The following is a 115,343-nucleotide window of genomic DNA, read 5'->3' as shown; positions in this document are numbered from 1 at the left end:
TGGAAGCGATTCAGAGAAAGGGAGCCAGGGAGCAGATCCGCCTGGATGCCTATTATATAGAAAAAACGGATTTAAGGGAAAGCAAATTCGAGAAGATTCTGTATCCGATTGATTAGGGGGAATGGCCTATGAAGAAGCAAAAACGTTTATGGATTACGGCGGCCGCCATGGCGGTGGTATTGGCCGGGTGTATGGTTCTGCAGGGCTGCAGTGGCGATAAAAAAGATGAAAAAAAATCGATCCGCATCGGCGTGGTGCTGTACCGCGGAGATGATCCGTTTATCAACAATATCCGCTCCAACCTGGAAGACAAAGCTAAAACGTATGAGAAGGGAACCGGAATCAAGGTTGTGATGGATGTGGCCGATTCCAAGGGCAACCAGAATACACAGAACAGCCAGGTGGACCGTTTCCTCTCGCTTGGATATGACGCTATCTGCGTCAATATGGTGGACCGCTCCGCCGCCTCCTATGTCATCAACAAGGCGATGGATGCGGACGTGCCGGTGGTTTTCTTTAACCGGGAGCCGGTGGAGGAAGATATGAAGCGCTGGGAAAAGCTCTACTATGTGGGGGAGGACGCCAAGGAGTCCGCAGTTCTGCAGGGGAATATCCTGGTGGATCTCTATCAGGACAATCCGGAAGGACTCGATCTGGACGGCAATGGAAAGGTCAGCTATGTGCTGCTTGAAGGAGAGAGCAGCCATCAGGATTCCCTGATCCGGACCGAGTGGTCGATCCAGACCCTGAAGGACGGAGGCGTGCCGCTTGAGAAACTGACCGGCGGGATTGCCAACTGGGACAGGAGCCAGGCATCGGCCCTGATGGAGCAGTGGATCGAAGAATTCCCAAAAGAAATCGAGGTGGTCATCTGCAACAACGACGAGATGGCTTTAGGAGCCGCCGATGCGCTGGAGCGGAGCGGCGATTCCAGGCCGGTTAAGATTGTCGGAATAGACGGGACACCGCAGGGAATGGAAGGTTTAAAGAGCGGAAAACTGTTCGGAACGGTCCAGTGTGACAGTAAGGAGTATGCCGATGTGATTTTTGAAATAGCCGCTGCGGAATCACTTGGGCAGAATGTACAGGAAAAGGTGGAGCTGAATCAGGGAAAATATTACGAATGCAGCCAGCATACCCTGACGGCGGAGTCTTTAAAGTAAGGGGGAGGAAGAGAACGCCGCCGGGACGGCCGGGGGGGGGGCGGGATGGTGAGGGGGAGGTTGTGAGTCTTCAGTCCCGGTTTGAGTTTGGTCGCGGGTGGGGAATCCGGGCAGAAAAAGTTCCTTCGGGAAACGCTTGCGCTCTTTGGAGTACATAACAGTACTAAGGCGTCTGAAAGACGCCGCCTAAGTGCTGATGAACTCCCAGGTTCCCTGCGGAATCTTTTTCTCCCGGATTCCCCACGGGAAGGTTTTCCCCCGGGACTGAAGACGCGCAGGTTATCGCCATTCCAAAGCCCGGCCTGCGGCCGCTGATTTGGATCTCTTCCTTCAAAGGGGAGGGGATGGATGCTGCCACTACGTTACTTCGGCTGCCTTAGAACTACCTCCTTATTCTTAGAAATTAGTTTATTTTTTGTGTACCGCGAAGCGGAGATAAATCAGGTATCGAATCATTACAGGTAATGCAACTTCGTAGTGGCCGCGGTAATACCTCCCCCCCCACTTGGCGGAAGAGACAATCAGCCCCTGCAGCCGGCGGACGGGGCAATCACCTTCCCTGAGTCTTCAGTCCCGTCGACAACCTGCCCGGGGAAGGAAGGAGAAAACTTTCCGAAGGGGACCTTGGAATCCGCCGGTGCTTGATGAGGTTTTTTCGAATCTAGCACCCGCCTCGCATTCCACAAGCGGGAGCGGGTCCCCGTAGGAATTTTTTCTCCTGGATTCCCCCTCACCACACCCTATAAACCGGGACTGAAGACTCATATCCAACCTCCCACTCCCCCGTCCGCCGTCTTACAAAGGCGTCCTCATTCCCCAACTAATTCCCTCCCTTTTTGTTAAATATATAAAAAAAACCGCTCAAAAAAGTAATGATCTAAAAAAAATTATATAAGTCCCAAAAAAATCATATGGAAATATGAACAAAAGCCATCTATAATAAGGGTGTCGATGGGAAAAAATAACCAATCGTCAAAAATACTATATTAAGGGAGGAACTAGTATTATGAGATCACTCAAAAAATTTATGGCAGTCGGACTCGCAGCAGCAATGGTATTTTCCATGACAGCATGCAGCTCCAAACCAGCAGAGACAGCCGCACCGGAGACACAGGCAGAGACTACAGCAGAGACTACTGCCGCAGCAGTTGAAGAAGCAAAGACCGAAGCAGCAGAGGCTGTTGAGGGCAAAGATCCTGCAACTGTTAAAGTTGGTATTTCCATTTATCAGTTCGCTGATAACTTCATGACAGTTTACCGTCAGGAATTAGAGAAATATTTAACAGAAGAATTAGGCGTTAAGAAAGAAAACATCTCCATCATGGACGGCAAGAACGACCAGGGCGAGCAGATGAACCAGATTAGAAACTTTATCACAACAGGCGTTGACGTAATGATTATCAACCTTGTTCAGGCTTCTTCCGAGCCAACCGTTACTGAAGAGTGTGCAAAAGCTAACATCCCGGTAGTTTACATCAACCGTGAGCCGGAAGCTGAGAGAGAGCAGGCTTGGAAAGACGAAGGAATCAAAGCTACATATGTAGGCGCAGATGCCAGACAGTCCGGTACATTCCAGGGCGAAGAAATCGCAGAGCTTGAGAACAAGGGCGATGCAGACGGCGACGGCGTTGTTCGTTACATCATGGTTCAGGGTGATCCGGAGAACGTAGATGCTCAGTACAGAACAGAGAAATCCGTTGAAGCTTTAAAGGCTTCCGGCGTTGAAGTTGAAGAACTCGTTAAGATGCGTGGTGACTGGGATCAGACAAAGGGCCAGGAAATCACAGCTAACGCACTTGCACAGCACGGCGCTAAGATCGATGTAGTTTTCTGTAACAACGATGCTATGGCACTTGGTGCATTACAGGCAATCGAAGCAGCTGGAAGAAAAGTTAACGAAGATATCTACTTAGTAGGTGTTGACGCTCTTGTAGAGGCTGTTGAGAACGTTATGAACAACAAGATGACAGGTACTGTATTCAACGATTACATCGGCCAGGCTCACACAGCAGCTGACAAGGCTATGGATTTCGTAAACGGCAAAGATGTTGACAACGTATACATGGTAGACTATGTAAAAGTTACAACAGAGAATGCAGCAGAGATTCTTGATTTAGTTAAATAATTCTGCTCGGCAGAAATTATGGAATGAATGCGTCGGGTGTGTCATCTTGACACACCCGATTTTATGAAAGGAGAGAATGGGATGGCAGAGTACAGATTGGAAATGCGCGGGGTATCGAAGAGCTTTCCTGGCGTTAAGGCCCTGGATCAGGTTAATCTGAAGGTCCGTCCTGGTACGGTTCACGCGCTGATGGGTGAGAACGGTGCAGGGAAATCCACCCTGATGAAATGCCTTTTTGGTATTTACCACATGGATGAGGGTGAGATTTATCTGGACGGAGATAAGGCAGAGATCGGTAATCCCGACGAAGCGCTTCACAAGGGTTTGGCGATGGTTCATCAGGAGCTTCAGCCGATACCGGAGAGAACGGTCGCAGAGAATATGTATACGGGCCGTTATCCGATGAAGAAGTTTGGACCGATTCAGGTGATCGACCATAAGAAGATGTTTGAAGAGACGGCGAAATGGCTGGAAGACGTAAAGATGCCCTATAACCCAAAGGCAAAGCTTGGAACCATGTCAATCGCTCAGATGCAGTCGGTAGAAATTGCCAAGGCAGTTTCCCTTCAGGCGAGAGTGGTGATTCTGGATGAGCCGACCTCCTCTCTTACAGATAATGAAGTATCAGCGCTCTTCCGTATCATCAGAGACCTCAGGAACAGGGGAGTATCCCTGATTTACATTTCCCATAAGATGGCGGAAATTCGTGAGATTTGTGATGATATTACCATCATGCGTGACGGTACCTACGTAGGTTCCTGGAGCATGGATGATATCACAGACGATGAGATCGTTAAACAGATGGTAGGCCGTGAACTGACGAATATTTATCCTCCTAAGAATGACGCCGAGGTAGGCGAGGTTCTCCTGGATGTAAAAAATTATACGAGTATTCACGATCGTTCCTTCCAGAACTGTTCTTTTGAACTCCGCAGAGGCGAAATCCTGGGCTTTGGCGGCCTGGTAGGCGCACAGAGAACAGAGCTTATGGAGGCAATCTTTGGAATGCGTCATATCACCACCGGAGAAGTTATTATCAAAGGGAAAAAGACGCATATTCAGCGTCCGCAGGATGCGATCCGGGCAGGAATCGGTATGATTACCGAAGACCGCCGCGGCACCGGCATACTGGGCTGTCTTTCTATTGCCGACAACGTATCCATATCCTCAATGGATCAGTATGTTGAGATGGGTGTCAAACTCAACAAGGGAAAGATTGAACAGCTGGTAAAGGACAATGTGGCCAAACTTAGTATCAAGACTCCCAGCAGCAAGACTTTGATTCAGTCTCTGTCAGGAGGTAACCAGCAGAAGGTTCTGATTTCACGCTGGCTTGCCAACAATCCGGATATTCTTATTATGGATGAACCGACACGAGGCATCGACGTCGGTGCGAAATATGAGATTTACCAGATTATGATCGACCTGGCAAAGCAAGGTAAGGGCATTATCATGATTTCTTCTGAAATGCCGGAATTAATCGGTATGTCCAACAGAATCCTTGTCATGTGCAACGGACATATTACCGGAGAAGTGAAGGATGAGGAAGCGACCCAGGAACGTATCATGAGTTACGCGACCAAATTCTAGTGATAGGAGGAAGAGAGAATGGATAAGAAAAAAGTCAATGTAGCGGACATACTTATTAACAACGGTATTATTATATTAATTTTTCTCATGGTTATCTTTGTCGGTGTTACCAAAGAAAATTTCTTTTCAGGCAGCAACTTCAGCAACGTTTCCATTAACGTAGCCTGCCGTTTCATCATCGCGGTCGGCGTATCCGGCTGTCTGATTACAAAAGGTACCGACCTTTCCGCAGGACGTGCGGTAGGCCTTGCAGCCTGCCTGGCAGGTACACTGCTCCAGAAAGCAGATTACAGCGGCCGTTTTGAACTGACCAAGAATTTTCCTCAGCTGAATGTCTGGATCATTCTTTTAATCTGTATCGGCATCTGCTGTATTTTTGGCCTTATCAACGGTATTGTTATTTCTTACTTAAGCGTACCTGCTTTCATCGGCACACTTGGTATGCAGATGATTATCTATGGTATTAACCTGGTTTATACGAAATCTATCCCGATTGGCGGATACCGTACCGATTACACAGCCATTGCCAATGGTAAATTATTCGGAGTCTTCCCTTATCTGTTTCTTATCGCTATTGCAATCGGTATCGTTATGTGGTTTGTATATAACTATACACGCCATGGCAAATACATGTACGCAATCGGCGGTAACGAGGCTGCGGCAGAAGTTGCCGGTGTAAATGTTAAGAGAACGAAGATTAAAATCTATGTAACGGCAGCAGCCCTCTATGCAATCGCAGGTTTCCTGCTGGGAGCAAAATCCGGCGGAGCTTCGGTTAACATGGGTATGGGTTACGAGCTGGAAGCTATCGCGGCTTGTACCATCGGTGGTGTATCCGTTAACGGCGGTATCGGACGTGTGTCAGGTGTTGTTATCGGCGTTCTCGTATTCGAGCTTCTGAAGACATGTCTCCAGTTCCTCGGAATCGACCCGAACTACCAGTACATTGCACAGGGTGTCGTTATCGTAGTTGCTATCGCACTTGATATCAGAAAATATATTGCCAAGAAGTAATTTATTATAATTAACCTGCGGCAGTTTGAAGTATTTAATACGGTCAAAGCGGTTAAAGTAATTTAAAGGAGCGGCTTACACGCCGTCTTTCATAAAAGAGGAGTTGCAGGCGGGAGAAGTCTCCGCATACGCGGCTCCTCTTTTGGAATCGCAGGAAATCATTTGAATTTCAGGAAACAGAATCTATGAGGAGTGAAAATTGAAAGTGGGTGAGAATTTGGAAGACAACAGACAGGACAGTGAAAGAATAGAGGAACTCTCCCCGGAAGGCGCACCGGAAGAAGCGCCGGGCGGTTCTGGAGAAGCTTTGACCGAAGAAGAGGAAAACCTTCGGAAACTGGAGGAGGAGAATGAAAAACTGCGCAGGGAGATAGAGCGTGTCAGAAATCTTTCTCTGAAAGAGAGGCTCTATGACAAGGTGAACGTGTCGGTCAGAACCCTGGATATTTTCATCATAGTGATGGTAATTCTTGGAATTATTGTTGTGATTCTCGGAATGAGATAGAGAAAAGAAGCATTGCCCAAGGCAGCAATTGGAGGCCTGGGCAATGCTTCTTTTTATTGAGTGGCAAAGGTTTCTTTCGTGATGTCTATGAAATTCTGTGCTGCGGTCTGCAGGTAGCTGTCTTTTCTGTAAGCAATGACAAAGTCCCACAGATTCTCCCGTTCCCCGACGGAGCAGTACAGAAGGGGGCGGTTGGTATAGAAAAACTTTTCACACATATCGGTACAGAATCCTACCCCAATACCCGAGGCCACGATTGACAACGCTGTTTCCACGCTTTGCAGGGTGATGGTCTGCGGGCGGATCGAAGAGGAGGAGAGAATCCGGTCCGCAATCTTCCTGGTCCTGAATTTTTCATCCACCAGGAAAAAGAGCTCGTCCCCCAGCTGGTTAATATCAAGCCAGGGGTGTTTTTTTCCGGGCCTCTGCTCGATCAGGCGGGCCGCTTCCAGAATGGGGGACAGGCAGAGGACAATTTCCTCCTTGCATACCTTGACATACTCCAGATCGGGGCGGAACATCTCGGTTACCGTATAGACAGCAAGATCAATCCGGCCGTTTTCCAGCGCCTGGTTGAGGGCGGCGGTTCCGTCCTCCATGATGCTTATTTTGTATTTGGGGTACATCCTCTTAAAGGCAGGCAGGACGTTGGGCAGCACATAACGCCCCCTGGTCGGTGTGACGCCGATGGAAAGGGATCCCATAGACTCCGAGCTGATGTCGGCAAGGGTATTGTTGAGCTGATGGTTCAGATCCAGGATCTTGAGCCCGGTATCCACATACTGCTGCCCGGCATAGGTTAGATACATCTTATTGTCGATGCGGTAAAAGAGCCTGACGTTCAGGCGCTTCTCCAGATTCTGGAGAAATTTGGAGAGGGACGGCTGGGTAATGTCGAGAAAACGGGCAGCGCCGGAGAGGGTTTGATATTTTTCAATGGCGAGGACGTATTGGATTTCGCGGAAGTCCATGTGAGCTCCTTTCTGAGGATTTAATTGAGATGCGAGGACGCCTCTGTAAGACGGCGGACGGGGTAGTGGGAGGTTGGATATGAGTCTTCAGTCCCGGTTTGTAGGTTGGGGTGAGGGGGAATCCGGAGAAAGACTTTCCTGCGGGGACACGCTCCCGCTTGTGAAGCGCACAGCGGATGCTAAGCTCGAAAGGACCTCGCTAAGCACCGGCGGGCTTCAAGGTCACCCTTCGGAAAGTTTTTCTCCTCCTTCCCCCGGGCAGGTTGTCGACGGGACTGAAGACTCAGGGAAGGTGATTGCCCCGTCCGCCGGCTTCAGGGCTGATTGTCTCTTTCGTCAAGTAAGGGGAAGGTATTGTTGCGTCCACTATGTAGTCGTGAATTTTTTATCCTATGAAGGTATTCTGGGCTGGATTCAGAGAAAAATCCAAAGCTATATTTAATGATGAATCAAAAAATTCAATGGTTATTCAAGGACAGATAAAGCTTCAAAGCTCAGATTCATTAATTTAATACCATACAGGGGGCATTCTCCTGGAATTCGAGAAAATGTAGTGGTAGCGACAATCCCTCCCCCCTTTGAAGGAATAAGAACAAATCAGCGGCCGCAGGCCGGGGTACGGGATGGCGAAAACCTTCGCGTCTTCAGTCCCGGGCCATAACCTTCCTGTGGGGAATCCGGGAGAAAAAGATTCCGCAGGGAACCTGGGAGTTCATCGGCACTTACCGAGGTATTTTCGAGGTTAGTGTCCGTTATGTACTCCAAAGAGCGCAAGCGTTTCCCGAAGGAACTTTTTCTGCCCGGATTCCCCACCTGCGACAACCTGCAAACCGGGACTGAAGACTCATCCCCTCCCCCTCACCATCCCGCCCCCCGACCGTCCCGGCGGCGTTCTCCTTCCTCAATTAAATCCTTATTATATGTAGCAAGTATACCAAGTTTCGCACAAAAAGTATAGTTTTAAGCTATACTTTCTATGCGGTAATTCTGGATTTACAGCTATAGTTCCCCGGTGTATCATAATGGTATCAATTATGGCGCCATTGAGTGAAGAAGGGGAGGTTTTTCTTGAAGAAGGGTTATCTGACAACAACTGATAAAGCCCGCATTTATTATGAGGACAGGGGGGAGGGAATTCCTCTCGTATTTATTCCCGGCCATATGTGCACTTCCCGTTTTTTTAAAAAGAATGCCGAGGAACTGTCGCAGTATTACCGTGTTGTGACTATGGATCCGCGGGGGTTTGGGAATTCGTCGAAGGTGCTCCATGGGCATGATGTGGAGCGGAACTGTGATGATATTAAGGAACTGATCGAGTTTCTGGGGCTGGAGCAGGTGGTGCTTCTCGGATGGTCGCTCGGCGGGAGTTTTGTAATGATGTATGCGCACAAATACCATGAAAACCATCTGGGTGCCCTGGGGCTGATTGATGCCGCGCTTTTTCCGTTTTCCGGGGCGGCTTGGAATACCTACAGGGCCAGGGATTACAATATGGATGAGTGGTGCGGTAAATACGGAGTTTGGATTACGGATACGGAACTGTATTATAACAATTTTATCCGCCGCATCGACAGGGGGATGACTTCTGAGGACAGGGAAGAACTCAGGAGGGAAATTAAAAAAACGCCTCCCTGGATTGGATTTGCCATTCATACGGACTGGTGCCATACGGATACGGAGCAGTATTTAAAAGAACTTACGGTTCCTGTGCTTCTTATTTCCGGGGAAGAGATTTCAATGGGAAGACATTATAGAGGGCAGATACGGGCCTACAGTGAGCTTTGCGAATTTGAGACGGGAGGACATGCAATGTTCTGGACGGAATGCGGACAATTTAATTGGATACTTACTGATTTTATGGAACATATGGTGCATCGTGAGAAGGAAAGAGAGGCATGAGATGAGAACAATATCGTTAGAGGGAGCCTGCGATCTGCATATCCATTCGGCGCCGGATATTGTTGACCGGATAGGAAATGACGTAGAGATTGCACTTTGCGCCAGGGAGGCGGGCATGAGAGCCATTGTTTTGAAATCGGTTCTGGAGCCTACCGTGTCAAGGGCCTGGCATGTGATGCGGCAGGTGGAGGGAATCCGGGTTTATGGCGGCGTGGTGCTCGATTATCACATGGGAGGGTTGAATCCCATGGCCGTGAGTCCGGCCATCGAGATGGGGGCGAAGGTTGTCTGGCTGCCGACCTACCATGCGCTGGGCCATGAGATTGCTTTCGGCGCCCTGGGCAGCTTCGGCTACACGGAGGAAAACAGCCGCAGCCGCACGCTGGAACCAATCACAATACTGGACGAAGAGGGAAATATAAAAACTTCAGTCATGGAGATTATGGAAATGTGCAAAGACGCCGGTATTATCCTGGCGACCGGCCATATCCACGCTTCGGAAATATTGAAACTGGCAAGGGTGGCGAAGGAGAACGGTTTCAGGAAACTGGTGGTTGATCATCCGTTTTTCAAGGTGCCGGATCTGGATATTGCCACGGTGGGAGAACTGGTCCGCCTGGGCGCTTACATGGAGTTCTGTGCCAATGAACTCTGCCCGATTCCCCGGAGCGCCAACCTTTACGATTATACGGCATGTTTTGAGAAATACGGCGTGGATCATTTTATTCTGGCCTCGGATGCAGGGCATAACAGGAAGGGGTGGCCTGCGGAGGAACTCAGGATATTTGCCCAGCTGCTGGGATACGCGGGAGCAAAGGAAGAACAGCTTTACCAGATGATGAATGAGAACTATAATTTCCTGCTGTCGCTGTGACGGTGAGGAAGGTTGAGATGGAAAGAACATACAGAGAGAAGGAGATGCGCTTTATGAAAAAAAGGTTATGGGTAAAAACAACGGCTCTTACAATGGCGGCAATTCTGGGTGCGGTTACAATGGCGGGATGCAGTTCGTCGGGCGGAACAAAGAGCGCCCCGGAGACAAAGGCAGCTGTGCCGTCTGCGGAGGAAAATCACGCGGACGCGGGCGCTTCGGATTTTCCGGAAATGACGATTAAGCTGGGCCACGGTTCCGCTCCCGCCGATGATGACCCCTACCATATCCTGGCGACAAACTTCAAGAAGAATGTGGAAGAGGCGACGGGAGGAAAAGTGACGATCGAAATTTTCCCGAGCGGTCAGCTTGGAGGGGAAATGGACAGCTACGAGGGGCTTGGTATGGGCACGGTTGACATGTGTATTGCAACGGGTAATATTTTCGGACTTTACAATAATAAGACGACAATCATGGACATGCCGTTTTTCCTGGAGGACGAGGCGGCAGCGGAGAAACTTCTGGACAGCACAATGGTCGCAGGCCTTCTTGAGGAACTGTCCCAGACGACGGGAGCCGTTCATCTGGGCTGGGGTTCGGGTGGGTTCAGGAACATTTTCAACAATATCCGTCCAATCAATACACCGGCCGATTTGAGTGGAGTCAAGCTGAGAGTTCCGGAGACGACCATCTTCGTGGATACGTTTTCTGCACTGGGGGCAAATGTAACGCCGATGACCTATTCGGAGACGTATACGGGAATCCAGCAGAAGACGATTGACGGAATTGAAGTCCCGGTAGGCAACGGATATACGGTCGGCTTTTACGAGGTGTGCAAATACCTTTCCATGACAAGACACTTCTACAATGCGCTTTCAATCAGCATCAGCCAGAACCTTTACGATAAAATGACGCCGGAACTTCAGCAGGTTTTAAGGGATGCGGCGGTAAAGGCGGGGCAGGATCAACGTCTGGCCGTGGCCGAGAATGAGGGGAAACAGCTGGAGGCGATGAAGGAAGCCGGAATCCAGGTCAACGACATTGCGGACATCGAGGAGTTTCGGAAACTCGTAAAGCCAATCTATGAAAATTACAAAAACAACATCAGCGCCGAAATCTATGAAGAGGCTGTAAATTTGCTGGGAATCGATGAATAGGGGAGATTTTTATGAAAAATGGGTTCAAGCGGGTGGCGGATCAATTCCTTTGGCTGTACTCGGCCGCCGGAACTTTGTTTCTCGCCCTTGTAATAATAACGACGTTTCTCCAGGTGACTACGAGATATTTTATGAAAGCTTCCCTGCCCTGGACGGAAGAAGGAGCCAGGTACGCATTTATCTGGATGAGCATGATGGGAGCCTCACTGGCGACTCGTCATGCGAGCCATGCGACAATCGACGTCATCGGTGATTTTATTCACGGGAAAGCCGGACGGTACCATGCGGCGGTGGTCCAGCTTGCCATGATAACGGCCTCCGTGCTCATCGGCGTCTATGGAGTCAATATGGTTAAGGTGATGATGGTGCGTTCGAGCGCGGCTCTGGGGATCCCGATGGGATATGTCTACTGTGCAATCCCAATCGGCTGTGTTGGAATTGTCATTCAATGCCTGGCTAATTTTACGGAGCTTAGAGATACCGGGACGGAAGGAGAAGAGGAGGTGGATGGCTGATGGCATTACTTTTATTCGGACTTATGTTTGTACTGATGCTGGCCGGAATTCCCATCGCGTTCAGCATTGCCATTGCGACCGCCGGTTTCCTCGTCTTGACCGGTTCCGGTTCCCTGTTGCTGCTCGCCCAGCGATTTTTCCTGGGAATGGACTCCTTCGTCCTCCTGGCGGTTCCGCTCTTTGTCATGACCGGTTTCCTGATGGATCAGTGCGGATTGTCAAAACGGCTGATTGACTGGGTGGAATGTATTTTTGGACGGATCCGGGGCAGTGTCGGCGTTGTGACGATTGTATCCTGCGCCATATTTGCCGCCCTGGTCGGCTCGGGACCGGCGACCATCGCCGCCATTGGCGCGCTGATGATTCCGGCCCTGAGACAGAGCGGCTACCGGGAGGAAACCTCCGCAGGCCTTGTTGCAGCAGGCGGAGCGCTGGGCCCAATCATCCCTCCCAGTGTCGGCATGATTGTCTACGGTTCCACCATGAACCTGAGCATCCCGAAAATGTTCATGTCCGCGATTATTCCGGGCCTTATGATGGTGTTCGGCCTGATTGCCGTAAATATGATTATTGTAAAGAAAGAGAATATTCCTCCGAGCGAAAAGCAATTCACGGCGAAGGAGAAGCTTGTAAGGACGTGGAGAGCCCTTCCGGCCCTGCTGCTTCCTCTCATCATTCTGGGCGGCATCTATGGCGGAATCTTTACTCCAACTGAGGCGGCCGTTGTCTCGGTCGTCTACGGTATGCTGGTGGGTTTCTGCCTGAAGGAATTATCCCTTGGGAAACTCAGAAAAACCATGGTCTCCACGATTGAGACGTCTGCGATGATCACGCTGATTCTGGGTGTTTCCAACCTTTTCGGCTGGATTTTGGCCTATGCTAAGATTCCCCAGACACTCGCAGCTCTTGTTATTCCGATCGTAAGGACGAAATTTATTTATCTGATCGTCCTCTGCCTGCTGATGCTGATTGTGGGCGCGCTCATGGAAACGCTGACAAGCATTGTAATTCTGGCCCCAATCCTGGCGCCGATTGGAATCGAACTTGGCATCGATCCCCTGATAGTCGGAATGGTCTTCTGCCTCAGCCTGATCATCGGGGTAGTGACGCCGCCGTTTGGGGTAAACCTGTTCACCGTGGCGTCGACGACCGGCCTGTCGTTCAGGAGGGTGGTCTCGGGGGCAGCGCCCTTTATTCTTTCCCTGATTGTTGTGGTTTTCGTTATAGCCATCTTCCCCCAGATTCTGATGTTCCTGCCGAATCTGCTCATGAAATAGGAGGAGACGGCAGAACTGCGGCCCCGGAATGCCGGCTGTTTACAGCGCCGAGAGTCTGCTGTTCTGATATTCCCCCGTAAAAGTGACATCCCTTGTGAACCACGCGGGTGGTGTAAATGCATTGGCTTCCTCCTCCGTCGTGAACTCCACCTCGGCCAGCACAAGCCCTTCATAGGCTCCGCTGAAGATATCGAGTTCAATGGTGAGCTTTGTCCCCTCGATGGGGATCAAATAGCGCCTTTTTGTCAGGACGCGGCCGTCGGCTTTTTCGAGCAGGTGGAGATAAGCATTCTCTGTCAGGGGAAGATTATATTCCTCCCGCACCATCCGCCCTCTGGACTTGTAGGTCAGATAAAACATGTCGTCCTCGCGGCGCACGCGCACCACGGGATCCGTACACAGATAGGCTTGTTCAATCTGGTGAAACGGGTACTGTTCCGGGTCAAAGGGGAGCGTTTCTATAAAATACTTTCTTTCAATTTCCATGTGTGACTTCCTTTCATAAAATCAGTATGAGATAAAACCATTTATTTCATTCTAATGGTTTGGGGGCGGGAAGTCAAATGAGGGAGAGTGAAAAATGAGGACGCCGACGGCAGAATGGCAGGCGGGCGGTGAGGGTGACTGGATAGGGCTTCAGTCCCGCAAAGTCCTTCCTCATTTTTCAAAACCCACACATTTTGAAAATTCTCCTATAGCTTTCTGACAAAATATGTTATACTAAATTTGCGTTAAAGTTTTTTACGGGAATGGTTAAGGAGGAAATATTATGTGGTCAATAGGAGATATGAAACGTAATGGATGGGCTAAAGTAAAACTCTATTATTGGTCGGCATTTGCAGTAACGATAATCTGGTCGCTTTTAGGCGGCGGGGCAAGCCGCGGTGGCAGTGTTAATACTTATAGAGAGTATAGGGAGGATATTCACCACAGTTTTCAGGGGCTCAATCCTGCGACGCTGCACATGATAATTTTTACGCTGCTGGGAATTTTTGCGATTGTGGGAATTGCGGCGCTGCTGTTCAAGGTGTTTATCGGTAACCCTGTTACCGTAGGCAAGAACCGGTTCTTTATGGAGAGCCGTCTGACCCTTAAGTCGGCCGGAATCGGCAAAGTGTTCTGGGTGTTTGGATGCGGCCATTATATGAACGTGGTGAAGATTATGTTCCTGAGAGATCTTTTTACGGGTCTCTGGTCCCTTCTTTTCATAATTCCGGGAATTTACAAGAGTTATGAGTATGCGATGATTCCGTATATCCTGTCGGAGAATCCGGAGGCGGACAGCAGGGACGTCTTTGCCGTGACCAAGGATATGATGAATGGAAACCGTTTCCAGCTGTTTTTACTGGAACTGTCGTTTATCGGCTGGTATTTGCTGGGAATGCTGCTCTGCTGTGTCGGCGGAGTGCTGGTGGTTCCTTACCAGGAGGCGGCTATTGCCGAGCTGTATCATCATCTGAGAGGTTATATTAATGGTTTCCCGTTCAACGGCTATGGAGTGCCGGAGCCGGAAGTGTTCTATGACAATCAGGGCGGCGGGGACAATTATTATGATAACCAGAACCAGGATAAAGGAAACTATTATGACAACCAGTATTAGAGAATGATTTGAAAGAGGTGGCTGATATGGCGGAAGTATATGCGTTTTTGGCGGATGGGCTGGAAGAGGTGGAATGTCTGGCAACGGCGGACGTCCTGGTCCGCGCCGGTGTGAAAGTGACTCTGGTGTCTATCAGTGATAAGAGAGAAGTGACGGGCTCCCACGGTTTTACGGTTATGGCGGACGCCACAATCGGGGAGATTGACTTTAAGAAGGCGGATGTGTTGTTTCTGCCGGGCGGAATGCCGGGAACAAGGCATCTTTCGGAGTGCCGTGTGCTTTGTGACGCTCTGGTAACGGCCAATGAGGAAGGACGCCGTCTGGCGGCTATCTGCGCGGGGCCGAGCGTCCTGGGGGGACTTGGAATCCTGAGAGGGAAGAAGGCCACCTGCTATCCTGGATTTGAGGGTGCGCTGGCCGGAGCCGAGATTACGGGCGACGGGGTTGTGACCGACGGCAACGTGACGACGGCAAGGGGCCTCGGGTATGCGCTGGATCTGGGACTGGAACTGGCAGGCCTTTTGATTGACGAAAAAACGGCTTCCCACGTCAAAACAGCGATACAATACGATCAGGTCTGAAAATGCAGAATCCATCCGGTGTGAACCGGAACCGGAAAAACAATACGGAATAACGGACGGGAAAACTGGGGAAAAAAGTAGAAAAACCCTTGTGTTTTCCCGTTTTTTCTTTGGTTTTTTGACAATTTGGACTGGTATTTACAGAAGGGATATGATATAATGCTATCTTGAAGTGTAACGCCTAACGGGTATGGCTGTTCACATATAGAAGCAAGGAGGACCCCTTATAATGAGTTTACAGGTAGAAAAATTAGAAAACAACATGGCTAAGCTTACGATCGAAGTTCCGGCTGAGGAATTCGAGGCTGCTATCAAAACTGCTTACAATCGCAATAAAGGAAAATTCAATATTCCTGGTTTTAGAAAAGGTAAAGCGCCGCAGGCCATGATCGAGAAGATGTACGGAGCAGGCATTTTTTACGAAGAGGCTGCTAATGAAGTAATCGACGCATCTTATCCAAAGGCAGCAGAGGAGTGCGAGGAAGAGATCGTATCCTCCCCGGAGATCAATGTAACACAGATCGAAAAAGGAAAAGATTTTATTTATACAGCAACCGTAGCTTTAAAACCGGAAGTTACATTAGGCGAGTATAAAGGAATAGAGGTAGAGAAGGTCGTTGCAGAAGTAACGGACAGCGATGTTGAGGAAGAGCTGGAAGCAGCCCGTCATAAGAACGGACGTCTTATCTCAGTAGAAGACAGACCAGTTGCCGACGGCGACAACACAGTTGTAGATTTCAAGGGCTTCATCGATGGTGTTCCATTTGAAGGAGGAGAAGGCACAGATTATCCTCTGACAATTGGCTCCCATTCCTTTATTGATACATTTGAGGAGCAGTTAATCGGTAAGAAACTCGGCGAGAAGTGCGAGATCGAAGTTACCTTCCCGGAAGAGTACCATGCTCCTGAATTAGCAGGCAAGCCGGCTAAGTTCGAAGTAACGATCAAAGAGATTAAGATGACCGAGCTTCCTGAGCTGAACGACGAGTTTGCAAGCGAAGTTTCAGATTTCGAGACTCTGGCTGAATACAAAGACGATATCAGGGCAAAACTTCAGGATAAGAAGAATAGAGAAGCAGCTACTGAGAACGAGAACCGTGTTATTGATAAGGTAGTTGAGAATGCCCAGATGGATATCCCGGAGGCAATGATCAACACACAGGCACGCGGTATGGTGGAAGACTATGCGCGCAGACTGCAGAGCCAGGGCCTGAATATCAATGATTACATGAAATATACAGGTATGACGGCAGACAAGCTGATCGACCAGATGACTCCTCAGGCTCTTAAGAGAATTAAGACAAGACTTGTTCTTGAAAAGATTGTAGAACTTGAGAATATCGAAGTTTCCGACGAGGCTGTTTACCAGCAGATTGGAAAGATGGCAACAAGCTATCAGATGGAAGCCGAGAAGCTGAACGAGCTGATGGGCGAGAAGGAAAAAGAGCAGTTAAGAGAAGATTTAAAGGTTCAGGAAGCAGTAGATTTACTGGTTTCAGAAGCAAAATTAGTTTAATTGCCGTATAATGAATAAGAAGTGCAAATTGGTGGGAGGCCCGCACTGCGCGCCTTTCACCGTTTGGTGTCGGTGAAAAGTACGCTTTGCGGGCTTTTCATCGTTTCCATTTTTGCAGAACAGGAGGCATTCTATGAGTTTAGTACCCTATGTCATTGAATCCACCAGCCGGGGAGAGCGTTCCTATGACATTTTTTCCAGGCTGTTAAAAGAGAGGATTATTTTCCTCGGAGAAGAAGTTACCGATGCGTCGGCAGGACTTATCGTGTCACAGCTTCTGTTTCTGGAGTCTGAAGATCCGAACAAGGATATTCATCTCTACATCAACAGCCCGGGCGGTTCCGTATCGGCAGGACTGGCAATTTATGACACGATGAATTACATCAAGTGTGATGTTTCTACTATCTGTTTCGGCATGGCGGCCAGCATGGGAGCATTCCTCCTGGCAGGCGGTGCAAAGGGGAAACGTTTTGCCCTTCCAAATGCCGAGGTTATGATCCATCAGCCGTCCGGCGGTGCCCAGGGTCAGGCTACGGAAATCCAGATCGTGGCGGAGAAGATTTTACAGACCAAGAAAAAACTGAACGAAATCCTGGCAGCGAACACGGGCCAGCCATATGAAGTCATTGAGAGAGATACCGACAGAGATAATTACATGACAGCACAGCAGGCAATGGAGTATGGACTGATTGACAGTGTCATTTCAAGCCACTAATTACATTCATAGCCATTATTTTATAGAAGGAATTGAGGTGGGCATATGCCAGGCAGATCTGATGACAAGATTCGCTGCTCTTTTTGCGGCAAAACGCAGGACCAGGTCAGAAAACTGATTGCAGGTTCTAATGATGTTTATATATGTGACGACTGCATCGAACTTTGTGCAGAAATTCTGGAAGAGGAATTTGCTGATCAGAATGACAAGGGTCCGGACTTCAGCGGGATTAACCTGTTAAAGCCGAAGGAGATCAAGGAATTTCTCGATGAGTATGTCGTAGGCCAGGAGGAAGCCAAGAAAGTTCTCTCCGTAGCGGTATACAACCATTACAAAAGAATCACATCCAAGGGAAGCCAGGAAGTGGAACTTCAAAAGAGTAATATCCTGATGCTTGGACCAACCGGTTCCGGCAAGACATATCTGGCGCAGACACTTGCCAAAATCCTGAATGTCCCTTTTGCCATCGCAGATGCCACGACATTGACGGAAGCCGGTTATGTCGGCGAGGATGTGGAGAATATTCTGTTAAAGATTATCCAGTCAGCCGACTATGACATCAGCAAGGCCGAATACGGTATTGTCTATATAGACGAGATTGATAAGATCACAAAGAAATCAGAAAATGTTTCGATTACAAGAGACGTTTCGGGTGAGGGAGTGCAGCAGGCGCTTCTGAAAATCCTGGAAGGTACGGTCGCTAGCGTTCCGCCCCAGGGCGGGAGAAAGCATCCTCAGCAGGAGCTTTTACAGATCGACACGACGAACATTCTCTTTATCTGCGGCGGAGCGTTTGACGGCCTCGAGAAGATTATCGAGAACCGTCTGGGGGCCGGTTCCATCGGCTTTAATGCGGAGATCGTGGACAGACAGAACCAGGATATCGACGAACTTTTAAAGCAGGTTATGCCTCAGGATTTATCAAAGTTCGGCCTGATTCCGGAGTTTATCGGCCGTGTGCCGGTTACGGTTTCCTTAAGTTCCCTTTCAGAAGACGCCCTGGTCAAGATTCTTTCAAAGCCGAAGAATGCCATTATCAAGCAGTATCAGGCGCTCTTCGATCTGGACGGCGTGAAGCTGGAATTTACGGACGATGCACTCGGTGCGATTGCCCATCTGGCCGTAGAGAGAAAGACGGGGGCCAGAGGACTGCGTTCGATTATGGAATCAATCATGATGAATATTATGTATGAGATCCCTTCAGACTCCAGCATTGGAATCTGCACAATAACCAAGGACGTGGTGGAAGGAAACAGTGAACCGGAACTGGTGTACCGGGAGAATACAGTACCCCGTAAGTCATTTACAGGGCGTTCAAAAAAGGATAAGACAGGCGAGATCGCCTGATTAAGGCCTGTCATCAGCGATGAAAGGTACGCTTCCCGCGGACTTTTAGCGCCTAAACGAAAGGGGTTTGTAAGATGAAGTGTTTCTCATTTTACAGATCCCTTTATTGTTATAATGTATATCCATTCGGGCGGGAGATACTGTCCCGCGAAAGTGACGTACAGAACAGGAGATTTAAAATGGAAGATAAAAAGATGAGACTTCCTGCGATAGCACTGCGTGGACTCACCGTGCTGCCGCAGATGACGATAAATTTTGACATTATCAGGGGAAAGTCCATTGCAGCCGTTGAAAAAGCCATGGTGGGCGATCAGAAGGTCCTTCTGATTACACAGGTGAAGCCGGAAGAGATGAATCCCGACATGGAGGATTTGTTCCATATCGGAACGGTCGGCTTTGTAAAGCAGCTGGTAAAGATGCCGGGCGGCATGGTCCGCGTTACCGTGGAGGGACTGGAGAAAGCGGAACTTTTAGAACTGGATAACACCGGTTCCACCCTGACCGCCACCGCGGAGCTTCTCGGTGACATGGAGGACGACTTAAATGTGATAGAGAAAGAGGCGATGCTTCGGATCGTGAAAGAGAAGCTGGAAGAGTACGGAAAACTCAACCAGACGGCGGGAAAAGATTTTCTTCTGTCCCTGACCTCAGCATCCGGGCTGGAAGAGATTCTTCATCAGCTGGCCGTGCAGTTTCCATGGGATTTTGAGGCAAGACAGAGAATTCTGGAGTGTACATATTTAAGCTCCATGTACGAGACCGTGCTTCAGCTGCTGCTCACCGAGACCGAGGTTTACCGCGTCAAGAAAGAATTCCAGACCAAGGTAAAGGCGGCAATCGACAAGAATCAGAAGGACTATATCCTGCGCGAGCAGATGAGGGTGATCCGTGAAGAACTGGGGGAGGACAACCCCATATCCGATGCGGATGAGCTGAAGAAGCAGCTGAAAAGCATTAAGGCGGACAAGGAAATCAAGGACCGCATCTTAAAGGAAATCAACCGGTTTAAGGGAATGCCCTCCGGCAGCCAGGATGCCAACGTGCTGAGGACTTACCTGGAGACCGTTCTGGAACTGCCATGGAATAAGGTGACAAAGGACAATTCGGATCTCAAGTTTGCTGAGCAGGTGCTGGAGGAAGACCATTACGGCCTTACACAGGTCAAGGAGAGGGTGCTTGAATATCTGGCGGTGAGAATTCTGACGAAGAAGGGCACCAGCCCGATTATCTGTCTGGTGGGTCCTCCGGGAACCGGCAAGACGTCGATTGCCCGCTCCGTAGCCAGGGCGCTGGGCAAGAAATATGTCCGCATCAGTCTCGGCGGCGTGCATGATGAGGCCGAGATCCGGGGTCACAGGAAGACATATGTCGGCGCAATGCCGGGCCGAATCGTGGAGGGAATCAAGCTGGCGGGCGTAAGTAACCCGCTGATGCTCCTCGACGAGATCGACAAGGTGAGCAGCGATTATAAGGGAGATACCTCCTCGGCGCTCTTAGAGGTGCTGGACAGCGAACAGAACATCCATTTCCGTGACCACTATATTGAGCTGCCGATTAACCTGTCGGAAGTGCTCTTTATTGCGACGGCAAATACGACCCAGACAATCCCGGGGCCGCTTCTGGACCGTATGGAACTGATCGAGGTCAACAGCTATACGGAGAACGAGAAATTCCATATTGGAAAGAATTATCTGATACGCAAACAGATGGAAAAGAACGGACTGACGAGGTCACAGCTTACCATCACCAATCCTGCCCTTGAGAAAATTATCCACAATTACACCAGGGAAGCCGGTGTGAGAAACCTGGAGAGAAGGATCGGCGATATCTGCCGTAAGGCGGCGAGGGAACTTTTGGAACAGGATAAGAAATCAATCCGTATTACGGATAAAAACCTGGAGAAATACCTCGGCCGTGAAAAGGTGCTGTATGAGGACGCGAATGAAGAGGATCAGGTGGGAATCGTCAGAGGCCTTGCCTGGACCAGCGTCGGGGGAGATACGCTTCAGATTGAAGTGAATGTGATGCCGGGCAAAGGCAATCTGCAGATGACGGGCCAGCTCGGTGACGTGATGAAAGAGTCCGCACAGACGGCCCTCACCTGGGTCCGTTCGGTGGCTTCGGTGAAATACCGGGTTCCGGAAGACTATTTTGAGACACATGATATCCATATCCACATTCCGGAGGGAGCGGTTCCCAAGGACGGCCCGTCGGCCGGAATCACGATGGCCACAGCAATGCTGTCGGCCGTGACGGAACGCCTTGTATCGGCTAAAACTGCGATGACGGGTGAGATTACCCTCAGGGGCCATGTCCTCATGATCGGAGGGCTGAAAGAGAAGCTGCTGGCGGCAAAGATGGCCCACATTGAGAAAGTGCTCGTGCCGGACAAGAACCGTCCCGACGTGGAAGAACTGTCGAAAGAGATCACAAAAGGGATGGACATTGTCTACGTCAAGGAGATGGAAGATGTGATCCGGGAGGCATTTGTAGCGGGATGTACTGAGGATGAGGCGGCAGACCGGGAAAGGGATGCATCCTCCGCCGCATTGGCCGAGGCGGCGGCCACCGTGGCTGTAAAGCCAGAAAGAAAGGGAAAACCATGATTATAAAAGATGTAAACCTGGAAACCGTATGCGGCATTACCAGTAAACTTCCGGAGAATACACAGCCGGAGTTTGCCTTTGCAGGCAAGTCGAACGTGGGAAAATCTTCGCTGATCAATGCGCTGATGAACCGCAAATCCTATGCCCGTATCTCGGCACAGCCCGGCAAGACGCAGACCATCAACTTTTACCACATCAATGATACGCTTTATTATGTGGATCTCCCGGGCTACGGCTATGCAAAAGCCAATGTGGAGGTAAAGGCGAAGTGGGGAAAGATGATTGAGGATTATCTCCACCGCTCCAAGATGCTCAAATGCGTTTTCCTTCTGATTGACATCCGCCATGAGCCGTCATCCAACGATAAGCTGATGTACGACTGGATTGTCTCTCAGGGATACCAGCCGGTTATTATTGCGACAAAGGCCGATAAAATTAAGAGGAGCCAGCTGCAGAAACAGATGAAAATTCTGAGGGTCGGCCTTGACGTCGGAACCGATGTGCTGATGATTCCTTTCTCAGCGGAGACAAAGCAGGGCAGGGAAGAAATCTGGGATTATATAGAGAAACTGGCCGAAGAGTAAGTAAAACGGAATCCCCGCTTGTGCGGCCGCGTTCCGGTTACTGTTACAAGGCAGGCAGGAGATGATCCGCACACTGCGGACGCATCTTCTGCCTGTCTTTTGATGTCCGGAGTTTGTAAACCGCTTTCCGGAATGATATAGTAATTTTATATAAAAAACGGGTATGTTTCCGTCACAAAGTGAATTCCGGTCTGTCTAACCATATATAACAGAAAACAACCGGAAAAGGAGAATGAATATGAATCAGACGGAAGAAAGCGGAAATAAAACAGAACTGGAAGTCCTGGCGGCACAGGCGGCGGAGGGGGAGAAAGAGGCGGTGGAGAAGATTCTTTTGAGAATTCAGGATATGGTATTTAATCTTTCCCTGCGCATGCTGGGGACGGTAGTGGATGCGGAAGACGCATCCCAGGAGATTCTGATTAAGGTGATGACCCACCTGGGCGATTTCAGGCGGGAGAGCGCATTTACGACATGGGTCTTTTCTATTGCCACGAACCATCTTTTGAATTACAGAAAGCACATGTTTGCCAATGCGCCGCTCAGCTTTGAATACTATGGGGAGGACATTGTTAACGGAAGGACGGAGGACCTTCCCGACAGAACGGGAGGGGTTGACAGAGGTCTTTTGGAGGAGGAACTGAAGATGTCCTGCACCAATGTGATGCTTCAATGCCTGGACGGGGAAAGCCGCTGTATTTACATCCTGGGAACCATGTTTAAGGCGGACAGCCGGGTGGCGGGTGAGATCCTCGGAATCACGCCGGAGGCATACCGGCAGAGACTGTCCAGAGTCAGAAAAAAGGTGGGAGATTTCCTGAAGGAATACTGCGGCCTGTCGGGAGGACGGTGCTCCTGTAAGCGGAGAGTCGATTATGCAATTGCAACCCACCGCGTCAATCCTCAGAAACTGGACTATCTGGAGCTTCCCAAAGCAGGAGCGGATGTGCATGAGTATATCGAGGCGATGGAAAAAGCGGATGACTGCTCCCAAGTGTTTTCCGGACTGCCGATGTACGGGGCCACAAAGCGCACAAAAGAATTCCTCACCGGTTTTTTGAACTCGGATGTCTGTAACTATATTAAAAATGCATAAGTTTCGGCAGAGCGCCGCGTATCCTCAAAGAAACAGGGGGACGCGGCGCTCTGCCGTCTGATTCATCCGTTCAGTGCTGTTTAACCGTGTATTATAGGAGGCCGCGCTCCGGCGGCAAATAGAATCCGGCTTGAAAAGACCGGTTCTCAGCCAGGTCCATGATGTGCAGGAAGAGCAGTTGAATACAATTTCTCTTGACAACTACTATAAAGTATAGTAGTATGTATCTTGTTACTTTTGTTGATATAATTTATAGTAATATAATTTATAAATATTGTTAAGAAAGAGGAGAACAATCATGAACGGAGGAAACAGAAAGATAGAACTGCTGGGGAGTGCACCCATAGCCAAAGCGCTGCTGGCTATGGGAATCCCGACCATGATCGGCATGATGATTAACGCGCTGTACAATCTGGTGGACGCTTATTTTGTCGGAGGTCTGGGCACCAGCCAGATGGGAGCGATCTCCGTCACATTTCCGTTAGGCCAGGCGGTTGTTGGTCTGGGGCTGCTGTTTGGAAACGGAGCCGCATCCTATATTTCCAGGCTGCTGGGACGGGGAGAAAAGGAGAGTGCGGACCGGGTTGCCAGTACCGCCCTGTACGGCAGTATTTCCGTTGGAGCTGTTGTAATACTCTGTGCCGTTATTTTTCTGCATCCCATCCTGAGACTTTTGGGGGCGACGGAGAGCATCATGCCCTATGCGGTTACTTATGCGGGAATTTATGTAATGTCGTCGATATTCAATGTGTTTAACGTGACGATGAACAATATTGTAACGAGCGAAGGAGCTGCCAAAACAACGATGTGCGCCCTGCTGGCTGGCGCGCTGCTGAACATGGTGTTAGACCCGATTTTTATTTATTCCCTTGGTTACGGTGTAGCGGGAGCCGCAGCCGCAACCGCGATTTCACAGGTTTTCTCCACGCTGGTTTATCTGTGGTATCTATTCAGAAAGAAAAGTGTCTTCAGCTTCAGCATAAAAAAATGCTGTTTTTCACAGCGGATTATGTCTGAAATTTTTAAAATAGGAATACCCACTCTGATTTTCCAGCTTCTGACCAGTCTGTCCATCACGCTGATCAACATGCAGGCCGGAGAGTACGGCGATTCCGTAATCGCAGGGATGGGAGCCGTCACAAGGATTATTTCCATGGGCAGCCTGATGGTATTTGGTTTTATCAAGGGATTTCAGCCGATTGCAGGATACAGCTACGGAGCTAAGAAATACGATCGTCTTCAAGAGGCAATCAAAACCTCTATTCTATGGTCTACCATATTCTGTGTCATCTTCGGACTGGTAATGGCCTTATTTCCTACCGCGATCATTTCCCAGTTTACAAAGGGGGATGCCGAGATGATCCGCGTGGGCCAAAGCGCCTTAAGGGCAAACGGTTTTTCCTTCCTTCTCTTCGGCTTCTACACCGTCTATTCCTCACTCTTCCTTGCACTGGGAAAGGCAAAGGAAGGTTTTATTCTGGGAGCATGCAGACAGGGGCTCTGCTTTGTGCCGGTTATCCTTCTCCTTCCCCATATCTGGGGACTGAGCGGAATTCTTTATGCCCAGCCCGCCGCCGATGTGATTTCTGCGGCAATAGCCGTGGCCATGGCCGTGTCTCTCCACAGAGAGCTGTCCAATGCAAAGGCAAACTTTTTTTCTGCAGAAGCGGTGAATTAAAAAACAGCAAGGCTCCCGGGCGTTTTCGGGAGCCTTGCTGTTTTTTATATAGTAATCTATAAAAAGTTCGTTTTCTTTATTTTTGCCGGAAAAACCGGCCGCCGAAATAGGAACAGAGAAAAGATACCGCAACAATGATGCAGAACGTAATCAGATAATAATGCATCAGCCTGCCGATCCCATCGAAATGGTAGATGATTCCGATCCCGGCCGCTGCCGTAACGGCAATACACGACAGTTTAAAAGGAAGACTGGCCTCGCGGCTTTTTAAGCAGGGAGGAAGCAGAAGAAAGGTCATAAAATAAGCAAATAACTCAAATACCAAATCGATCGGAAACCGCAGGACAATACCGGCGAAAAGACACATTGCAACAGAGAGTATAGCGAGTTTTATCAGTTCTTTTTTAATTGGTTTCATAGGCTCACCAATTCCTTTCCTGGACTAGTCAGGTAGTATCTGATTCTATTGTGGAGGGGAAATCTGGAAAAGTCAAGCAAATAAATGGTATTTCAAGCTGAACAGGGCAGATTCTCTGCAATCGAAAAAATGTAGTGCCTATGACAAAATACCCTATTACGAAAACCTTCGCGTCTTCAGTCCCGGTCCATAACCTGCCTGTGGGGAAGGAACTTTTTCTGCCCGGATTCCCAACCCGCGACAACCTAAAGCCCGGGACTGAAGACTTATTTTACATCTTATTTAAATATCACTTTACAGATCCCCTCTATAACCCAATCATAAATGTTCCTGATCCACTCCATCTGGCAGAACATCACCAGTGCGGCGGCAAATACCGTCATTCCGGCCAGGTTCCCATAAACACTGCCGGCAAGCGGGAGGAACCGCGCAATGAGCAGGTAGAGGGCCGGAGCGGCGAAGGAGGAGCCCGCGTAGACTAGAATGGCATTGGTGCCGACGCGGGAAAAGCAGTTTTTCCTCTCAGGGAAGAGATTAATCAGGGCTCCTATCATCAGGACGGCAATGAGATAGAAGAGGGCGCGGTAACCGATTCCGAGAGCGGGGCTAAGGCCGACCGACTCATAGGTGAAACGAACATTCCTGAAGCTGTAGGGCAGCACAACGGAGGGAATGACTGCCGCCGCCAGGATGGCCAGCGCCGGCAGGTGCGGAAGGTTCCGTATTTTCCTTACGCGTTCTTCCGTGCACTTGAGGCCCAGCACAAAGAATATCAGCAGGGAAAAACAGGCGCCCCATCCGATGTGAAAGGCTTCGTCAAAGACGGTGCTAACGAGCAGGCCCGATACGAATGCAAAGAGGACGGGACAGCGCAGCTTCAGCAGATCCTTTGCAAACACCTTCCAGACGAAAACGCAGAGAAGGTAATAGAGAGGACTGCTGGGAAGCAGGAGCGACGGCTTAAATACGTCCGTGTTATAGCTGGCCAGCCCGAGCCGGATGAAAAGCAGCGCCACCGCAATGTAGAGGAGCTGCCAGAAGGTGTAGGGGATCAGTACATTCCTGACCGCCGTATTCCTGGCTTTGTCGGTATTCTTTGTAAAGTATCCGGTGATGAAGGCAAACATCGGCATGTGAAAGAGATAAATGTACTGCATCAGATAGCGGTAAAGGCTGTCCTGGCGCTCGATATAGGGATCCAGGATATGGCCGATTACCACGAGAAACAGCATAAATGCCTTCAGGTTGTCAAACAGGTAGTCGCGCTCCTTTGGGGCTGCGGACGCGGCGTCCGTCATATGCCCGGAAGTTCTGTCATGGATGAATGAATTCATAGCTTGGTTTCCGCCTCAATCTTTTTATCGCCGCCGTCCGGCGCGGAGGCCGCGGTCCCGGAACATTCCTTATGGGGAAGCGCGTTTGATGCCTTCCGGCCGACCTCACGGATTTTGATACGTAAAAACTGTTTTGCCACCTGGTAAGCGATGACGATCAGAAGGATTGGCAGCACAAAGAGAAGAGTCCACTTGATTTTGAGAAACGTGTACTTTCTCCGGAGCTGTCTGATATCCCGGTCCATGTTTTGTTTCAAGTTCTGCACCGCGCGTACCGGCGCAATCGAAGAATTCTGCGAACGCATCGTATTCCCTCCTCTGTACGGTAAAAAGCTGTCTTCGTGCATTTTACCCGAATTAAAACCGCATGATTCCGTAATCTGCGGATTTCCACATATCTGGGAACCTCCATATAAAAACAGGGTTCCTTAAAAGCCCGGCGGCTATGCACGTAACCGGAATTTTGTTCCCCTGTTTCATGCATAGCCGTTATTTCGTGTTACGGTTATTTTCCTTTTCCCGAAGATTTGTCACTCATCAGGGATTTCATAATATAAGCATATATTTCCTGGCTTCTGTCTTTCCAGTGGCTGCACATAATCTCGGCCTGTTCCTTATCGGGAACGGAGACGTCGATATTGACCAGGACATTCTTGCCCTCCCGGACTTCACAATGAACGATATAATCCTGATTGGTGGATTTATAAAAATCAGAAACCAGTCCCACTTCATTGCGCATGCGGAAACGGTTCTCCTTTAAATATTCATCCATATCCTCCACGATGGCGGGAGATATCTTTTTCCCGAAAAATTCCAGGGTTTCCTCACCTTCTCTGGTGATCTCGTATCTGGTGCTGTTGTGCAGCATTTCCATCTTGATAAGCCCTGCCTCTAAAAGTTCATTGAGGGCCTGCTGAAGCGTGAAATATGTCGTATACTCACGGTCCAGGAAAAAGTTGGACAGCTGCGCGTTCGTCAGCGGGAAATTCACCTGTTTCAGCATATACAGGTTCATCAGTTTGTATAAGGTCATCGGTTCAGACAGCATGGAAAGACTCCTTTATGATAGCATACTTGCACCTTCTCAGATATGTTCTTTAACGGCTTTGCTGACCGCATCGGCCACTCTCGGGTCAAATGCAGCGGGCAGAATATTTTCATCGTTCAGTTCGCTGTCGTCCACAAGTCCGGCAATGGCGGTGGCGGCGGCCAGTTTCATTTCTTCTGTGATAGCGGTGGCGCGTCCTTCCAGGGCTCCCTTAAAGATACCGGGGAAAATCAGGACATTGTTGACCTGGTTCGGGAAATCGGAACGTCCCGTGCCGACCACCCTGGCGCCGGCTGCTTTTGCAACGTCGGGCATTATTTCCGGAACGGGATTTGCCATTGCAAAGAGGATGGCGTCGCTGTTCATGGCGGAAACCATCTCAGCGGTCACAATGCCGGGAGCGGAGACTCCGATAAAGATATCGGCGCCTTTTAACGCATCGGCGAGGGAACCGGTCTTTCGTTCAAGATTGGTGACATCCATCATCTTTTCCTGCATCCAGTTGAGGCCTTCCATTCCCTTTGTGAGGATTCCCGCTCTGTCACAGAGGGTGGCATGGCGGAATCCGTAGGTCAGTAGAAGTTTTGTGATGGCAATGCCGGCGCTCCCCGCACCGTTCACTACGACACGGCAGTCCTCTTTCTTCTTTCCCGTTACCTTGAGGGCATTGATGATTCCGGCCAGTACGACGATGGCGGTCCCGTGCTGGTCATCGTGGAATACGGGGATATTAAGGAGCTTCTTTAAGCGTTCTTCGATCTCGAAACAGCGGGGAGCGGAGATGTCTTCCAGGTTGATGCCGCCGAAAGCGGGAGCGATACGGACTACGGTCTCGATAATCTCTTCCGTATCCTGGGTGTCCAGACAGATTGGAAATGCATTGATGCCGCCGAACTCCTTGAACAGGACGGCTTTGCCCTCCATAACCGGCATGGCGGCCAGGGGACCGATATTGCCGAGGCCCAGGACGGCGCTTCCGTCGGATACGACGGCCACGGTATTGGCTTTGATGGTGTACTTGTAGGCGGCCTCCGGGTCCTCTGCGATCACCTTACACGGCTCGGCTACGCCCGGTGTATAGGCGAGAGCCAGATCCTCCCTGGATTTCACCTGTGCTTTGGAAACGGTGTCAATCTTACCATTCCACTCTTCATGAAGCTTTAATGCTTTCTCACTGTTTGTCATTATGATTTCCTCCAGAAACAAAATTACTTTCTATGTAATACATTATTTTCGGAGCCACTCAAACCCGGCCCGGCGATGCCGGCACAGAGGCAGAAGAGCGGCCGCAAATTCTCATGTTCCTATCATAGCAATTTTACATTCTTAAATCAAGGACATAAAAAATGAATTACCGAATTAAGTGACAAAAAGTCGATTTATGTAGTGTAATTGCGGACAAAGTATGATAGAATAATTACCAACGAGAGCGACAGCAGGTGGTAAGATATGAAAGAAAGGATTAACCGTCTGGCGAAGGGAATTATCGATTCGGAACTTCCGAAGATAATATGGACGCCGGATGTAATTGAGGAAACCGTACGGGTCGGCACGACCGTGAAGAGGGAGATTTTTATCGGCAGCGAGAATGGCCTGAATGTAAAAGGGTTTGTCTATTCTTCCAGTATCCGCGTGCGCATTCCAAATGACAATAATACGTTTGGAGGACTCCGGAATCATATAGTCTATGAAGTGGATACCTCTTTTTTATCCGCGGGAGATGAGATAGACGGTTCTTTTTATCTTGTAACGAACTGCGGGGAGAAGGAAATCCCTTATCTGTTCCACGTAGATCTCGCCTCATCGGGCAGAATACTCGGGAACCTGAATACGGCAAAAGACTTTTTAGAAGTCGCGGAGCATGATATGGATACGGCTCTGCGCCTTTTAGAGTACCAGGATTTTATAGAAGCGCCCTTTATGCAGGACATGCATACAAGGGCTATTTACGATGGACTGAAAGGCCATGGGAGCAGACAGAATTTCATGGAAGAATTTCTGGTGGCCCTGGGCGTCAAGAATCCAATCCGTCTGATGATCGAGGACGGAAAGAAGATATACGATAATCCGGGCAGGCTCCTGGAGGATTCCATCACAATAAGAACCGACACATGGGGTTATCTTTACCTCGAAGCATCGGTGGATGGAGATTTCATCCACCTGCCGAAGAAGAGCGCAACCCAGGCCGATTTTAAGGATGGAACCCTCAGGCTGCCGTTTACCATTCTTTCCGATCGTCTTCATACGGGAAGAAATTACGGCGCCGTTCTGATCAAGACGGCCAGGGGCATTACAAAGATTCCGGTGGAGGCCACCCTGAGCAGCAAAGCAGCCGACGCGGAGCGCGCCGCATTCCGGGAGGAGATGAAGGAATACCTGGAGCTGCGCCTGGAATACGAGAGCGGCATGTATGAGGATGCATTGATTTTGAACCAGATGCAGAAAGAGCTGGATCTAATGAAGATGACGAGCGAGAATCTGATCCTTTCTCTTTTACAGGCGGAAATCTACGTCCTGACCGGACGTCAGGACAAGGCGTGCCTGATTCTCGACGAGGTCAGGGACAGAGTTCTGGCAAAGCGGCTGGAGCAGAAGGAGCTCTACTGTCTTTACCAGTATCTCCAGGTGAAGATCTGGAATGATCATGAACAGAAAGATTCCCTGATCCGTCTGCTTCAGAAATACTGTTCCGATGAGGAACGGGGGCAGAACGATTTTATGCTCTATCTGATGTTATTAAAAGTGAATGAAGAGTTATTTGAAAATCCGGTGACGGTTCTTATCAGCATGGAGCAGGAGTTCAAGGACGGCTGCCACAGCCCGTTTTTGTATGTGGAGTGCCTGAAACTGCTGGAAAAGGAACCGGGATTTTTAAGAAACATGGCCCGTTTTGAACTTCATGCCCTTTATTTCGGCGCAAGGCGCGGCATGATGAGCCGTGAACTGGCTCTGGCGGCCGCGAGGGCCCTGAACAGCGCCAAGGGATTCAAGGAGCTTTATCTGAAACTCCTCTGCACATTATATGAGAAATATCCGGAGCAGGAGATTCTTTCTTCCGTATGCTCCATGATGATAAAGGGCAACTGCCGCGGAAACCGTTACTTTGAATGGTATGACAAATCCATCAAAGCGGGAATCAGCCTGACCAGACTGTACGAATATTTTCTCTATTCCCTGCCGGAGGACTACGGGAAACTTCTGCCCAGGGAGGTGCTTTTGTACTTTTCCTATGCCACGGAGCTGGATGCGCACAGCCGTTCCGTGCTCTACAGAAATATCCTGAGCTACACAAAACGCGATTCCGATATCTACCGTCTCTATGAGAGGGCGATTGAACAGTTTGCGCTTGAGCAGCTTTTTGCCGGGAGAATAGGGAGCCGCCTTGCGGTCATTTATAAGCATATGATCTATAAGGAACTGATCGATACCCAGATGGCCAAGTCCCTGCCGGCAGTTCTTAAGTCGAACCGGATCAGCTGCCGTGACGCGGCAATGCGTTATGTCGTGGTGCGCCATGAGGAGCTGATGACGGAGGATGCCTATCCGCTCCACGACGGAGTGGCCTATGTGCCCCTTTTCTCGGAGCGGGACATTATTCTGTTCCAGGACGCCTATGGGAACCGGTACCTGAATATCCGCTATGACAAAGCGCCGGCCATGGAGGATGTGGATGAGCTTTTGGAATGCTGTTTCGAGGTTTATCCCGATCACCCGGTTCTCTTCGTCAATGCCTGCTATGAGGCCATGGAGAAGGAGGAACTGAGTGAGGACAATGCGGCCCTTTTAGAGCTGGCGGATCAGAAGATGAAACTGCACCCGCTGTTCCGTTCCCGCATCCTGTCTTCAATTGTAAAGTATTACAAAAAGATGGTGGATGAGAGCGGGGACGGCACGAGGAATAACAGTGTGGCTTACCTGCTGTGCCTGGACAAGGATTCTCTGACCAGGCAGGAGAGAAGCGGCGTCTGCGAGACGTTGATCAGACAGAATTATTATTCGGAAGCGTATGAGATGATCTGCCGTTACGGTACGGAGGGCATCCAGGTAAAACGTCTTCTGAAACTTTGCACAAAGATGGTGCTCCAAAACCTTTTCGACGAGGACGACAGGCTGCTTCACCTGGCTTATCAGGTATTTCTGGAAGAGAAGAGCGACAGCGTCATTCTCGATTACCTGTGTGAGCACTTCAACGGAACCGTAGATCAGATGTACCATGTATTGATGCAGGGAATCAAGGAACATGTGGAGACCTACGATCTGGAGGAGCGCCTTGTGGCGCAGATGCTGTTTACCGGCAGCACGGAGAAGATGGACCGTGTCTTTGAACTGTATGCATCCAGGAAGAAGACGAGTGAAAACGTGGTTAAAGCGTATTTTACCGTAAAGAGCGTGGAGTATTTCCTCTATGACAGGACGACCGAGGACAAGGTTTTTGCCTATCTGGAAGCGGCTGTCAACAACAGTGTGGAGAAAGACAAAGTGCCGGACATCTATCTGCTGGCGCTTACCAAATACTATTCCACTCTCCCTGCGCTTTTGGACGGGCAGAGGGAGCTGTGCCAGTCGGTTGTGGATGTCCTGATTGAGGCGGGAATGATTTTTGCCTACTTTAAGGATTTGGCAAAGTTTATTATGATACCAGGTAATATTCTGGATAAGGAAATCATCGAATATCATGGCAATAAGGAGACAAAGCCGTATCTGCGCCTCCGGATTCTTCCGGAAGAGGAGGAATACCATTACGAGGATATGCGTCCCGTGTATAAGGGGATTTATATCCGGGAGAAGGTTCTGTTTGAGGGCGAGATCATGGAATATCAGATTCTGGAGGATGAGAACGGGGAGCGGAAGAAAGTGGCGGAGGGAAGCATTTCCTGCCGGGAGGTGACGGCCAGGACGCCGGGCAACCGTTTTGCCTGCCTGAACGAGATAAGTCTTTCCCTGGAGCTGAAGAACGAGGCGGCCCTGAGAGAACAGATGGAAGAATATTTAAAGAAGGATGCGGCGGTTGCAGCGCTGTTCACATTACAGTGAGCGGCTGTTCTGAATACTGCGTTTTGGGCAGTCGGTGAACAGGATTGTAAGTGACCTTGAAAGGACTTTTAGAGAATGGACGGACTTGTAATAGGAATTGATTTATGTGATAACTACACACATATTTCGTGCATGGAGCCGGAACAGACCTGGGTAATACCCACAGTCGTGTGCAAGAACAAGAATATCGACGAATGGTATGTGGAGGAGGAAGCTTATGCCCACACCCTGGTCGGTGACGGGATCATGGAGGATAAGCTCCTGACACAGGTACTAAAGGACGGAACCGCGACAATCGGAGGCATCAAATATGAGGGGATTTATCTCCTCAAGATGTTCCTTGAAAAAGCTTTGGAACTGCCGAAGAAAGCCTCAGGCAAGGAGGATGTGGCCAGCCTGGTCATTGCGGTGGACTGCCTTGAGGTAAAACTGATGGACAGTCTTCTTTACTGTGCCGATTATCTGAAAATTCCCCGGGACAGGGTGCACCTGATCAGCCATACGGAGAGCTTTGTCTATTATGTCATGAGCCAGAAACGTGAAGTCTGGAGCAACCAGGTCGGGATGTTTGATTTAAGCAACCAGAGCCTGCGCTACTATGAGCTGAAGGTACAGAGGGGTCTGCGGCAGATGCAGGTGGTGGCCGACTGCGATAACCTGGATGAAGGATTCCACCTGGATGTGCTTGATAATACGGCAGGGGCCAGACTGGCGGACCGTATTCTCTGTTCCTGCGCGGACCGCATTCTTCAGAAGAGGCTGTTTTCCGCCATTGTACTGACGGGAAAGGGATTTGAAAATACGGAGTGGGCGCCGGAATTCATGAAACAGGTGTGCAGCCGGAGAAGAGTTTTCGTGGAAAACAGCCTGTTTTCCAAGGGAGCGCTGATGAAAGCCGCCGATTATCTGCAGGAGAAAACATCGTATCCTTTTATCTGTATCTGTGAAGGCAGGCTTAAGACGACGGTCTCCTTAAAGGTCCTGAATCACGATAAAGAGGGGCAGTTAGTTCTGGCCGCGGCCGGGGACAACTGGTATGAGGCGAAGAGCACCGTGGATTTTATCGTCACGGGGACGCCGGAGGTGGAATTTACGATTTCCCCGCTGGATCCCAAACGGAAGAAGCTGGTGAAAATCGAGCTGTCCGATTTCCCGAAGCGTCCGGACCGGACGACCAGAATCGAACTGTCGCTGGGCTTTTCCAATGACCGGACGATGGTGGCCGTGATAAAGGATAAGGGGTTTGGCGAGCTTTACCCTGCTGGGGATACGGTGATAAAGCAGGAGGTTATATTATGAGCTTGATACTTTGCAGGCATGAGCCGGTGAAACATCCATATTTTATCGATCGCCTGGGAATCCACATCACATCCTCCCAGGAGCTTTGCTATGTCATTTATAATAATCCTCTGCTGGCTATGGGAGGCTTTATCGACGATAACCTGATTGCATTTATCCGTTCCGAGCTGGATATGGCGTTTCTGGCGGGAAAGTTGGAAACTTATAAGAAAAGCGGGGAGGATCCCGATGAGATGATTTTTATCATCCTTCAGGAATGCTACTACTATACGGCGAGGGAGATAAGCAAATTCCGTCAGAAGATTGCGGCATACAGAAAGATGAGCGCCGCGGAATTTACAAAAGAGACGGCCGATTTCTATTTCAGGCTGAAACAGTACGGAACCGCCGTGCTCTACTATGAGAAAATCCTGGACGACTGGCGGCTCAAGTCGTTGAGCGATGAATTCACAGCGAAGATCTGGAATAATATCGGCGCTTCCTATGCGGGGATTTTCTGGTTTGAAAAGGCGATGGCTGCTTTTGATATGTCCTACAATTTCCAGAAGAACAGGGATACGCTTAAGAAGATTTACCAGCTTACCCTGCTGAACCCGGAGCTGGCCTTAAAGGAACGGTATGAAGCCCTGATTACGAAAGAGGAAAAGGACGGATGGAAGGAAGAGCTTGAGACAGTTCTTAAGGAGGCTTCCGAGGACGGGAAAGTAAAGGAAGTGGAAAGTCTTTTTGACCGGGATTCAATTAAGCGGATGGCCGGAGCCGGAAAGATGCTGACCAAATGGAAGCAGGAATACAGAAAGATGATATAGCGCCGAAGCCCTCCTGCTGCACCGCCTGCCCAGCAGGACGGATGACCGGTGAAAGTACCGGGAGTTTGTGGGAGGATACCGGGCGGTGCGTTCGGTATTGCGGCTTCACATCGGTGACTGTGAAGGTAGCGAATCGTTACAGAAAAGTTAACAATAACCTGGGAGAAACTGTGGAATGAAAGAAGTTAAAGGGTCTGTCTATGCTGTCATTTCAGCAATTATATTCGGCTGCATGCCGATTGTTGCAAAATACCTGTATGCCGAGGGATGCAACGCGGTCAGCCTGGTCGTATACCGTTACAGCCTGGCTCTGCCGGTGCTGTTTATCCTGGCGCTCAGGGAGCAGGCAAAAGATGAAAAAGAGAGGGAGGCTGCGGGAGAACTTAAAAAGCGCGATTACGGGATGCGGCTTACGGTGTCCCAGCTCGTTCAGTTTATTATTCTGAGCCTGGGATTTTCACTGACCCCAATCCTGTTATTTTCCTCTTACAACTATATCTCCAGCGGCAGCGCTACCACAATTCATTTCAGCTATCCGGTGCTTGTAATTCTTGCATCGGTATTCATTTTTAAAGAGAAGGCAACGTGGACCAAGATCGCTTCGGTCGTTTTCTGCGTGATTGGCCTCGTCCTGTTCTATGAACCGGGGCAGGAAAACGGGATGATGGGAATTCTGCTGGCCCTGGCATCCGGAGTCACCTATACGTTTTACATGATGTATTTTGAGCGGAGCACGCTCAAGTTTATGAAGCCGTTCAAAACGAATTTTTACATGTCCCTCGTCTCGGGCGTGATGGTCTTTGCACTTTCGCTGGCCACGAGAACTTTTGTGCTGTTTCATTCGGCCAGAGGCTGGGCGGCCGCGTTCGGATTCTCCTTTATGCTGATTGTGGTGGCCTGTGTGCTGTTCCAGCTCGGCATAGCCATGACCGGGGCGCAGAAAACCGCGATTCTCAGCACCTTTGAACCACTCACCAGCATTGTGCTGGGAGTTGTCTGCTTTGGTGAGGCGGTGGGAGTGAAGACGGGGCTCGGTGTTCTTTTTATACTGGCGTCCGTTATTTCGATTACGGTGTTTGGCAGAAAAAAGGCGGCATGAAAGCGGTGTGAGAAGGCTGGGCGGGTGGCGCTTTGAACGGTATGGCATCCCGTGTTATACATATTCCGATGAAGATGGGAACGTAATAACTGATATGTGTTTTTATGTGCAATAGAAAAAACAGCAAAAAAGAATGATACGAAAGATAACTCCTGTCTTCCGGATCATTCTTTTTTTACAACGGTTTGCTTACCGGCGGCCGGGTGGTTACCGGCTTGTAAGCTGTCCGATATTTTTAATCAGCACGGATATGGTTCCATCTTCATTTGTAATAAATTCCACGTGATCCGGATTTCTGTATTCTTCCATCGGTATCGAGATTTCGATACCCGTGTCGGTGGTCAGGTGCTGTTTCTGGAACTTTTTGATGGTCTGTTCACTCCTTGGCTGGACGGTTTCATAGGACATATTATACTTGTCCAGCTTCTCATCCAGCTCCACCTGCATATCGGGGCTGTCCGGAAAAATCTTTTCCTTAATTGTGGCGACCTTGATCTCCCCCTGCTCCTCCAGCTCGGTACAGAGAACATTTTTAATTTCCATTCTGCGCTCGGGCGCTTCATCACCGTAATATTTCTTGTTCACCTGTTCCACTGCTCTTGTTACAATATCCAGTTTGGATTTCTGGGAGAGGGGAGCGTGGCACTCCAGGAACAGTTCGGAGAAATAGAACCGTTTTTCCCCGTTGACTTCATATTTTTTCTCAGTCAGGAGAATGCTGCCGTCCGACAGATTAACGACAAAGGCCTCGGAGAGCTTCTGTCCCTGGGCGGGGAGCAGGGCGCGCTGAAGAATAATCTCATTGCGGTTACCGCCGTCGGCTTCCCTGGTGGCATGGGTGTAGGATGTTTTATAATTCATCTTCAAAAATGCCAGATAGTCGTCACCTGCACAGCTGAATACCAGGATGGCAATATCGGCGGCTGGAATGTCGATGTTGGAGTTCATGATATCATAGAGATTTTCGGCAAGTTGCTTGCTGGTCGCCACAAAGTTCTCAGGCGTGCAGTTCTCAATCAGTTCCTTTAAAGGGGAGCTGTCGGAAAAGCGGCACTGCTTAATATCGTCGCTCTCGGTAATCTTCTCAATATGTGCCTTTAAAAAGTCGGAAAAATCCGGGCCAATCTCCATGGCCTGATCGGAGAGCACCGGAATGCCGACCGATGAATCCAGGATGTGGATGATGGCTGCTTTCATGATTATATCGTCACTTTTCATTGTGTTGTCCTCCCTACGTATGGTACTGCGATGAGGCCGATGCATTATGTAAGAGTCTGTACGGAGCCGGCGGTTTTCAGGGCAGTATTAGTATTATAGCGGAAATGGGAGGGAAATTCAACAGGAGGTGGTGGTGAGAAATGAGGACGCCGCCGGGACGGCCGGGGGGACGGGATGGTGAGGGGGAGGTTATGAGTCTTCAGTCCCGGTTTGAAGAGCGTCGCGGGTGGGGAATCCGGGCAGAAAAAGTTCCTGCGGGAAACGCTTGCGCTCGTTGGAGTACATAGCGGACACTAACCTCGAAAAGACCTCGGTAAGTGCCGATGGACTCCCAGGTTCCCTCCGGAATCTTTTTCTCCCTCCTCCCCCACCGGGAAGGTTATGGCCGGGACTGAAGACGCGAACCTTACCGCCATCCCGTCCCCGGGCCGGAGGCTGTTGAATTGTCCTGTTTCTTCACCAGGGGGGAGATATGGTTGCGCCCACTATATGCATCCGATGATTTTATGGTTTCTGGATATCGCAGTCAGTGAAGGAAAGTTAGCAAATTACAGTTGAAATTTCTGTTTTTTTATAACCGGTTTAAGATTATAAAGGGGCAAAATAATCATAAATAAGAAAAGGCGCTTTTTCCGATGTGGAACAAAAATTATGTTCTGATATCAGAAAAAGCTCCTTTTTTAAGTTATAAACTTAATAAGAGTGAATGTTGACAGGAAACGAGTAGTGACAGCGGCAATACCTGCCCCGCACTTGGTGGAGGGGACAGTCAGCCGGGGGATGGTGGCGGGCGGGCGATCTACTATGGCGTGGGGGCTTCAGTCCCGTCGATAATCTTCCCAAAGGGGGAAGGAGGACGAAAACTTTCCGAAGGGGACATTGGAATCCGCCGGCACTTGGGCGTCGTATTGTGACGCCTTAGTACCGCTGCGCATTCCACAAGCGAAAGCGAGTCCCCGCAGGAATTTTTTCGTCCGGATTCCCCTGCACGACAACCTCACCCGGGACGGAAGACCCCTCGATCCACCTCACCATCCCGCCTGCCACCATCCCCCCGGCGTCCCCTCATCAATTAAATATAAACTCTATGACATCCCGCACATTCCCCTCATCCGTATAATTGAATTTTACCCGCTCATCGGCCTTCATAAATGGAAGTTTCTCCGATACGGTAATCTCCGCCGTATAAACCTGCGTGCTTCCCTTCAGGGTGAAGTAGTAGCAGGTATTCCCACCCACTACGGCGCTCTCGATGGCGTCGATGGTACCGGAAATCTCTGTTCCTTCCTTAACCTCCGGAATTTCCACATCTTCCAGGTTCAGGGCGTTGCGGTAATTTCTCTTTGCCTCGTCAATCGTCTGGCCTGTTCCTACAATCTGGTACTGCTCCACGTCGACGAATGCGTACATCTTAACAAGCCCGGCGGCATCCTTCAGGGAGATAAAGTAGGTCGGCCTGTCGGAAATGTTCAGGAGCAGCGGGAAGGTTGCGGTATAGTTCAAGTGCTGTACCTGGCCTTTGGCAGACTCCATTGCAGACAGTTCGGTGGCTCCGGGAACCGCGTAGAACTGCGTGTCTTTTGTCCTTAAGTTAACCAGCACGAAACCGATATTGGATTCATCGGAGGTAACGGAACTCATACCCGTATAAAGATAAACGTCATCGTCGATTGCCAGGTAATTGTATCCGTAGGTGGTTCTTCGCACGTTTCGCTGGCCGAAGATGGAGTTGATATAACCGTTCTGGAACCTTCCATTGTCGTCCAACTGCTCGATGATCAGGTTGGAATCGTAAAGCTGGTCGATCCACTGAGGAACATCGGCCTTGTCATAGTAAGCCGATTCTCCCGTCTCCGCGTTTACAAGCACGGCGCCGTCGATATCCTTGCCGTCCCACCAGCCGATCCGGTAGGCGATAGTCGGGGCAACCCAGTAAGGCGTACCCTCATCGTCGATCTCAAAAGAGACGGTTTCAAACATCTTTGTAGGATATTTAAAACGGATATAGCGGTAAATGTTGCGGAAGAAATATTCACTGGTTGAGTATTTCATACCCGATTCGAGCCATACAAGATTGGTGTCCTGGTTTACCATATCTACGGCGATATAGGCCGGAAGACCGGTTCTCATATTATAGAGCCATTTGACCGGGTCGGCGTAGGACAGCGGCGTAACGCGGTAAGGCGTGCCCTTGTAGTTAATCTGGGTGTAATTATTAAGAATTTCAAACTGGGAGACAAGCTCCGTCATCTCGCCCAGCTTCTTGCTTCCCAGCCTGGATGCAGTATCCTTGTCAACGACCGGAATCTGTGACATGTTAAGTTCGGATACGTCGGAGGTGAAGTCACCGTCGGTGATGGTAATCAGGTCACGGTAGCGTCCGGCATTAAATATCTTGAGTCCCAGCGCCGAGGCCAGGAGCATCAGTGCGATCAGGACTGCAATGGCGATGAAACCGTACTTCAACGGTTTGCCCATATTTACCTTGCCTTTATTCTCACCCGGGGTCTTGCGGAAGACGACCTGGCCCGTCACCGGATCTCTTGTCATCTCCATTCCGCGCCCGCTGCTGAGATTCTGGATAAAATCTTTGACATAGGTGAGGAAGTTAACGACCAGGAAAATGATGATGCAGGAAATCAGATAAATGATAAAATTCTTATCCTTTAAATTGATGGCCGGCAGCATCGAATAAAACAATAGAAACATAAGTACTGCAGAAATGATGATTCTGGTGATCATCGATGAAACTTTCTTAACTTTCATAGGTTCCTCCTTTAGGTGATACAGCCTATTGTATCCAGAAATGGGGAGAAAATCAAGGAAGAGTATGAAAAAAGTATAAGACAGCATCAATTGAACTATCAGCGGTACTTTGGACCTGTAATTTTTACAAATTATCGGAGGTGCCGGAGCGGCCGGCGGAGGCTCGGATTGCGCGGCTGATATTTGAATTACGGTCCGGCCCATAAGGGAGTCCCGCCGCGGCAGGACGGGAACGAACGGAAAACGTCAAAAATCCGCATTATATGACTGATATCTGAAAAAATACAAAATAAAATAAAATACACAAAAAACATTGCAGAGCAGATACAGGTGTGATATAATTCTTTTTAAAGAGCTGTTCTTTAAGTATGCTTTAATTAAAGAACGACAGAGCTGAAGAGTACTTTAATTGGGAACCTGGTGTGTGTCTCCGCACGGCGGAGACGGTTAAGAGGAAACTCAGAAAGGATGTGTGCTATGGCAGAATACAAACTGTCGGAAGTAAAGAAAGCGGTGGAGGGACACTTTCAGAAGGCGGCTGAACTGAGCTGCTACCTGAGGGAACATCCGGAACTGCCGGATCAGGAGTTTGAATCCAGCCGAAGGATGGTGGAAGTGCTGAAGGACGCGGGATTTGAGGTTACATACCCTTATGCCGGATACGAGACGGCATTCCATGCCCTGTTTGACAATGGGGACGGACCGGAGGTGGCGATTCTGACGGAGTATGACGCGCTTCCTGAGATTGGGCATGGATGCGGTCACAATCTTCACGGCTCGCTTTCGGTGCTGACGGGACTTGCGTTAAAAGATCTGAAGGACTGCTATAAAGGAAAGGTCCATGTAATCGGAACTCCCGCAGAGGAGGAGAACGGCGCAAAGATAGGCATGGCAGCCCAGGGCGTGTTTGATAATATGTCCCTGGCCATGATGATGCACAGCTGGTCCGGAGGAAAGTGCCGGGCGGATATGGATGCTCTCAGCCTGCGCTGCTACTTTGTGGAATTCTACGGGCAGGCGGCCCACGCGGTAGCCGCTCCCTGGGAAGGAAAGAGCGCCCTGGCGGCGGCCAGGAAATTCATGGATTTGATCGATGCAAGGCGTGAATGTTTCACACCGGATGTCCACGTCAACAGTATCGTAGTGGAAGGAGGAAAAGCACCCAATATCATACCGGATTATGTGAAACTCAGAATGGAATTCAGGACGGCTACGATGAAATCCATGGGAGCGGTGGATGAGATGGTAAAGAAATGTGCGGACGGAGCGGCGATGGCCCTCGACTGCACGGTGAAATTCACGACGGTGTTCGAATTTGCGGATATGGTCCGCAACATGACACTGGAGGAGGAAGTAATTGACCAGTTTGAGTCCTTTGGCATGCCTACAACGGGGGTAGAGGCAGCCAGCGGTTCTTCTGATGTGGGAAATGTAAGCTATCATTGTCCGGCGATCCAGCCGCTGCTTGCAATCACGGATGAAGACTATGCATTGCACACCGAGGCGTTCAGGGATGCAACAGCCCTGCCGCAGGCGGAGAAGGCAATGGAAAACGGGGCCTGTATCCTGTCCCTGATGGCTCTTAAGATATTTAATGATGAAGCGTTCAGGAATAAGGTTTACGCGGAGTTTCAGGAGCAGGTGGAGAAGAGAAAGTAAATAAACGGGTCTGTCTTATGAGAGGAGAGAACATATGAGTAGTGAGTTTGCAACCAAAAAGAAAAAGTTTAAAATGCCTCATATTTTATGTACTTCTTGTTTCAATTATTATTATTTGTGCGATTGCATCGTGGATTCTTCCGGCAGGTGAATTCGAACGTGCTTTGAACGATGCCGGAAGGGAGATGGTAGTTCCCGGTACATATCACATTATTGAGTCCACTCCGGTAGGCTTTTTCACCCTTGTTCAGTCACTCTACAACGGTACTGTGGATGCAGCGGGAGTAACATTCTTCGTATTTATTTCCTATGCTTCCATCGGACTGATTATCGCCAGCGGCGCATTTAACGGTCTCGTTGCCAGCATGCTGAGAGTGTTAAAAGGTTCCGCAAGAGCCGTCATCATCCCGGTATTTATTACCCTGATTGGATGCGCCAGCTCCACCATCGGTGTATTCGAGGAGATGTTCCCGTTTATCCCGATTTTCGTAGGAATTTCGATTGCCATGGGTTATGACGCAATCGTAGGCCTGGCCATTGTTGCCCTTGGTACAGGACTCGGTTACAGCGGCGCCGTTATGAACCCGTTCACGGTCGGAATGGCCCAGAGTATTGCCGACATCCCACAGATGTCCGGCGCAGGTTTCAGGATTGTCTGTCATCTTGTCCTGATTGCCGTTGCTTCCGTATACGTCGTACGTTATGCCCTGAAGATCCAGGCGGATCCGTCAAAGAGCCTTGTTTATGGGGATAACTTCGACACCCTTACCATGGATTCGGATAATATCGAGAATGAGCGTTTTGGCATCAGGGAAAAACTGGTTCTTGCTACACTTGTTGTAGGTATTATCGTAATTGTCTGGGGAACAAAGACAAAAGGCTGGTATTTTGCCGAACTGAGCGCTGTTTTCCTGTTAATGGGTCTTGTCAGCGGATTTATTATGGGTTGGGGACCTAATGTGATTGCGGAAAAAGTGGCCAAGAGCTTTTCCGAGATTGCGGTTGCCTGTATGATGATTGGTATTGCCCGCGGTATTCTGGTAGTGCTCCAGGCAGGCCATATTATTGATACGATTGTTTATTATCTGTCCATCCCGCTTTCCAATCTTCCGGGAGCGATTTCTGCAATTGCAATGTTCCTGGTGCAGACGGGCCTCAACTTCTTTATCCCGTCCGGTTCCGGCCAGGCGGTAACAAGTATGCCGATCATGGCGCCTCTGGCAGATTTGATTGGTATTTCCAGACAGTCGGCCGTTCTGGCATTCCAGTTTGGCGACGGTCTTTCCAACATCATGTGGCCTACTGCCATGACGCCGATTATCTGCGGTATCGCAGGCGTCAAGATTGATAAGTGGTGGAAATGGTTTGTACCGCTTTTCATTGCACTTGTTATTACACAGAGTATCCTGATGGCTGTTTCCATTGTAGTCTGGTAATAAAACAACCGCCCGGAATCCAAATCAATAACAAAATATAGTATCGTAGATAAGAAACTGCCCGGGGCTTTTAGGCCGGGCAGTTTCTTTACATTAAGCGGCAATGAAAAGTTCGCGAAGCGTGCCTTTCGTTGTTTATTTTCTAATCACATCCTCCAATCAGAGATTCACGGACAGCCCGGCAGCGCGGGCCAGATTCAGCGTCCGCACGGCTCCGTCGTAAAAGGCGATATCCACCATTTTCCCATCCACAGTAAAGACACCGATGCCCTGTTCTTTCTGCTCATCGATTGCGCGTATCAGCTTTTCCGCATAAATAATTTCTTTTTCCGAGGGAGTGAAGATTTCATGCACCACGGCAATCTGCTTCGGGTTGATAATGGATTTTCCGTCGAAGCCCATCATGTGAATCATTTCCACATCTTTCCGGAATCCCTCCATATCATCCAGGTTCGTGTAGACCGTGTCAAAACACTGGATTTTGGCGGCCCTGGCAGCCAGGATCATGTGCTGTCTGGCTCCGGCCAGCTCCACTCCGGTTCCCGTAATGGTGGTCTGGATATCCTTCGTGAAGTCTCCTCCGCTGAGGGCGATGCCGAACAGCCGCTCGGAGGAACCGCAGATCTCGAGCGCATTTAAAACGCCTTTTGCGGATTCCAGCGCGGCCATGAGAAGCGTGCTGCCCACCGGTCTGCCAAATTCCTGCTCGGCGGAGAGGACAGCGGCTTCCACGGCCTTTACGTCCTCCGCCGTTTCCGTCTTGGCGATCCGGATGGCGTCGGCGCCGCCGGCAACGCAGACACGGATATCTTCCTTCCAGTAAGGCGTGTCCAGCCCGTTGATGCGCACGACGCGCTCCACTCCCCGGTAATTGATTTCCTTTAAGGCGTGATAAAGGGAGTATCTGGCCGAATCCTTCTGGTTTGCCGCAACCGCATCCTCCAGATCGAGAATAATGGAGTCCGCGCCGTAGATATAAGGATCCCGGATCAGACCCGGTTTCTGGCAGTTCAGGAACATCATGGTTCTTCTGAGCCTGTTTTTATTCTCATTCATCGAATCGCACCTCCCCACGGCAGCTGTTCCGTCATATGGTTGGAGCGGAAAACGGCGCACTCCACCCGGGCCTTTAACGTACAGTCCAGCGCGCCCTTGTCGATCACGCGCAGCTTTGCATTTTTCACTTCCAGCCGTTCCAGCGTTTCCATGATAACCGCCCGGATCTGTTTTCCGTACTGGTTGATAACGCTGCTTTCAAGCTCAAGTTCAATCCCCCCGGCAGCCGGTTCCACCATCACCTGGACATCGCTGGATTCCAGGGTACCGGCTATGGCAGTATTTAAAATTTCCATAACAACCTCCTCATACTGTATTTACTTGCGATTATACTGAAAAGTATTTCAAAACGCCAATAGTAAGATCAGATATCAGATATTAGAAAAACTGATAGGGTGGGTGTGGGAATCCGTATTGTTCAAATTCAGAATTATCTGATAAAATGAAACCATCGAAAAGGACGGAAGAAATGGGGAAGACGTCCGATAAAAAAGAATCAAAAAACAGGAGGAGTACCTATGAAAAAAAGAGTGATGGCACTGACAATGGCGGCAATGATGGCGGTTACGGCTACGGGCTGCAGTTCGGGCGGGGCAAAGGGAACGGATACCGGTTCAAAAGCCGAAGAGAAGGAAGCGGCGGCCCCGGCGGAGGAAAAAGGCAAGGCGGAAGAGGGGGAGAGCACCTGGCCCCAGGGAGAGACACTGACGATCGTCGTTCCGTTTAAGGCGGGAGGAAGCGCCGATTTGATGGTAAGGGGAATTCTTCCTTACTGGGAGGAGACGGCGGGATGCACCTTTGTCGTTGAGAACCGGGAGGGTGCGTCCACCATGGTCGGCTCGGTATACTACCAGACGCTTCCGGCGGACGGCACGAATATCTACTGCGGAACCCAGACGTACCTGAGCGGCAATCAGGTTTTACAGGGGGCTACCTACGATATTTCGGATTTTGACCTGATTAATATGCAGCAGATCGATCCGACTACGATTACGGTGCTCGACACCTCACCTTATAATACGATCGAAGATCTGGTCAAGGCGATTCAGGATAACCCGGGGAAAATTAAAGTGGGCCTCACGGCGGGCGGAGCCGGTTCCATTCTGCTCGGCATCCTGACCGAGGCGTTCAACCTGGATTACAAGACAATATATTACGACAGCGGCAATGATTTCCGTACGGCTTTAATGGGCGGCCATGTGGACTTCATCACGGGTTCCGCCAACGGCGATTTGGGACTGGGCGATCAGGCAAAAGTGCTTGCCGTCTGCGGTTCCGACAGAAACGCCATCTGGCCCGACACCCCAAGCTTTGACGAAGTGTATCCGGATCTGAAAATCCCCGGTTCCCTTGGTTCCTGCCGTCTCTTTGCAGTCCAGAAGGGCGTTAAGGAAAATTACCCGGATCGTTACCAGACACTGGTAGATACCTATAAAGAGGCGTTCGAGAATCCGGAATACCAGAAGTTCTTGGAGTCCAGCGGTGAGCTTGCCGTATCGGCATTCCGGGGACCGGAAGAGAGCAATAAACTGAATCTTCAGCTTCATGAACTCGTCGTACAGTACCAGGACTGGCTGAAAGAGGAATAAGACAAAACGCATAGAAAAAGAATATTCCATGTGAGTATAAAACAAGAAAACGGCTGCCCGGTATCCCGCATCTTCGGATATCGGGCAGAACAGACAGCGGGATAACCGCGGTCTCAGGAGGGGAAGCGGCGGGCCGTCGGGCTGCCGCAGTACGGAAGGAGGACAAAAATGGGTTCGCTTATAAAAAGACTGGCCATTCCTGCCATTGTATTACTCTGGTCGGCAACCTATTTTATCGAGGTTGCGGGATACAGCAAAAAGAACCAGTACCTGATTAAACCGGTTTTTATCGTGATGGTGATTCTGTTTGTGGTAAATACGTTCACCGATATCAGGGAGTGGAAGAGGGAGCGGGAAGAAAATAAAGGGGCACTGCAGATATCACAGGAGGAGAAACAGGTCCTGTTCAAATCATTCCTCGTGGTGGTGTCCATGGCGGTTTACGTGATCGTCATGCCTCATCTGGGATTTATCATTACCACCGCGGTTCTGCTGGCGGTTCTGTTACTGATTATGCAGGTCAAAAAGCCGCTGCCTTACATTTTACTGCCGCTCATCGTCACCGGGATTTTATATGCGGTATTTAAGCTTGGGCTGCATATTCCGCTGCCGGCTGGATTTCTGGGATTTTAGGGGAGGAGGAACAGAATGCAACATTTCATAGAAGGATTTTCGGTTATTTTTCAAATGCAGTACCTCCTCTATATGTTCGGAGGAGTGGCGATCGGACTGGTGCTCGGCTGCCTTCCGGGTCTGACGGGAAGTATGGGGATTGCGCTGATGCTGCCCTTTACTTACAAGATGCCGCCGCTGACCGCCCTTGTTTTCCTGCTTTCCATCTACACGGGAGGATTATTTGGCGGGGCGGTTACGGCCGTTATGATTAACACGCCGGGTTCGACGGCCAATATGGTAACCATGCTGGACGGTTATCCGATGAATCAGAGTGGAGAGGGGGGAAAAGCGCTGGGAATTGCCCTGATGAGCTCCGTCATCGGCGGCCTGATTGGCTGCATCTTCCTGCTGTTTGCCACAAAACCCCTGGCTACGCTGTCCCTGAAATTCGGACCGGCGGAGATGTTTATGGTGGCGATTTTCGGTTTGAGCTGTGTGGGCAGCCTTGCAAAAAATACGCTGAAGAGCGTGTACGCGGGTCTGTTTGGGATTCTTCTCGGCACAATCGGGATGAGTTCCCTTGGAACGATAAGGGGAACCTACGGCAATATGTTCCTGATGGACGGCATTCCGATGGTTCCGGCCCTGATTGGTTTTCTGGCAATGCCGGAGATTATTAATCTGGCGGGAAAAAAGATGATGACGGACGGGAACGGAAACCATTCCACCGGATTCAGGGCGGTTATCTCGGGCTTTAAAGAGGTGCTGAAACGTCCCGTGCAGGCGGTGCTCTGCTCCCTTCTCGGCGTGATTATCGGAATCATGCCGGCGGCAGGAGCGGCCGTGGCCGGTATGATGGGATACAACCAGTCGAAGCAGTGGTGCAAACGGGGCGATCAGTTCGGAACGGGAATCCCGGAAGGCGTAATCGCCTGTGAGACGGCCAACAACGCATCCGAGGGCGGAGCCCTTGCAACTCTGTTTGTGCTCGGTATTCCCGGCTCGGCCTCCACTGCGATGATGCTCGGGGCGCTGGTGCTTCAGGGATGGAACCCGGGCCCGAAACTTTTTATCGACCATGAGGATGTCATCTATATGGCGTTTTCTTCCCTGTTTATCCAGCAGTTCGTCATGCTGATTCTGGGACTGGTGCTTTGTGCCTTTGCCGCATACATTGTAAAGGTGCCGACAAAATATCTGGTTCCCTGCATTCTGGTGCTGACGCTTCTGGGCGCGTTTTCCAACAGAAATACCCTGTTTGACGCCGGGCTGATGCTGCTGTTCGGGGTAATTGGCTGGGCAATGAAAAAAGCAGAATTTCCCATTATGCCTCTGATACTGGGACTTCTGCTTGGTAAGACCGCTGACAATGAGCTGCTTCGGACCATTGAATCCTACGACAGCTTCTGGGAGATATTTACAAGGCCGATCGTACTGGTACTGGCGGTAGCCAGCATTGCCTGTGTATTCGGGCCCATGCTTGCGAAAAAAAGAAAAACACGGGCGGCGCGGCTCTAGGAAAACTTGCCTCCGGGAGCCAGCAGCCTGGAAGCCATCTCCACGAAAGCCATTGTTGCTTTGGAGCGGTAGGTGTTGGGCGGGAACGCAAAGACCAGCTTGCGGTGAAGCCCCTCCCTGCCGATGGACAGATAGGAGAGCTTATAACTGCCGTTGTAAATGGGGTGGATATAGGAACCTGCCATGAATGCCAGGCCAAGACCCTGTTCGGCCAGGCGGATGCTGGTTTCAGGATTCTGGGTCTTCTGGATGACATGGGGTTTACAGCCGTATTTGTCAAACTGGCTTTCCGCCAGGGTGAAAAGCCGCTGGCCCTTTGAGAGAAGAATGAACGGCTCATGCATCACATCCTCAAACTCCACATAGGTGCGCCCCGTCTCTGCGTCGTATTTCGCCAGTTCCAGGACGTGGGAATCCCGGTTAACAGCCAGATATACCTCCTCCTCATAGGCGTCCTCGGTGGGCAGCTTCTTGTTGATGAGAGGATAGGTCAGCAGGGCGACATCGATAATGCCGCGCAGAAGATGATCTTCCAGTGTCTGGGTGTTGGCTTCCACCGTATGGATCGTAATCTGCGGATACCTGGCGTAAAAGGCCGGAAGGATATCGGGCAGCACAAAGGAACCGCGGAACGGCGTAAGGCCGAGGGCCACCTTGCCGGTGGAAAGGTTGGCGATGTCCCAGAGTTCATTCTGTAAATTGTTGCCGATGGCAACAATCTGATGGGCGGCTTCCAGGACGCGTTCACCGGCTTCGGTGGGGCGCATCCCGGTGGAAGTGCGGACAAAGAGGGAGCAGCCAATGGAGGCTTCATAGCTTTTGAGAAACTGGCTTAATGAGGACTGGCTTACAAAAAGCTTTTCGGCGGCTTTCGACAGGCTGCCCTCCTCGGCGATAGTTAAAATGTTGGTTAATTCCCGGAATTCCATATGAATTCGGCCTCCTTACTGCTGAAAAAGAAATTAGTCAATATGCACAAAAGATGTAATAAAATGTCGAATAATATATACAGATAAATCATATAGTGTTTGACTCTGCAAGTCAAGAACAAAAAAATGGAAAAAATTGGAAGGAAACAGATAGCCATGATCAATCGAGTGGGGAGAGAAATCCCGGATGAAATATTAGAGCGGTATGGTAAAGAGGGGTATCAGGGCCCCGGTTACCGCGACGGGGCAGGATATAAAAAAGCGGCTCCGGCGGTCAGAAGCAATATGCAGGGAGGAAAGAAGCTTCTGCCCTCCCTCGAGGATGCCCTTAGAAAATGCGGCATCAGGGACGGCATGGTTCTTTCTTTCCATCATCATTTCCGTGATGGAGATTATGTTGTTAACATGGTGATGGAGACCGTGGCGGCTATGGGAATAAAGGATTTAACCATCTGCGCCAGTTCCCTGGGGGCGGCTCACGACCCGGTTGCAAAGCTGATTGAGGACGGCGTGGTAACCGGCATCCAGTCCTCCGGAGTGCGGGGAAAAATTGGGGAGGCCATCTCGGGAGGCAAACTGAAAACCCCGGCCATTATCCGTTCCCATGGAGGAAGGGTGAGGGCAATTGAAGAAGGGGACGTACATATCGATATTGCGTTTATCGGCGCCTCCACCAGTGATGAGTACGGAAATGCCAGGGGAGTGGGCGGCAAAAGCAACTGCGGCGTCCTGTCTTACTCCATGGCGGATGCAAAGTACGCGGACCGGGTGGTGGTCGTCACGGACTGTCTTGTGGGCTTTCCCAACCTTCCTGCCAGCATTTCGCAGGTGGATGTGGATTACGTGGTGCAGGTGGAGGAGATCGGAAACCCGGATAAGATTGTCAGCAATGTGGTGCGGATGACGAGCGACGTCAGGGAACTGAAAATGGCGGAATACTGTGCGAAAGTCATCGCGGCCGCCCCGTTTTTCAAGGACGGTTTTTCGTTTCAGACCGGAGGAGGAGGAGCGGCGCTCGCGGTAAACAGGATGCTCAAACCCTATCTGGAAGAAAAAAATATCAAAATGGGTTTTGCCATCGGCGGAATCACGCAGCCCATGTGCGAACTGCTGAAAGAGGGATTTGTACGGACCATTGTGGACGCCCAGTGTTTTGACGCCGCCTCGGTCGAGTCCGTGGAACAGGATCCGGGCCATTTTGAGATTTCCACATCCGAGTATGCCAATCCGATGAATAAAGGGGCCTACGTAAACAGGCTGGACTATGTGGTGCTGGGAGCGCTGGAAATCGACACCGATTTCAATGTCAATGTGGTGACGGGTTCCGACGGGATTGTCAGGGGGGCGCCGGGCGGCCATCCCGATACGGCGGCCGGCTCCAACTGTTCGATTATTGTCGCCCCCCTTCTGCGCAGCCGCATCCCGACCGTCTGTGACCGGGTGGTAACGGTGACGACTCCGGGGGAGGTGATAGATGTGCTTGTGACGGATTACGGCATTGCCGTTAACCCCCGCAGACAGGATTTACTGAGCGCGTTCAGAGAGACGGGGCTGCCCATAAAAACAATCGGGGAGCTTCGGGATATCGCCTACTCGATTGTCGGAAAGCCGGAGGAACTGGAATTCGAGGAGCGGGTGGTAGGAATTGTGGAGAGCCGCGACGGAACGATCCTGGATGTAATCAGGCAGACGAAACAAGAAGGATAATGGCCCGGACGGAACGGGAAAAGAACGGAATCGTTATGATTAGGGACAACAAGGTGGAATTTGTGATGAGAAAAGAATATGACGGCGTCTACCTGGTAGACGGTGAAAGAATTGTTTGTGATAAAGACAGGGAATCCCTGGCCGCCGGAGGCCGGTTTTCAGAACAGGAGCTTGAAGCGGCGGTTCAGGGAACCATGGCGTGGTCCATACTGAAAGCGCATAATACGTCTTCCGACATGGGAAACCTGAAGCTCAAATTTGATGCGCTGGTCAGCCACGATATGACTTATATGGGAGTGCTGCAGACGGCGATTGCCTGCGGCGTGGAGGAATTTCCGATTCCCTTTGTCCTGACCAATTGCCACAACAGCCTGTGTACAATGGGCGGGACACTGAATGAGGATGACCATCTCTTTGGGATGGGGGCGGTGAAAAAGTACGGCGGGATTATGGTTCCGGCCCATCAGGCGGTTCTTCACCAGTATATCAGGGAGCAGTTTGCCGGGGGCGGAAAGATGATTCTGGGGGCGGACAGCCATACCAGATACGGCGCTCTCGGGACCATGGCCATCGGCGAGGGGGCCGGAGAGCTTGTCAAACAGCTTCTGCTTAGAACCTATGATATCGTACGGCCTCCGGTGGTCCTCGTATATATGAAGGGGACGCCGGCGCCGGGAGTAGGGCCGCAGGATGTGGCTCTCGATATTATCAGGAACGTGTTTGACGAGGGTTTTGTGAAAAACAGGATTATGGAATTTGCAGGTCCGGGAATTGCAAACCTCAGTGTGGATTTCAGAAATGGGATTGATGTGATGACGACGGAATCCTCCTGCGTCTCCACAATCTGGCAGACGGACGACAGCGTCAGGGAATGGCTTAAGATCCACGGACGTGAAAGTGATTATAAGGCAATCAGGCCCGCCGGACTGGCTCATTATGACTATCTTCTGGAAGTAGACCTGGGAAAAATCAGGCCGATGATCGCCCTTCCTTTCCATCCGAGCAATGCCTATACGATCGAGGAGCTGAATGAGAATACGGAGGATATCCTGAATCTAACCGAGAAAAGGTGCAGCGAGCAGATGAAAGAGTTCGGCCTGAAGATGGATTTGAGAAGCAAGATAGAGAACGGCCGTCTGAGAGTCGATCAGGGAGTGATCGCAGGCTGTGCGGGAGGAATATTCGAAAACATCAGCAAGGCGGCGGATATTCTTAAAGGAAGCTCCATTGGAAACGATGTGTTCCAGTTAAATATTTATCCGGCCAGCCAGCCTGTGTTCCAGGAGGTGGTGGAGAAGGGGATTGCTTCAACGCTTCTGGAGGCGGGGGCAAACTTACGTTCCGCTTTCTGCGGGCCCTGCTTCGGCGCGGGGGATGTGCCATTTAACGGGGGCTTCTCCATACGCCACACGACCAGGAACTTTTCAAACCGTGAGGGTTCCAGGCCGAAGAGCGGACAGCTGGCGTCGGTTGCCCTGATGGATGCGCTGAGCATCGCCGCAACCGCCGGAAATAAAGGATTCCTGACACCGGCGACGGAGTGGGACGGAACGTATACAAAGTACAACTATTATTTTAATCCGAAGCTGTACGAGAACCGGGTGCTCGACTGCTTTGGAAAGGCGGACCGGAGCGTGGAGCTTAAAAAGGGGCCGAACATCAAGGACATTCCTGTGATTCCGGCGCTGAACGACGACTTGCTTTTGAAGGTTTCGGCCGTTCTTGACGATCCCGTGACGACGACCGATGAACTGATTCCGGGAGGGGAGAGTTCCTCTTACCGCTCAAACCTTTTAAAACTGGCGGAGTACGCCCTCTCGGCCAGGGAACCGCAGTACGTGGGCCGCTGCAAGGCGGTAAAAAAATGGGAAGACGCGCTGATGGAGGGAGCCGCCCCCTTTGAGACAGACGGGGAGCTGAAGGAGGCTGTGGCCTGCCTGACCGCGCAAGGACTGCCGTTTAACGCAGGGAAGACCTGCATTGGAAGCGTCCTCTGTTCCCAAAAGCCGGGAGACGGTTCGGCCAGGGAATACGCGGCGACCTGTCAGCGCGTGATTGGCGGCTGGGCCAACATCTGCCGCGAATACGCTACGAAGAGATACCGCTCCAATCTGATTAACTGGGGCATTCTGCCCTTCACCTGCGCAGACGGAGCGGAGTTTGAGACGGGAAGTTTTATCTGGATTCCCGGCATCAGGCGGCTGCTGGAGTCGGAGGAGAGCGAAGCAGAAGCTTATGTGCTCCCGGAAGACAGGTCGCAGAGTCCGCATAAAATTACGCTGTCCTTAGGGTATCTAAGCAAAACGGAGCGCAGGATCCTGCGTGAGGGCTGCCTGATTAATTTTTACAGGCAGGAAGAATGTGAATCATGATAAGGCTCTGAGAAGTAACGGAATGAAGCAGTGGAACTGAAGTAACAGAACTGAAGTAACGGAGCCGAGGTAACCGGATTGAAATAATGGAAGCGAAGTAATAGTACCGGCAAGCAGAAGAGGCTCCGGATGCCAGTATTGGCATCCGTGAGCCTCTTTTATGCTGTCTGCATGGATAAAGTATTATGTCTGCCGGCCAGTGCAGCCGCCGTTTAAGACGGATTTAAATTAAAATTCACCCGGTAGATGTTCACGGGGCGTCCCTTGATTCCATTTCTTTTCTGGCCGCATACGGAGGCGTAACCTCCCTTTTCCAGATTGGATAAAAATTTATTGGCGCTGCGGAGGGAAACTCCCAGACTGTTGATTAAATCCTGGGAAGTAATCTCTTCCGTATTCAGGGAAAGAAGGACTTCCGCGATACGGACTATCGTTTCGGAGGAAAGTTTAACCTTGTCGGCAATCTCAGAGACGATGTCAGCGCTGATTTTAAAAAGAGAACCTGAGCCGGAGGAACCGCCGGCCGACAGGAAGGTCAGGGACTCATTCTGATCCAGCAGAAAACTGCCCATGCTGTCCTTCATCATATTACGGCCGAAGTGGCTGGCATTGATGGCGTTTAAACGGGCCTGATAGATATTGTCTCCGATGTCGTAACCGACCGAGCCGTGAAAGTCCATGGACTTCGACAAAAAGGTGAACAGGGGACAACTGTGGAACCCGTCTGTGAGCAGGTTCATGGTTTCATAGTCCATATAGAGTTCCATCGCATCATAGCTGGATTTAAAAATAGCCTTATTTAAATGCTGCTGGTTAAACTGCAGCACCGTGCTCATCAGCTGATGGCGGAACTGCTCATAATTGTCCCGGTATAACCCTCTGGCATTATCGGTATTGATATGGATAACCGCGGACCGGTTTTTATTGAATTTCTTGATGAAAATGCTCTTTTTCAAATCCTCTATGCTGTTCCAGAAGGCCCACTCGCCGCGGTAGACATAATAGCAGCTGATATTCTTATCCCTCAGGCGTTCCAGCACGCTGTAATAATAGGTGATGATGATATCCAGCTTGCCTTCCTGATACTGTTTCACATAGAAATCCTGGACGCGCAGTTCCTCCTGTTCAATCTCATCCACCGTCTGCAAGCTGGTCCAGCGTTTTTCATAGGTGTAGGCGGCCTGGGCAAATTTCTCCTCGCGTATCAATTCTTCCAATGTCTTTTCATCGTCCAGGAAATCCATCCCGACGCGGGAAAGATTGACATTCTCAATGCCGGCCGTGACAATATGATGAAGCAGGGCCTGATACACATTTTCCACATTCACGGAAGAATGGGCGATGATGGCGTCCCTGCTCTGTTCACCGATTATTTTGATAGCCTGCAGCGGAATCAGGCCGCTGACATAAAAGCCGTCATATTGATCCTTGATAGAAAGAAAAACATCCTGGATTTCCTGAATCGTAGTATAAGGAAAGAAGTCAAAAACGACGTCGTCCGGTTTGTTCGTCATGTAGCTGTTAATTTTTTCTCTGAAATGTTCTTTCAGGATCAGAGCAATTTTAAAGACCATTTTTTCTCCTTTGTTGAAGAGCTTTTTATACTATAAATATAGCAGATGGCCGGAAAGAACACAAGCGGGGGATTTGAGAAATGAGAACGCCGCCGGGACGGTCGGGGGAGGATGAGTCTTCAGTCCCGGTCGATAACCTGCCTTGGGAAGGAGGGAGAAAACATTCCGAAGGGGACATTGGAATCCGCCGGTGCTTGCTGAGGTTTTATACGAAGCTAGCATCCGCTGCGCATTCCGCAAGCGGGAGCGAGTTCCCGTAGGAATGTTTTCTCCCGGATTCCCCACACGACGCTCATCCAGCCGGGACTGAAGACTTACCAAACAATCCCATCCCCCGCCCGCCATCTTACAGAGGCGTCCTCCCATCTCAACTAAATATGGACATTACTACTTGACAAATTAAAGGTATGTGCTAAAATATAACCTAAGTTTATAGATTTTCAATGAAAAAGGCTGCGAAAGTGTCAGTAGAATCTTATTTTCCATCAGAGAGAAGGAATCATCGGCTGAAAGTTCCTTCAGGTTCAGATAAGAGTTTGAATTTCCCACCGGAGCTGCACGGCTGAACGGATAGTATATAGTAAGCTGTGACGGGTCATGCACGTTACGCATATGATGAGAGCCTGCCATGGCAGGAAACAGGGTGGTACCGCGAGCATAACGCTTCGTCCCTTCGCATTTGCGAGGAGATGCAGCGTTTTTTTCATATCATAGGAAAACTTTCCTATGATAGAAAAAGCCCCCTGGGCAGGATGCGCACTCGCGCGAAGATGTAATATGCCGCTAAGCGGCCGCGCCCGGTGCGAGAGTCCGGTAAGCCGGACTCTTATTTGTTCATTATACTGTAAAAAGGAGTTAATATGAGAGAGCAGTTAGAAAAAATCAAAGAGGAAGCATTAAAACAGATTGAAGCTTCCGATGCGCTGGAAAAGTTAAATGATATCCGCGTTGCGTATCTTGGAAAAAAAGGTGAGCTGACAAGCGTGCTGAAGAGCATGAAGGATGTTTCCCCGGAGGAGCGTCCGAAGGTAGGGCAGATGGTCAATGACGCCAGAGCCTTAATTGAGGCAAAGCTGGAGGAGACAAAGACCGTCCTGGCAAGAAAAGCCAGGGAAGAGCAGATGAAACGCGAAGTGATCGACGTAACGCTGCCCGCTAAGAAGAGCAATGTAGGCCACAGCCATCCCAATACCATTGCCCTGGAGGAAGTAGAGCGTATCTTCGTGGGCATGGGCTATGAGGTAGTGGAAGGTCCGGAAGTGGAATACGATTTATATAACTTTGAAAAACTGAACATTCCCGCAAACCACCCGGCAAAGGATGAGCAGGATACCTTCTATATTAATAAGGATATTGTACTCAGAACCCAGACTTCACCGGTCCAGGTCCGCTCCATGGAGCAGGGCAAGCTGCCGATCCGTATGATCGCGCCGGGACGCGTATTCCGTTCCGATGAGGTGGATGCAACGCATTCCCCATCCTTCCATCAGATTGAAGGGCTTGTGATTGACAGGAACATCACATTTGCCGATTTAAAGGGAACGTTGGCGGAGTTTGCCAAGGAGCTGTTCGGGCCGGAGACAAAGGTAAAGTTCCGTCCTCACCACTTCCCGTTCACGGAGCCGAGCGCCGAGGTGGATGTAACCTGTTTCAAATGCGGAGGTGCCGGCTGCCGTTTCTGTAAGGGCTCCGGATGGATTGAGATTCTGGGCTGCGGCATGGTTCATCCTCACGTACTGGAGATGAGCGGTATTGATTCCGAGGAGTACTCCGGTTTTGCATTCGGTGTAGGCCTGGAGCGTATCGCCCTGCTGAAATATGAAATCGATGACATGAGACTCTTATATGAGAATGACATCCGTTTCCTGAAACAGTTTTAAAAAATAAGCGAATCGATGATAGAGTAGAGGAGATAGACATGAATACAGCATTATCCTGGATTAAGGCATATGTTCCGGATCTGGAAGTGACGGATCAGGAATATACCGACGCCATGACCATGAGCGGGACGAAAGTGGAAGGTTATGAGCGCCTTGACAAAAATCTGGAAAAAATCGTGGTTGGCCAGATTACAAAGATTGAACGCCACCCTGACGCGGATAAACTGATTATCTGCCAGGTTAACGTCGGAGAGGAATCCATCCAGATCGTTACAGGCGCCCCGAATGTAAAGGAAGGCGACAAGGTTCCGGTTGTGCTGGACGGCGGGCGTGTGGCCGGAGGCCATGACGGCGGTCCGCTTCCGGAAGAGGGAATCAAGATTAAAAAAGGAAAGCTCCGGGGAATCGAGTCCTGCGGCATGATGTGTTCCATCGAAGAGCTGGGTTCCAGCCGTGACATGTACCCGGATGCCCCCGAATCGGGAATTTATATCCTCCCGGAGGATTCCGAGGTAGGTGCGGACGCAGTGGAAGTCCTCGGGCTCCGCGACGTGGTATTTGAGTACGAGATCACATCCAACCGTGTGGACTGCTACAGCGTAATCGGCATTGCCAGGGAGGCGGCCGCCACATTTAACAAAGAATTTAAAGCGCCGGTGATCAGGGAAACCGGAAACGGAGAGGACATCCATGATTACCTGGAGGTATCCGTGGAGGATGAAGAACTTTGCCCGAGATACTGTGCGAGAATGGTAAAAAACATTAAGATCGCCCCGTCACCGGTATGGATGCAGCGCCGTCTTGCCGCCAGCGGCATCCGTCCGATTAACAACATTGTCGATATCACAAACTATGTGATGGAAGAGTACGGACAGCCGATGCACGCCTTTGACTATGACCAGATTGGCGGGCATAAGATTATCGTGAAATGTGCAAAGGACGGAGACGTATTCCAGACCCTGGACGGCCAGGACAGGAAGCTGGACAGCCGTGTCCTTATGATCAACGACGCCGAAAAGGCGGTAGGCATCGCAGGCATCATGGGCGGTGAGAACTCCAAAATCACCGATGATGTAAAAACCATGGTATTTGAGGCCGCATGTTTCGACGGAACGAATATCCGTCTTTCTTCCAAGAGAATCGGCCTCAGGACCGACGCATCCGGAAAGTTTGAAAAGGGGCTTGATCCCAACACCGCAAAGACTGCAATCGACCGTGCCTGCCAGTTAATCGAAGAGCTGGGCGCAGGCGAGGTAGTGGGCGGAACGATTGACGTATATCCGGTGAAAAAAGAAGGCAACCGGGTGAAATTCGATCCCGATAAAATCAACAGGCTTCTGGGAACCGACATCAGCGCGGAGACCATGATTGAGTATTTCAAACGGGTGGATCTGGAATATGATACAGAGACTCAGGAAGTGATTGTGCCAAGCTGGAGACAGGATGTCCACCGCATGGCGGATCTGGCCGAGGAGGTTGCCCGTTTCTACGGTTATGATGTGGTCCCGACTTCACTCCCAACCGGCGAAGCGACGACCGGAAAACTTTCCTTCAAGCTGAGAGTGGAGGAAGTGGCCAGGGAGATCGCGGAGTTCTCCGGTTTCAGCCAGAGCATGACCTACTCATTTGAGAGCCCGAAGGTATTTGATAAGCTTCTGCTTCCAGTAGATAGTGAATACAGGCAGGCCATCACGATTTCCAATCCGCTGGGGGAGGATTTCAGCATTATGAGGACGCTTCCGTTAAATGGAATGCTATCCTCACTGTCCACCAACTATAACAGAAGAAATAAAGACGTCCGTTTATATGAGCTGGCTACCGTATATATGCCGAAGGCGCTTCCACTGACAGAGCTTCCCGACGAACGCCAGCAGTTCATCCTGGGAATGTATGGCAACGGGGATTTCTATACGATGAAGGGCGTGGTAGAGGAATTTTTCGACAAGATTGAGATGAAGAAAAAACCGCACTACAATCCGGAGGCGGGCAAACCCTTCCTTCATCCGGGACGCCAGGCGGAAATTATATATGACGGAACCGTAGTCGGATATCTGGGTGAGATTCATCCCGATGCGGCCGACAACTACAAGCTGGGCGAGAAGACCTATGTGGCCGTCGTTGATATGCCGTCAATTCTTCCTTATGCATCCTTTGATCACAAATACACCGGAATTGCCAAATACCCGGCTGTGACAAGAGATATCAGCATGGTGATGAAGAAAGAGATCCTGGCAGGCCAGGTAGAGGAAATCATCGAGCAGAGAGGCGGAAAGATTCTGGAAAGCTATAATCTTTTCGATATCTATGAGGGAAGCCAGATTACGGCAGGATTCAAATCCATAGCCTATTCCATCACCTTCAGGGCTCAGGATCACACCCTGGAAGATAAAGAAGTAAATACGGTAATGAATAAGATTCTGAATGGTCTTCAGGGACTTGGAATCGAACTCAGAAGTTAACAAACGGGAATGCGCCCGGCCGCTGCTGAATATCAGCTCTGGCCGGGCGCTTTTTTTGATTCATAGGAAATTACGTCCTATGAATCAAAAACGCTCCGCGAGGATGCACATGCCGCGCAGAGGTAAATGGTTGCAGAAGCAACCGCGCGGCAGCGCAAGAGTTCCGCAAGCGGAACTCTTTGTTCAGTGGCAATGAAAAGCCCGCGAAGGGGGCGGAATGATAAATAGGAAGGGAATAAAAAATATATTGTGCATGCAAAATAAACAATAACGACGATTTTGGAGGAATTTTGGCGGAAAAATATCGGAAAAGGCTGAAAATATTGACGGAAGAGGTGAAAAACGAGTATAATTGTGTTTAAATCAGGGCCGTAAAAGCAGAACGGCGTGAAAACAGGGCGGGATGATTATGGGGAGTAATTCGAACAAAGAAGATGCGGGTATTTATGTAATTGATGATCAATATCAGATTGTATATTTTAACGATCAGATAAAACAGACTTTTCCCTGGCTGAGCTGTGGGGAGAAGTGTTACCGGGCCATGTGCAGGGAGGACGAACCGTGCCGTGACTGTCCGGCCGCAAGGGACGAGGCAAAGAGCGGAGTCTTATATAATAAAGTGACCCAGCGGTGGGTGGAGGTCAGCGGCGGCAATATCGACTGGCCGGGGTATGGTTCCTGCACCATGGTTATGACCACCGGAATAAGAGAGGTTAACAAAAATCTATTCTACAATCTGACAAGCATTTCTGCTTATGATGAGCTGTTTGAACTGAACCTGACCAGAGACACTTACAAAATTCTTTATCATCAGGCCGGCAAGTATGTGATACCGGCGGAAGAGGGAGAACTGCAAAAGATGATGGAGGAAGTGGTGGACGGTATGATCCACCCGGACGACAGGGAAGGGTTCCTGGAATTCTGGAATCTGGACCGGATGTTTGACACCCTGCAGGAAGAGGGAACGGACCGGATTCTGAAGAAACAGCTTCGAAAGCTCAGGACGGATGGCAGCTACTGCTGGGTGGCACAGATTGTGGTGCCGCTGAACCAGGGAGCGTATGATGACCGGATACTGATGTGTTTTATTCAGGATATTGATGAACAAAAACAGAAGGAATTTAAACTTTCGGAAAAGGACGGAAAAGATGAGGAACGGGATCCGCTCACAGGTCTGTATCACAGAACCGAATTCTTTAAGGCGGCGGAGCGGTTCCTGGGGGAAATCCAGGGTAAAACCTACTGTATCATGGCTATCGATGTGGAGCATTTCAAGCTTTTTAACCAGTGGTACGGCGAGGCGGAGGGAGATCGTTTCCTGATCAATATCGGGGAGCAGTTAAAGAAGGCACAGGATGAGAACTGCGGAATTGCCGGTTACATGGGAGGCGATGATTTTGTCATTATCCTGCCGGACGATAAAGAGACGCTTTTGAAACTGCAGGACGGAATTATGGGATATGTCAGGCAGTATGGGAAGAATGCCGGTTTTCTTCCGGCTTTTGGCCTGTATTCGATCGAGGACAGAAACATTCCGGTCAGCACCATGTACGACAGGGCCGCCGTTGCCCTGGCCTCCGTGAAGGGCAATTATGCACGGCGCGTGTGCCGTTTCGACAGCCGGATGATGCAAAAAATGGAGGAAAACCATCTTTTGCTCTCCGAGGTGCAGCGTGGGCTTGACAACGATGAGTTTGTCTATTATCTCCAGCCGCAATGCAATATGACGAACGGTAAGATTGTAGGACTGGAGACGCTGGTCAGATGGATTCATCCGGAACGCGGCGTAATCTCCCCGGGAGAGTTCATCCCGCTTCTTGAAAGCAACGGTCTGATAGCCAGCCTGGATCTTCATATGTGGGAAAAAATCTGCATTCATTTAAGAAGCTGGATTGACCGCGGCAAGCGTCCCGTTCCCGTTTCCGTCAACGTATCCAGGGTGGACATTTACACGATCGATGTGGTCGACTGTTTTGTCGGCCTGGTGGAGAAATATCGTCTGGAACCGAAACTTCTGGAAATCGAGATCACGGAAAGCGCCTATGCGGAGGAATATGATATTTTTACCGGTGTGATTGCCAAACTTCGGGCGGCTGGATTTCCCGTATTTATGGACGATTTCGGGAGCGGTTATTCTTCCCTCAATATGCTCAGCGACGTAAAGGTAGACGTATTAAAGATAGATATGAAGTTTCTCAAGATGGATGATAAGAGTGAGGGCCGGGCAATGCGGATCCTCGAGACGGTCATTAATATGGCCCGCTTCATGGAGCTCCGCATGATCGCCGAAGGCGTGGAGACCAGGGCACAGATGGAGATGCTTTTGGAGATGGGCTGCCAGTTCGGGCAGGGATATTATTTTTACCGTCCCATGCCGATTGAGGACTGCGAGGCGATTATGTCCAGGGAAGAGAATATGGATTTCCGCGGCATCACAGCCAGGGTCATCAGCCGGATGCAGACCAGGGATCTGATGAACGATGATATATTCAGCGAGACAATGCTGAACAATATACTGGGAGGCATCGCCCTCTATGATATATCGGACGGTCAGGCCGAACTTTTGAGAGTCAACGAGCAATACTGTAAAATTACCGGCACAAGCCTGCTGGAGCTGGAAGAACGGCGGAAGAACATAAAAGAAAACATTTACCGGGAAGATCACGCTGTTTTCTTTCAGATTTTCGACCAGGCCTGCAGAGACAGGCTGATGGGAGGCGAAGGAGAGCTGAGGTATCTGAAGGGCGATGGAAGTATTATGTGGATGCGCCTGCGCGCCTTTTTCATGAGGGAGCAGGACGGACACCGGCAGTTTTACTGCTCCGTCAGTGATATTACGCGGCAGAAGCAGAAGGAAGGCCAGTTGGAATCCTCCCAGCGCGCTTTGGCTGCGGTGGTTAATGTGGCGGAGAACGACAGGTCCTTTATGCGCCTGGCGGAAGAAAACCGCAGGGCCGCGGCGGCAATTTTCGCTCAGATGACTCCGGGGGGAATGATTGGCGGGTACTGCGAAGAGGGGTTTCCGCTTTATTTTGCCAACTCCGAGATGGTGCGGCTTCTGGGCTATGATTCCTACGGGGAACTGGAGGAAGCAATTGACGGGCTGGTGCTTAACACGATTCATCCCGATGACAGGGAGCAGGTGAAAAAGGATATCGGTCCCGAATATTTTCCGGGGCTGGAGTATACGACAACTTACAGAATGCCGAAAAAGGACGGCACGTGGTTCTGGACGCTGGACAAGGGGAAAGTAGTGCTTGCCGAGGACGGACGGCTGGCGATTATCAGCGCCTGTACCGATATTTCGGAGACCATGTTTGCCCAGCAGCAGCTTGCGGAACGCAACGCTGCTTTAATCCGCCAGAATCAGGAACTTTATTTCCTGAACAATGACATGCCCGGCGGTTATCACCGCTGCGCCAGGACGGAGGATTTTGAGTTTCTGTATATCAGCAACCGTTTTCTGGAGATCCTCGGTTATACCAGGGAGGAGATAAGAACTCGGTTTGACGACAAATTTATCAATATGGTCCACCCTGACGACAGGGACATTGTCAGGAAGGGCATCGAACCGCTGCGAAGGAACGAAGAAACCTACAATCTGGAATACAGAATGACGGCAAAGAAGGGTTATATCTGGGTGGTAGACCAGAGCCGCTATATGGAATACAGCGGAAGGACATTTCTCCAGGGGGTAATCCTGGATATAACCGAGACAGTTGAACTCCGTAATAAAATGAAGCTTCTTATGAAACATCTGCCCGAGGCAGTTTCTCTTCTTACTTATAAAGATGGTAATATCTCCATACACATTCTGACGGGAGGACTGTTCAGCCGCATGGGCTGCACGCAGGAAGAATACAACCGGATACTTCAGGACGGTACATGTGAAAGAGACGCAGGGGACGCGGAGGGCAAAAGCCTGGAGGAGCGTCTGAAACGGTCTATGATGCACCGAAGGAATTATAAGGATGTGATACGGATGGTGATGCCCGGCCGTGAAGTCCTGTGGATGAGCCTGGATATCAGGTACATTGACGAAGGGGCCGACGGAATGAATTTTCTCTGCATCTGTGCCGATGTGTCCTATATCAAGGAAAAAGAGCAGGAACTCTGGCTTACCGGAAAGCAGATGGAAAGCGTACTGCGCCAGGCGGAGATCAACAGCTGGGACTGGGATCTTGAGAACAACAGGCTGACCCTGAACCGGGGCACGGATCAGCGGGAAGCGCCTGGCGGCTTCGATGCGGGGAGAAGCACAAAGGTGATTGAGAATTTTACGGGCGCGGTGGAACGGTGGGGGGATATACCGGAAGAATACCGGGCGGCCTTCCTCAAATATCTCGGACAGATTTATTACAATCAGAGCGGCGATAGCCTGAAACACGAAGTGCCGATGAAGGAAAAAGATGGGAGCCTGCGCTGGATCAGGGTCGCCTGCGAGACCATAAGGAGCGGAGACGGCAAGCCGGTAAAGGCGGTCGGGTATTATGTGGATATCACGGAGGAAAGGAAGAAAAGCGTAGAAAATAAAGCCGATAAAAAGGCTCTGGAGCTTCTTCGGAAACAGAAACAAAAGCTGACCAGGATGGCCGAGAATGACGCACTGACGGGGCTTTACAACAGACAGACCGCAATCCCGAGAATTAAGGAATTCCTGCAGAATATGAATGGTGAAACGGCGGCTCTGATTATGCTTGATCTGGACAATTTCAAACTGGTTAATGATGTGTTCGGTCATGCATACGGAGACAGCGTCATAGCAGGAAATGCGGCAAAACTGAAAAGCTTTTTCCGCCAGGATGATATTATCTGCCGGATTGGAGGGGACGAGTTCCTGGTTTTCTGTAAAAACATCGGTGAGGAAGTGCTGGAAAATAAAATTACGCAGGTGATTGAGGAAATGAGGACTACCTATGACAACGGGGAGCAGAAGATGACTTTTTCCGTGTCGGCGGGTTATGCAATGATGCCAGATCAGGGAACGGAGTTCGATGATTTATACCAGAGGGCGGATATCGCCCTGTTTGCGGCAAAGACGGAAGGCAGGGGGACATTCAGGAAATATGAAGCGTCCATGAAGAAAATAAGATACGAGCTGGCCGGCAAAAACTGACGCCGTTGATACGGCAGTCCCCGCACGGAGGAAATATCCTTCCTGTGCGGGGACTGCGGCCTTTTGTGAATCCTGCTGCTGCGTTATGTTTCATTTCCCAGAACGGGGATCGGCGTTTCATCCCTCTCATCCAGGTGGTTTAAGTAATATTTTGTATCCTTTGCAACGACGCCCGACAGGAGCAGGACCGCGATAATATTCGGGATTGCCATCAGCGCATTCAGCGTATCCGCGATATTCCATACGAGATCCAGCTGGATCAGCGGGGCGATGATGAGAATTGACACCCATACCAGCCGGTAGGGGAAGAGCGCTTTTTTACCGAAAAGATATTCCAGGCAGCGTTCGCCATAGTAGGACCATCCGAGGATGGTGGAGTAGGCAAAGGTGATAATTCCGATAATTAAAATCGGGCTGCCGATGTAGGCAATCTGAGAGAAGGCGGCCGTGGTCAGTTCGCCGCCGGAAAGGTTGGTTACGCTGATCGAATCGTTGCCGATAATGCTGCTGACCAGGACGAGCCCCGTCATCATGCAGACCACCACGGTATCCCAGAAGGTACCGGTCGAGGAGACGAGAGCCTGGCGCACCGGATTTCTGGTCTGGGCCGCCGCGGCTACGATAGGGGCGGAACCCATGCCTGACTCGTTGGAGAACAGGCCTCTAGCCATTCCGTAGCGGGCGGCCGTCAGAATGCCGGAACCCACCAGTCCTCCGGCGATGGAGGGTACCTCGGTAAAGGCCGATTTTACAATAATCCGGATCGATTCGCCCAGATATTCTCTGTTTATAATCAGAATGATGACACACCCTACAACATAGAAAAATGCCATAAAAGGAACCAGCCGTTCGCAGACACGGGCGATGGATTTGACGCCTCCGAATATGACGAGTCCGGTGACAAAAGCAACAATGAGCCCGATTGCCAGGCTGATTATCCACGGGTTTTTATTAAGCGAAGCGGACAGGCTGCCGCTTCCGTTTTTCAGGATGGGGGACAGGTTGGCGTCGATAACGCTTGCAATGGCGTTGACCTGAACGCCGCAGCCGATACCGAATGCAGTGAGGGAGGCCAGGGCGGCAAAAACGATACCCAGCCATTTCATATGTAAACCGCGTTCCAAAGCGTACATGGCGCCGCCGAGCATGGTTCCGTCTTTTGTCCTGACACGGTATTTTACCGCGATCAGGGATTCGGCATATTTGGTCGCTATGCCGAATACGCCGGTCAGCCAGCACCAGAGCACCGCGCCGGGGCCGCCCAGGGCGACGGCGGTTCCCACCCCGATAATATTGCCGGTCCCAATCGTGGAGGCCAGCGCCGTCGTCAGGGCGCCGAACTGGCTGATGTCGCCGTGGGAGCCGGGATCTTTAGTGACAGAAAGCTTAATTGCGGTAAATGTCTTTCTCTGGATGAATCCGGTCCGGACAGTCAGAAAAATATGTGTTCCGAACAGGAGCACAATCATTGGGATTCCCCAAAGGTAATCGTTGACCGTATTTATAACAGTATTGGCTAATTCCATATAATTTTCCCCCTTGTTTTAAATGCTCTGACGATTCAATCTCTTCATAGCCAAATAAATTTGTTTTCCAATTTATCATAATAAAGTGCAAAAATCAAGAGAAAGTTTCGTCCTTTATCGAAGAGAGACAGACGGCAGATTATCCCGGATCCTGTTACTGGAAATTGTGGGAGGCATAAAAAAGAGAAAAAAAGGCTATTCTTACATAAAAGAGAGTAAATCAGGAGGCGGTTTAAATGAATAATGATTTTGAGATAGTCAGTGTTAAAGGACGGGAGATTCTGGATTCCCGCGGAAATCCCACAATAGAAGCGGAGGTTACCCTGGAAAATGGGGCGGTCGGCCGTGCGTCCGTGCCATCCGGCGCATCCACGGGAAAATTTGAGGCGGTGGAACTGCGGGATCGTGACAACCGTTATCACGGCCTGGGCGTCTCCACGGCGGCCAACCATATTGTTAATGCGATAGGTGAGGCGGTCCTGTTTGAAAATGCCCTGGAACAGAGGAGAATCGACCGGCTTATGATAGAGGCGGACGGTACGGACAACAAGGAAAAACTTGGTGCAAATGCGATTCTGGGCGTCTCCATGGCTGTTGCAAGGGCAGCGGCCGATGGGCTTAAAATCCCGCTCTACCGTTATCTGGGAGGAATCGGCGCATCCACTCTGCCCGTTCCGATGATGAACATCCTGAACGGAGGCCGCCATGCGGACAATACTGTGGATCTTCAGGAATTTATGATCATGCCTACCGGAGCCCCGTGTTTTTCCGAGGGACTCAGAATGTGCTCGGAGATCTATCACACATTAAAGAAGGTGCTGAATGAGGGCGGATACAGTACAGCCGTCGGAGACGAGGGTGGATTTGCCCCCAATCTTAAAAATGCGGAGGAAGTCCTTGAGACAATCGTAAAAGCGGTTGAAAAGAGCGGCTATCATCCGGGCCATGATATTAAGATAGCAATCGACGCCGCTTCCAGCGAGCTTTACGACGAAGCCACCGGGCTCTATGTATTTCCGGGTGAGAGCGCCATGAACGGCCGCGAGATCCGCCGCACCGCAGGGGAGATGGTGGAATATTACAAGCGCCTCATCGGCAAATTCCCCATCTGCTCCATCGAGGACGGCCTGCAGGAGGACGACTGGGAGGGCTGGAAACGTCTGACGGACGAACTCGGTAAAAAAATCCAGCTTGTAGGCGACGATCTCTTTGTTACCAACACAAAGCGGCTCAGCAGGGGAATTGAGGAGGGCGTCGCCAACTCCATTCTTGTAAAAGTCAACCAGATTGGAACGCTGACGGAGAGCTTCGAGGCGATTGAGATGGCTAAAAAGGCGGGCTATACCACCGTTATTTCCCACCGTTCGGGTGAGACGGAGGATTCCATCATCGCGGACATTGCGGTTGCAGTGAACTCCGGGCAAATTAAGACGGGCGCGCCCTGCCGTTCGGACCGGGTGGCGAAGTATAACCAGCTTTTAAGAATAGAGGAAGAGTTGAAATAGGAGATGAGGGCGCGGCCGTGAGGACTTCTACGGCGGCGTCCTCACAGATCCTTACGTCCTTACGAATCAACTAAAATAATAGTTGTCTTTCAAGGGAAAATATGATATGATATACTTGTTTGACTATAGGAGGTGTAAAAATGATAAGAGGTATTCTCACCTTTTTATTCGTTGCTATTTGTGTATTTTTATCAGTAGTAATTTTACTTCAGGAAGGTAAATCCGCAGGCCTGTCCGGTTCCATCAGCGGTATGGCAGACAGCTATTGGGGAAAGAATAAGAGCCGTTCCATGGAAGGAAAGTTGGAGAAGATGACAAAATACGGCGCATTTCTCTGGCTTATTCTTGCTTTTGTATTGAACCTGAAAGTATTTTAATCCGGACACTCCTGGGAGCAGGGGTGTTCTTTTTCTTTATAGGGAATTACGGGGGGACTGTTCACAGGCAGTATTCCGCGCAGCGTGTTACTGGGCATGGAGCGAACGGTGACATTATGGGAGCCGGGTTGGTACATTTTTTTGCTATAATTGTATGTTTGTACATAAATTCCCGTATAATATAAAGGAAAACAATAGAAACGTGGAGAAATAAATTGAAAATAAAAGATAAAATTAAAAAGAAATTAAAACCCGGTAGGAGAGCCGAACTAAAAAACGCCGGACCGGAAAAAAGAAGAAGCAATGATCGGAAAGAAAAGCCGGGGAGAAAGAGAGACGGCTATGAAAAAAGGGCCGGCGGTGAACCGTTTGAACCGGAGGATGCGGAAGAGTTCGAGAGAAGGAAAAAGGTCATCCTGGATCTGATGAACGATAAGAATTATGTTCCGATGAAAGTGAAGGAGCTGGCAATTCTTTTGGATATTCCAAAGGAAAAAAGAAGAGAGCTGAAGGCTGTGCTGGAAGCTCTGTTAAAGGACGGCAAGCTGAGCCTTTCTTCCAAAGGAAAGCTTGGCAAGCCTGAGACTTTTTCCATTACGGGAACGTTCAGCGGGCATCCGAAGGGGTTCGGCTTCGTGACGGTGGAGGGAAGGGACAGTGATGTCTTTATCCCGGGAGACAGGACAAGGGGAGCCATGCACGGCGACAGAGTCCAGATCGTCATCGAGGAGGAAGAGGGCGGCAGACGTGCGGAAGGCTGTGTGATCCGCGTCCTTGAGCATGCCAACGAGAGCCTGGTGGGAACTTATGAAAAGAGTAAGGGATTTGGATTCGTAATACCGGATAACCAGAAAATTTCAAAAGATATTTTTATTCCGCAGGGCAGTGACGCAGGCGCCGTTACGGGACATAAAGTAGTAGTGAAAATCAAGGAGTTCGGCGACGACAAGGGAAAGAAGCCGGAAGGCGTCATTACCGAGATCCTTGGACACATCAACGATCCGGGAATCGATATTCTCTCGATTGTCCGCGCCTATGATTTGCCGGAGGAGTTTCCGGGACAGGTGATGGAACAGCTTAAGACAATCCCGGATGAAGTGATGCCGGAGGAGCTTTTGGCCAGAAAGGATTTAAGAGACTTAAAAACCGTCACAATCGACGGGGAGGAGGCAAAGGATCTGGACGATGCGATTACCCTGGTAAAGAAGGGAAACGGGTATGAGCTGGGAGTCCATATTGCCGATGTCAGTCATTATGTAAGGGAACATACCCCGCTCGACACGGAGGCCCTCAAGAGAGGGACGAGCGTCTATCTGACGGACCGCGTTATCCCGATGCTGCCGCATAAGCTTTCCAACGGCATCTGCTCCCTGAACCAGGGAGAGGATCGTCTGGCTTTGAGCTGCCTGATGGAAATCGACGATAAGGGCATGGTAGTCGGACACGAGGTGGCGGAGACCGTAATCCGTGTGGACAGGCGTATGACCTATACGGCCGTTAACGCCGTTATCACGGACCGCAATCCGGAGGCGATGGAAGAGTACAGGGAATTTGTCGGGATGTTTGACCTGATGAAGGAACTGGCCGATATTCTGAGGAACAGGCGCCACAGCCGCGGTTCCATTGATTTTGACTTCCCGGAGAGCAAGATTATCCTGGATGAGAAGGGACACCCCGTAGAAATCAAGCCGTATGAGCGCAACGCGGCCACCCGCCTGATTGAAGATTTCATGCTTCTGGCCAATGAGACGGTAGCCGAAGACTTTTTCTGGCAGGAAGTGCCGTTCCTTTACAGGACCCACGATAAGCCTGATGAGGAAAAAATGAAAAAACTGGGCACTTTCATCAACAATTTCGGATATATACTCCGTATGCCGAATGGCGAAGTGCATCCCAAGGAAGTACAGAAGCTGCTTGATAAGGTGGAAAATACACCCGAAGAAGCGCTGATCAGCCGCCTGACGCTCCGTTCCATGAAGCAGGCAAAATATACAACCCTTAATTCCGGCCATTTCGGTTTGGCGGCCAAATACTACACACATTTTACGTCTCCCATCAGAAGGTATCCGGACCTGCAGATTCACAGGATTATCAAGGAATGCCTGTGCGGGAAGCTGGACGACAGAAGGGTTTCCCATTACGAGAAGATTCTTCCCGAGGTGGCGGTTAAAACTTCGGCTCTTGAGAGAAGAGCGGATGAGGCGGAGCGTGAGACTGATAAGATGAAGAAAGTCCAGTACATGGAACAGTTCATCGGACAGGAGTTTGACGGCGTTATTTCCGGCGTGACAAACTGGGGCTTTTATGTGGAGCTGCCGAGCACCGTGGAGGGGCTTGTGCATATCAACGAGCTGCGGGACGACTATTACCTGTTTGATGAGCTTCACTATGAACTGATCGGGGAGATGACGAGAAAGACGTATAAACTGGGTCAGCCGATCCGGGTGCAGGTTACGGGCTGCGACCGTTTTGCAAAGACCATCGACTTTATTCCGGCAGGCAATGTGAATACGGCGAAGTAGGGGATAGCGGGCTTTACGTTCGCAGAGCAGGGAAAACAGGGTGTGTAAGTTCTTAAGTGAACTTCACACTCTGTTTTTTTGTTATGGTATGGTAAACCTACTTCTGGAAGAAAGAGAAGGACAAATTACAATGGCAGGAAGAAACATTGGATAGCAGAAATAACGGGTTGTGTGATTGAGCAGATGCAGGAATGGCAGAACCGACCGCTGAAGGAATGTTATCCGAAACAGAAAACAAACATAGCTGGATGCCGATAATAACTGGGGAATCTGAAAAAACCGTGAGCGGACTTTTGGGCTATTGACTTTTAAATTGATGAGATGTATTATATTCGTATTTCTTAGAATTCTAATTATATAAAGAAGGACTATTTATGGACGAAAAAAGGTTAATGCAAAAATACGAAAAGCTGAATCGGAGAAAACGAAGATACTTTTCCGGTTTTTTTACCGATACCCCAATTACTTGTATTCAAGCCCTTATTTTATACTATATTATTGCCGAATCAAAAAAAAGAGATATATTTCCGAAAGACTTAGAGGAGTTTTTGGCGATCAAGGGTTCCTCCGTCACAAGCCTTATCCGGAATCTGGAACGCAACGGATATTTGCGCCGTGAAAGCCTGGCCAGTGACGGGCGGTATAAAAAACTTGTGCTGACAGAACAGGCACTTGCCATACAGGATGATATAACGGAATGCATTGAAACATATCTGCACAGTATGTTTGCCGGGATTTCCGAGGATGATTTGAAAGTCTTTGAAAAAGTGATTATACAAATGACGGAGAATGCACAATAGGTATTCTTTTACCTATATACTTAGAATTCTAATTAATTGATCGTCAGTAAGGAGGCATCATTATTTTGAAACAAAAAGAACAATTTTTGATTATAAGAATCGGCAGGGAGCATTACGGATAAATAAAGTTAAAGAAAGAATTCGCAATACAAAGAAAGGAATACACTTACTAAATTCGATTACAAGGAGGAATAGATTTATGAATTCTTTTTTTAAAGAGTATCTGACGGATATAATACCAGTCACTTTTAACATAAAAATGGACGGAAATGAGCAAAAGATTGGTGAAGGCAATCCGGAGTTCACGGTAACTGTACATAAGATGCCGGACAAAAAGATGCTGCTTACCAGCACTTCACTTGCTCTTGGGGAAGCGTATATGCGCGGTGATATAGAAGTTGACCGGGATTTGTATGAGGTACTGGATTTGTTTTTGGGAGAAATGGGGAAATTTACAACGGATAAGTTATCGTTAAAAAAATTGATCTTCACATCCAGAACACCGAAAAATCAAAAAGAAGAAGTGCAGTCCCATTATGATATTGGAAATGATTTTTACAAATTATGGCTGGACGATACGATGAGTTATTCCTGCGCCTATTTTGAGCAGGAAAGAGATTCGCTTTACATAGCACAGGTTCAGAAAACAGAACGTATCCTGCAAAAGCTGCATCTTAGAAAAGGTATGTCGGTTCTGGATATTGGGTGCGGGTGGGGATATCTTTTAATAAAGGCCGCAAAGGAATATGGAATAACCGGTGTGGGAATTACATTAAGTGAGGAACAGCTGAAGGAATTCCAAAAAAGAATTGAGGAAGAACATTTGGAAGATCAGCTTACGGTCGAGCTGATGGATTACCGGGATATTCCGCAATATGGAAAGCGGTTTGACAGAGTAGTCAGCGTTGGCATGGTAGAACATGTTGGCCGGGGAAATTACCAGCTTTTTATGGACTGCGTAAAGAAAGTGATGGAATCGGGAGGACTATTTCTACTTCACTTTATTAGCAGCCTGAAAGAGCATGAAGGCGACCCGTGGATTAAAAAATATATATTCCCGGGAGGCGTTATCCCCAGTTTGAGGGAAATGCTTTTTAGCGCAGCAGAAGATGATTTTCACACTTTGGATGTAGAAAACCTGCGGTTGCATTACAACCGCACTCTCTTGTGTTGGAAAAAGAATTTTGAAGACCATATGGATGAGGTGGAACAAAGATTTGATAAACAATTCGTCAGGATGTGGGAGTTATATTTATCTTCCTGCGCCGCCACATTTCATAATGGAATCATTGACATACATCAGATTTTATTTACGAATGGAATTAACAATGATTTGCCGATGGTACGGTGGTATTAAACGGAAAGGATAAACGTACTTTACAAACGTTTAATAGAGTCAAATAAAACAATATATTGGTAGAAAAACGGGGCGTCCCTGTAAACGGGGATGCCCTGCTGCATTTTCTGAAGCAGTCATATATATACCTCCGATTTTATTGTTATTATGCTCATGAAAATAACAAAAATCGACATATTTATCATATCTGCAGGTAATCTATGCATCAAGAGCTGGCTTGACTATAACTGAACACAGATGATATACTACTCAAAGCAAGATAAGGGAGGTTGTTATTTTGGGAGAAAGCATTAAGATGATTGCCAATAATAAGAAGGCGTATCATGATTATTTTATCGACGAAAAGTATGAAGCAGGGATTGAGCTTTACGGGACAGAGGTAAAATCGCTGCGTATGGGAAAGTGCAGCATCAAGGAGTCCTTTATTAAAGTGGAAAATAACCAGGTCTATGTCTATGGAATGCATATCAGCCCTTATGAGAAGGGGAATATTTTCAACAAAGACCCGCTGCGCACCAGAAAGCTTCTGCTTCATAAGCTGGAAATCAGGAAAATGCAGTCAAAGATTAAGGAAAAGGGTTATACCCTGGTTCCGCTGCAGGTGTATTTTAAGGGCAGCCTCGTGAAGGTGGAGGTAGGCCTGGCAAGAGGTAAGAAACTTTACGACAAGCGCGACGATATCGCCAAAAAGGATGCAAAACGTGAAATCGAGAGGGAATTTAAGGCAAGAAATAACTAGCCGCCCCCATTGACAGACGTTTTGGAACATGATAAGATAATGGGGCATAAAACCCTTTAAAGGGGCAGTACCGGTTTCGACAGGGATCATGCAGCTGGTGAAGCTATCCGCATGCGATGCGTTAAATGGCAAACTTAAAATTAAACGCTAACAATAATAAATTAGCTTACGCAGCCTAATTTGGCTGTTGTCAGCCTTAGAGCACTCACACTTTAAGAATCTGGCATCGACTATGTGAGAAACGATGGCGGGAGGGTTCCGGACCGTCAGACGTATTAGGATCTACTGAAGTCCTGAGGATGTTCGTTTCCGCAGGATAGAGGGAATGTCAAAGAACGGACTACGATAGTAGAAGAACAGGGAATTGGTCTTTGGACACGGGTTCAACTCCCGTCTGCTCCATCGGAAGAGTCTTGATTTATCAAGGCTCTTTTGTTTTATGGGCTTTAGCCTGTTGAGTGCGTTGGAGTTTCTCACCTGAGAAACTCCAACGCACTCAACAGGTTAAAGCCCATAAGTAAAAAAAAGAGACAACCATTAAGGCTGTCTCTTTTTAGACGAATTATTTAATTCTTAGTATAGGTGTAATTGCCATGTGTTTCATAGCTATCTGCTCCGAAATAATACTCATATTTTTCATATGTTGCATTAAGTGCTTCTTGAGCTGCATCAACCATATTATACCCCTCTGTAAAAATAAGATCAAAAAGAGTCATTGAATAAAAATGTATTCCATCTGTAAGAGAAGAGGCCTCCACACGTGTCCCAAATGCAAGTGTGGCTCCAGCTCCGACTTGGTAAAGGGCATCATCAACATCACCTAGTTTGTGTTCTGGATCGGGAGTAGCAGTAAAACAAGCTTCAAGATAAATAAAATCAATGGGACTTTCAACTACGTTAGCTAATATTTCGTTTCCAGAAAGTTTTGCAAATTGGTTATCAATTCTACCAGGCCATCCATGGCCCAAATAATGTACTACTTTCTCTTTTTTTATAGATTCAAGTAACGTCAAAGCAGAAGGATTGAAATTCACATTAGTCAAGAATCCACGATTAGTAAGTAATATACGCATATGTTGTGTTTCCGGAGTATCATGTCCTACAAGGTTAGTATTGTAATAAACAGAAGCAAGACTAGACGATGTAGGAGTTCCAGTTATAGTAATAGGATTTGTTTTACTATTATAAACTTCAAATTCGTCGTCTAAATAATATGAATGTAGCCCCCTGACCCTATATTTACCTGGTTCAAGATTATCAACAATCATAGAAGAGGTGGTTATGCCTCCTGGTGAGAGCTTGTAATCTGCAAAAGCATATCTGGCAACTTCTTCGTATTCACCGCTAGAAGAGTCATATTTTTGTAATGCCATAGCATGATTCATGGAATCACAATATACTTTACAACTGGAAATTATATTCATTGCAATCTTCCCGGAACCTAAACCTGTACAATTGACTGAACAATCTCCTAGCAAATTTCCTCTGGGAGTGGCATTTGATGGGGATGCATTTGATAATGAGTCGTCTTCATTTTCCCAGTCTTCAAGAAGTTCGAGCCATTTTTCTTCATTTGTACTGGCGTAAACGGGTATACATTTAAAAAGCAGACAAATAAACAACATGATTATTTGGATTTTCGCTAGTCTTTTCATCTTTTATCCTCCTAATTAAAATTATATAAAATCTTCGTAAATAGAAATAATTTCTTTGGTGAGAGCATTAATCTGTACATAATAATTCTTTACATATGAATGGTCATATCCTGATTGATTAGTCGGAACTGTTACATACCAGTAAATAATACCGTTACTATTTGTATGTAACTCAGCAGTCAACTCATGAATTACCTCCTCTGATTTTGCTTCTATATTAGATAGTGCAATTTCTTTTGCAACAGTTTCCACTATTAATGTGGATTTATCTACAGAAGCTATAATTTCTGGTACGCCTAATGTGAAACGAGCAGTAACAAGTGTTCCATCGCTATCCATCCCAATCCCACAAGATGTTCCGGTTTCAAGTCCGTTAATTTTTTCAATAGCATCTACGAAATAGCGTCCAGTATTTTGCTGATTAATCTTATATTCTAGCTCCCCAACAATTTCTTTACCTATGCAACTTTCAATATAAGAAGAAGCTATCTCTTTTGCTTCCTCACTAGTAATTGCACTTCTGGGGGTTATGCGATGATTGGCATAATCAGGAAGAATTTTAATTCTTACAATATTATTATCTTTGTCTGCTTCATATTTGTAGTGCTCATCTGTATAAACATATCTCGTCGCAGATTTAGAATTATCAATAGTAAGAAATTGGGCATCAGAATTGAATGTCTTCTCAATTATACTGGTCACTTGGTTAATGTCATCAATTGATGGAGTTTGTGCAGCCAAAACGTTAAAGCTGAATACACATAATACAAATGGGATGCTGATAAAAGCAGTTGTTAGTTTTATTAGATTTTTTTTCATAATCAAATCCTCCTTTTGTAAGATAATTCATGGTTAAATAATAACGTATCTATAAATATAAGGCAATGCTATATATTTATAAATAAAATTGCACATTAAACGAAATAATCTAAGAATACGATGACACAAAAATATATAAAAATGTTTTTGTAAATTCTGCAATAAATAAAAACAAATATTTGTTCAAATTTTTTGGTTACAATAAAAAAAATACACTTAAGACAAGTGTATTTTTATAGGCATTTTGTTTTTTCGATGACTTTTCCATTAAGAGCATTGATGGTTACAGTATAAACTCTTCCATTATTTGTGGTGATAATAATTAACCAATAAATAGTACCATTTGAGTAAGTGTGCATTTCAGACATTATATCAAGAATATTTTTTTCATCTAACTCTGAACTCAATGAATCAATTGCAATTTCCATTGCCCTATCTTTCCTCAATAATGAATCCTGATTTATATTGCGTATTTTCTTGGGTTTTCCTATCGTGAACCTTGCAGTAATAAGCCCCCTTTCCTTATTTAATCCAATTCCGCATGAAGTGCCAGTTTCTAAATCATTTATTTTTTCTATAATATCTACCCAATACTGTGAAGAATCCGATTGCTTAATTAAAAATGTTAAGTCCCCTTCAATTAAATCTCCAATACATCTATTAAGGTAATAATATGCAATTTCCTCAGCATCCTTTTCGCTTTCTGGCGTTTTAGTAACTGGCAGCTTTGATATGGGGGCAGGAAGTATATTGATTGAGAGAATATGTGTATTGCGACTGTCAACTTCATATTTGTAATTTCCATCTGTATAAACATACCGCTTGGACGATTTGTTGTGCTCTGTATACGATAAAGAAATATCATATGTGAATAGTGTTTTTATCTTATCTTTTCCAATCGCTATTTTAATTTTTTCATTGACAAATCCTATGCACAATACAAAGACAATAACATATAATATTAATTTCCTTTTTTTAATAACAACCCCCTCTTTCTAAATTAATATATAATATATTATATCATGACGTATATATAAAAGAAATGTTATTTGCTTTTCCTTTTAACAAGTTATCTAAAAAAGTAAAAAAATAGGGTAGATGGATATACCCCACCTGCCCTATTAAATCGTTGTGTAGAATTATTTATTAGATTTCTCAACCGAACTGTTTTCTTCGATTTCAGTGTATGTGTCTAAGTGCTCGAAAAATTTTGTCAATGCCTCTTCATCACTATCTGAATAAAAGGTGATTATTTTTGACCAGTGCTGTCCTGTAGTTATATGATATACGTCTTCGATGTACTCTTGGAATCCAGGATAAAATTCAGGTACTATGTCTTCGTCCTGGAAAATTCTATACATGTAACCATTCATAAACGCATGTAGATTTTGCAAAGTCACATCCTGAATATACATACCTGGCCTAATTCTTAATTGATCTAACTTTTCTTTCATATAATTCATAAAATCTCCTTAGACTATTCCTGATAAAATTCGTCCAATAGTCTATAAAATTCATCAAAGGCATGTTTATCTGACACAGAAAAAAAACTTATTATATCTGAATATCTTACGCTATAGAACATGTTAAATTTCTTTTGAATGAACTGAGAAAAGTCTTCTAACCAATTTGAATATGTCCCTTCTAAATTGATTTGGCATGAAGTATAACCGGATATAAATAAATCCAAATTTTTTAATGATTTTTTCCCGAGGTATTTATACGGATTTTCTCTTACTTTCAAAATTGCATCTTCAATATTCTTCAATATTCTCCTTTAACCTCCTTTAATCTTACTATAATTATACTACTTTGGTAAAAGTGTGGATAGAGATATTTCTGTAATTTCTCTTAAAGCTTGCTCATCTCCATAAAAATCATCCTCCCAGACTTTTCGAGGTAGGCCATTTTCTGGCGATTCTATCTAATTCTTTAGATATAGGATCACGCGACGATTCTGTATCAGTTGGGACAATGGTACCGTCCCAGGTAGCAACACCTGCCGGATTTAAATAAGATGTATGAATGGAATGACCGCAAATTGAGCCTGGGGCAAATATCAAAAGCCACTCATTTAAGAAACAAGCAATTTTTTTACGCCATTATTCAGAAGTTGGAAAGAAAAAAATTAAAACACTTTCTGTCGAGGAAATCGAAGACTTTTTGGAAGAGCAAGTATCAATGTTTAATCTAAAATAACAGCCAATCACTTAAGAGCAGGACTGTTATTTTTGTTCCGTTACATATTCAACTACATCTGTAATGTCACAATCCAGTAACTCACATAAAGTATTTAACGTTTTCATCGTTATGCCATTCCCACGTTTGATTGAATGATACGTCGTATTTGAAAACCCCATTTTATTCAATTGATAGGCAGTGATATTTTTCTCTTTCATCGTCCGAAACAGCGGCTCATAACTTATCATCTGATAGTAACTCCTTTATCGTTTATGTCTTTTAAAATATCATAATCCTTAGATAATATTTGCAGCAGGCCACAGTGAGGATAGCCCAAAGTACCTCCAAAAGAAGGTGGATGGCAACGGTTTATCCGGCGGCTCATGTCTATCATATGCTTGCCAGGACGCAGAACATATTGGATATATTCAAAAAACTCCCCTTAACCCCTCATGTATGAGGGGCAGGAGAATTGAAAGTGCAAAGGCACTTCGTTATGCTGTGTTGTATTCTGTGTTGCACGGACGGATAGCAGCGGCCTATATTTCCTGAATCAGCATCCGGTTCTCTGTGCTTTTCCCCCAGGCCTCAAGAGCCAGCTCGTAAGTGCCCTGGACTTTCTGGTCGAGGATTTTGATGTCTTTCCTGAGCGATAACTGCCTGGCTTTTAAAGAAGCCGTATCGCTTTCCAGTTTGTCGAGTCTTGATTCAACACTCTCCATCCGGCGCTCAACGTTTTCCATTCTGTGATCCAGGTCTTCCACTCTGGTATCGAGAACTTCAAGCCTTTCGTTAATTTTGTTGAAACCGGCTTCCATCCGTGTTTCCAATGGGGCGATTAATCCCGCAATGGCTTGGATATCTTCTCTCGTTAAACTCATTTGAAAACCTCCTTTGCGAAGTGAAGCCTCTCCATGTACATGTATTCTCCTGTCATCCAGTCTAGCACACAGGGGATTGGATGTCCAGCTCTCCATTTTACAAAACAGAAAGGAAAAAGTAAGAATCCCTGGAGGATTTTCTGGTAAAATATAGCTGTGCTGGAAGAAATCATTAGAACCTGCAAGGCCTGGCAGAAAAGGAAAAATGGCCCGCAGGCGGATAAACACAGACAGGAAGGCGGAAAGACAATGGAAGTAAAAGAAAAACGGAGTGATTTAAAAAATATCCGCAGACGGGTGTCTGCAAAGAGGATGGCTTCTCTGCTGCTTGCAGCGGTGTTTGCGGTAATGGGAGCCATGACGTCCCTGGCCGGACCGGCTGGTGACAGCGGGACTGCCGTCCAGCCGGGGGAGCTGAGAGGCGTCTGGATTTCTTATCTGGACTGGAATAAGTGGCCGAAGGATTACCGCGGATTTAAGAATGCGGTGGATTCGACGATGGATATAAGCGTCCAAAACGGAATGAACGCGGTCTTTGTCCAGGTGAGGCCGGACGGCGACGCCATGTATCCGTCCAAATATTTTCCCTGGTCTAAGTTTGCTTCGGGGCAGCAGGGAAAGGATCCGGGATATGACCCGCTTGCTTATGTGGTCCAGTCGGCTCATCAGAGAGGCCTGAAAATCCATGCCTGGGTCAATCCGTACCGGATAACGGGATATCTGAACCGCTACAGTGATCTCAGCAGCAGCAACCCGGCCGTCGCCTGGGCGAACGACGGGGATCCGGCCAACGACAGATGGGTTCTCCTGCACCAGGGAGAGTATTATTACAATCCGGCGGTGCCGCAGGTGCGCCAGATGGTGATAGACGGCGTGAGGGAGATCGTCGAGGGCTATGATGTGGATGGAATCCATTTTGATGATTATTTCTATCCGGGCGTCAACGACGGCAACGCAGACCTGTGGTTTGACAAACCGGAATACCTGGCCTCCGGCAGCAGCAGGAGTATCGCAGACTGGCGGCGCGACAACGTAAACCAGCTTGTGAGAGGCATTTACAGTACGATCAAATCCATTAAGCCAGGCGTGGTATTCGGCATCAGCCCTGAGGGGTATTTAAAGAACCTGCGTTCCGATACGAGACTGTTCTCAGACATTGATACATGGATGACGCAGCCGGGATATATTGATTACATTATGCCTCAGATATACTGGGGATTTGAGGCGAAGTCGGGAGGCCAGACGGCTCCGTATGCATATTCCAACTGCCTGAAGGACTGGATTGAACTTAAAAAGAAGGGCAATGTGACCCTCTATGCGGGGCTGGCGCTCTATAAGACGGGAACCGATGCAAAGGATGGGAATGAAGTACCGGAATGGCTCAGATATAATGATATTATGAGACGCCAGGTGCTGGAAGGAAGAGGAACCGGCCAGGTGAGCGGCTACTGTTTCTATGACTTCAGCTCCCTGACGCGGGCGGCGGCAGCGGCGGAGGTCGCGAATGTTACGGCTCTGTTCCGGTAAACAGTTTTACTGCGTGGAACACACGCTCTGTGAAATTTTCATTGCCAACCGATAAAAAAGCGCGCTATAATGACAAAATACAGTTATTATGGCGCGCTGCTTTATGGAGGGCGTCGGTCTGTGCGTTGAACGTTCAGGCTGCCGCCGCCTATGCCGATGAGGGCGGCAGCGTTTCAGGAGGCGGAAGATGAATACGGATAAGAACGACTTTTCACAGGGGAGCGTGGTAGGAAATATTATGAGCCTGGCCGTGCCCATGACGCTGGCACAGCTCATCAATGTACTCTACAACATTGTAGACAGAATTTATATAGGAAGGATACCGGAGAATTCGACGCTGTCCCTGACCGGAATCGGCCTTTCCCTGCCGATTATTACAATGGTGATCGCATTTGCCAATCTGTTCGGAATGGGCGGGGCGCCGCTCTGTTCCATCGAAAGGGGCAGAGGCAGGCTTTTAGAGGCGGAAAAAATTATGGGAAATTCATTTACCATGATGGTAATATCGGGGATTCTGCTGACCATTCTGGGGCTGATATTCAGGCGGCCTATGCTTTATCTGTTCGGAGCCAGCGATTCCACCTGGCCCTTTGCGGATGCCTACATTACAATTTATCTGCTTGGCAGTCTTTTTGTGATGGTCGGGCTTGGGATGAACAGTTTCATTAATTCTCAGGGATTTGGGAAGATTGGAATGATGACGGTTCTTCTGGGGGCGGTATCCAATATTATTTTAGATCCCATCTTTATATTTGTCTTCCATATGGGAGTGAGAGGGGCGGCATTTGCCACGATTATTTCGCAGTTTCTGTCGGCGGTTTGGATTGTCAGGTTTCTGACGGGAGAGAAGACGATCCTGAAGCTCAGGCGATCCTGTCTTAAGCTGGAACTGAGAAGAGTCAAGTCGATTGTGGGGCTGGGACTTTCCGGATTTACAATGGCTATTACGAACTGTACGGTCCAGATTATGTGCAATGCGACGCTGCAGGCCTACGGCGGCGACCTCTACGTCGGAGTCATGACCGTCATCAATTCCGTGCGGGAGGTGGCATCGCTTCCCGTCTCGGGAATCACCCAGAGCGCACAGCCGGTCCTTGGTTTTAACTACGGTGCCGGGGAGTACGGGAGGGTTAAAAAAGCAATCATTTTCACATCGGTGGCGGCCATCATTTATACGGTCGGAATCTGGAGCCTGATTCATGGATTCCCGGAACTTTTTATCCGTATATTTAACAAGGACAGGGAATTGATAGAAGCGGGCATTCCGGCGCTCCGGCTCTACTTTTTCGGCTTTTTTATGATGTCGCTCCAGTTTTCTGGGCAGGCTATCTTTGTAGGGCTTGGAAAATCGAAAAATGCCATTTTCTTCTCTATTTTCCGGAAAGTGATTATTGTGGTGCCGCTCACCATCATGCTGCCGGGCGTTTTTCATATGGGAACGTCGGGCGTTTTTGCGGCGGAGCCGATTTCTAATTTTATCGGCGGAATTGCCTGCTTTGGAACCATGCTTCTGACCATCTGGCCGGAGCTTACGAGGATGCAGCGGGTGAAAGAAAGGGGAAACAGCAGTGGAATTCAGAATTGAGAAGGCGGAGGCCGTTCATGCGGAGGAGATAGCGGAACTGATCCGTACAGTCTGGGAAGCGATGGAGAACCGGGAATGGTTTGTGCCCGATGACGCCCGGTTTATAAGGGAGGTTCTGACATCGGGACGCGGATTTGTTCTCAGGGCGATGGACCCGGAAAGCGGCAGGACGGCTGGAATTATGGATATCCTCACGCCGGGGCTTGAAAAAGAGAATCTGGGCTATGACGCAGGCTTTTCGGATGAACAGCTTTTGAAAACGGCCCATGTGGATTCCGTTGCCATCCTGCCGGAATACCGCGGGAGGCATCTGCAGGCAAAGATGATGGAGGAGGCCGAAAAAGAGCTGCTCCTGGCCGGATACCGGTATATCATGTGCACGGTCCATCCCGACAACCATTTCAGCCGCGGCAATATGCTCGGACAGGGTTATAAGGCGGTTTGTAGAAAAGAAAAATACGGCGGCCGGCTCAGGGATGTCATGATGAAAGAGATCCGGTAGAGGCTTGACAAATTGTTTGCGGGTGCTATAATCAAACGTAAATCAACCATATTGTTAACACGTTGAGAAGACCAGTAAGACAGGAGAGCTGTCCAGAGAGAGGCATATACGGTGGAAGTGCCTTACAGAGCGAGCGTCCCAAAACCAGCTTCGAGTGTCCCTTAATCGGGAACGGTGATTCCGTTATCATCATAATTGAGAGGTCCGGACAGAACCATAGTCCGGTCAATCAGGGTGGAACCGCGATAAATTCGTCCCTTGATACGCAGAAGTGTGTGTCGGGGGACTTTTTTTGTATCATATAAATGATACAAAAAAGCCCTCCGGGCAGGATGCGCACTCGTGCAAAAAGCAGTGTAAATTAAGAGAGGAGAAATAAATATGAAAATCACATTAAAAGACGGCTCAGTAAAAGAGTATGAATGCGCGATGGCGGTGATTGACATCGCAAAGGATATCAGCGAGGGCCTGGCCAGGATGGCCTGTGCCGGGGAAGTGGATGGAGAGGTTGTGGATTTACGCACGGTGGTTGACAGGGACTGTTCCTTAAGCATCCTGACGGCCAGAGATGAGAACGGCTTGGCGGCGCTCCGCCATACGGCCAGCCATGTAATGGCACAGGCGATAAAAAGGCTGTACCCCGAAACAAAGCTGGCAATCGGACCGTCTATTGCCGACGGCTTCTACTATGATGTGGATCCGGCTGTTCCTCTGACAGCGGAGGATCTGCCGAAGATCGAGGCAGAGATGAAAAAGATTGTAAAAGAAGGGCTGGAGCTTGACCGGTTCACACTTTCCAGGGAGGAAGCGATTGCCCTCATGAAGGAAAAAGAGGAGCCGTACAAAGTGGAACTTATCGAGGATCTGCCGGAAGGAGCCGAGATCAGCTTTTACCGTCAGGGAGAATTTACGGATCTCTGTGCAGGCCCTCATCTGATGAATACAAAGGGAGTCGGCAAGGCATTTAAGCTGATGAACCTGGCGGGAGCCTACTGGAGGGGCAGTGAGAAAAACAAGATGCTGACACGTATTTATGCGACGGCATTTGCATCCAAGGAAGATCTGGAAGGCTATATCACAATGATGGAGGAGGCCAGGAAGAGGGATCACAGAAAGCTGGGCAGGGAACTCGGCCTTTTCATGATGCACGATGCAGGCCCCGGATTCCCATTCTTTCTTCCAAAGGGAATGGAGCTTAAGAATACCCTGCTTGAGTACTGGAGAGAAATCCATAAAAAAGCAGGCTATGTGGAGATTTCCACTCCGGTTATCTTAAACAGAAAACTCTGGGAGACTTCGGGTCACTGGGATCACTATAAAGATAATATGTATACAACGGTAATTGACGAGGAAGATTACGCGATTAAACCGATGAACTGTCCGGGCGGAGTTCTCGCTTATGCCTCCGAGCCGCGTTCCTACCGTGACCTGCCTCTGCGCATGGGAGAGCTGGGCCTGGTACACCGCCATGAGAAATCGGGCCAGCTTCACGGCCTGATGCGCGTACGCTGCTTTACACAGGATGACGCCCATATTTTCATGACACCGGATCAGATTAAGGATGAGATTAAGGGGGTTGCCCATTTAATTAATGAAGTTTATTCCCTGTTCGGCTTCAAATACCATGTAGAGCTTTCCACCAGACCGGAGGACAGCATGGGAAGTGATGAAGACTGGGAGATGGCGACGGAAGGACTTCGTTCCGCCCTCGATGAACTGGAACTCGACTATGTGGTGAATGAGGGAGACGGAGCGTTCTACGGACCAAAAATCGATTTCCACCTGGAGGACTCCATCGGAAGAACATGGCAGTGCGGGACCATCCAGCTCGACTTCCAGCTTCCGCAGCGGTTCGAACTGGAATATACGGGGGCAGACGGCGAGAAACACAGGCCGATCATGATTCACCGCGTGGCTTTTGGCTCCATAGAGCGGTTTATCGGAATTCTGATTGAGCATTTTGCAGGGGCATTCCCGACCTGGCTGGCGCCGGTGCAGGTGAGGGTGCTTCCAATTTCCGACAAGTATTCCGAATATGCGGGCAAAATTTCGGATCAGTTAAACGAGGCGGGAATCAGAGCCGAGATGGACACACGTTCCGAGAAAATTGGCTATAAAATCCGCGAGGCCCAGACACAGAAGGTACCGTATATGCTGGTAGTAGGCCAAAAAGAAGAGGAAGAGGGCAATGTTTCCGTGAGAAGCCGTTTTGCCGGAGACGAAGGCTCCAAGAGCCTTGACGCATTTATTTCCGATATCCAGAAAGAGATTAAGACAAAGGAAATCCGTAAAATGGAGCTGTCAAAATAAAAAAAAAGCAGGGCGCTTTAAAATACAAAAAAGAATATTTTGTCTGTGACGGCACATACTAAGCCTGTATCTGAATTACTGTCCGAAGAGGATGTAAGGAGACGGTGAAAAGAGAGCTTTGCCGGTTTTCGCCGTAAACAACGAAACAGGAGGAGCACGTCATGACAAAATTAGATTGTAACGTAACGGGATGTCTTCATAACTCTGAAAACTGCTGCTGTAAAAACGCAATCATTGTAGAGGGCCAGTCCGCACATGAGAAATGTGATACATGCTGCGGCAGCTATGATGAGAACAAGGGCGGAATGTTCCGCAACATGTTCAAAACACCGGAAAACAGACTGGAAGTAGAGTGTGAAGCCGTAAACTGTGTATTCAACAAAGATCGTTTCTGCGAGGCCGAGCATATCGGTATTACAGGCGGCGACGCAGTCGAGGCACAGGGCACGGAGTGTTCCAGCTTCAAGGCAAGATAGCAGGTTCCATTCCATTAAGAACGGAAACCCGCATCTGCGCAGGAGCCGGGGAAAACGGAAATAGTCTTTAGAGGACGTTCGTTTTCCCCGGCTTTTCCGCCATCCCGTCCGCCATCTTACAGAGGCGTCCCCGCATCTCAATTAAAAAAATAGTTGACATTTCAAAACTCTTGTAGTATAGTTACTTAGGTTGTGAGAATACTTACAACATATACAGGAAAGCAGGTATCCGCCTCACCCCGGCACGAGTAAGTGACCGTGGGTTCATGATTTATTGAAAATTCCTTAATTGGATTTCCTATTATGATAAGTGGATAGTCTGGCTATCCACTTATTTTTTGCAGTATATAAATATTATTCATCATGTGATGGGGGTGCACGACTATTAGCGATTTAATGATTAACGAACAAATTAGAGACAGAGAGGTTCGTTTGGTTGGCGAGAACGGAGAGCAGCTTGGAATCATGCCTGCTAAAGACGCTTTAAAACTTGCAAAGGATGCAGAGCTTGACCTGGTAAAGATTGCTCCGACAGCTAAGCCGCCGGTCTGTAAAATTATCGATTACGGTAAATACAGATACGAGCTGGCCAGGAAAGAGAAGGAAGCCAAAAAGAAACAGAAAGTAATCGATGTGAAAGAGGTACGCTTGTCACCAAATATCGACGACAACGACTTAAACACCAAGACGAATGCCGCACGTAAGTTCCTTGAAAAGGGCAATAAGGTGAAGGTTACACTGCGTTTCAGAGGTCGTGAGATGGCTCACATGTTCAAGTCAAAGTACATTCTTGACGATTTTGCAGAAAAGCTCGCTGATATCGCAACAGTCGATAAGCCTGCAAAAGTTGAAGGAAGAAGCATCGTATTGTTTTTATCTGCAAAACGTTAAAATAGACAAATATCTAAGGAGGAATTTTACTATGCCTAAAATGAAAACAAGCAGAGCTGCTGCTAAACGTTTTAAAACAACAGGAACAGGAAAGTTAGTAAGAAGTAAAGCTTACAAATCCCACATCTTAACTAAGAAATCTACTAAGAGAAAGAGAAATCTTAGAAAAGACATCGTTACCGACGCAACAAACAGCAAGGTAATGAAGAAGATTTTACCATACTTATAAGATTCGAGGATTAAGAAGGAGGAATTGACTCATGGCAAGAATTAAAGGCGGATTAAACGCTAGAAAGAAACATAATAGAGTATTAAAACTGGCAAAAGGCTACAGAGGTGCCCGTTCCAAACAGTACAGAGTTGCAAAACAGTCCGTAATGAGAGCATTAACAAGCTCTTACGCTGGACGTAAAGAGAGAAAGAGACAGTTCAGACAGCTCTGGATCGCACGTATCAATGCTGCTGCTCGTATCAACGGCTTATCCTACAGCAAGTTCATGTACGGCTTAAAGCTGGCTGGTGTTGAGATGAACCGTAAGGTATTATCCGACATGGCAATCAGCGATGCAGAAGGTTTTGCAAAACTGGCAGAACTGGCTAAAGCAAAATTAGCATAATTCGGATATCTAAGCAAAAGAAGTAACCGAAACATTTTATCGTTCTGATAAAGTGTTTCGGTTTTTTTATACGTGATAGCGTAAAATCACTTTAATACACAGAACGTTTATGATATAATGACCGCAATGCGGACATGTATTAAAAGCATACCAGATTTTCATTTATAGTTACGGAGGGGGATTATTATGAAGAAAAATATTGCGGCGGCAATCCTGTCTTTCAGCCTGATTATGACCGGATGTTCGGGGGCTGCGCCGGTCGATACGGTAAAAAACAGTGATCCGGTTGATATTACAATCTGGCATTATTACAACGGATCCCAGAAGGCGGCTTTTGACGATCTCGTCAACGAATTCAACGAGACGGTGGGGAAAGAAAAGAACATTTATGTGGAAGGGCACAGCAAGGGCAATGTCTCGGAGCTGGAGAATGCGGTTCTGGCATCGAGCAGGAAGGAAGTGGGCAGTGAAGAGATGCCCAGCATTTTTTCTTCCTATGCGGATACGGCATACGAGCTTGAGAAAGACGGCCTCCTGGCGGATCTCTCCCCGTATTTTTCGGAGGAAGAGCAGAAATCCTATATGGATGCCTACATAGAAGAAGGGAAAATAGGGGTAAACGGAGAACTCAAGATTTTCCCGGTGGCCAAATCCACGGAAATCATGATGATGAATAAAAACGTATGGGATGAATTCTCGGCGGATACCGGTGTGACTCTCGATGACCTGAAGACAAAGGAAGGCGTAGTCAGGGTGGCGGGGATTTACTATGACTGGACGGACGCCAAGACGCCCGATATCCCGAATGACGGAAAGGCTTTTTACGGCAGGGATGCCGTTGCGAATCTTTTCATTGTCGGCTCCATGCAGCTGGGAGTCGAGATTTTTCATGTGGAAAACCAGGAGGTAACACTTCAGATTGACAGGGATGTTTTCAAAAGGATTTGGGACTGCTATTACGTTCCCTTTGTAAAAGGATACTTTGCGGCCTATGGACGTTTCCGCTCCGATGATGTTAAGATAGGAGAACTGATTGCTTATACGGGTTCCACCACGTCGGCCGGATATTTTCCGGATCAGGTAGAGATGGGCGATTCCATTACTCCGATTGACTGTATCGTGCTCCCCGTCCCCGGCTTTGAGGGAGGGAAACCGTACATCGTCCAGCAGGGAGCCGGAATGGTTGTGACAAAGGGTACGAAGGAGCAGGAGAGCGCTGCCTGTGAATTTCTCAAGTGGTTTACCGATGCCGAGAAAAATACGGAATTCAGCTGTTCTTCCGGTTATCTTCCGGTCAAGAAGGACGCCGGTGATATTGCGGTGCTTGAAAAAGTGATGGCAGACAAGCAGGTGAGCATGCCTGATAAAGAATATAATACGCTTACGGAAGCATACAGAGCCGTTAAGAGTAACGAACTCTACACCAACAAAGCTTTTGACGGAGGCAGTAAGGCAAGAAAGATTCTGGAATATGACCTTTCCGATAAGGCCGTGGACGACAGGGAGCAGGTAAAGGCACTGCTGGAGGAAGGTTTAAGCCTTGACGATGCGGTGAAGGACTATATTTCCGAGGAATCCTTTGACTTATGGTTTGATTCGGTGAAGCAGAAGCTGGAAGCTTGTGTGGAGGAGGCCGGAACGGACCGGGAGGGTGGCTCCAAATAATGACAAGGAGTAGAGATGCGTAAAAAGAAGACAATTCTTAGGATGTTTTTAATACCGCTCTCGTTTGTGATGCTGCTCCAGGCGCTGGTTGCCCTCGGAGCGGTGCACGTTGGAGGAACGGTAAGACATTTAGAGGAATATTCTGTTGGAATCATGGAGCAGATCGTAAAAAACAGAAATCTGATCCTTTCCAATAACATGACGCACCAGTGGACAGATATATCCGGCGAATACGAAATTGCCAACTCCAGCCTGGAACGGATTTTAGAGGAAAAGCAGCTGACGCTCCACGGATTTATGGAGGATGAGGAAGCGAAAGAGGAGCTTTTAAACCAGATGCTGCTTCCAAGCCTCGACATAATAAGAAGGAATGGGGTGAACGGCGTCTATCTGATCCTGGCCGACGGCATGGGAAAAGCACAGGAAGAAAAGGGAGAGGAAGTCTACAAATGCAGCGGGATTTATTTCCGTGATGCAGATCCTTATGTGAATCCGAAGGATTACTCAGATCTTTTAATGGAGCGGGGCAGTTATGAGTTTTCTCATGATTTGGGAATCCCGTTCGATAGCTCCTGGACGTCTAAGTTCCTGTTCCGGCCGGAAGGGCAGCTGGAGGCGGACGGCTTTTTCTATAAGCCCTATAAGGCGGCACTGGCGAATCCGGGAGCAAAAGAGGATAATCTGGCATACTGGAGCAGCACGTTTTATCTGGAGAATGATAAGGCGAAGGATTCCTACAGTATGATCAGCTATTCCGTTCCGCTGATGTGTGACGGAACCGTCTATGGAGTCATGGGAATTGAAATTTCCTCCGCGGTTATTAACGGCCTGCTTCCCTACAGTGAACTGAATGCAGGGGAACACAGCGGATATCTGATTGCAAAGTACAGCGATGAGGGGGAGCTGATCCCGTTCTTTTTAAGCGGTAATACCCTTAAGAGAAATCTGGATGAAAATATCCCTCTGAACCTGAAAGACACACAGTATACGGGCCTTTACCAGATAGACGGCCTGGAAGACGGGCGGAATTATTACGCCGAAGCGGTTGCCTTTCCGATGTACAGCCCCAATACACCCTTTGTGGATAATGGCTGGGTGCTGTTTGGCGTCCAATCGGAGGACAGCCTGTTTGGTATGGGCAGCAGAATTACGAGAAATATCGCTTTGGCGGTCCTCATTTCATTGATCGTGGGGATTATCAGTATTTATTTCCTGATGCACTATCTGACACGGCCCATTACGCAGCTTGCCGACTGGATCCGGGATGTCAGGAAGGAGGGACCGCAGAACAGGGGAAAATCGGATATTGCAGAGATTAAGGCGCTGTATGACGCGGTCTGGGATCTGACGGAGAAGCAGAAGAAAGCGGAGGCTAAGGCGCTGGAGGAGAAAGAACGTTATCTGCTTGCTCTCCAGAGCAGTACGGACATTATTTATACCTACAACGTGGAAGATAATTCAATCGAGATTTACAATCTGCTTGCGGATGGTAAAAAGAGCGGACACGGCAGCCGTATCGACAATCTGATCGAAGGCATCCAGCAGAGCAGGATGTTAAATGACGCGGACCGGCAGCTGATGAAAAAAATGTTTCTGCGCCTGGACGACAAATTTGAGCTGGATTTCCGTGCACTGACACAGTCAAATGGCTGGCAGTGGATGGAAATATCCGGCAAAACAATCTGTGATGCTTCCGGAAAAAAGAGCAAGGTAATAGGAAGCATCCGCAATATCCAGGAGCAAAAAGAGAAAGAACAGATGGAGAGCAAGGCGGTCCGCGTCGATCCCGTAACCGGGCTTTACAGGGAGAAGGTGGGACAGGAGATTATCCGGGCGGAGGTGGAACTTGGCCGTTCCGGCTTTATGCTCCTGATGGATCTGGATAAATTCCAGGAGATGAACGACCACTTCGGGATTGAATTTGGAGACGCTGTCCTGGAAGAGATGGGTATTTTTATCCTGAATCTGAAGCGCGAAACCGAAAAATCCGGAAAGCGCCTGATTGCGGTCAGGGCCGGAGGCGACGAAATACTTGTCTGGTTCAGAGGATTCGCCAGGGGAGAAATCCCGGCCTTTTTCGAGGGAATGAACCATATGCTTTCCAGTCTCTGCAGCGAGGATTTGGAGATCTCCGTGACTGCAGCGGCAATCTCGGTTGGCGGCGTGCAGGGCAGTTACACCGGCTATGCGGAGATGCTGCGTGCGGCGCTGGCCTACGGAAAAAGGCGCAGAAAATCACAGCTTACATTCTGTGAGGATGTGCCCGAATCGGAGTGCACCGAAAAGCGTGATTACAACGAGATTGCCAGCAACGGCAATGTGAGGGCTCTGAATATGGTGACGAGAGTTTTCAACCTGTTTGACAGGGGAGGCCGCGTCGGCCCGATCGTCTCGGTGCTGTTTGCAAAGATGGGAACGAATTATAATGCCTCGGACATCCTGATGACGGATATCCGATGGGATTTCAATGCCTCGGGTGTGTACAGGCAGTGGCACCGGAATGAGGATGTGGCGGCGGACACGACGGTGTACCATTTTAAAAACCAGGATTTGGAATGCTGTTCGCAGCGGTTTCTGTCGGGGCATGTAAGGTTTACCGGGGACGGTCCGTTTACGGCGGAGGAGCGCCATATCCTGCATATAGCGGATGGCGCCTCCGGGGTCTGCGTTCCAATGTATGATGGCGGGAAACTGATGGGCGCCGTCAACTTTATCAGAAAAGCGGAACAGCGGCAGTGGAGTGACGGGGAGTGCTCCGAACTTCAGGAGGTCGTGAAAATCATTGAGACCAATATTAACCGGGAGCGGTATGACCTGGCCAGCCGGGCGAAGAGCGATTTCCTTTCGCGTATGTCCCATGAGATCAGGACACCGATGAATGCCATTATCGGCATGACGGCCATAGCGATGGAGAGACAGGGGAAGAAAGAGGAGATCGGCGACTGCCTTGTGAAGATCGACCAGTCTTCGCAATATCTCTTAAGCCTGATTAACGATATTCTGGACATGTCAAAGATTGAAAGCGGCAAGATGAAGCTGGCCTACGACAGCGGCAGCATGATAAGGCTTGCAGAAGAGATAGGCGATCTGATGGAGAACCAGATGATCCAGAAAAATATTGCCTATATCCGGGATATACAGGTGGAACACCCGTGGGTATATGCTGATTTAATGCGCCTGAAGCAGGTGATTATCAACCTGCTCAGCAATGCGGTCAAATTCACCGGCGAGGGCGGATGGATAAAATTCTCGGTCTGCGAACGGAAAAAAGACGCCATCCGGCAGGGAGAAGACGCCGAGGTGGAGATCTACTTTGCCGTCGAAGATAACGGTATTGGAATCAGCCCGGAAAACAGGGAAAGAATATTCAATGCATTTGAGCAGGCGGAGGATTATACGGCCGCCGTCTATGGAGGAACCGGCCTGGGACTTTCCATCAGCAGCCGCCTTGTCAGAATGATGGGAGGAGAGATTGAACTGGAAAGCCGGGAAGGCCTGGGAAGCCGGTTCAGCTTCAGCCTCCGGTTCGCCGCTTCGGAGGAGCCGGAAGAGGCATTTTTGGCAGAGCCTGAGGATGCTGCCGATGATTTCTCCGGCTGCCGGATTCTTCTGGTGGAAGATAATGAACTGAATACGGAGATTGCGAAAACACTTCTTGAGATGTATGGCTTCACGGTGGATACCGCCGCAAACGGCAGGGAAGGCGTGGAGAAATTCTCCGAAGCCGCAGAAGGCGCTTACAGCCTGATTCTGATGGATATCAGAATGCCTGTCATGGATGGCCTGGAAGCAACCAGGGAAATCCGCAGAATGAACCGTGCGGATGCCCAGAGCATCCCAATTATCGCGATGACGGCGAACGCGTTTGACGAAGATATGAGAAAGTCCATCAAGAGCGGTATGAACGGCCATTTGGCAAAACCGGTGGATGTGAAGGAACTGCTCTCCGCGATGAAAAATGTTTTAAAGTAAAATATCAAAAAAATATGTCTCGGACTGGCCTGGCCGCGCAGAAATAAATGTGCCGGCCGGGCTATCTGCCGGAAATGAAGAAATGGATAAGAAGTGAATTTTCCGCCGCGGACGGCGGTAAAAAGCCTGCAAAGCCTGTAAAATAAGGCTTGTCGGGTGTTGTCGAAACGCGGGTTTAAAGGCAAAATAACTCAATAGTTAAAAAAATTAAAAAAATTTACAAAAAGTGGTTGCCATGATGGAAACTTTGTGGTATACTAGCTTTCGTTGGTGAGGAACACAAATCACCAGGCACCAGACGCGGGAGTGCTGGAATTGGCAGACAGGCAAGACTAAGGATCTTGTGGGTGTATGCTCGTGTGGGTTCAAGTCCCATCTCCCGCAGTTTGCAGAAGTGGCGGAATTGGCAGACGCGCACGGTTCAGGTCCGTGTGGTAGCAATACCGTGAGAGTTCAAGTCTCTTCTTCTGCACGAACAGGCTCAGACCTTTGGAAACAGAGGCCTGAGCTTTTTTTGATCTCTGGATGTGGGGCCTGACGCGGTGTTCAGGACAGGAGAAGCAGCTCCTCTGATCCGGCCCGGATCCATGAAGGAATGGAGGGCGGCGAGGATATCTTTGAATTCTTTTCGGCCGTCCATCAGATTCCGTTTTCCAGGCAGATCTCCCATTCAAAGAGCAGGGCAGAAATGACCGGATTTCTGACCGGGATGAGATTTGCTCCCGTCAGAGCGTTCAGGCCGTCTGCATCCTCCTCACTTAGCGGAACCAGCGAGTGGGGACGTATGCCTACGGCATTTGCCGTATCCGGGATATCGACGGCCGTTGTGAGGGGGAGATTCCAGTCCAGGGCCAGGAGGCTGCGCGTTCCAAGCGGATGGCCGAGACATTCCTGCATCCGGCTCAGGCGGCCTGATCTTGACCTGGCAAAGCTGGGATATGAAGTGACCATTTTCGAGGCCCTCCATGAGGCGCACGGAATTGACGAGTATCTGTCGGGTAAAAGATAGCAGGTTTTAGTCACACAGGCAGGGAAAACTAAAAGCAATAGATTTAAGAACAATCAATTTAAAAACAGTTGAAAACAGTAAATTTAAGAACTGAGAAGTCCAAAGACAGCAGAATAGTCTTTGGACTTTTTTGATTATCCAGATAGAAAGAATAAATAAGAATAATAATATTCAAAAATACTAATTGACAAATAAAAACCAACATGATATAAAATAGATATGAATAAAAAAGTACATAAAAAATATAGATGAAATAAAATATTCAATATTAGATAAAACAAAAGACTAAGGGATGGAGGATATCAAATGAATGTTACTCTAATGGACTGCACGCTGAGAGACGGAGCAAATGTTGTGGGAAAGGGATTTTCGGCTGAAATTACGGATATGGTTCTGGAAGGACTGACCTCGTGCGGGGTTCCGATTATTGAAATCGGAAATTCCGGCGGAATCGGGGCATATGAAGTGGCCGGGTTTACGGACGCGGAGACTGACCTCACCTATCTGGAAATTGCGGGGAAGTATCTGAACCGGGGCTCTGAGATTGGGATGTTTCTGAATGCAAAGCGCTACAGGGAAAAGAATGTGGAGCTTGCAAAAGACTGCGGACTTCATTTTCTCAGGGTAGGTGCCGATGCAGGGGATGGGGAGACTGCCGTCAAGGTGATTAGGGACATTAAAAAACGCGGCATGCGGGCATTTTATTCGGCAATGAAGGCCTATATTCTCAGTGCAGATGAGCTGGCCGAGGAGGGCAGGAAACTGGAGGACGCAGGCCTGGATGAGATTACAATTATGGATTCTGCCGGCACCATGCTCCCGGAGCAGGTTGCAGAGTATACGGCAAAACTCAGCCGGGCGGTATCGATTCCGGTTGCGTTCCACTGCCATAACAACCTGGGCCTTTCCGCGGCCAATGCCATAGCGGCCTATCAAAATGGGGCGGCGATTCTGGACTGCGGACTGATGGGAATGGCGAGGAGCGCCGGAAACCTTGCAACCGAAATCTGCGTGGCGATGATGCAGAGGTATGGCCAGATGGAGGAAATTGATTTATACGGTCTGCTGGATTTTATCGACAACTGGCTGGAGCCGGCGATGGAACCGTTTAATTACCATAATCCCGTCAAACCGGTTGACCTGGTGCTTGGTAAGTCGGGCTGCCATTCCAGCTTCCTGAAGAAATTCAGGGCGGCGGCCGAGTCTGAGAAGGTCAATCTGTACCGTCTGATTATGGAGGTGTCGGCCGTGGACCGGAAGAGCCCGCCGGAGGAACTGATATATAAGACGGCAAAGGATATCGGCCGCAGCAGATAAACCGGAATAAGAAAGAGAACAACATCAGGGGGAAATAACGTCAGGAGGAAATAACATGTTCAGCAGAAGAGCAAATAACGTAACGCCATCCTTTACCGTGGAACTGAACGCAAGAATCGCGGAGCTTAACCGCAGCGGTGAGGATATCATCAAACTGAATATCGGGGAACCGGATTTTAACACGCCGGACAATATTAAAGATGCGGCAAAGGCGGCAATTGACAATAATTTTACAAGATATACTCCCATACAGGGCATTCCGGACCTCCGAAAGGCCATCATCGATAAATTAAGGGAGGACAACGGAGTAGAATACACCATGAACGAAGTCTGCGTCACTACCGGAGCCAAACAGGCGCTGTTTGAGGCAGCGCTGACGCTGGCCGACGAGGGCGACGAAGTCATTATTCCCACACCGTGCTGGGTAAGTTATGTAGATATGGTAAAGATTGCGGGAGGGATTCCGGTGCAGGTTCCCGCTGTCGGGTATGGAAAAGACAGATATCACCTGGATTTAGAGGCAATCGCAAAAGCAGTTACCCCCAGGACAACCGCAATCATCATCAACTCCCCGAACAATCCGGCCAGTGTCGTCTATACGCGTGAAGAACTGGAAGGGCTTGTGGCGCTGGCGGTGGAAAACGATTTCTGGATTATATCGGATGAGGTATATGAAAAACTGCTGTACGACGGCTCCGAACATATATGTGTCGCATCCATTTCACCGGAGGCGAAAGCGCATACGGTGGTGGTAAACGGATGCTCAAAGAGCTATGCAATGACGGGATGGAGACTGGGATATGCGGCGGGGCCCGAGAACTGCATGAAAAAAATCCGCGGCCTGCAGGGGCATATCACATCCGGCATTAACTCTATCACACAGAAGGCGGGGGTAGAGGCAATCATGGGCCACCAGAGGTCCGTGGAGGCAATGAGGCAGGAATTTGACAGACGCAGGCAGATGATGGGGGAAAAACTGCGGGCAATTCCTCATGTTGAAACAACGGACTCCCTGGGCGCCTTTTATTATCTGCCCGATGTTTCATGGTATTTCGGAAAAAAGTGGCAGGGAGGAGTGATTGAAAATTCCATCGATATGGCAACCTATCTTTTGGAGACCGTCAAGGTGGCGGTAGTGCCGGGAGACGCATTCTATGCGCCGGGATGCCTGAGACTTTCCTACTCGAATTCCATGGAAAACCTGGAGAAGGGCCTTGACAGACTGGCATCTGCGCTGGCAGCATTAAAAAGAACATGAAGAGAGGAACAAAAGAAAGGAAGGAAGAAAGTGAACACAGTGGAGGAAAAGATTGAATTTCTGTCCCGGTATCTTCCATGTATCACACAGGTGGAGGATAAGGAGAAGGCGGCGGCAGTGGCGGACGTATGGAGGAAGGCGCTTCGGATGAGTCCCTGGGAGACGATTGACCAGGCGAAATTTAAGGAAGGAATGGATCATGTTTCCCTGATTTCCCATGTCAATTCGGCGATCGAATGTGCTCTTGCCATGAACCGGATTATCAAAAAATATCATGACGTTGAATGTGATGAACAGCGTCTCATTCTGTTCGGCCTGCTTCATGACGTGGATAAAGTCGTCGAATATGAATATGACGGACAGGGAGAGCTGGTAAAAAGCGATATTGCAAAGAAAATCCAGCACGGCGTTCTGTCGGCCATGCTGGCCAGGGAGGCGGGATTTGACATGGATATGATCCATCTCATTATCACCCACACCCACGACCAGAATATGAAACCGGCGTTCAGGGAAGGAATCCTGTTTGGATATGCAGATCTCTGTGACTGGGAGATGACCTGCAAATATGCAGAGCCGTAAAGAAAAGAGGGAGGGGTATTACAATGGAAAAAGAAAATAAACTTTATTTTCACGGAGGACTTTTAGGGGCATGGATTCCCATGATTACATTTGTCGTCATCATGATTACGGCGGCGCTGACAGGCCATATTTCACTGATGGTATTTGCCGCCGGAGCGTTTGTGGCCGTATGCACGGGATTTATTCTCAGCAAGGATAAAAAAGAATTTGACAACGCCGTGATAGACGGCGTAGGGGATCACATGCTGGCGACCATGACCGTGGCATTTATCATGGCGGGAATTCTATCACAGCTTTTGCGCCAGAGCGGCCTGATTCAGGGCCTGATATGGCTTTCCTCACAGCTTCACCTGAATGCAAACTTTCTGCCGGTAATTACCTTTATCACCTGCGTGCTGATTTCAACGGCATGCGGCACCACAGGGGGAACATGCGCGGCTGTGACGCCGATTATGCTTCCGCTGGCCGTGGGCTTTGGCTGCAATCCGGGACTGATTGTCGGCGCAATAATGAGCGGCAGTATTTTCGGTGACAACCTGGCTCCGATCTCCGATACGACGATTGCATCGGCAATGACACAGGAGACGGACGTGTCAAGCGTTGTGAAAACGAGACTTCCGTATTCCATTATAAGCGGCGTGGGAGCAAGTCTTTTGTATATCTACTTCGGCTTCAGGACCCTGAACGCGGAAGCGGTCATGACCCAGGTGGACGCCTCCAAGGCTCCGTCCCTGGTAATGCTGATTCTACCTGTTATTATGGCGTTTTTGATGACAAAGGGGGTGGGGCTTGTTTCCACCATGCTCGTCTGCAATATGCTGGGGATTGCCTTAAATCTGGCCCTGGGCCTTATCCCGTTCAGTACGATGATTTCGGCAGACGGTCCGGTGGTGGCCGGTATCTCCGGAATGGCGGGCCTGATTTTATTCTGTATTATGCTCTTTGCCGTGCTGGAGCTTACAAAAAGATCCGGTGCATTTGACCAGTTAATCAGCGGCATTCACAGTAAATGCGATACGCCGCAGAAAGCGGAGCAGGCCAGTGCGGGAATGACGATTTTCGGCATGATTGCAATCGCGGCCAGTACGGCCAATATTATCATAGTGGGGCCTTTTGTCAGGCAGCTGACAAAAAAGTTTCATATTGCCAGGACCAGGGGGGCCAATATTACGGATGGCCTGAGCACGGCTTTCGGAGGCATCGTTCCCTACAATTCCTCTTTCCTGCTCTGTATGAGCCTCGCGGCAGCGTCGGGAGTGGTTGCGGATACATTTTCCTTCAGGGAGGTACTGCCGTATTGCTTCCACAGTTATGGACTGATTATTCTCTATGTCGGCAGCGCCCTGACCGGAATCGGACGCAAATTTGAAAACAGCGTGGCATCTGAAACAAATTAAAATTGAATGAATCGGTAAAAAATAAATGAGTGAATTGGTAGAAGTGAATCAGTAAATTAAAAAGAAAGAGTTGTTGAATAATATTTTCCTGCAATATTTTTTGACTATTATTGACCAGAATTATTTGCTGTGCTATTTTTAATCTATAATCATTTGCAGTTCAAATAAATCCGGAGGTCGTACAATGAAAAGTATTGCTGAAAAAATAAAAGAAATGAAGCTGACAAAGGCGGATGCCGTGATAGCGGAGTACATACTCGAAAATCTCGATACCATTGGAATCCTGACATCCTCGACGCTGGCGGAGAAAATCGGCGTCAGCGATACCTCGGTAATCCGCTTTATCCGTAAACTTGGCTACAGGGGGTATTCCGATTTCCGAAGTGAAATGAACGCCCGGATGGCGGCCCAGTATAATAAGGAACAGTCACTTTTAATGCCCGGTGAAAAATATACACAGACGAAAAGCCGGTTAAAACAGGACAGCCTAATCCGGGATGTCAGCAGCTATATCCTTGATAATCTGGAGAAAAGCTTTGCAAAGCTGGACGGCAAGGTGATTGAGGAAGTTGCGGATATCATCCTGAACAGCAATTCCAAATATATAGCCGGTTTCCGCGGTACCGCAAGCTGCGCCTACTATCTGGCAAACAGGCTGTTAATGCTGGTCCCGAGGGTAATTACCATTTCCCATGCGGATGCATCGGCCGTGGAGACAATCATGGATATCACGGAAAAAGACTGTCTGGTGGTGTTCAGCTTTGCCCGCTATTCCGAGATTAACAAATCGGTGATCGACATTGCGAAAAAAAACGGCGCAAAGGTGATACTGATAACCGACCGCCAGACCTCCCGGTTTGCGGCGCAGGCGGATATTGTGATTATCACAAAGGTCGACGGTCTGGGATTTGCCAATTCCTATGTGGCTCCGTTCGGCGTGTCGGAAATTATCCTGCTGGCCGTCAGCGGCCGGGGGAAAGAGGAGTGCGATGAGCGCATACATCTGTTGGATGCGGTAATTAATGAAGAGAAACTGTATTAAAGGGGGAGAGTTACGGCCGGCCATTCCCACGTCCGCCATCTTCCAGAGATGTCCTCGCATCCCAATTAAAACTAAAATGCGGAGGTTTAAAATGAATTTTACAGATGACATGTTTCCTGAAGAAGAGCTGGAAGAAATACGTTCCCTGTTTTATTATACGGAGCGTGACCCCGAGGGGAATAAAAGACTGTTTTTCGACAATGCGGGAGGTTCGCTGCGTCTGAAACGGGCAGAGGATGAATTTCACAGAATCAGCAGCTATCCGGATGCGCCGGGACATTCCAACCGGCTGGCCGGTATTTTGGAGGAAGCTGCAATACAGGGACGGCGTGATCTGAAAGAGGTTATATTTAACGCGGCCGGAGGAGCGCTTTATCCCGGCTATACCGCTTCGGCCGTCATGATGGAAATGACCCGGGTAATCAGTGAAAATGCCGTAGGAACAAACTATGTGACAACGGTCCTGGAACATCCGTCCGCCTTTGATGCAATGGAGTTCTGTGCACGGAAAAACGGCTGCGGGCTCAGGGTGGCACAGGCCAACCGGGAAACCGGGGGAGTGGATGCCGGGGAGGTTCTGTCACTGATTGACAAAAACACCGCAGTCCTTTCCTGCATGGCAGCCTCCAATATTTCGGGCTATCAATATGACATTGAAACAATCTTCAGGGAGGCACGGAAAATTAATCCGGATCTTTATATTATCTGCGATGCCGTCCAGCATGCGCCTCACGGCACGCTGGATCCGGAAAAATACGGAGTCGATGCGATGAATTTTGCCCCGTATAAGTTCTTTGGCGTCCGGGGATTTGGAGTTGCCTATCTCTCCGACAGGGCAGCGCGCCTGGAACATAACAGGCTGTCTGGTAAACCGGCGGATGAATGGCTGGCCGGCAGCGAAACGCCCGCCCATCTGGCGGCTCTCACGGAAATTGTGAACTATGTGACGGCATTGGGAAAGAAAAAGGCGCCCGGCTGTACGGACCGAAGAAAACTGTTTGAACTCGGCATGGAGCGGATAGCCTCCCATGAGAGAGGACTGCTTCGGATTATGCTGGAGGGAACCGAAAGGGAAAAAGGCCTCCGCCATATTGAAGGAGTTAAGGTACAGATGGACGGCAGGGACTTAAGGACCCGTGATCTGATTCTGGGAATCGAATTTGAACGCCTAGGCGCCAAACAGGCGGCGGCCGAGTATGAAAAACGCGGCATCGTCACATTTGAGAGAACTTATGACAGCATTTATTCCACAAGGATGCTCGATGCATTTGCATCCAAAGGAGTTGTCAGGATATCCCCTCTCCATGTCAACACTCCCCGGGAGATGGAAGACTTTTTGAAAGTGACATCTGAAATAGCAGGACTTTAAATAAACGGTTTTTATAGGGAAAGAGCGTAATAAAAAATGAGAATCGGCCTTTGCCTGCCGCAGCGTGAGATCAGCCGCGGCAGGCAAAGGCTGATTTTTATGGTTCAGTGTATCATGCTGCCGTGAGAGGGGCGGATAAGTTCATCGAGTTTGGCGGGGCTTTCCACAACAGCCACGTTTCCATAGGCATTACCTATGAAAACATTTGTTTTCAATATTTTACAACCGCCTTATGATCAGATACCATTAAAGAAAAGATTCCGGCCCCGTTTGTAAGACCGCCGGAGTGAAACCAAATAAAACATACAGATAATACAAGGAGGAAATACTATGTTATACAATGCAGCAGAACCGGAATTTTACGACTTAATCGACGCCGATGCGGTGCTTGAACCGATCTCGGTGGGCCACAAAGTGACGGAGGGGATTATGTGGTGGCCTCAGAATGACTGTCTGATCTTTTCCGACATGGGTGTGGGAAAGGTGTACAAATGGAATCCGGCGACCTACGAGACAACCGTCATCAAATTCCCCAGCAATATTTCCAACGGTAATTTTATCGACCGCGAGGGCCGTATCGTGACATGTGAGCATGCAACCAGTTCCATCACACGCATGGAACCGGACGGGCGTTATATGAAAACGCTGGCCTCACACTATGACGGCAAGGAGTTAAACAGCCCCAACGATATCATAGTGGATTCCAGGGGCCGTATCTGGTTTACGGATCCGGTGTACGGACGTACCAGCAAGGTGGCCGGAATTGCCCGCGAGCCGGAAATGGGATTCCAGGGCGTGTACTGTATCGACGAGAGCGGAAAACTGATACTCGCCCGCAGTGATTTTGAGCAGCCAAACGGCCTGTGCATGGAAATCGGCGAAGAGACCATGCTGGTGAACGATACCCCGAGACAGGAGATACGGAGATTTAAAGTGGAAGAAGACTGCACCTTAAGCGGTGGTGAGGTGGTTTGCAAAGTCGGTGGCCGCCCTGACGGAACTAAGATCGATGCGCAGGGAAATATTTTCACAACAGCCACGGGTGATGTTTTCGTCTTCGATAAGAACGGCCGGAAACTCGGTGAAATCCACGTGCCGGGAACCTGCCGGAACTTCTGCTTCGGAGGCCCGGACCGCTCCGAACTCTACTTTGCGTGCGAGACGATCTACCGCCTTAAGACGAAAACACAGGGAGCCGAATTTTTTAAATAGAAAATAAAACGGAAGAATCCATACCGTTTAAAGCCGGGAGCGCCCGGCGGGAGAAACATTTCCCGCCGCCGCTCCCTTTTTGACGGCCGGGGAAACCTCCGGGAATGCCTGTGAAAAAGTGTCTCCAATGCGTCTTGGCGCCAAAACCGTCTTTTCGGACTGTATGCTCTTCCTGGCCCGGCGAGACATCCGCCGTCACCAGAAACGAAAAATTAACATATATCACGCTTTTTCGCATACTTCCTATAGTAAAAGATGGAAAAGTGGTATATAATACTAACTGCGAAATGATGCAGTACAGCAGTAAAAGGATAAATTAATTATAGAGGAGGACCACCATGCTTAAACTGGAGAATGTTTCTTATGAAATCCAGGAAGAAAAGGGACAGAAGGGGATTATCCACCATGTCGATCTGACGATAAATGATGACGAGTTTGTGGTGATCACAGGACCGAACGGCGGCGGGAAATCTACGCTTGCAAGACTGATTGCAGGCATTATCAACCCGACCGGCGGCAGAATCCTGTTTAACGGCGAAGATATCACGGGAAAGAATATTACCGAGAGAGCCAATATGGGAATCAGCTTTGCATTCCAGCAGCCGGTACGTTTTAAGGGAGTCCAGGTTCTCGACCTGATCCGTCTGGCGGCAAAACAGAACATGTCTGCGGCGGATGCCTGTAAATATCTGTCGGAGGTTGGACTTTGCGCCAAGGACTATATTAACCGCGAGGTGAATGCGAGTCTTTCGGGCGGCGAACTGAAGAGGATTGAGATTGCCACCGTACTGGCCAGGCAGTCCAGCCTTTCCGTATTCGACGAACCGGAAGCCGGAATTGATCTCTGGAGCTTCCAGAACCTGATTCAGGTATTTGAGCGGATGAGAGAAAAGACAAAAGGCTCCATCATGATTATTTCCCATCAGGAGAGGATTCTTAACATTGCAGATCGGATCGTGGTGATTGCCGACGGGCGTGTATTAAAAGAGGGGAAAAGAGAAGAGGTGCTTCCGGAGATTCTGGGCACATCCTCGGCAGTAGAAGCCTGCGATTTTTTCAGGAGGGATAATTAATGGATCAGATTCAAAAAATATTACTGGAAGAAGTTGCCGACCTGCACGGCGTGCCGGCAGGAGCTTATAATATCCGCGCCAACGGAGAGATGGCGGGAAGAAATACGACGGCGAACATAGATATTGTCACAAAAGAAGACAAATCGGGGATCGATATTAAAATCAAAGCAGGAACCAGGAATGAGAGTGTCCATATCCCGGTCGTTTTAAGCCAGAGCGGACTGATGGAGATGGTATATAACGACTTTTACGTGGGTGACAATGCCGACGTCACAATTGTAGCGGGCTGCGGCATCCACAATGGCGGCGATGCGGCGTCCGAACACGATGGAATCCACCGCTTTTTCATCGGAAAGAATGCAAAGGTCCGCTATGTGGAGAAACACTACGGGGAAGGGGATGGGAAAGGGAAAAGAATCCTGAACCCGACTACGGAGGTGACAATGGAGGAAGGCAGCTATCTGGAGATGGAAACCGTTCAGATTAAAGGGGTGGATTCCACAATCAGAAAGACGGTAGCCGACCTGGAGGCGGGCGCCAAGATAGTCATCAAAGAGCGTCTTCTGACCCACGGCAGCCAGGATGCGGAGAGCAGCATTATCGTCAACTTAAACGGGGAGGATGCCAGCGCCAACGTCATGTCGCGTTCCGTGGCAAAAGAGGAATCCCATCAGAAATTTGTATCCATCATCAACGGAAACAGCCGCTGTGCCGGCCATACGGAGTGCGATGCAATCATTATGGGCAATGCCAGAATCCAGGCGGTTCCCGAGCTTACGGCCAACGATCCGGATGCAGCCCTGATTCACGAGGCGGCCATTGGAAAGATTGCCGGAGACCAGATTGTCAAACTGATGACGCTGGGACTTACGGAATCCGAGGCAGAGGAGCAGATTGTCAACGGCTTCTTAAAATAGCAGTCATATTTTCACGTCTTCCCGCATATATTTAGATGTAATCTGAGAAAGTAGGCGGCATAATCGTTTGGCCGAAGGCCAAACTGAACCAGGCAGCTACTGTCCACAGAAAATCTGAGGATATGTATATGGACAATCAAAAAGCGGAAAACCTTCTGAATCTGGCCATGGATGCCACTCCGGAAGAACGTGAAAAATCGCCCGCGCTGAGCGTTGGGTTTAACAGAGAAGAGAAACGGTGGGAACTGATCGTAAAATACAACGGAGATCTGAACGTAATCCTTGAGGCGCTGCCTGAAATTCAGGCGGACCCGCTGTCGGGAGGTTATGCGATCATGTCGGTACCGGAATCACTAATAGAGTCTTTGGCAGGTTTTTCACAGGTTGAATATATTGAAAAGCCGAAAAGGCTCTATTTTTCCGTTAACAGAGGAAAAAGTAATTCGTGCATCAATCCGGTGCAGGAAGATGGAAGCGGTCTGACCGGCCGTGGAGTCATCACCGCAATCATCGACTCGGGAATTGATTATTATCACCGGGATTTCAGGGATGCGGAGGGAAAGAGCCGCATTCTGGAGCTGTGGGATCAGGACCGTGATACGGTATACACCCGCGATCAGATCAATGAGGCGCTGGAGACAGGCAGCCGTGCGGCGGCTTACCAGATTGTGCCGGAGAGGGATGTAAGCGGACACGGCACGGCGGTGGCCGGGATTGCCGCGGGAAGCGGCCTGGAAGGCGACGGACGGTATAGGGGCATTGCCTGGGAGAGTGATCTGATTGTTGTAAAGCTGGGAGTCCCGGCAGCCGACTCCTTTCCCAGGACAACGGAGATGATGCGGGCCCTCGACTACGTGGTCAACCGGGCGATTTTTTATCAGAAACCCGTGACAGTCAATCTGAGTTTCGGCAATACATATGGTTCACATGACGGAACCAGCCTTTTGGAGACATATATCAACATGATGGCTGGACAGGGAAAGACCACGGTTGTTGCGGGGACAGGCAATGAGGGCAGCACAAGAGGCCACACAGCCGGTTTCCTGACCGAGGGCAACACGGATGAGATAGAACTGTCGGTCGACGACTATGAGACAGGTTTCGGCGTGCAGCTCTGGAAACTGTATGTAGACAGTTTTGATATTATCCTTGTGGGCCCTGGCGGCACTTCGGTAGGCCCGCTCAGCAGCCAGCTTGGTTCACAGCGGATACGTTTTGCAAGGACCACGGTTCTTCTTTACTATGGGAAACCAAGTCCCTACAGCAAAGCCCAGGAAATCTACTTTGACTTTATACCCAGATATGACTACGTCGAGAGCGGCGTCTGGAAGATAAGGCTGGTGCCGAGGCGGATTATTTCCGGCCAGTATGATTTTTGGCTTCCATCGGAAAGCGCCCTGAACCAATCCACCTATTTTCTCCGTCCTACCCCGGATACGACGCTTACCATTCCATCCACAGCGCACGGAGCCATATCGGTGGGGGCATATAACGACTCCTACCAGACATACGCCGATTTCTCCGGCAGGGGTTTTACAAGACTCGACAACCTGATCAAACCGGACCTGTCCGCCCCCGGAGTCAACGTCATGACTTCCCGCGCCGGAGGCGGCTATGAACCAGTCACGGGAACCTCCTTCGCCACCCCCTTTGTAACGGGAAGCGCGGCCCTGCTGATGCAATGGGGAATCGTAATGGGAAACGACCCATTTCTTTACGGAGAAAAATTAAAGGCCTACCTGATCCGAGGGGCAAGACATTTGCCAGGCGAAACCGTTTATCCCAATCCGCGCCTTGGATGGGGAACACTGTGCCTGGCGGCATCCCTGCCGGTCTAGGCAAAGGATAACTTAATTTCCATCAGTCTATTGTTATACTAATAGAACCATAAAATAACCATAAAAATAGTTTTAATTGCATTGGAAATTGCCGGATGTTATAATGTGGCCATATATTTGGTGGGAGAATGAAAAATGCAGAAGCATGTCAGACAGGACGTATGAGGATTTAATTGAGATGCGGGGACGCCTCTGTAAGACGGCGGACGGGGGAGTGGGAGGGGGTATATGAGTCTTCAGTCCCGGTTTGTAGGGTGTGGTGAGGGGGGAATCCAGGAGAAAAGATTCCTACGGGGACCCGCTTCCGCTTGTGGAGCGCACAGCGGATGCTAGGCTCGAAAGAACCTCGCCAAGCACCGGCGGGCTCCAATGTCCCCTTCGGAATCTTTTCTCCTTCCTTCCCCCGGGCAGGTTGTCGACGGGACTGAAGACTCAGCGAAGGTTGTCGCCCTGAACTGTCCCCTTTGTCAAGGACACTTTATGAAGTGGGGCGCCCAATTTTTAGACATCCTCTCTTCAGTGCAACCTTGATTATGGACACCAAAACAGAAGGCCTCCACTCGGTTGGACAATCGGCTCAAAAGGTATCCCGATTCTAGACACACTCTCTCCCATGCCATGGTATTCTATTGGTTTGGGTGATTCTCTGTGCGGGAGGGGCCCGCACTGGCACCAAGTTCCTCCGGTTTCCGGGCAATCGCCGGAAGTGCCGGTACGTTTGAAATATCCAGTGGATATTCACCGGTGGTGATAAAATCGTAAAACTCATTTGGGGCAAGCTTTGCAAGTTGCCATTGATAACGCCGGTTATTGTAATACTCCATATAGTCATCAATGAGGGACTGTACTTCGCGAAAGGTCCCGCATTGGGCCAGTTTCGCCCGGATGTGATCTTTCATATGGCCAAAGAAACTTTCCTGTGGGGCATTGTCCCAGCAGTTTCCCCGGCGTGACATGGATTGGCGCAGCTTCTTGTCGGAAAGGATGCGGATGAATCGGTAGCTGGTATAATGGCAGCCCTGGTCACTGTGGAGAATGGTTTCCGCCTTAAGGGAAATCCCATGGTTTTTAACCAGCCGCTTCACCGTTTCAAGGACAAAATCCACTTCCAGGGATTCGCTCAGCACATACGAAAGGATCTGCCGGGTGAAGGCATCCAGGACCGTTGATAAATAAGCAGAGGTCCCGTTATAAGGCAGGTAAGTGATATCGGTTAACAGGACCATCCTGGGACCATAGCAGTCGAACTCCCGCTTTAGCAGGTTATCGGCGACATGGCTGGTTTTCAGGGCTCTTGCCATCCTTTTATAAGGGTTGGGGCCACGGTGTGGGCAGGAAAGCTGGAACTTATCCATCAGCCTCCGTATTTTTTTCAGGTTCATGACGGCCGGAGGGGTCATATGAAGCAGGGCCATATAGATGCCTTTGGCCCCTTTTGTATAACCATGGAGCCGGTAAGCCGCCAGGATCCGTTCAAAATCCGCACGGTCCTTCTGTTCCTGAAGCTCCCTGGCCGGGGCCGCCTTTAGCCAGGCATAGTAACCGCTCCTGGAAACACCGGCGGTGGAACAAAGTTCTTTCACCGAAAGGACATTTGAGCTTTGCTGCAGGGTGTTACAGATGATTTCGAATACACAGGAAGAATCGTTCATAAGCCATGCCCCTACTTCCTTGTGGTCCGGATGGAGGAAATTTTTTTTAGAAAGGCAACTTCCTGTTTTAGGTAATCCACTTCGTGCCGGAGCTGTTTGAGTTCTTCTTTCTCCGATACCGGCATACCAGAGTCCGAAGAGGCGGGTTTGGCCCTGCTGAAAGGGACACTCCCTTCGTGGAAACCGCCATATTTGTTGTACTGCTCCCGGATATGGCCGGAAATGCCCCATACCCTCCGCTGACCGAGAATGGCGGGATCATAGCCGTATTTTGCCAGGATCTGCCGGGAGGCGCCCTGCCTGATACTCCGAATAAAAGAGCTCCTTGAATTCTTTGGTAAAAGCTAAGCGGGACTGGTCCACCCGGTAGGTGTAAGGGTTTTCACGCAGCATCAGAACCTGTTCAGCGGTAAAAAGATTTTTGATCATGGGATTCCTCCTGTTCTTGCTTAAGAATACCATAGGCGACCGAATGTGTCGAAGGGAAAGGGATGTTCTGGCCATAATCCCGGCTGGATACGCCCCCAGTCCTTCCATAAGGTGTGTCCACGATATGGGAAACGGGGCGTGGGGGATGTCTAAAAGATGGGGCCCCCACTTCGTTTCGTGTCCACACTTATGGGTACATTATACCCCGTCCGCCGGCTTCAGGGCTGATTGTCTCTTTCGTCAAGTAAGGGGAGGTATTGTCGCGGCCACTATGTAGTCGTGAAATTTTTACCTTATTATGGTATTTCGGCTGGATTCAGAGAAAAATCCAAAGCTAAATTTAATGATAAATCAAATAATTCAATGGTTATTCAGGGATAGGTCAGGCGCTAAAGCTCTGAGTCATCAATTGAATACTATACAGGGAGGCATTCTCCCGGAATTCGAGAAAATGTAGTGGCAGCGACAGTACCTCCCCCCCTTTGAAGGAATAAGAACAATTCAGCGGCCGCAGGCCGGGGATTGGGATGGCGACAACCTTCGCGTCTTCAGTCTCGGGCCATAACCTTCCCGTGGGGAATCCGGAGAAAAAGATTCCGCAGGGAACCTGGGAGTTCATCGGCACTTACCGAGGTATTTCACGAGGTTAGTGTCCGTTATGAACTCCAAAGAGCGCAAGCGTTTCCCGAAGGAACTTTTTCTGCCGGATTTCCCACCCGCGACAACCGACCTCCCGGGACTGAAGACTCATACCCGCCCCCTCACCATCCCGCCCCCCGACCGTCCCGGCGGCGTTCTCATTCCTCAACATAAATCTTCCATCTTTTTTCTTGTTTTTTGTGAGTTTTTAGAAAACTTTAACAGATTAAGGGTGTTAAAAAGTAGAAAAATATGATATTATAGTTAGATAATGGGTGAACTTTCGAGATTATTACATAAATTGTTCTGAATAAGGGTGGGATCAATATGAATATCAGAGAAACTACGGAAAAATGGGAACGCGAGTATCTGAGTCCTTACGCCTCTTTAAGTGAAAATACGAGAGGAAGGGACCGGGAAGAACCGCTCTGTGACATCCGTCCGGAGTACCAGAGGGACCGGGACCGGATTTTACACAGCAAAGCCTTCAGGAGGCTGAAGCACAAGACACAGGTGTTCCTTGCGCCCGAAGGAGATCACTACAGGACGCGCCTGACCCACACGCTGGAAGTTTCCCAGATAGCCCGTACCATTGCGAAGGCGCTGAGGCTGAATGAATCCCTGACCGAGGCGATTGCACTGGGGCATGACCTGGGCCACACACCCTTTGGCCATTCGGGAGAGTCGATTCTCGACAAGCTCTGCAGCGACGGATTTGCACACTACAAACAGAGTGTCCGCGTCGTGGAGGTATTGGAGAAAAAGGGGCGTGGAATCAACCTGACCTGGGAAGTGAGGGACGGGATTTTAAACCACCGCACCAGCGGCCACCCATCCACCCTGGAGGGGCATATCGTGCGCCTTTCCGATAAGATTGCCTATATTAACCACGATATTGACGACGCCATCCGCGGAAAGATTTTCGAGGAAGGCGATCTGCCGGCCGAGTATACGGATATTCTCGGGGGCAGCGTCAGGGAGCGTCTCAATACGATGATACACGATATCATTAACCAGAGCTTTGACAAACCGGAGATAGCCATGTCACCCGGAATGGAGACGGCGATGCACGGACTGCGCAGATGGATGTTCGAGAACGTCTACCGCAACGGGATTGCCAAGGCCGAGGAAGGAAAAGCACAGCACTTGATAGTGATGCTTTATGAGCATTATATGAAACATATTCACGAATTACCAGAAGAATATCTGGATATGATGAGAGAGCGCGGGGAAAAAGAAGAACGGGTCGTCTGCGACTACATTGCAGGCATGACGGACATTTATGCCATCGACCGTTTCAACGAGCTCTTTGTACCAAAATCCTGGAAAGTATAAGGAGGTTTTCATGTATTATCCGGAAGAAGTGATAGAAGAAGTCAGAATGAGGAGCGACATCGTGGATGTTATTTCCGGGTATGTGAAGCTTCAGAAGAAGGGGGCCAATTACTTTGGTCTCTGCCCTTTTCATCATGAGAAATCACCGTCGTTTTCCGTGGCGCCCCAGAAGCAGATGTACCACTGTTTCGGCTGCGGGGTCAGCGGTAATGTGATTACCTTTATTATGGAATACGAGAATTATTCGTTCCGCGAGGCCGTTGAGATGCTGGCGGACCGTTCGGGCGTCAAGCTTCCGAAGATGGAGTATTCCAAAGAGGCAAAGGCACAGGCGGATCTTAAGGCGGCTCTGTTAGAGATCAACAAACAGGCAGCCAACTATTTTTATTTCCAGCTAAAGCAGCCCCAGGGCCAGGTTGGATACGATTACCTGCGCAGGCGGGAACTGACCGATGAGACGATCCTCCGGTTCGGCCTGGGGTATTCCAATAAAACGAGCGACGATTTATACCGCTACTTAAAAAGCAAGGGCTATGACGACGGCATTTTAAAGGAGACAGGCCTTGTGACGATTGAGGAGCGGGGTTCCAGGGACAAGTTCTGGAACCGGGTCATGTTCCCGATTATGGACGTCAACAACCGCGTGATCGGTTTTGGCGGACGGGTTATGGGGGACGGGGAGCCGAAATATCTGAACTCGCCCGAGACCAGGCTTTTTGACAAGAGCCGGAATCTCTACGGACTGAATTACGCAAGAACCTCCAGGCAGAAATTCATCCTGCTCTGTGAGGGCTATATGGATGTCATATCCATGCACCAGGCCGGTTTTACCAATGCGGTGGCCTCGCTGGGAACGGCAATGACCGAACAGCACGCGGCCCTTCTGAAACGGTATACGGATCAGGTGGTGCTGACCTATGACAGCGACGGCGCGGGAGTGAAAGCGGCCCTGCGCGCCATACCGATACTCAAGAATGCCGGGATTTCGACAAAGGTGCTGAATATGAGGCCCTATAAGGATCCCGACGAATTTATGAAAAACCTGGGGCCGGACGAGTTCCGTAAACGAATTGAGAACGCCCGAAACAGTTTCCTCTTTGAGATTGATGTCTTAAAAGAGGGCTGCAACATGGAGGATCCGGAACAGAAGACCGATTTCTACAACAAAACGGCCAGAAAGCTTCTGGATTTCCCGGAGGCTCTGGAACGGGACAATTATATCCAGGCCGTGTCGAGGGAATTTTTCATCAACTATGAGAACCTGAAGACACTGGTCAACCAGCTGGGCAGCCGCCTGGGGATGGGAGCCGCAAGGAGCAGGGGAGCGGAGGAAGAGGAACCTGCGCCATCCCGGACGGGGGCGCCCGTTAAGAAAAAAGAGAAGGAAGAGGGAATCAGGAAATCCGAACGCCTTCTGCTCACCTGGCTGATAGAGGAGCCGGAGCTTTTCGACAAAATAAAAGGAATCATCACCCCGAAGGATTTTGTCAAACCTCTTTACCGTGAAGCGGCGGAGATGGTGTTTGACGGCCATGAGAAAGGGGAGGTAAACCCGGCGGCCATCCTGAACCACTTTATCGACGACGAGGGGAACTACAGGGAAGTGGCGGCGCTTTTCAATGCCAGCCTGGACGAGTCGTTAAATAACGAAGAACAGAAGAAAGCATTTTCAGAAACCGTACTTCGGATAAAAAGGAGCAGCCTGGAACATCAGATCCGGCACGCCGCCGGTCTTGAAGAGCTTCAGAAGCTGATTAGGGAGCAGGCCGAACTCGCAAATCTGCATATTTCACTTGATTAAGGAGAAAATACGTTACTATTAAGCCTTTGATTGTCATTATTCACAGCCCTGCCGGAAATCAAACAGCGGCCGTGATATTGCGGCCTTTGGTTTCATAGCAGCGAATATACAATAAAGCTATGGAGGGATGGGAGAATTATGGAAGAAAAGACAGTGACATTTGAAGAGAAGCTTATAAAGCTTCTAGAACTGGCGAAAAGTAAGAAGAATGTATTGGACAACAAAGAAATTCTTGACTTTTTCCATGGTGAAATATTGAGCCCGGATCAGTTGGATCAGATGTATGATTTTCTCGAGAATAACAAGGTCGATGTGCTGCAGTTCGACGAGGATATCGATATTGACCCGGATCTCTTCATCGAGGAGGAATTAAACGAAGAGGAAGAGATCGATGTTGAGAATATAGATTTAAGCGTACCGGATGGAATCAATATAGAAGATCCCGTCAGGATGTACCTGAAGGAAATTGGAAAAGTCCCGCTTTTATCGCCGGATGAAGAGATTGAGCTGGCAAAACAGATGGAGATGGGCAATGAATACGCCAAAAAACGGCTGGCCGAGGCCAACCTGCGTCTGGTGGTAAGTATCGCAAAGCGCTATGTGGGCCGCGGGATGCAGTTTCTGGACCTTATTCAGGAGGGCAACCTGGGACTGATCAAGGCCGTGGAGAAATACGACTATTCCAAAGGTTTTAAGTTCAGTACCTATGCGACCTGGTGGATCCGCCAGGCCATCACGCGTTCCATCGCTGATCAGGCGAGGACGATCCGGATTCCGGTGCACATGGTTGAGACGATTAACCGCCTGATCCGTACCTCCAGACAGCTTCTTCAGGAGCTTGGCCGCGAGCCCTTTCCTGAGGAAGTGGCGGAGCGCATGGAGATACCGGTGGAGCGTGTCAGGGAGATTATGAAGATTTCCCAGGATCCCGTATCGCTTGAGACGCCTATCGGTGAGGAGGAAGACAGCCACCTCGGCGATTTTATCCAGGATGACCATGTACAGGTTCCTCTGGATGCGGCCACCTTTACCCTGCTCCATGAGCAGCTGATGGAGGTGCTCGACACGCTGACGGACAGAGAGCAGAAGGTTCTCCGCCTGCGGTTCGGCCTGGACGACGGAAGGCCCAGGACACTGGAGGAAGTGGGCAAAGAATTTAACGTAACCAGGGAGCGCATCCGCCAGATCGAGGCGAAGGCCCTGAGAAAACTGAGGCATCCAAGCCGCAGCAAAAAACTGAAAGATTATCTGGATTAAATAAAAATTACCGAGGATATTTTAAATGAAACTATCACACCGTTTAATGACGATTGCTTCCTTTGTCCGCAAGGGAAGCAAAATTGCTGATATAGGAACTGATCACGGATACATACCGATTTATCTGGTAAAGGAAGGAATTTCCCCCTCCGCGCTGGCCATGGATGTGCGGAAAGGGCCGTTGGAGCGTGCTGAGAACCATATCCTCGAATACGGACTCGCCGATAAGATAAAGGTGAGGCTCAGCGACGGCCTCCTGAAGCTCAAACCGGGCGAGGCCGACACCATTGTTATCGCAGGAATGGGCGGGGAACTGATCGTGCGCATCCTGGAAGCGGGAAGGCACGTGTGGGAGAGCACGGAACGCCTGATTCTGTCACCCCAGTCGGAAATCGGAAGCGTAAGGCATTATCTGGAGGAGAACGGTTTCACCATTCTGCGGGAAACCATGGTAAAGGATGAGGGCAAATATTACACGGTCATCGAGGCAGGACACGGCGCCATGCATTATGGCCGGGAATGCTTTTATGAGTATGGAAAATGCCTGATTCAGGAAGATAACGAAGTATTCCGGGAGTTTCTGGAGAAGGAGAGACGCTCGGTGGATGAATTGATTGCGGCACTGTCCGGGAATCACTCCGACAGCGCCGCAAGACGCCTCGGGGAGCTTTTAACGAGGCGGGACATGATAAAGGAGGCACAGGATGAAATGCAGGGAACTGATTAAAAAACTGGAAGCGCTTGCCCCGCCGTCCATGGCGTGTGAGTGGGATAACCCGGGGCTTCTGGCGGGCAGAAGCGGCAAAGAGGTGAAAACGGTATATCTGGCTCTGGATGCCACGGACTCCGTCATAGAGGACGCGGTGCACTGCGGAGCCGACATGCTCATCACCCATCATCCACTGATATTCAGACCGTTAAAAAAAGTGAATGACGAAGACTTTATCAGCAGGCGGATACTGAAACTGATACAGAACGACATTTCTTATTATGCAATGCACACAAATTTCGACGCGGCTCCCGGATGTATGGCTGATTTGGCGGGCGCCCGCCTGGGCCTTACGGATACGGAGGTTCTGGAGGTTATGGGAAAGACGGATGATGGTAAGGATTATGGAATCGGCATCTGCGGAAAACTTCCGCATGCCATGACGCTCAGGGAGGCGGGAGAGGCGGTTAAAAAAGCCTATGGAATCCCTTTTGTCACCATATTCGGCGACGTGGAAGACGGCGGTCCTGCCGTCAGGACGGCGGCTGTATGTCCCGGCTCCGGGGGAAGCACATTAAACGAAGCGCTCAGATGGGGAGCTGACGTGTATATTACCGGGGATATCGGCCACCATGAGGGAATTGACGCTGTGGCGAACGGCATGGCGGTGATTGACGCCGGACACTACGGGATTGAGCATATTTTCACCGGATTTATGGAGAAATTCCTGGGGGAAAACCTGGAAGAGAAACTTCACGTTATAAAAGAGCGGGATGTATTTCCGAACCATGTGATATAATAAAAAACCAAAACTTCAGAATGGAGGAGTTATATGCCGATTGTAACAATAGGGGAAGAGACAAGGGAGTATGTGGAGGGAACGCCGTTCCACAAGATTGCCAAGGATTTTCAGGATCATTATGAGTATGAGATCCTGCTTGTCTGGGTGGACGGGCGTCTGAAGGAACTCCATAAGACACTGAAGGAAGACTGCAGCCTCAGGTTTATCACAGCCGCCGACAAGGCCGGCTTTTTAAGCTACCAGAGGAGCGCCCTGTTTCTTATGTTGAAAGCGTTTTACGACGTTGTGGGCAAGGAGAATGTCAGCAGCCTGACCGTATGCTTTTCCGTGGGCAACGGTCTCTATATTGAGACGGAGGGCTCTCTGATACTGAATCAGGAGCTGCTCGATCGGGTGAAGGAAGAGATGAGGCGTCTCGTTTCGCTCAGCCTGCCCATCTTAAAACGCAGCGAGAATACGGATGAGGCGGTTGAACTGTTCCATCAGCACGGGATGTATGATAAGGAAAAATTATTTTATTACCGCCGCGCTTCCAGGGTCAATATCTACAGTATCGAAAATTTTGAGGACTATTTTTACGGATATATGGTGCAGAATACGGGATATATCAAATATTTTGACCTGCAGCTCTATGATGAAGGATTTGTCCTGATTCTGCCGTCGAGAAAGAATCCGGAGAAGCTGATGCCCTTAAGCCCGAGGCGGAAACTTTTCGAGGTGCAGAAAGAGTCGGAGCAGTGGGGAAAGAAACTGGGCGTTTTCAATGTGGGAACGTTAAATGAGGCGATTTCCCAGGGCAGAATGAATGAACTGATTCTGATGCAGGAGGCGCTCCAGGAAAAGAAGATAGGCGATATTGCGGAACAGATTGCGGCATCCGGCAAGAACAAATTTGTCATGATCGCCGGGCCGTCGTCGTCGGGTAAGACCACATTTTCCCACCGTCTGTCCATCCAGCTTAGCGCTCTGGGCTTAAAGCCGCATCCTATCGGGGTAGACGACTATTTTGTAAACCGGATCAACAGCCCAAGGGATGAAGACGGAAACTATGATTATGAGGCGCTTGAGTGCATCGATATCAAGCAGTTTAACGAAGATATGACCGCCCTCTTGGCAGGGGAAAGGGTGGAAATTCCGAGGTACAATTTTGTCAGCGGCGAGAGAGAGTACAAGGGAGATTTCCTGCAGCTCGGTGAGGAAGATATTCTGGTAATCGAAGGGATTCACTGCCTCAACGACAAATTGTCCTACTCCCTGCCGAAGGAGAGTAAATTCAGGATTTATATCAGCGCATTGACACAGTTAAATGTCGATGAGCACAACCGGATTCCGACAACCGACGGCAGACTGCTCCGGAGAATGATCCGGGATGACAGGACGAGAGGATCCTCGGCCCAGGTCACAATCAGAATGTGGGATTCCGTGAGAAGAGGGGAGGAGCGGAATATTTTCCCGTATCAGGAGGAGGCAGACGTCATGTTTAACTCGGCCCTGCTCTATGAGCTGGCGGTGCTGAAGCAGTATGCGGAGCCGCTTCTTTACAGCGTTCCCAGAGATTCCGAAGAATACCCGGAGGCAAAGCGCCTGCTTAAATTCCTGGATTATTTCCTGGGTGTGAGCAGCGAGAGAATTCCGCAGAACTCCATCCTCAGAGAATTTGTCGGAGGAAGCTGTTTCAGGGTGTAGGCGCTTATAACACCAAAAGAATTTACCCTAGTTACTGCGTTCATTTCTTCATGCTTTGTTATCCCCCGAATTGGAGGCTGCTTTAAAAATGAACCGCAAAAGAATACGGATAGGCGTCTTGGACGGCATCTGTCCCAGTCATGCCAGGTAGAATCGCATGACCGGGACAGATGCCGTTTTCTGCCTCACGGACCCGAACGGTTCGGTCGGCAGGCGGTTGCAATTTTGATCGTGCCGCAGGCAATCTGGGGATTTAGACAATAAGTAATGACCCCCAGTTTGTAAATTCGTGGATTTACCTGTATACTAAAGTTTGTTAAGAACAAAGGTAACAGGGATTACCGCATACAAATGGAGGTCATCAAATGAA

The 115,343-nt window shown here is 49.1% G+C and carries 90 protein-coding genes, 2 tRNA genes, 1 other RNA gene, 1 pseudogene and 1 other annotated feature (2 of these 95 only partly in view); of the genes and pseudogenes, 70 read left to right on the top strand and 24 right to left on the bottom strand.

Annotation, left to right across the window (positions count from 1 at the left end; translation table 11 throughout):
- The 6 genes from V3C10_14745 to V3C10_14720 all read left to right on the top strand — a co-directional run.
- On the top strand, positions 1-116 hold the end of the coding sequence (locus tag V3C10_14745; protein ID WVP60562.1) for a substrate-binding domain-containing protein. Its footprint begins 856 nt before the window's first position; the window shows 116 of its 972 coding nt (coding positions 857-972); its start codon lies beyond the left edge, outside the window; its stop codon occupies positions 114-116.
- 12 nt (positions 117-128) lie between these two features.
- On the top strand, positions 129-1,163 hold the full coding sequence (locus V3C10_14740; GenBank protein ID WVP60561.1) for a galactose ABC transporter substrate-binding protein: 1,035 nt from the start codon (positions 129-131) through the stop codon (positions 1,161-1,163).
- Positions 1,164-2,169: 1,006 nt separating this feature from the next.
- Positions 2,170-3,288 carry a substrate-binding domain-containing protein gene (locus V3C10_14735; GenBank protein ID WVP60560.1) on the top strand — a complete coding sequence of 373 codons (1,119 nt, stop codon included), beginning with the start codon at positions 2,170-2,172 and terminating at the stop codon, positions 3,286-3,288.
- An 81-nt stretch (positions 3,289-3,369) separates the two neighbouring features.
- A complete protein-coding gene (locus tag V3C10_14730) occupies positions 3,370-4,878 on the top strand; it encodes a sugar ABC transporter ATP-binding protein (protein WVP60559.1) in 1,509 nt (502 codons plus the stop codon).
- A gap of 18 nt (positions 4,879-4,896) precedes the next feature.
- A complete protein-coding gene (locus V3C10_14725) occupies positions 4,897-5,892 on the top strand; it encodes a beta-methylgalactoside transporter (protein ID WVP60558.1) in 996 nt (331 codons plus the stop codon).
- 205 nt (positions 5,893-6,097) lie between these two features.
- On the top strand, positions 6,098-6,397 hold the full coding sequence (locus V3C10_14720; GenBank protein ID WVP60557.1) for a hypothetical protein: 300 nt from the start codon (positions 6,098-6,100) through the stop codon (positions 6,395-6,397).
- Positions 6,398-6,450: 53 nt separating this feature from the next.
- Here the strand turns inward: V3C10_14720 and V3C10_14715 are convergent, their stop codons facing one another.
- On the bottom strand, positions 6,451-7,368 hold the full coding sequence (locus V3C10_14715; protein ID WVP60556.1) for a LysR family transcriptional regulator: 918 nt from the start codon (positions 7,366-7,368) through the stop codon (positions 6,451-6,453).
- A 1,068-nt stretch (positions 7,369-8,436) separates the two neighbouring features.
- On the opposite strand from V3C10_14715, the gene V3C10_14710 reads away from it, so the two are divergent.
- The 5 genes from V3C10_14710 to V3C10_14690 are packed head-to-tail and all read left to right on the top strand — an operon-like array spanning position 8,437 to position 13,087.
- A complete protein-coding gene (locus tag V3C10_14710) occupies positions 8,437-9,267 on the top strand; it encodes an alpha/beta hydrolase (protein ID WVP60555.1) in 831 nt (276 codons plus the stop codon).
- 1 nt (position 9,268) lies between these two features.
- Positions 9,269-10,141 (top strand): DUF6282 family protein, encoded by an 873-nt coding sequence (locus tag V3C10_14705; protein ID WVP60554.1) that lies wholly within the window; start codon positions 9,269-9,271, stop codon positions 10,139-10,141.
- A 53-nt stretch (positions 10,142-10,194) separates the two neighbouring features.
- The gene (locus tag V3C10_14700) at positions 10,195-11,295 is read left to right on the top strand and encodes a TRAP transporter substrate-binding protein (protein WVP60553.1); all 1,101 of its coding nucleotides are present in this window, start codon (positions 10,195-10,197) and stop codon (positions 11,293-11,295) included.
- Between the two features lie 11 nt (positions 11,296-11,306).
- Positions 11,307-11,810: a TRAP transporter small permease gene (locus V3C10_14695; protein ID WVP60552.1), complete on the top strand. Its 504-nt coding sequence runs from the start codon at positions 11,307-11,309 to the stop codon at positions 11,808-11,810.
- The gene (locus tag V3C10_14690) at positions 11,810-13,087 is read left to right on the top strand and encodes a TRAP transporter large permease (GenBank protein ID WVP60551.1); all 1,278 of its coding nucleotides are present in this window, start codon (positions 11,810-11,812) and stop codon (positions 13,085-13,087) included. Before V3C10_14695 ends, V3C10_14690 begins: the two co-directional genes overlap by 1 nt.
- A 39-nt stretch (positions 13,088-13,126) precedes the next feature.
- Here V3C10_14690 and V3C10_14685 read toward each other — a convergent pair whose 3' ends face one another.
- The gene (locus V3C10_14685; protein WVP60550.1) at positions 13,127-13,573 is read right to left on the bottom strand and encodes a CYTH domain-containing protein; all 447 of its coding nucleotides are present in this window, start codon (positions 13,571-13,573) and stop codon (positions 13,127-13,129) included.
- Positions 13,574-13,856: 283 nt separating this feature from the next.
- Between V3C10_14685 and V3C10_14680 the strand changes: the two genes are divergently transcribed.
- The 9 genes from V3C10_14680 to V3C10_14640 all read left to right on the top strand — a co-directional run bounded on the left by V3C10_14680 (position 13,857) and on the right by V3C10_14640 (position 24,810).
- Positions 13,857-14,687 (top strand): DUF975 family protein, encoded by an 831-nt coding sequence (locus tag V3C10_14680; GenBank protein WVP60549.1) that lies wholly within the window; start codon positions 13,857-13,859, stop codon positions 14,685-14,687.
- A gap of 26 nt (positions 14,688-14,713) precedes the next feature.
- Positions 14,714-15,268, top strand: coding sequence for a DJ-1 family glyoxalase III (locus V3C10_14675; protein WVP60548.1), 555 nt, complete (start codon positions 14,714-14,716; stop codon positions 15,266-15,268).
- A gap of 229 nt (positions 15,269-15,497) precedes the next feature.
- Entirely contained in the window at positions 15,498-16,784 is a 1,287-nt protein-coding gene (gene tig / locus V3C10_14670; GenBank protein WVP60547.1) for a trigger factor, read from the top strand.
- A 133-nt stretch (positions 16,785-16,917) separates the two neighbouring features.
- Positions 16,918-17,499, top strand: a complete 582-nt coding sequence (gene clpP, locus V3C10_14665) for an ATP-dependent Clp endopeptidase proteolytic subunit ClpP (GenBank protein ID WVP60546.1) — start codon at positions 16,918-16,920, stop codon at positions 17,497-17,499.
- A gap of 45 nt (positions 17,500-17,544) precedes the next feature.
- On the top strand, positions 17,545-18,846 hold the full coding sequence (gene clpX / locus V3C10_14660; GenBank protein WVP60545.1) for an ATP-dependent Clp protease ATP-binding subunit ClpX: 1,302 nt from the start codon (positions 17,545-17,547) through the stop codon (positions 18,844-18,846).
- A gap of 179 nt (positions 18,847-19,025) precedes the next feature.
- Positions 19,026-21,452 carry an endopeptidase La gene (gene lon, locus V3C10_14655; GenBank protein ID WVP60544.1) on the top strand — a complete coding sequence of 809 codons (2,427 nt, stop codon included), beginning with the start codon at positions 19,026-19,028 and terminating at the stop codon, positions 21,450-21,452.
- A complete protein-coding gene (yihA, locus tag V3C10_14650) occupies positions 21,449-22,036 on the top strand; it encodes a ribosome biogenesis GTP-binding protein YihA/YsxC (protein WVP60543.1) in 588 nt (195 codons plus the stop codon). Before lon ends, yihA begins: the two co-directional genes overlap by 4 nt.
- Before the next feature lie 238 nt (positions 22,037-22,274).
- On the top strand, positions 22,275-23,132 hold the full coding sequence (locus V3C10_14645) for an RNA polymerase sigma factor (protein WVP60542.1): 858 nt from the start codon (positions 22,275-22,277) through the stop codon (positions 23,130-23,132).
- Positions 23,133-23,430: 298 nt separating this feature from the next.
- Positions 23,431-24,810 carry an MATE family efflux transporter gene (locus tag V3C10_14640; GenBank protein ID WVP60541.1) on the top strand — a complete coding sequence of 460 codons (1,380 nt, stop codon included), beginning with the start codon at positions 23,431-23,433 and terminating at the stop codon, positions 24,808-24,810.
- A 76-nt stretch (positions 24,811-24,886) separates the two neighbouring features.
- On the opposite strand, the gene V3C10_14635 is transcribed toward V3C10_14640, so the two are convergent.
- The 5 genes from V3C10_14635 to V3C10_14615 form a co-directional block, all read right to left on the bottom strand.
- Entirely contained in the window at positions 24,887-25,228 is a 342-nt protein-coding gene (locus tag V3C10_14635; protein ID WVP60540.1) for a hypothetical protein, read from the bottom strand.
- 278 nt (positions 25,229-25,506) lie between these two features.
- Positions 25,507-26,562, bottom strand: coding sequence for an acyltransferase family protein (locus V3C10_14630; protein WVP60539.1), 1,056 nt, complete (start codon positions 26,560-26,562; stop codon positions 25,507-25,509).
- A complete protein-coding gene (locus V3C10_14625) occupies positions 26,559-26,867 on the bottom strand; it encodes a hypothetical protein (GenBank protein WVP60538.1) in 309 nt (102 codons plus the stop codon). Before V3C10_14625 ends, V3C10_14630 begins: the two co-directional genes overlap by 4 nt.
- A 200-nt stretch (positions 26,868-27,067) precedes the next feature.
- Positions 27,068-27,610 (bottom strand): DUF4364 family protein, encoded by a 543-nt coding sequence (locus tag V3C10_14620; protein ID WVP60537.1) that lies wholly within the window; start codon positions 27,608-27,610, stop codon positions 27,068-27,070.
- A gap of 36 nt (positions 27,611-27,646) precedes the next feature.
- The gene (locus V3C10_14615) at positions 27,647-28,795 is read right to left on the bottom strand and encodes an NADP-dependent malic enzyme (protein WVP60536.1); all 1,149 of its coding nucleotides are present in this window, start codon (positions 28,793-28,795) and stop codon (positions 27,647-27,649) included.
- A gap of 264 nt (positions 28,796-29,059) precedes the next feature.
- Between V3C10_14615 and V3C10_14610 the strand changes: the two genes are divergently transcribed.
- From V3C10_14610 to V3C10_14595, 4 genes are all read left to right on the top strand, one after another.
- A complete protein-coding gene (locus tag V3C10_14610) occupies positions 29,060-32,644 on the top strand; it encodes a DUF5717 family protein (protein WVP60535.1) in 3,585 nt (1,194 codons plus the stop codon).
- A 75-nt stretch (positions 32,645-32,719) separates the two neighbouring features.
- Entirely contained in the window at positions 32,720-33,943 is a 1,224-nt protein-coding gene (locus tag V3C10_14605) for a DUF5716 family protein (GenBank protein ID WVP60534.1), read from the top strand.
- Positions 33,940-34,752, top strand: coding sequence for a hypothetical protein (locus V3C10_14600; GenBank protein ID WVP60533.1), 813 nt, complete (start codon positions 33,940-33,942; stop codon positions 34,750-34,752). Before V3C10_14605 ends, V3C10_14600 begins: the two co-directional genes overlap by 4 nt.
- Before the next feature lie 175 nt (positions 34,753-34,927).
- Positions 34,928-35,851, top strand: a complete 924-nt coding sequence (locus V3C10_14595) for a DMT family transporter (protein WVP60532.1) — start codon at positions 34,928-34,930, stop codon at positions 35,849-35,851.
- Positions 35,852-36,058: 207 nt separating this feature from the next.
- On the opposite strand, the gene V3C10_14590 is transcribed toward V3C10_14595, so the two are convergent.
- Both V3C10_14590 and V3C10_14585 read right to left on the bottom strand, forming a co-directional pair.
- Positions 36,059-37,069, bottom strand: a complete 1,011-nt coding sequence (locus V3C10_14590; protein ID WVP60531.1) for a nucleoid-associated protein — start codon at positions 37,067-37,069, stop codon at positions 36,059-36,061.
- 1,068 nt (positions 37,070-38,137) lie between these two features.
- Entirely contained in the window at positions 38,138-39,835 is a 1,698-nt protein-coding gene (locus V3C10_14585; GenBank protein WVP60530.1) for a CvpA family protein, read from the bottom strand.
- A 477-nt stretch (positions 39,836-40,312) separates the two neighbouring features.
- On the opposite strand from V3C10_14585, the gene V3C10_14580 reads away from it, so the two are divergent.
- Positions 40,313-41,494 carry an amidohydrolase gene (locus V3C10_14580; GenBank protein WVP60529.1) on the top strand — a complete coding sequence of 394 codons (1,182 nt, stop codon included), beginning with the start codon at positions 40,313-40,315 and terminating at the stop codon, positions 41,492-41,494.
- Between the two features lie 34 nt (positions 41,495-41,528).
- Positions 41,529-42,930 (top strand): annotated as a pseudogene (locus tag V3C10_14575) (YfcC family protein).
- A 159-nt stretch (positions 42,931-43,089) separates the two neighbouring features.
- Here V3C10_14575 and V3C10_14570 read toward each other — a convergent pair.
- The gene (locus tag V3C10_14570) at positions 43,090-43,986 is read right to left on the bottom strand and encodes an aldolase/citrate lyase family protein (protein WVP60528.1); all 897 of its coding nucleotides are present in this window, start codon (positions 43,984-43,986) and stop codon (positions 43,090-43,092) included.
- On the bottom strand, positions 43,983-44,282 hold the full coding sequence (citD, locus tag V3C10_14565; GenBank protein ID WVP60527.1) for a citrate lyase acyl carrier protein: 300 nt from the start codon (positions 44,280-44,282) through the stop codon (positions 43,983-43,985). Before citD ends, V3C10_14570 begins: the two co-directional genes overlap by 4 nt.
- A gap of 222 nt (positions 44,283-44,504) precedes the next feature.
- On the opposite strand from citD, the gene V3C10_14560 reads away from it, so the two are divergent.
- The 3 genes from V3C10_14560 (at position 44,505) to V3C10_14550 (ending at position 47,708) form a co-directional block, all read left to right on the top strand.
- Entirely contained in the window at positions 44,505-45,575 is a 1,071-nt protein-coding gene (locus V3C10_14560; protein ID WVP60526.1) for a tripartite tricarboxylate transporter substrate binding protein, read from the top strand.
- A gap of 168 nt (positions 45,576-45,743) precedes the next feature.
- The gene (locus V3C10_14555; protein WVP60525.1) at positions 45,744-46,208 is read left to right on the top strand and encodes a tripartite tricarboxylate transporter TctB family protein; all 465 of its coding nucleotides are present in this window, start codon (positions 45,744-45,746) and stop codon (positions 46,206-46,208) included.
- A 15-nt stretch (positions 46,209-46,223) separates the two neighbouring features.
- Positions 46,224-47,708 carry a tripartite tricarboxylate transporter permease gene (locus tag V3C10_14550; GenBank protein WVP60524.1) on the top strand — a complete coding sequence of 495 codons (1,485 nt, stop codon included), beginning with the start codon at positions 46,224-46,226 and terminating at the stop codon, positions 47,706-47,708.
- Here V3C10_14550 and V3C10_14545 read toward each other — a convergent pair.
- Positions 47,705-48,637 (bottom strand): LysR family transcriptional regulator, encoded by a 933-nt coding sequence (locus V3C10_14545; protein ID WVP60523.1) that lies wholly within the window; start codon positions 48,635-48,637, stop codon positions 47,705-47,707. The two genes, V3C10_14550 and V3C10_14545, sit on opposite strands and share 4 nt — an antisense overlap.
- Before the next feature lie 156 nt (positions 48,638-48,793).
- Between V3C10_14545 and citF the strand changes: the two genes are divergently transcribed.
- Positions 48,794-50,344, top strand: a complete 1,551-nt coding sequence (citF, locus tag V3C10_14540; protein WVP64635.1) for a citrate lyase subunit alpha — start codon at positions 48,794-48,796, stop codon at positions 50,342-50,344.
- A complete protein-coding gene (locus V3C10_14535; protein ID WVP60522.1) occupies positions 50,344-52,716 on the top strand; it encodes a hydratase in 2,373 nt (790 codons plus the stop codon). Before citF ends, V3C10_14535 begins: the two co-directional genes overlap by 1 nt.
- Positions 52,717-52,928: 212 nt before the next feature.
- Here V3C10_14535 and V3C10_14530 read toward each other — a convergent pair whose 3' ends face one another.
- Complete coding sequence (locus V3C10_14530) at positions 52,929-54,290, bottom strand: hypothetical protein (GenBank protein ID WVP60521.1); 1,362 nt, start codon at positions 54,288-54,290, stop codon at positions 52,929-52,931.
- Between the two features lie 446 nt (positions 54,291-54,736).
- Positions 54,737-54,966 (top strand) — a binding site (T-box leader).
- Positions 54,967-55,150: 184 nt separating this feature from the next.
- Between V3C10_14530 and pheS the strand changes: the two genes are divergently transcribed.
- From pheS to V3C10_14515, 3 genes are all read left to right on the top strand, one after another.
- The gene (gene pheS, locus V3C10_14525) at positions 55,151-56,170 is read left to right on the top strand and encodes a phenylalanine--tRNA ligase subunit alpha (GenBank protein WVP60520.1); all 1,020 of its coding nucleotides are present in this window, start codon (positions 55,151-55,153) and stop codon (positions 56,168-56,170) included.
- A gap of 38 nt (positions 56,171-56,208) precedes the next feature.
- The gene (gene pheT / locus V3C10_14520; protein WVP60519.1) at positions 56,209-58,629 is read left to right on the top strand and encodes a phenylalanine--tRNA ligase subunit beta; all 2,421 of its coding nucleotides are present in this window, start codon (positions 56,209-56,211) and stop codon (positions 58,627-58,629) included.
- Positions 58,630-59,038: 409 nt separating this feature from the next.
- Complete coding sequence (locus tag V3C10_14515; protein WVP60518.1) at positions 59,039-63,745, top strand: EAL domain-containing protein; 4,707 nt, start codon at positions 59,039-59,041, stop codon at positions 63,743-63,745.
- Positions 63,746-63,828: 83 nt separating this feature from the next.
- Here V3C10_14515 and V3C10_14510 read toward each other — a convergent pair whose 3' ends face one another.
- Positions 63,829-65,271, bottom strand: a complete 1,443-nt coding sequence (locus V3C10_14510; protein WVP60517.1) for an alanine/glycine:cation symporter family protein — start codon at positions 65,269-65,271, stop codon at positions 63,829-63,831.
- A 236-nt stretch (positions 65,272-65,507) separates the two neighbouring features.
- Between V3C10_14510 and eno the strand changes: the two genes are divergently transcribed.
- The 7 genes from eno to ssrA all read left to right on the top strand — a co-directional run bounded on the left by eno (position 65,508) and on the right by ssrA (position 72,976).
- Complete coding sequence (gene eno, locus V3C10_14505; protein WVP60516.1) at positions 65,508-66,776, top strand: phosphopyruvate hydratase; 1,269 nt, start codon at positions 65,508-65,510, stop codon at positions 66,774-66,776.
- A gap of 140 nt (positions 66,777-66,916) precedes the next feature.
- On the top strand, positions 66,917-67,153 hold the full coding sequence (secG, locus tag V3C10_14500) for a preprotein translocase subunit SecG (protein WVP60515.1): 237 nt from the start codon (positions 66,917-66,919) through the stop codon (positions 67,151-67,153).
- 413 nt (positions 67,154-67,566) lie between these two features.
- On the top strand, positions 67,567-69,675 hold the full coding sequence (gene rnr / locus V3C10_14495; protein WVP64634.1) for a ribonuclease R: 2,109 nt from the start codon (positions 67,567-67,569) through the stop codon (positions 69,673-69,675).
- Positions 69,676-70,049: 374 nt separating this feature from the next.
- Positions 70,050-70,475, top strand: a complete 426-nt coding sequence (locus V3C10_14490) for a MarR family transcriptional regulator (GenBank protein ID WVP60514.1) — start codon at positions 70,050-70,052, stop codon at positions 70,473-70,475.
- A gap of 259 nt (positions 70,476-70,734) precedes the next feature.
- A complete protein-coding gene (locus tag V3C10_14485) occupies positions 70,735-71,832 on the top strand; it encodes a cyclopropane-fatty-acyl-phospholipid synthase family protein (protein ID WVP64633.1) in 1,098 nt (365 codons plus the stop codon).
- Positions 71,833-72,109: 277 nt separating this feature from the next.
- Positions 72,110-72,571 carry an SsrA-binding protein SmpB gene (gene smpB, locus V3C10_14480; GenBank protein WVP60513.1) on the top strand — a complete coding sequence of 154 codons (462 nt, stop codon included), beginning with the start codon at positions 72,110-72,112 and terminating at the stop codon, positions 72,569-72,571.
- A 61-nt stretch (positions 72,572-72,632) separates the two neighbouring features.
- Positions 72,633-72,976, top strand: a transfer-messenger RNA (tmRNA) gene (gene ssrA, locus V3C10_14475).
- Between the two features lie 161 nt (positions 72,977-73,137).
- Here ssrA and V3C10_14470 read toward each other — a convergent pair.
- The 6 genes from V3C10_14470 to V3C10_14445 all read right to left on the bottom strand — a co-directional run bounded on the left by V3C10_14470 (position 73,138) and on the right by V3C10_14445 (position 78,107).
- The gene (locus tag V3C10_14470; GenBank protein WVP60512.1) at positions 73,138-74,226 is read right to left on the bottom strand and encodes a hypothetical protein; all 1,089 of its coding nucleotides are present in this window, start codon (positions 74,224-74,226) and stop codon (positions 73,138-73,140) included.
- A gap of 21 nt (positions 74,227-74,247) precedes the next feature.
- Positions 74,248-75,045, bottom strand: coding sequence for a hypothetical protein (locus tag V3C10_14465; protein WVP60511.1), 798 nt, complete (start codon positions 75,043-75,045; stop codon positions 74,248-74,250).
- Positions 75,046-75,278: 233 nt separating this feature from the next.
- Positions 75,279-75,983: a hypothetical protein gene (locus V3C10_14460; protein WVP60510.1), complete on the bottom strand. Its 705-nt coding sequence runs from the start codon at positions 75,981-75,983 to the stop codon at positions 75,279-75,281.
- A 201-nt stretch (positions 75,984-76,184) separates the two neighbouring features.
- The gene (locus V3C10_14455) at positions 76,185-76,508 is read right to left on the bottom strand and encodes a hypothetical protein (GenBank protein ID WVP60509.1); all 324 of its coding nucleotides are present in this window, start codon (positions 76,506-76,508) and stop codon (positions 76,185-76,187) included.
- A gap of 762 nt (positions 76,509-77,270) precedes the next feature.
- A complete protein-coding gene (locus V3C10_14450) occupies positions 77,271-77,474 on the bottom strand; it encodes a helix-turn-helix domain-containing protein (protein WVP60508.1) in 204 nt (67 codons plus the stop codon).
- Between the two features lie 291 nt (positions 77,475-77,765).
- Positions 77,766-78,107 (bottom strand): hypothetical protein, encoded by a 342-nt coding sequence (locus tag V3C10_14445; GenBank protein WVP60507.1) that lies wholly within the window; start codon positions 78,105-78,107, stop codon positions 77,766-77,768.
- A 249-nt stretch (positions 78,108-78,356) separates the two neighbouring features.
- Between V3C10_14445 and V3C10_14440 the strand changes: the two genes are divergently transcribed.
- The 3 genes from V3C10_14440 to V3C10_14430 all read left to right on the top strand — a co-directional run bounded on the left by V3C10_14440 (position 78,357) and on the right by V3C10_14430 (position 81,721).
- On the top strand, positions 78,357-79,634 hold the full coding sequence (locus V3C10_14440; protein WVP60506.1) for a family 10 glycosylhydrolase: 1,278 nt from the start codon (positions 78,357-78,359) through the stop codon (positions 79,632-79,634).
- 187 nt (positions 79,635-79,821) lie between these two features.
- A complete protein-coding gene (locus tag V3C10_14435) occupies positions 79,822-81,219 on the top strand; it encodes an MATE family efflux transporter (GenBank protein WVP60505.1) in 1,398 nt (465 codons plus the stop codon).
- Positions 81,203-81,721, top strand: a complete 519-nt coding sequence (locus tag V3C10_14430) for a GNAT family N-acetyltransferase (protein WVP60504.1) — start codon at positions 81,203-81,205, stop codon at positions 81,719-81,721. Before V3C10_14435 ends, V3C10_14430 begins: the two co-directional genes overlap by 17 nt.
- 161 nt (positions 81,722-81,882) lie before the next feature.
- On the opposite strand, the gene V3C10_14425 is transcribed toward V3C10_14430, so the two are convergent.
- On the bottom strand, positions 81,883-82,035 hold the full coding sequence (locus V3C10_14425; GenBank protein ID WVP60503.1) for a hypothetical protein: 153 nt from the start codon (positions 82,033-82,035) through the stop codon (positions 81,883-81,885).
- Between the two features lie 67 nt (positions 82,036-82,102).
- On the opposite strand from V3C10_14425, the gene thrS reads away from it, so the two are divergent.
- From thrS to V3C10_14380, 9 genes are all read left to right on the top strand, one after another.
- The gene (gene thrS, locus V3C10_14420; protein ID WVP60502.1) at positions 82,103-84,031 is read left to right on the top strand and encodes a threonine--tRNA ligase; all 1,929 of its coding nucleotides are present in this window, start codon (positions 82,103-82,105) and stop codon (positions 84,029-84,031) included.
- A 161-nt stretch (positions 84,032-84,192) separates the two neighbouring features.
- Complete coding sequence (locus V3C10_14415; protein ID WVP60501.1) at positions 84,193-84,507, top strand: DUF1540 domain-containing protein; 315 nt, start codon at positions 84,193-84,195, stop codon at positions 84,505-84,507.
- Between the two features lie 396 nt (positions 84,508-84,903).
- On the top strand, positions 84,904-85,398 hold the full coding sequence (gene infC / locus V3C10_14410; protein WVP60500.1) for a translation initiation factor IF-3: 495 nt from the start codon (positions 84,904-84,906) through the stop codon (positions 85,396-85,398).
- Positions 85,399-85,429: 31 nt separating this feature from the next.
- A complete protein-coding gene (rpmI, locus tag V3C10_14405; GenBank protein WVP60499.1) occupies positions 85,430-85,627 on the top strand; it encodes a 50S ribosomal protein L35 in 198 nt (65 codons plus the stop codon).
- Positions 85,628-85,658: 31 nt separating this feature from the next.
- Complete coding sequence (rplT, locus tag V3C10_14400) at positions 85,659-86,015, top strand: 50S ribosomal protein L20 (protein ID WVP60498.1); 357 nt, start codon at positions 85,659-85,661, stop codon at positions 86,013-86,015.
- Between the two features lie 186 nt (positions 86,016-86,201).
- The gene (locus V3C10_14395) at positions 86,202-87,680 is read left to right on the top strand and encodes an extracellular solute-binding protein (GenBank protein ID WVP60497.1); all 1,479 of its coding nucleotides are present in this window, start codon (positions 86,202-86,204) and stop codon (positions 87,678-87,680) included.
- 15 nt (positions 87,681-87,695) lie between these two features.
- Entirely contained in the window at positions 87,696-91,652 is a 3,957-nt protein-coding gene (locus V3C10_14390) for a response regulator (protein ID WVP60496.1), read from the top strand.
- A gap of 300 nt (positions 91,653-91,952) precedes the next feature.
- A tRNA-Leu gene (locus tag V3C10_14385) sits at positions 91,953-92,036 on the top strand.
- Positions 92,037-92,040: 4 nt separating this feature from the next.
- Positions 92,041-92,124 (top strand) — tRNA-Leu (locus V3C10_14380).
- Between the two features lie 167 nt (positions 92,125-92,291).
- On the opposite strand, the gene V3C10_14375 is transcribed toward V3C10_14380, so the two are convergent.
- Positions 92,292-92,603: a hypothetical protein gene (locus V3C10_14375; GenBank protein WVP60495.1), complete on the bottom strand. Its 312-nt coding sequence runs from the start codon at positions 92,601-92,603 to the stop codon at positions 92,292-92,294.
- A gap of 364 nt (positions 92,604-92,967) precedes the next feature.
- Between V3C10_14375 and V3C10_14370 the strand changes: the two genes are divergently transcribed.
- From V3C10_14370 to V3C10_14325, 10 genes are all read left to right on the top strand, one after another.
- Positions 92,968-93,978, top strand: a complete 1,011-nt coding sequence (locus V3C10_14370) for a 4-hydroxy-2-oxovalerate aldolase (protein ID WVP60494.1) — start codon at positions 92,968-92,970, stop codon at positions 93,976-93,978.
- A 55-nt stretch (positions 93,979-94,033) separates the two neighbouring features.
- On the top strand, positions 94,034-95,236 hold the full coding sequence (locus V3C10_14365; protein ID WVP60493.1) for a pyridoxal phosphate-dependent aminotransferase: 1,203 nt from the start codon (positions 94,034-94,036) through the stop codon (positions 95,234-95,236).
- 30 nt (positions 95,237-95,266) lie between these two features.
- Complete coding sequence (locus tag V3C10_14360) at positions 95,267-95,815, top strand: HD domain-containing protein (GenBank protein ID WVP60492.1); 549 nt, start codon at positions 95,267-95,269, stop codon at positions 95,813-95,815.
- A gap of 23 nt (positions 95,816-95,838) precedes the next feature.
- Positions 95,839-97,212 carry a Na+/H+ antiporter NhaC family protein gene (locus V3C10_14355; protein WVP60491.1) on the top strand — a complete coding sequence of 458 codons (1,374 nt, stop codon included), beginning with the start codon at positions 95,839-95,841 and terminating at the stop codon, positions 97,210-97,212.
- Between the two features lie 184 nt (positions 97,213-97,396).
- Positions 97,397-98,254, top strand: coding sequence for a MurR/RpiR family transcriptional regulator (locus V3C10_14350; protein WVP60490.1), 858 nt, complete (start codon positions 97,397-97,399; stop codon positions 98,252-98,254).
- 91 nt (positions 98,255-98,345) lie between these two features.
- Positions 98,346-99,623 carry an aminotransferase class V-fold PLP-dependent enzyme gene (locus tag V3C10_14345; GenBank protein ID WVP60489.1) on the top strand — a complete coding sequence of 426 codons (1,278 nt, stop codon included), beginning with the start codon at positions 98,346-98,348 and terminating at the stop codon, positions 99,621-99,623.
- Positions 99,624-99,953: 330 nt separating this feature from the next.
- Positions 99,954-100,835 (top strand): SMP-30/gluconolactonase/LRE family protein, encoded by an 882-nt coding sequence (locus V3C10_14340; GenBank protein WVP60488.1) that lies wholly within the window; start codon positions 99,954-99,956, stop codon positions 100,833-100,835.
- Positions 100,836-101,173: 338 nt separating this feature from the next.
- Positions 101,174-101,908 carry an ATP-binding cassette domain-containing protein gene (locus tag V3C10_14335; protein WVP60487.1) on the top strand — a complete coding sequence of 245 codons (735 nt, stop codon included), beginning with the start codon at positions 101,174-101,176 and terminating at the stop codon, positions 101,906-101,908.
- Positions 101,908-102,825, top strand: a complete 918-nt coding sequence (locus V3C10_14330) for a SufD family Fe-S cluster assembly protein (GenBank protein ID WVP60486.1) — start codon at positions 101,908-101,910, stop codon at positions 102,823-102,825. The genes V3C10_14335 and V3C10_14330 overlap by 1 nt, the downstream gene beginning before the upstream one ends.
- A gap of 128 nt (positions 102,826-102,953) precedes the next feature.
- Entirely contained in the window at positions 102,954-104,663 is a 1,710-nt protein-coding gene (locus V3C10_14325) for a S8 family peptidase (protein ID WVP60485.1), read from the top strand.
- Between the two features lie 626 nt (positions 104,664-105,289).
- Here V3C10_14325 and V3C10_14320 read toward each other — a convergent pair.
- Positions 105,290-106,315: an IS3 family transposase gene (locus V3C10_14320; GenBank protein ID WVP60484.1), complete on the bottom strand. Its 1,026-nt coding sequence runs from the start codon at positions 106,313-106,315 to the stop codon at positions 105,290-105,292.
- Positions 106,316-106,573: 258 nt separating this feature from the next.
- The gene (locus tag V3C10_14315) at positions 106,574-106,744 is read right to left on the bottom strand and encodes a hypothetical protein (GenBank protein WVP60483.1); all 171 of its coding nucleotides are present in this window, start codon (positions 106,742-106,744) and stop codon (positions 106,574-106,576) included.
- Positions 106,745-107,710: 966 nt separating this feature from the next.
- On the opposite strand from V3C10_14315, the gene V3C10_14310 reads away from it, so the two are divergent.
- The 7 genes from V3C10_14310 to V3C10_14280 form a co-directional block, all read left to right on the top strand.
- Positions 107,711-108,718, top strand: a complete 1,008-nt coding sequence (locus tag V3C10_14310; GenBank protein WVP60482.1) for a deoxyguanosinetriphosphate triphosphohydrolase — start codon at positions 107,711-107,713, stop codon at positions 108,716-108,718.
- Between the two features lie 10 nt (positions 108,719-108,728).
- Entirely contained in the window at positions 108,729-110,519 is a 1,791-nt protein-coding gene (gene dnaG, locus V3C10_14305) for a DNA primase (GenBank protein WVP60481.1), read from the top strand.
- A gap of 138 nt (positions 110,520-110,657) precedes the next feature.
- Complete coding sequence (rpoD, locus tag V3C10_14300) at positions 110,658-111,776, top strand: RNA polymerase sigma factor RpoD (protein ID WVP60480.1); 1,119 nt, start codon at positions 110,658-110,660, stop codon at positions 111,774-111,776.
- 25 nt (positions 111,777-111,801) lie between these two features.
- Complete coding sequence (locus V3C10_14295) at positions 111,802-112,503, top strand: class I SAM-dependent methyltransferase (protein WVP60479.1); 702 nt, start codon at positions 111,802-111,804, stop codon at positions 112,501-112,503.
- On the top strand, positions 112,481-113,284 hold the full coding sequence (locus V3C10_14290) for a Nif3-like dinuclear metal center hexameric protein (protein ID WVP60478.1): 804 nt from the start codon (positions 112,481-112,483) through the stop codon (positions 113,282-113,284). Before V3C10_14295 ends, V3C10_14290 begins: the two co-directional genes overlap by 23 nt.
- Positions 113,285-113,317: 33 nt before the next feature.
- Positions 113,318-114,973: a nucleoside kinase gene (locus tag V3C10_14285; GenBank protein ID WVP60477.1), complete on the top strand. Its 1,656-nt coding sequence runs from the start codon at positions 113,318-113,320 to the stop codon at positions 114,971-114,973.
- A gap of 365 nt (positions 114,974-115,338) precedes the next feature.
- Positions 115,339-115,343: the 5' portion of an IS110 family transposase gene (locus V3C10_14280; protein WVP60476.1), read on the top strand. Its footprint extends 1,117 nt past the window's final position; the window shows 5 of its 1,122 coding nt (coding positions 1-5); the start codon lies at positions 115,339-115,341; its stop codon lies off the right edge, out of view.

It is taken from the genome of [Clostridium] symbiosum (genome assembly GCA_036419695.1).
Lineage (GTDB): Bacteria > Bacillota > Clostridia > Lachnospirales > Lachnospiraceae > Otoolea > Otoolea symbiosa_A.
The sequence above is the reverse complement of the archived record's forward strand: the minus strand, read 5'-3'. Positions and strand labels throughout refer to the sequence as shown.

What these genes read in the sequence shown, in the direction of transcription:
- dnaG (WVP60481.1), top strand. Translation starts at nt 108,729, where the DNA reads ATGTATTATCCGGAAGAAGTGATAGAAGAAGTCAGAATGAGGAGCGAC.
- V3C10_14560 (WVP60526.1), top strand. Translation starts at nt 44,505, where the DNA reads ATGAAAAAAAGAGTGATGGCACTGACAATGGCGGCAATGATGGCGGTT.
- V3C10_14610 (WVP60535.1), top strand. Translation starts at nt 29,060, where the DNA reads ATGAAAGAAAGGATTAACCGTCTGGCGAAGGGAATTATCGATTCGGAA.
- V3C10_14490 (WVP60514.1), top strand. Translation starts at nt 70,050, where the DNA reads ATGGACGAAAAAAGGTTAATGCAAAAATACGAAAAGCTGAATCGGAGA.
- V3C10_14435 (WVP60505.1), top strand. Translation starts at nt 79,822, where the DNA reads ATGAATACGGATAAGAACGACTTTTCACAGGGGAGCGTGGTAGGAAAT.
- clpP (WVP60546.1), top strand. Translation starts at nt 16,918, where the DNA reads ATGAGTTTAGTACCCTATGTCATTGAATCCACCAGCCGGGGAGAGCGT.
- thrS (WVP60502.1), top strand. Translation starts at nt 82,103, where the DNA reads ATGAAAATCACATTAAAAGACGGCTCAGTAAAAGAGTATGAATGCGCG.
- V3C10_14485 (WVP64633.1), top strand. Translation starts at nt 70,735, where the DNA reads ATGGACGGAAATGAGCAAAAGATTGGTGAAGGCAATCCGGAGTTCACG.
- V3C10_14440 (WVP60506.1), top strand. Translation starts at nt 78,357, where the DNA reads ATGGAAGTAAAAGAAAAACGGAGTGATTTAAAAAATATCCGCAGACGG.
- V3C10_14730 (WVP60559.1), top strand. Translation starts at nt 3,370, where the DNA reads ATGGCAGAGTACAGATTGGAAATGCGCGGGGTATCGAAGAGCTTTCCT.
- V3C10_14705 (WVP60554.1), top strand. Translation starts at nt 9,269, where the DNA reads ATGAGAACAATATCGTTAGAGGGAGCCTGCGATCTGCATATCCATTCG.
- V3C10_14515 (WVP60518.1), top strand. Translation starts at nt 59,039, where the DNA reads ATGGGGAGTAATTCGAACAAAGAAGATGCGGGTATTTATGTAATTGAT.
- V3C10_14580 (WVP60529.1), top strand. Translation starts at nt 40,313, where the DNA reads ATGGCAGAATACAAACTGTCGGAAGTAAAGAAAGCGGTGGAGGGACAC.
- V3C10_14375 (WVP60495.1), bottom strand. Translation starts at nt 92,603, where the DNA reads ATGGTCACTTCATATCCCAGCTTTGCCAGGTCAAGATCAGGCCGCCTG.
- V3C10_14395 (WVP60497.1), top strand. Translation starts at nt 86,202, where the DNA reads ATGAAGAAAAATATTGCGGCGGCAATCCTGTCTTTCAGCCTGATTATG.
- rpoD (WVP60480.1), top strand. Translation starts at nt 110,658, where the DNA reads ATGGAAGAAAAGACAGTGACATTTGAAGAGAAGCTTATAAAGCTTCTA.
- V3C10_14600 (WVP60533.1), top strand. Translation starts at nt 33,940, where the DNA reads ATGAGCTTGATACTTTGCAGGCATGAGCCGGTGAAACATCCATATTTT.
- pheT (WVP60519.1), top strand. Translation starts at nt 56,209, where the DNA reads ATGAATACAGCATTATCCTGGATTAAGGCATATGTTCCGGATCTGGAA.
- V3C10_14320 (WVP60484.1), bottom strand. Translation starts at nt 106,315, where the DNA reads ATGAACGATTCTTCCTGTGTATTCGAAATCATCTGTAACACCCTGCAG.
- V3C10_14625 (WVP60538.1), bottom strand. Translation starts at nt 26,867, where the DNA reads ATGCGTTCGCAGAATTCTTCGATTGCGCCGGTACGCGCGGTGCAGAAC.
- V3C10_14350 (WVP60490.1), top strand. Translation starts at nt 97,397, where the DNA reads ATGAAAAGTATTGCTGAAAAAATAAAAGAAATGAAGCTGACAAAGGCG.
- eno (WVP60516.1), top strand. Translation starts at nt 65,508, where the DNA reads ATGAATAATGATTTTGAGATAGTCAGTGTTAAAGGACGGGAGATTCTG.
- V3C10_14635 (WVP60540.1), bottom strand. Translation starts at nt 25,228, where the DNA reads ATGAAACCAATTAAAAAAGAACTGATAAAACTCGCTATACTCTCTGTT.
- V3C10_14390 (WVP60496.1), top strand. Translation starts at nt 87,696, where the DNA reads ATGCGTAAAAAGAAGACAATTCTTAGGATGTTTTTAATACCGCTCTCG.
- V3C10_14550 (WVP60524.1), top strand. Translation starts at nt 46,224, where the DNA reads ATGCAACATTTCATAGAAGGATTTTCGGTTATTTTTCAAATGCAGTAC.
- V3C10_14570 (WVP60528.1), bottom strand. Translation starts at nt 43,986, where the DNA reads ATGAATGAGAATAAAAACAGGCTCAGAAGAACCATGATGTTCCTGAAC.
- V3C10_14335 (WVP60487.1), top strand. Translation starts at nt 101,174, where the DNA reads ATGCTTAAACTGGAGAATGTTTCTTATGAAATCCAGGAAGAAAAGGGA.
- V3C10_14645 (WVP60542.1), top strand. Translation starts at nt 22,275, where the DNA reads ATGAATCAGACGGAAGAAAGCGGAAATAAAACAGAACTGGAAGTCCTG.
- V3C10_14690 (WVP60551.1), top strand. Translation starts at nt 11,810, where the DNA reads ATGGCATTACTTTTATTCGGACTTATGTTTGTACTGATGCTGGCCGGA.
- tig (WVP60547.1), top strand. Translation starts at nt 15,498, where the DNA reads ATGAGTTTACAGGTAGAAAAATTAGAAAACAACATGGCTAAGCTTACG.
- V3C10_14445 (WVP60507.1), bottom strand. Translation starts at nt 78,107, where the DNA reads ATGAGTTTAACGAGAGAAGATATCCAAGCCATTGCGGGATTAATCGCC.
- V3C10_14340 (WVP60488.1), top strand. Translation starts at nt 99,954, where the DNA reads ATGTTATACAATGCAGCAGAACCGGAATTTTACGACTTAATCGACGCC.
- V3C10_14310 (WVP60482.1), top strand. Translation starts at nt 107,711, where the DNA reads ATGAATATCAGAGAAACTACGGAAAAATGGGAACGCGAGTATCTGAGT.
- V3C10_14345 (WVP60489.1), top strand. Translation starts at nt 98,346, where the DNA reads ATGAATTTTACAGATGACATGTTTCCTGAAGAAGAGCTGGAAGAAATA.
- V3C10_14605 (WVP60534.1), top strand. Translation starts at nt 32,720, where the DNA reads ATGGACGGACTTGTAATAGGAATTGATTTATGTGATAACTACACACAT.
- V3C10_14695 (WVP60552.1), top strand. Translation starts at nt 11,307, where the DNA reads ATGAAAAATGGGTTCAAGCGGGTGGCGGATCAATTCCTTTGGCTGTAC.
- citF (WVP64635.1), top strand. Translation starts at nt 48,794, where the DNA reads ATGATCAATCGAGTGGGGAGAGAAATCCCGGATGAAATATTAGAGCGG.
- pheS (WVP60520.1), top strand. Translation starts at nt 55,151, where the DNA reads ATGAGAGAGCAGTTAGAAAAAATCAAAGAGGAAGCATTAAAACAGATT.
- V3C10_14735 (WVP60560.1), top strand. Translation starts at nt 2,170, where the DNA reads ATGAGATCACTCAAAAAATTTATGGCAGTCGGACTCGCAGCAGCAATG.
- rplT (WVP60498.1), top strand. Translation starts at nt 85,659, where the DNA reads ATGGCAAGAATTAAAGGCGGATTAAACGCTAGAAAGAAACATAATAGA.
- V3C10_14535 (WVP60522.1), top strand. Translation starts at nt 50,344, where the DNA reads ATGGCCCGGACGGAACGGGAAAAGAACGGAATCGTTATGATTAGGGAC.
- secG (WVP60515.1), top strand. Translation starts at nt 66,917, where the DNA reads ATGATAAGAGGTATTCTCACCTTTTTATTCGTTGCTATTTGTGTATTT.
- V3C10_14630 (WVP60539.1), bottom strand. Translation starts at nt 26,562, where the DNA reads ATGAATTCATTCATCCATGACAGAACTTCCGGGCATATGACGGACGCC.
- citD (WVP60527.1), bottom strand. Translation starts at nt 44,282, where the DNA reads ATGGAAATTTTAAATACTGCCATAGCCGGTACCCTGGAATCCAGCGAT.
- V3C10_14450 (WVP60508.1), bottom strand. Translation starts at nt 77,474, where the DNA reads ATGATAAGTTATGAGCCGCTGTTTCGGACGATGAAAGAGAAAAATATC.
- V3C10_14585 (WVP60530.1), bottom strand. Translation starts at nt 39,835, where the DNA reads ATGAAAGTTAAGAAAGTTTCATCGATGATCACCAGAATCATCATTTCT.
- V3C10_14545 (WVP60523.1), bottom strand. Translation starts at nt 48,637, where the DNA reads ATGGAATTCCGGGAATTAACCAACATTTTAACTATCGCCGAGGAGGGC.
- lon (WVP60544.1), top strand. Translation starts at nt 19,026, where the DNA reads ATGGAAGATAAAAAGATGAGACTTCCTGCGATAGCACTGCGTGGACTC.
- V3C10_14675 (WVP60548.1), top strand. Translation starts at nt 14,714, where the DNA reads ATGGCGGAAGTATATGCGTTTTTGGCGGATGGGCTGGAAGAGGTGGAA.
- infC (WVP60500.1), top strand. Translation starts at nt 84,904, where the DNA reads ATGATTAACGAACAAATTAGAGACAGAGAGGTTCGTTTGGTTGGCGAG.
- V3C10_14290 (WVP60478.1), top strand. Translation starts at nt 112,481, where the DNA reads ATGAAATGCAGGGAACTGATTAAAAAACTGGAAGCGCTTGCCCCGCCG.
- V3C10_14365 (WVP60493.1), top strand. Translation starts at nt 94,034, where the DNA reads ATGTTCAGCAGAAGAGCAAATAACGTAACGCCATCCTTTACCGTGGAA.
- V3C10_14590 (WVP60531.1), bottom strand. Translation starts at nt 37,069, where the DNA reads ATGAAAAGTGACGATATAATCATGAAAGCAGCCATCATCCACATCCTG.
- V3C10_14620 (WVP60537.1), bottom strand. Translation starts at nt 27,610, where the DNA reads ATGCTGTCTGAACCGATGACCTTATACAAACTGATGAACCTGTATATG.
- V3C10_14640 (WVP60541.1), top strand. Translation starts at nt 23,431, where the DNA reads ATGAACGGAGGAAACAGAAAGATAGAACTGCTGGGGAGTGCACCCATA.
- V3C10_14530 (WVP60521.1), bottom strand. Translation starts at nt 54,290, where the DNA reads ATGGTCTTTAAAATTGCTCTGATCCTGAAAGAACATTTCAGAGAAAAA.
- V3C10_14680 (WVP60549.1), top strand. Translation starts at nt 13,857, where the DNA reads ATGTGGTCAATAGGAGATATGAAACGTAATGGATGGGCTAAAGTAAAA.
- V3C10_14700 (WVP60553.1), top strand. Translation starts at nt 10,195, where the DNA reads ATGAAAAAAAGGTTATGGGTAAAAACAACGGCTCTTACAATGGCGGCA.
- V3C10_14370 (WVP60494.1), top strand. Translation starts at nt 92,968, where the DNA reads ATGAATGTTACTCTAATGGACTGCACGCTGAGAGACGGAGCAAATGTT.
- V3C10_14285 (WVP60477.1), top strand. Translation starts at nt 113,318, where the DNA reads ATGCCGATTGTAACAATAGGGGAAGAGACAAGGGAGTATGTGGAGGGA.
- V3C10_14555 (WVP60525.1), top strand. Translation starts at nt 45,744, where the DNA reads ATGGGTTCGCTTATAAAAAGACTGGCCATTCCTGCCATTGTATTACTC.
- V3C10_14315 (WVP60483.1), bottom strand. Translation starts at nt 106,744, where the DNA reads ATGATCAAAAATCTTTTTACCGCTGAACAGGTTCTGATGCTGCGTGAA.
- V3C10_14510 (WVP60517.1), bottom strand. Translation starts at nt 65,271, where the DNA reads ATGGAATTAGCCAATACTGTTATAAATACGGTCAACGATTACCTTTGG.
- V3C10_14455 (WVP60509.1), bottom strand. Translation starts at nt 76,508, where the DNA reads ATGAATTATATGAAAGAAAAGTTAGATCAATTAAGAATTAGGCCAGGT.
- clpX (WVP60545.1), top strand. Translation starts at nt 17,545, where the DNA reads ATGCCAGGCAGATCTGATGACAAGATTCGCTGCTCTTTTTGCGGCAAA.
- V3C10_14325 (WVP60485.1), top strand. Translation starts at nt 102,954, where the DNA reads ATGGACAATCAAAAAGCGGAAAACCTTCTGAATCTGGCCATGGATGCC.
- V3C10_14355 (WVP60491.1), top strand. Translation starts at nt 95,839, where the DNA reads ATGGAAAAAGAAAATAAACTTTATTTTCACGGAGGACTTTTAGGGGCA.
- V3C10_14595 (WVP60532.1), top strand. Translation starts at nt 34,928, where the DNA reads ATGAAAGAAGTTAAAGGGTCTGTCTATGCTGTCATTTCAGCAATTATA.
- V3C10_14465 (WVP60511.1), bottom strand. Translation starts at nt 75,045, where the DNA reads ATGAAAAAAAATCTAATAAAACTAACAACTGCTTTTATCAGCATCCCA.
- V3C10_14615 (WVP60536.1), bottom strand. Translation starts at nt 28,795, where the DNA reads ATGACAAACAGTGAGAAAGCATTAAAGCTTCATGAAGAGTGGAATGGT.
- V3C10_14470 (WVP60512.1), bottom strand. Translation starts at nt 74,226, where the DNA reads ATGAAAAGACTAGCGAAAATCCAAATAATCATGTTGTTTATTTGTCTG.
- yihA (WVP60543.1), top strand. Translation starts at nt 21,449, where the DNA reads ATGATTATAAAAGATGTAAACCTGGAAACCGTATGCGGCATTACCAGT.
- V3C10_14415 (WVP60501.1), top strand. Translation starts at nt 84,193, where the DNA reads ATGACAAAATTAGATTGTAACGTAACGGGATGTCTTCATAACTCTGAA.
- V3C10_14685 (WVP60550.1), bottom strand. Translation starts at nt 13,573, where the DNA reads ATGGAAATTGAAAGAAAGTATTTTATAGAAACGCTCCCCTTTGACCCG.
- V3C10_14725 (WVP60558.1), top strand. Translation starts at nt 4,897, where the DNA reads ATGGATAAGAAAAAAGTCAATGTAGCGGACATACTTATTAACAACGGT.
- V3C10_14295 (WVP60479.1), top strand. Translation starts at nt 111,802, where the DNA reads ATGAAACTATCACACCGTTTAATGACGATTGCTTCCTTTGTCCGCAAG.
- V3C10_14715 (WVP60556.1), bottom strand. Translation starts at nt 7,368, where the DNA reads ATGGACTTCCGCGAAATCCAATACGTCCTCGCCATTGAAAAATATCAA.
- rpmI (WVP60499.1), top strand. Translation starts at nt 85,430, where the DNA reads ATGCCTAAAATGAAAACAAGCAGAGCTGCTGCTAAACGTTTTAAAACA.
- V3C10_14740 (WVP60561.1), top strand. Translation starts at nt 129, where the DNA reads ATGAAGAAGCAAAAACGTTTATGGATTACGGCGGCCGCCATGGCGGTG.
- V3C10_14330 (WVP60486.1), top strand. Translation starts at nt 101,908, where the DNA reads ATGGATCAGATTCAAAAAATATTACTGGAAGAAGTTGCCGACCTGCAC.